This is a genomic window from Janthinobacterium sp. J1-1 (assembly GCF_030944405.1).
Lineage (GTDB): Bacteria > Pseudomonadota > Gammaproteobacteria > Burkholderiales > Burkholderiaceae_D > Janthinobacterium.
Genome location: NZ_CP132339.1, coordinates 1,083,024 through 1,197,080 on the forward strand (window position 1 = coordinate 1,083,024; position 114,057 = coordinate 1,197,080).

General features: G+C 62.8%; 97 protein-coding genes, 1 pseudogene and 1 riboswitch (1 of these 99 cut by a window edge). Of the genes and pseudogenes, 60 read left to right on the top strand and 38 right to left on the bottom strand.

Features of this window, described 5'->3' with window-relative positions:
- Positions 1-186: 186 nt before the first annotated feature.
- A complete protein-coding gene (locus Q8L25_RS04900; protein WP_308923811.1) occupies positions 187-2,685 on the top strand; it encodes an IPT/TIG domain-containing protein in 2,499 nt (832 codons plus the stop codon).
- Positions 2,686-2,771: 86 nt separating this feature from the next.
- Here the strand turns inward: Q8L25_RS04900 and Q8L25_RS04905 are convergent, their stop codons facing one another.
- From Q8L25_RS04905 to Q8L25_RS04930, 6 genes are read right to left on the bottom strand one after another with little or no spacing between them, the layout of a single operon-like run.
- On the bottom strand, positions 2,772-3,188 hold the full coding sequence (locus tag Q8L25_RS04905) for an SMI1/KNR4 family protein (protein ID WP_308923812.1): 417 nt from the start codon (positions 3,186-3,188) through the stop codon (positions 2,772-2,774).
- A complete protein-coding gene (locus Q8L25_RS04910) occupies positions 3,185-3,787 on the bottom strand; it encodes an HNH/ENDO VII family nuclease (protein ID WP_308923813.1) in 603 nt (200 codons plus the stop codon). Before Q8L25_RS04910 ends, Q8L25_RS04905 begins: the two co-directional genes overlap by 4 nt.
- Entirely contained in the window at positions 3,784-7,053 is a 3,270-nt protein-coding gene (locus Q8L25_RS04915) for an ATP-binding protein (RefSeq protein ID WP_308923814.1), read from the bottom strand. The genes Q8L25_RS04910 and Q8L25_RS04915 overlap by 4 nt, the downstream gene beginning before the upstream one ends.
- Before the next feature lie 2 nt (positions 7,054-7,055).
- Positions 7,056-7,955: a hypothetical protein gene (locus Q8L25_RS04920; RefSeq protein WP_308923815.1), complete on the bottom strand. Its 900-nt coding sequence runs from the start codon at positions 7,953-7,955 to the stop codon at positions 7,056-7,058.
- A gap of 7 nt (positions 7,956-7,962) precedes the next feature.
- Positions 7,963-10,215 (bottom strand): dynamin family protein, encoded by a 2,253-nt coding sequence (locus Q8L25_RS04925; protein ID WP_308923816.1) that lies wholly within the window; start codon positions 10,213-10,215, stop codon positions 7,963-7,965.
- 3 nt (positions 10,216-10,218) lie between these two features.
- Positions 10,219-11,238, bottom strand: a complete 1,020-nt coding sequence (locus Q8L25_RS04930; RefSeq protein WP_308923817.1) for a dynamin family protein — start codon at positions 11,236-11,238, stop codon at positions 10,219-10,221.
- 281 nt (positions 11,239-11,519) lie between these two features.
- Between Q8L25_RS04930 and Q8L25_RS04935 the strand changes: the two are divergent.
- Positions 11,520-11,688: pseudogene (locus tag Q8L25_RS04935) on the top strand (IS1595 family transposase); the annotation flags it as partial.
- A 139-nt stretch (positions 11,689-11,827) separates the two neighbouring features.
- Here Q8L25_RS04935 and fmt read toward each other — a convergent pair.
- Both fmt and def read right to left on the bottom strand, forming a co-directional pair.
- Positions 11,828-12,784 (bottom strand): methionyl-tRNA formyltransferase, encoded by a 957-nt coding sequence (gene fmt, locus Q8L25_RS04940; protein WP_308923818.1) that lies wholly within the window; start codon positions 12,782-12,784, stop codon positions 11,828-11,830.
- 75 nt (positions 12,785-12,859) lie between these two features.
- A complete protein-coding gene (gene def, locus Q8L25_RS04945; RefSeq protein WP_308923819.1) occupies positions 12,860-13,402 on the bottom strand; it encodes a peptide deformylase in 543 nt (180 codons plus the stop codon).
- 255 nt (positions 13,403-13,657) lie between these two features.
- Here def and dprA point away from each other — a divergent pair, with 255 nt between their 5' ends.
- The 6 genes from dprA to Q8L25_RS04975 all read left to right on the top strand — a co-directional run bounded on the left by dprA (position 13,658) and on the right by Q8L25_RS04975 (position 22,162).
- Positions 13,658-14,773 (top strand): DNA-processing protein DprA, encoded by a 1,116-nt coding sequence (dprA, locus tag Q8L25_RS04950; RefSeq protein ID WP_308923820.1) that lies wholly within the window; start codon positions 13,658-13,660, stop codon positions 14,771-14,773.
- A 94-nt stretch (positions 14,774-14,867) separates the two neighbouring features.
- On the top strand, positions 14,868-15,332 hold the full coding sequence (locus Q8L25_RS04955; protein ID WP_308923821.1) for a DUF494 domain-containing protein: 465 nt from the start codon (positions 14,868-14,870) through the stop codon (positions 15,330-15,332).
- Positions 15,333-15,591: 259 nt separating this feature from the next.
- Positions 15,592-18,249, top strand: a complete 2,658-nt coding sequence (locus Q8L25_RS04960) for a DNA topoisomerase III (protein ID WP_308923822.1) — start codon at positions 15,592-15,594, stop codon at positions 18,247-18,249.
- Between the two features lie 231 nt (positions 18,250-18,480).
- Positions 18,481-20,000 (top strand): ISNCY family transposase gene (locus Q8L25_RS04965; protein WP_308925651.1). Its coding sequence is split into 2 segments (ribosomal slippage): positions 18,481-19,387 and positions 19,387-20,000, totalling 1,521 coding nucleotides; the frame shifts between segments, so codons are not numbered across the junction.
- A 140-nt stretch (positions 20,001-20,140) separates the two neighbouring features.
- The gene (locus tag Q8L25_RS04970; RefSeq protein ID WP_308923823.1) at positions 20,141-21,613 is read left to right on the top strand and encodes a catalase; all 1,473 of its coding nucleotides are present in this window, start codon (positions 20,141-20,143) and stop codon (positions 21,611-21,613) included.
- 168 nt (positions 21,614-21,781) lie between these two features.
- Positions 21,782-22,162 (top strand): hypothetical protein, encoded by a 381-nt coding sequence (locus Q8L25_RS04975; protein ID WP_308923824.1) that lies wholly within the window; start codon positions 21,782-21,784, stop codon positions 22,160-22,162.
- A gap of 26 nt (positions 22,163-22,188) precedes the next feature.
- On the opposite strand, the gene Q8L25_RS04980 is transcribed toward Q8L25_RS04975, so the two are convergent.
- The 4 genes from Q8L25_RS04980 to Q8L25_RS04995 all read right to left on the bottom strand — a co-directional run bounded on the left by Q8L25_RS04980 (position 22,189) and on the right by Q8L25_RS04995 (position 28,849).
- On the bottom strand, positions 22,189-25,767 hold the full coding sequence (locus Q8L25_RS04980) for a M1 family aminopeptidase (protein WP_308923825.1): 3,579 nt from the start codon (positions 25,765-25,767) through the stop codon (positions 22,189-22,191).
- Positions 25,768-25,769: 2 nt separating this feature from the next.
- Positions 25,770-26,669 carry an ABC transporter ATP-binding protein gene (locus Q8L25_RS04985; RefSeq protein WP_308923826.1) on the bottom strand — a complete coding sequence of 300 codons (900 nt, stop codon included), beginning with the start codon at positions 26,667-26,669 and terminating at the stop codon, positions 25,770-25,772.
- Between the two features lie 199 nt (positions 26,670-26,868).
- A complete protein-coding gene (locus Q8L25_RS04990) occupies positions 26,869-28,065 on the bottom strand; it encodes an ABC transporter permease (protein ID WP_308923827.1) in 1,197 nt (398 codons plus the stop codon).
- Between the two features lie 4 nt (positions 28,066-28,069).
- Positions 28,070-28,849, bottom strand: a complete 780-nt coding sequence (locus Q8L25_RS04995) for an ATP-binding cassette domain-containing protein (RefSeq protein ID WP_308923828.1) — start codon at positions 28,847-28,849, stop codon at positions 28,070-28,072.
- A 147-nt stretch (positions 28,850-28,996) separates the two neighbouring features.
- Here Q8L25_RS04995 and Q8L25_RS05000 point away from each other — a divergent pair, with 147 nt between their 5' ends.
- Both Q8L25_RS05000 and coq7 read left to right on the top strand, forming a co-directional pair.
- A complete protein-coding gene (locus Q8L25_RS05000) occupies positions 28,997-29,437 on the top strand; it encodes a hypothetical protein (RefSeq protein WP_308923829.1) in 441 nt (146 codons plus the stop codon).
- An 87-nt stretch (positions 29,438-29,524) separates the two neighbouring features.
- The gene (coq7, locus tag Q8L25_RS05005; protein ID WP_308925652.1) at positions 29,525-30,169 is read left to right on the top strand and encodes a 2-polyprenyl-3-methyl-6-methoxy-1,4-benzoquinone monooxygenase; all 645 of its coding nucleotides are present in this window, start codon (positions 29,525-29,527) and stop codon (positions 30,167-30,169) included.
- 118 nt (positions 30,170-30,287) lie between these two features.
- Here the strand turns inward: coq7 and Q8L25_RS05010 are convergent, their stop codons facing one another.
- Positions 30,288-30,710 carry an OsmC family protein gene (locus Q8L25_RS05010; protein ID WP_131376562.1) on the bottom strand — a complete coding sequence of 141 codons (423 nt, stop codon included), beginning with the start codon at positions 30,708-30,710 and terminating at the stop codon, positions 30,288-30,290.
- A 237-nt stretch (positions 30,711-30,947) separates the two neighbouring features.
- Between Q8L25_RS05010 and rplM the strand changes: the two genes are divergently transcribed.
- The 4 genes from rplM to erpA all read left to right on the top strand — a co-directional run bounded on the left by rplM (position 30,948) and on the right by erpA (position 33,474).
- Entirely contained in the window at positions 30,948-31,376 is a 429-nt protein-coding gene (gene rplM, locus Q8L25_RS05015) for a 50S ribosomal protein L13 (RefSeq protein WP_010393282.1), read from the top strand.
- 9 nt (positions 31,377-31,385) lie between these two features.
- Positions 31,386-31,778, top strand: a complete 393-nt coding sequence (rpsI, locus tag Q8L25_RS05020; RefSeq protein WP_010393285.1) for a 30S ribosomal protein S9 — start codon at positions 31,386-31,388, stop codon at positions 31,776-31,778.
- Positions 31,779-31,949: 171 nt separating this feature from the next.
- Positions 31,950-32,987 (top strand): N-acetyl-gamma-glutamyl-phosphate reductase, encoded by a 1,038-nt coding sequence (gene argC / locus Q8L25_RS05025; RefSeq protein ID WP_308923830.1) that lies wholly within the window; start codon positions 31,950-31,952, stop codon positions 32,985-32,987.
- Positions 32,988-33,111: 124 nt separating this feature from the next.
- Positions 33,112-33,474 carry an iron-sulfur cluster insertion protein ErpA gene (gene erpA, locus Q8L25_RS05030; protein ID WP_029496047.1) on the top strand — a complete coding sequence of 121 codons (363 nt, stop codon included), beginning with the start codon at positions 33,112-33,114 and terminating at the stop codon, positions 33,472-33,474.
- Between the two features lie 64 nt (positions 33,475-33,538).
- Here the strand turns inward: erpA and Q8L25_RS05035 are convergent, their stop codons facing one another.
- Positions 33,539-34,630 carry an anhydro-N-acetylmuramic acid kinase gene (locus tag Q8L25_RS05035; RefSeq protein ID WP_308923831.1) on the bottom strand — a complete coding sequence of 364 codons (1,092 nt, stop codon included), beginning with the start codon at positions 34,628-34,630 and terminating at the stop codon, positions 33,539-33,541.
- A 97-nt stretch (positions 34,631-34,727) separates the two neighbouring features.
- On the bottom strand, positions 34,728-36,095 hold the full coding sequence (locus Q8L25_RS05040) for a M23 family metallopeptidase (protein ID WP_308923832.1): 1,368 nt from the start codon (positions 36,093-36,095) through the stop codon (positions 34,728-34,730).
- Between the two features lie 154 nt (positions 36,096-36,249).
- Here Q8L25_RS05040 and tyrS point away from each other — a divergent pair, with 154 nt between their 5' ends.
- The 11 genes from tyrS (at position 36,250) to Q8L25_RS05095 (ending at position 45,261) form a co-directional block, all read left to right on the top strand.
- A complete protein-coding gene (gene tyrS, locus Q8L25_RS05045; protein ID WP_308923833.1) occupies positions 36,250-37,515 on the top strand; it encodes a tyrosine--tRNA ligase in 1,266 nt (421 codons plus the stop codon).
- On the top strand, positions 37,512-37,964 hold the full coding sequence (dtd, locus tag Q8L25_RS05050) for a D-aminoacyl-tRNA deacylase (protein WP_308923834.1): 453 nt from the start codon (positions 37,512-37,514) through the stop codon (positions 37,962-37,964). The genes tyrS and dtd overlap by 4 nt, the downstream gene beginning before the upstream one ends.
- A 21-nt stretch (positions 37,965-37,985) precedes the next feature.
- Positions 37,986-38,627 (top strand): YbhB/YbcL family Raf kinase inhibitor-like protein, encoded by a 642-nt coding sequence (locus tag Q8L25_RS05055; RefSeq protein ID WP_308923835.1) that lies wholly within the window; start codon positions 37,986-37,988, stop codon positions 38,625-38,627.
- A 3-nt stretch (positions 38,628-38,630) separates the two neighbouring features.
- A complete protein-coding gene (locus tag Q8L25_RS05060) occupies positions 38,631-39,275 on the top strand; it encodes a histidine phosphatase family protein (protein ID WP_308923836.1) in 645 nt (214 codons plus the stop codon).
- 117 nt (positions 39,276-39,392) lie between these two features.
- Complete coding sequence (dusB, locus tag Q8L25_RS05065) at positions 39,393-40,433, top strand: tRNA dihydrouridine synthase DusB (protein ID WP_308923837.1); 1,041 nt, start codon at positions 39,393-39,395, stop codon at positions 40,431-40,433.
- 107 nt (positions 40,434-40,540) lie between these two features.
- Positions 40,541-40,774, top strand: coding sequence for a helix-turn-helix domain-containing protein (locus Q8L25_RS05070; protein ID WP_008445162.1), 234 nt, complete (start codon positions 40,541-40,543; stop codon positions 40,772-40,774).
- A gap of 100 nt (positions 40,775-40,874) precedes the next feature.
- Positions 40,875-42,461: a bifunctional phosphoribosylaminoimidazolecarboxamide formyltransferase/IMP cyclohydrolase gene (gene purH, locus Q8L25_RS05075; protein WP_308923838.1), complete on the top strand. Its 1,587-nt coding sequence runs from the start codon at positions 40,875-40,877 to the stop codon at positions 42,459-42,461.
- Positions 42,462-42,555: 94 nt separating this feature from the next.
- The gene (gene ruvC, locus Q8L25_RS05080; protein ID WP_308923839.1) at positions 42,556-43,095 is read left to right on the top strand and encodes a crossover junction endodeoxyribonuclease RuvC; all 540 of its coding nucleotides are present in this window, start codon (positions 42,556-42,558) and stop codon (positions 43,093-43,095) included.
- Between the two features lie 43 nt (positions 43,096-43,138).
- Positions 43,139-43,717 (top strand): Holliday junction branch migration protein RuvA, encoded by a 579-nt coding sequence (gene ruvA / locus Q8L25_RS05085; RefSeq protein ID WP_308923840.1) that lies wholly within the window; start codon positions 43,139-43,141, stop codon positions 43,715-43,717.
- 12 nt (positions 43,718-43,729) lie between these two features.
- Complete coding sequence (gene ruvB, locus Q8L25_RS05090; protein WP_308923841.1) at positions 43,730-44,785, top strand: Holliday junction branch migration DNA helicase RuvB; 1,056 nt, start codon at positions 43,730-43,732, stop codon at positions 44,783-44,785.
- Between the two features lie 14 nt (positions 44,786-44,799).
- Positions 44,800-45,261, top strand: a complete 462-nt coding sequence (locus Q8L25_RS05095) for a YaiI/YqxD family protein (RefSeq protein WP_308925653.1) — start codon at positions 44,800-44,802, stop codon at positions 45,259-45,261.
- A gap of 6 nt (positions 45,262-45,267) precedes the next feature.
- On the opposite strand, the gene Q8L25_RS05100 is transcribed toward Q8L25_RS05095, so the two are convergent.
- Both Q8L25_RS05100 and Q8L25_RS05105 read right to left on the bottom strand, forming a co-directional pair.
- A complete protein-coding gene (locus Q8L25_RS05100; RefSeq protein WP_308925654.1) occupies positions 45,268-45,714 on the bottom strand; it encodes a DUF2147 domain-containing protein in 447 nt (148 codons plus the stop codon).
- Positions 45,715-45,872: 158 nt separating this feature from the next.
- Positions 45,873-48,695, bottom strand: a complete 2,823-nt coding sequence (locus Q8L25_RS05105) for a valine--tRNA ligase (RefSeq protein ID WP_308923842.1) — start codon at positions 48,693-48,695, stop codon at positions 45,873-45,875.
- 466 nt (positions 48,696-49,161) lie between these two features.
- On the opposite strand from Q8L25_RS05105, the gene Q8L25_RS05110 reads away from it, so the two are divergent.
- Entirely contained in the window at positions 49,162-50,205 is a 1,044-nt protein-coding gene (locus Q8L25_RS05110) for a porin (protein ID WP_308923843.1), read from the top strand.
- A 12-nt stretch (positions 50,206-50,217) separates the two neighbouring features.
- Here the strand turns inward: Q8L25_RS05110 and Q8L25_RS05115 are convergent, their stop codons facing one another.
- Positions 50,218-52,323 (bottom strand): EAL domain-containing protein, encoded by a 2,106-nt coding sequence (locus tag Q8L25_RS05115; protein ID WP_308923844.1) that lies wholly within the window; start codon positions 52,321-52,323, stop codon positions 50,218-50,220.
- A 241-nt stretch (positions 52,324-52,564) separates the two neighbouring features.
- Between Q8L25_RS05115 and Q8L25_RS05120 the strand changes: the two genes are divergently transcribed.
- The 13 genes from Q8L25_RS05120 to Q8L25_RS05180 all read left to right on the top strand — a co-directional run bounded on the left by Q8L25_RS05120 (position 52,565) and on the right by Q8L25_RS05180 (position 66,174).
- Positions 52,565-53,302 (top strand): Crp/Fnr family transcriptional regulator, encoded by a 738-nt coding sequence (locus Q8L25_RS05120; RefSeq protein WP_308923845.1) that lies wholly within the window; start codon positions 52,565-52,567, stop codon positions 53,300-53,302.
- A gap of 51 nt (positions 53,303-53,353) precedes the next feature.
- Complete coding sequence (locus Q8L25_RS05125; protein ID WP_308923846.1) at positions 53,354-55,258, top strand: ATP-binding protein; 1,905 nt, start codon at positions 53,354-53,356, stop codon at positions 55,256-55,258.
- 25 nt (positions 55,259-55,283) lie between these two features.
- Positions 55,284-56,090, top strand: coding sequence for a response regulator (locus tag Q8L25_RS05130; protein WP_308923847.1), 807 nt, complete (start codon positions 55,284-55,286; stop codon positions 56,088-56,090).
- A 38-nt stretch (positions 56,091-56,128) separates the two neighbouring features.
- On the top strand, positions 56,129-56,380 hold the full coding sequence (locus Q8L25_RS05135) for a hypothetical protein (RefSeq protein WP_308923848.1): 252 nt from the start codon (positions 56,129-56,131) through the stop codon (positions 56,378-56,380).
- Between the two features lie 52 nt (positions 56,381-56,432).
- A riboswitch (TPP riboswitch) is annotated at positions 56,433-56,547 on the top strand.
- 82 nt (positions 56,548-56,629) lie between these two features.
- On the top strand, positions 56,630-58,543 hold the full coding sequence (gene thiC, locus Q8L25_RS05140) for a phosphomethylpyrimidine synthase ThiC (protein WP_308923849.1): 1,914 nt from the start codon (positions 56,630-56,632) through the stop codon (positions 58,541-58,543).
- An 11-nt stretch (positions 58,544-58,554) separates the two neighbouring features.
- Positions 58,555-58,758 carry a sulfur carrier protein ThiS gene (gene thiS, locus Q8L25_RS05145; RefSeq protein ID WP_308923850.1) on the top strand — a complete coding sequence of 68 codons (204 nt, stop codon included), beginning with the start codon at positions 58,555-58,557 and terminating at the stop codon, positions 58,756-58,758.
- Positions 58,759-58,776: 18 nt separating this feature from the next.
- Positions 58,777-59,580, top strand: coding sequence for a thiazole synthase (locus Q8L25_RS05150; protein WP_308923851.1), 804 nt, complete (start codon positions 58,777-58,779; stop codon positions 59,578-59,580).
- On the top strand, positions 59,577-60,386 hold the full coding sequence (locus tag Q8L25_RS05155; protein WP_374694231.1) for a hydroxymethylpyrimidine/phosphomethylpyrimidine kinase: 810 nt from the start codon (positions 59,577-59,579) through the stop codon (positions 60,384-60,386). The genes Q8L25_RS05150 and Q8L25_RS05155 overlap by 4 nt, the downstream gene beginning before the upstream one ends.
- Before the next feature lie 10 nt (positions 60,387-60,396).
- A complete protein-coding gene (thiE, locus tag Q8L25_RS05160; RefSeq protein ID WP_308923853.1) occupies positions 60,397-61,008 on the top strand; it encodes a thiamine phosphate synthase in 612 nt (203 codons plus the stop codon).
- A gap of 96 nt (positions 61,009-61,104) precedes the next feature.
- Positions 61,105-61,737 (top strand): response regulator, encoded by a 633-nt coding sequence (locus Q8L25_RS05165; RefSeq protein ID WP_308923854.1) that lies wholly within the window; start codon positions 61,105-61,107, stop codon positions 61,735-61,737.
- 29 nt (positions 61,738-61,766) lie between these two features.
- A complete protein-coding gene (locus Q8L25_RS05170; RefSeq protein ID WP_308923855.1) occupies positions 61,767-62,873 on the top strand; it encodes an S-(hydroxymethyl)glutathione dehydrogenase/class III alcohol dehydrogenase in 1,107 nt (368 codons plus the stop codon).
- Positions 62,874-63,000: 127 nt separating this feature from the next.
- Complete coding sequence (locus Q8L25_RS05175) at positions 63,001-63,792, top strand: hypothetical protein (RefSeq protein ID WP_308923856.1); 792 nt, start codon at positions 63,001-63,003, stop codon at positions 63,790-63,792.
- A gap of 69 nt (positions 63,793-63,861) precedes the next feature.
- Positions 63,862-66,174 (top strand): UvrD-helicase domain-containing protein, encoded by a 2,313-nt coding sequence (locus Q8L25_RS05180; protein ID WP_308923857.1) that lies wholly within the window; start codon positions 63,862-63,864, stop codon positions 66,172-66,174.
- A gap of 59 nt (positions 66,175-66,233) precedes the next feature.
- Here the strand turns inward: Q8L25_RS05180 and Q8L25_RS05185 are convergent, their stop codons facing one another.
- The 4 genes from Q8L25_RS05185 to Q8L25_RS05200 form a co-directional block, all read right to left on the bottom strand.
- A complete protein-coding gene (locus tag Q8L25_RS05185; RefSeq protein WP_308923858.1) occupies positions 66,234-68,135 on the bottom strand; it encodes a PKD domain-containing protein in 1,902 nt (633 codons plus the stop codon).
- 101 nt (positions 68,136-68,236) lie between these two features.
- Entirely contained in the window at positions 68,237-69,025 is a 789-nt protein-coding gene (locus tag Q8L25_RS05190; protein WP_308923859.1) for a BPSS1780 family membrane protein, read from the bottom strand.
- Between the two features lie 4 nt (positions 69,026-69,029).
- Positions 69,030-69,986, bottom strand: coding sequence for a homoserine kinase (locus tag Q8L25_RS05195; protein ID WP_308923860.1), 957 nt, complete (start codon positions 69,984-69,986; stop codon positions 69,030-69,032).
- 82 nt (positions 69,987-70,068) lie between these two features.
- Complete coding sequence (locus Q8L25_RS05200; protein WP_308923861.1) at positions 70,069-70,467, bottom strand: hypothetical protein; 399 nt, start codon at positions 70,465-70,467, stop codon at positions 70,069-70,071.
- Between the two features lie 280 nt (positions 70,468-70,747).
- On the opposite strand from Q8L25_RS05200, the gene polA reads away from it, so the two are divergent.
- The 4 genes from polA (at position 70,748) to Q8L25_RS05220 (ending at position 77,406) form a co-directional block, all read left to right on the top strand.
- On the top strand, positions 70,748-73,507 hold the full coding sequence (gene polA / locus Q8L25_RS05205) for a DNA polymerase I (RefSeq protein ID WP_308923862.1): 2,760 nt from the start codon (positions 70,748-70,750) through the stop codon (positions 73,505-73,507).
- Between the two features lie 33 nt (positions 73,508-73,540).
- Positions 73,541-74,425, top strand: a complete 885-nt coding sequence (locus Q8L25_RS05210; protein ID WP_308923863.1) for a dienelactone hydrolase family protein — start codon at positions 73,541-73,543, stop codon at positions 74,423-74,425.
- 234 nt (positions 74,426-74,659) lie between these two features.
- Positions 74,660-75,415 carry a ZIP family metal transporter gene (locus tag Q8L25_RS05215; protein ID WP_308923864.1) on the top strand — a complete coding sequence of 252 codons (756 nt, stop codon included), beginning with the start codon at positions 74,660-74,662 and terminating at the stop codon, positions 75,413-75,415.
- A gap of 257 nt (positions 75,416-75,672) precedes the next feature.
- Entirely contained in the window at positions 75,673-77,406 is a 1,734-nt protein-coding gene (locus Q8L25_RS05220) for an ABC-F family ATP-binding cassette domain-containing protein (protein WP_308923865.1), read from the top strand.
- Positions 77,407-77,423: 17 nt separating this feature from the next.
- Here Q8L25_RS05220 and Q8L25_RS05225 read toward each other — a convergent pair whose 3' ends face one another.
- The 3 genes from Q8L25_RS05225 to Q8L25_RS05235 are packed head-to-tail and all read right to left on the bottom strand — an operon-like array spanning position 77,424 to position 80,372.
- A complete protein-coding gene (locus Q8L25_RS05225; RefSeq protein ID WP_308923866.1) occupies positions 77,424-78,281 on the bottom strand; it encodes a sulfurtransferase in 858 nt (285 codons plus the stop codon).
- Between the two features lie 11 nt (positions 78,282-78,292).
- Positions 78,293-79,216: a DMT family transporter gene (locus Q8L25_RS05230; RefSeq protein ID WP_308923867.1), complete on the bottom strand. Its 924-nt coding sequence runs from the start codon at positions 79,214-79,216 to the stop codon at positions 78,293-78,295.
- 55 nt (positions 79,217-79,271) lie between these two features.
- Positions 79,272-80,372 (bottom strand): aromatic ring-hydroxylating dioxygenase subunit alpha, encoded by a 1,101-nt coding sequence (locus tag Q8L25_RS05235; protein ID WP_308923868.1) that lies wholly within the window; start codon positions 80,370-80,372, stop codon positions 79,272-79,274.
- Between the two features lie 417 nt (positions 80,373-80,789).
- Here Q8L25_RS05235 and Q8L25_RS05240 point away from each other — a divergent pair, with 417 nt between their 5' ends.
- The 3 genes from Q8L25_RS05240 to dxs are packed head-to-tail and all read left to right on the top strand — an operon-like array spanning position 80,790 to position 83,806.
- Positions 80,790-81,032 (top strand): exodeoxyribonuclease VII small subunit, encoded by a 243-nt coding sequence (locus Q8L25_RS05240; RefSeq protein ID WP_374694232.1) that lies wholly within the window; start codon positions 80,790-80,792, stop codon positions 81,030-81,032.
- On the top strand, positions 81,029-81,937 hold the full coding sequence (locus tag Q8L25_RS05245; protein WP_308923869.1) for a farnesyl diphosphate synthase: 909 nt from the start codon (positions 81,029-81,031) through the stop codon (positions 81,935-81,937). The genes Q8L25_RS05240 and Q8L25_RS05245 overlap by 4 nt, the downstream gene beginning before the upstream one ends.
- On the top strand, positions 81,938-83,806 hold the full coding sequence (gene dxs / locus Q8L25_RS05250) for a 1-deoxy-D-xylulose-5-phosphate synthase (protein WP_308923870.1): 1,869 nt from the start codon (positions 81,938-81,940) through the stop codon (positions 83,804-83,806). It begins immediately after the preceding gene.
- An 8-nt stretch (positions 83,807-83,814) separates the two neighbouring features.
- Here dxs and Q8L25_RS05255 read toward each other — a convergent pair whose 3' ends face one another.
- Positions 83,815-84,834 (bottom strand): LacI family DNA-binding transcriptional regulator, encoded by a 1,020-nt coding sequence (locus Q8L25_RS05255; protein ID WP_308923871.1) that lies wholly within the window; start codon positions 84,832-84,834, stop codon positions 83,815-83,817.
- A 256-nt stretch (positions 84,835-85,090) separates the two neighbouring features.
- On the opposite strand from Q8L25_RS05255, the gene Q8L25_RS05260 reads away from it, so the two are divergent.
- From Q8L25_RS05260 to Q8L25_RS05285, 6 genes are all read left to right on the top strand, one after another.
- Positions 85,091-86,248 carry a sn-glycerol-3-phosphate ABC transporter ATP-binding protein UgpC gene (locus Q8L25_RS05260; protein WP_308923872.1) on the top strand — a complete coding sequence of 386 codons (1,158 nt, stop codon included), beginning with the start codon at positions 85,091-85,093 and terminating at the stop codon, positions 86,246-86,248.
- On the top strand, positions 86,239-88,185 hold the full coding sequence (locus Q8L25_RS05265) for a beta-galactosidase (RefSeq protein ID WP_308923873.1): 1,947 nt from the start codon (positions 86,239-86,241) through the stop codon (positions 88,183-88,185). Before Q8L25_RS05260 ends, Q8L25_RS05265 begins: the two co-directional genes overlap by 10 nt.
- Before the next feature lie 69 nt (positions 88,186-88,254).
- Positions 88,255-89,487, top strand: coding sequence for an ABC transporter substrate-binding protein (locus Q8L25_RS05270; RefSeq protein ID WP_308923874.1), 1,233 nt, complete (start codon positions 88,255-88,257; stop codon positions 89,485-89,487).
- A 21-nt stretch (positions 89,488-89,508) separates the two neighbouring features.
- Complete coding sequence (locus Q8L25_RS05275) at positions 89,509-90,432, top strand: sugar ABC transporter permease (protein ID WP_308923875.1); 924 nt, start codon at positions 89,509-89,511, stop codon at positions 90,430-90,432.
- A 9-nt stretch (positions 90,433-90,441) separates the two neighbouring features.
- Positions 90,442-91,293: a carbohydrate ABC transporter permease gene (locus Q8L25_RS05280; RefSeq protein ID WP_308923876.1), complete on the top strand. Its 852-nt coding sequence runs from the start codon at positions 90,442-90,444 to the stop codon at positions 91,291-91,293.
- A 93-nt stretch (positions 91,294-91,386) separates the two neighbouring features.
- Entirely contained in the window at positions 91,387-93,510 is a 2,124-nt protein-coding gene (locus Q8L25_RS05285) for an FUSC family protein (protein WP_308923877.1), read from the top strand.
- Here Q8L25_RS05285 and Q8L25_RS05290 read toward each other — a convergent pair.
- Complete coding sequence (locus Q8L25_RS05290; RefSeq protein ID WP_308923878.1) at positions 93,476-94,591, bottom strand: cytochrome c peroxidase; 1,116 nt, start codon at positions 94,589-94,591, stop codon at positions 93,476-93,478. The two genes, Q8L25_RS05285 and Q8L25_RS05290, sit on opposite strands and share 35 nt — an antisense overlap.
- Before the next feature lie 8 nt (positions 94,592-94,599).
- Positions 94,600-97,167 carry a TonB-dependent receptor plug domain-containing protein gene (locus Q8L25_RS05295; RefSeq protein WP_308923879.1) on the bottom strand — a complete coding sequence of 856 codons (2,568 nt, stop codon included), beginning with the start codon at positions 97,165-97,167 and terminating at the stop codon, positions 94,600-94,602.
- Positions 97,168-97,422: 255 nt separating this feature from the next.
- Here Q8L25_RS05295 and Q8L25_RS05300 point away from each other — a divergent pair, with 255 nt between their 5' ends.
- The gene (locus Q8L25_RS05300; protein ID WP_308925656.1) at positions 97,423-98,277 is read left to right on the top strand and encodes a pirin family protein; all 855 of its coding nucleotides are present in this window, start codon (positions 97,423-97,425) and stop codon (positions 98,275-98,277) included.
- A gap of 2 nt (positions 98,278-98,279) precedes the next feature.
- Here the strand turns inward: Q8L25_RS05300 and Q8L25_RS05305 are convergent, their stop codons facing one another.
- The 3 genes from Q8L25_RS05305 to Q8L25_RS05310 form a co-directional block, all read right to left on the bottom strand.
- A complete protein-coding gene (locus tag Q8L25_RS05305; protein WP_308923880.1) occupies positions 98,280-98,711 on the bottom strand; it encodes a DUF2442 domain-containing protein in 432 nt (143 codons plus the stop codon).
- Complete coding sequence (locus tag Q8L25_RS31715) at positions 98,698-98,946, bottom strand: DUF4160 domain-containing protein (protein WP_374694233.1); 249 nt, start codon at positions 98,944-98,946, stop codon at positions 98,698-98,700. The genes Q8L25_RS05305 and Q8L25_RS31715 overlap by 14 nt, the downstream gene beginning before the upstream one ends.
- A 142-nt stretch (positions 98,947-99,088) precedes the next feature.
- Entirely contained in the window at positions 99,089-99,643 is a 555-nt protein-coding gene (locus tag Q8L25_RS05310) for a cob(I)yrinic acid a,c-diamide adenosyltransferase (protein WP_308923881.1), read from the bottom strand.
- Positions 99,644-99,796: 153 nt separating this feature from the next.
- Between Q8L25_RS05310 and Q8L25_RS05315 the strand changes: the two genes are divergently transcribed.
- Genes Q8L25_RS05315 through glcF form a run of 3 tightly spaced genes read left to right on the top strand, consistent with a single transcriptional unit; the run spans position 99,797 to position 103,632 of the window.
- Positions 99,797-101,287: an FAD-linked oxidase C-terminal domain-containing protein gene (locus Q8L25_RS05315; protein WP_308923882.1), complete on the top strand. Its 1,491-nt coding sequence runs from the start codon at positions 99,797-99,799 to the stop codon at positions 101,285-101,287.
- Positions 101,288-101,304: 17 nt separating this feature from the next.
- On the top strand, positions 101,305-102,375 hold the full coding sequence (gene glcE / locus Q8L25_RS05320; protein WP_308923883.1) for a glycolate oxidase subunit GlcE: 1,071 nt from the start codon (positions 101,305-101,307) through the stop codon (positions 102,373-102,375).
- A 27-nt stretch (positions 102,376-102,402) separates the two neighbouring features.
- Complete coding sequence (glcF, locus tag Q8L25_RS05325) at positions 102,403-103,632, top strand: glycolate oxidase subunit GlcF (protein WP_308923884.1); 1,230 nt, start codon at positions 102,403-102,405, stop codon at positions 103,630-103,632.
- Here the strand turns inward: glcF and Q8L25_RS05330 are convergent.
- The 3 genes from Q8L25_RS05330 to Q8L25_RS05340 all read right to left on the bottom strand — a co-directional run bounded on the left by Q8L25_RS05330 (position 103,629) and on the right by Q8L25_RS05340 (position 108,116).
- A complete protein-coding gene (locus Q8L25_RS05330; RefSeq protein ID WP_308923885.1) occupies positions 103,629-105,728 on the bottom strand; it encodes an EAL domain-containing protein in 2,100 nt (699 codons plus the stop codon). The two genes, glcF and Q8L25_RS05330, sit on opposite strands and share 4 nt — an antisense overlap.
- 195 nt (positions 105,729-105,923) lie before the next feature.
- Positions 105,924-107,069, bottom strand: a complete 1,146-nt coding sequence (locus tag Q8L25_RS05335; RefSeq protein WP_308923886.1) for a PilT/PilU family type 4a pilus ATPase — start codon at positions 107,067-107,069, stop codon at positions 105,924-105,926.
- 3 nt (positions 107,070-107,072) lie between these two features.
- Positions 107,073-108,116 carry a type IV pilus twitching motility protein PilT gene (locus Q8L25_RS05340; RefSeq protein ID WP_308923887.1) on the bottom strand — a complete coding sequence of 348 codons (1,044 nt, stop codon included), beginning with the start codon at positions 108,114-108,116 and terminating at the stop codon, positions 107,073-107,075.
- Between the two features lie 73 nt (positions 108,117-108,189).
- Here Q8L25_RS05340 and Q8L25_RS05345 point away from each other — a divergent pair, with 73 nt between their 5' ends.
- The 4 genes from Q8L25_RS05345 to Q8L25_RS05360 all read left to right on the top strand — a co-directional run bounded on the left by Q8L25_RS05345 (position 108,190) and on the right by Q8L25_RS05360 (position 112,005).
- Positions 108,190-108,891, top strand: a complete 702-nt coding sequence (locus Q8L25_RS05345; protein ID WP_308923888.1) for a YggS family pyridoxal phosphate-dependent enzyme — start codon at positions 108,190-108,192, stop codon at positions 108,889-108,891.
- Positions 108,892-108,911: 20 nt separating this feature from the next.
- A complete protein-coding gene (gene proC / locus Q8L25_RS05350) occupies positions 108,912-109,745 on the top strand; it encodes a pyrroline-5-carboxylate reductase (RefSeq protein WP_308923889.1) in 834 nt (277 codons plus the stop codon).
- Positions 109,746-109,943: 198 nt separating this feature from the next.
- Entirely contained in the window at positions 109,944-110,528 is a 585-nt protein-coding gene (locus Q8L25_RS05355; protein ID WP_308923890.1) for a LysE family translocator, read from the top strand.
- 10 nt (positions 110,529-110,538) lie between these two features.
- A complete protein-coding gene (locus Q8L25_RS05360) occupies positions 110,539-112,005 on the top strand; it encodes a PLP-dependent aminotransferase family protein (RefSeq protein ID WP_308923891.1) in 1,467 nt (488 codons plus the stop codon).
- A 4-nt stretch (positions 112,006-112,009) separates the two neighbouring features.
- On the opposite strand, the gene Q8L25_RS05365 is transcribed toward Q8L25_RS05360, so the two are convergent.
- The 4 genes from Q8L25_RS05365 to Q8L25_RS05380 form a co-directional block, all read right to left on the bottom strand.
- On the bottom strand, positions 112,010-112,735 hold the full coding sequence (locus Q8L25_RS05365) for an anti-sigma factor domain-containing protein (protein ID WP_308923892.1): 726 nt from the start codon (positions 112,733-112,735) through the stop codon (positions 112,010-112,012).
- Positions 112,732-113,289 (bottom strand): sigma-70 family RNA polymerase sigma factor, encoded by a 558-nt coding sequence (locus Q8L25_RS05370; protein ID WP_308923893.1) that lies wholly within the window; start codon positions 113,287-113,289, stop codon positions 112,732-112,734. The genes Q8L25_RS05365 and Q8L25_RS05370 overlap by 4 nt, the downstream gene beginning before the upstream one ends.
- An 82-nt stretch (positions 113,290-113,371) precedes the next feature.
- Entirely contained in the window at positions 113,372-113,905 is a 534-nt protein-coding gene (locus Q8L25_RS05375; RefSeq protein ID WP_308923894.1) for a DUF3455 domain-containing protein, read from the bottom strand.
- An 86-nt stretch (positions 113,906-113,991) separates the two neighbouring features.
- Positions 113,992-114,057: the 3' portion of a hypothetical protein gene (locus tag Q8L25_RS05380; RefSeq protein ID WP_308923895.1), read on the bottom strand. It continues 285 nt past the right edge of the window; 66 of the gene's 351 nt are visible here — the last part of the coding sequence; its start codon lies off the right edge, out of view; it ends in the stop codon at positions 113,992-113,994.

Consider the following 114,057-nt stretch of genomic DNA (forward strand, 5'->3'; position numbering starts at 1 on the left):
TGTCTGTGAGTTATGTTAATTACTGCCGAGAGTATTTAAACCAAAGTCATTAATAGTTGTCTTTCGGAATTTTATTCAATCATAATGTCGGTTCCTTAGATCAACATTCTCTCCAAAAGTCACCGATATGTCACATACCTCTTTCACTTCTCCTGCTGTCGCGCTGCGCGGAAACGGATGCCAGCCATGAAAAACCATTTGCTTATTGCATTGATTGCCATGCTGGGTCTGTCCGCTTGCGGCGGCGGTGGAGGTGGCGGCGGTACCGGCACCGTGGTGGCGACCACCACCACCAACCCCGCGCCGGCGGTGGTGTCGGCCGTGACGGCCGTCTCGGCCAACAGCGCGGCCATCGGCACCAGCGTGACGGTCACCGGTAGCAACCTCGACCGCGTCTCGGCCTTCCAGGTCGGCGGCGTGACCCTGGTTGCGAGCAATGTCAGCGCCGGCAGCGCCACCCTGGCGATGCCGGCCACGCCGGTCACCGGCGCCCTGACCCTGGTGACCGCCAGCGGCACGGTCGCCACCAGCCAGGCCATCACGGTCTACCTGCCGTTGACGGCCGGCGAACTGACACCGGCCAGCGGCATCGTCGGCGGCAGCGTGACCATCACCGGCAGCGGCATGGCCAATGTCACGGCAGTGGTGTTTGCCAACGGCACCGCCGCCACCGTGCAAAGCCATACCGACAGCAGCGTGACCTTCGTGGTGCCGGTCGGCGCCGTGACGGGCCAGTTGACCGTGCGCGGTACCTTCAACGAAGCGCTGACCAGCGCCGCCTTCACGGTCTTGCCGACCGTTGGCGTGACGTCGATCAGCACCGCCATCAGCGGCGCCAATGTGATTGTGACCGTGGCCGGCAGCAACCTGGACCAGGTCAATGGCGCCACCATCGGTGCGACCACCGCCACGATCGTCAGCGCCAGCGCCACCGAACTGCGCGTGTCGGCGCCAAGCTCGGCCACCGGCAACCTGATGCTGTCGGCGCCGTCGCGCGCCGCCGTCAATGCCGGCACCGTGGCGGCGTTCACCCTGGGCGCCATCGATTTTTCGCAAGTGCTGAACCTGAGCGCCAGCGATGCGGCGCTGCGTTTGACGCGTGGCAAGCCTGCCGCCGTGCGCGTGTCGGTGCTGGGTACCCTGGCCGGCCGCAGCAGCCCGGCGGTGACCCTGGCGGCCACCTCGTCCACCGGCGCCAACCTGGGCAGCCTGGTCCTGAATGGTCCGGCCACCTTGCCAACGGCCAAGAACACCTACAGCTTCGACGGCAACTTCAGCGCCGCCTTGCCGGCCAGCTGGATCCAGCCCGGCCTGCAGGTGCGCGTGACGGCCGTCGGCAACGATGGCACGCAAGTGAGCCAGCAAGCCACGCCGGCCGTGTCGTCGGCCGCCAAGATGCACCTGGTGCTGGTGCCCCTGACCACCAACGACGGCACTTCCGTCCTGCCTGATCCTGAAGTGATCCGTGCCGCCATCGTGCGCGTGTATCCCTACGCCGCCGAAGACATCACCATCACCAAGCGCGTGGCGCTCAATGTCGGCGGCAGCAGCGCGGTCGACACCTGGTGGAGCGAGACCCTGCCGAAGATTGAAGCGGCGCGCAGCCAAGAAGACAGCACCGCCTTCTACTACGGTTTCGCCACGCAGATGTCGGCCAGCCGCACCGCCGGCCTGGCGTATATCAGCGACCGCACCACGGGCGTTTCCAGCCCGTCGGCGATCGGCCTGGACGCCAGCGCCACCCGCACCGCCTCGGTCGATGCCTTCGGCAATGCATGGCCAGAGTGGCTGACGACGATGATCCATGAAATCGGCCACAACCATGCGCTGCAGCACGTCGCCTGCGGTTCGCCGACCAATACCGCCGCCGACTATCCGTATGCGAACGGCGACCTGGGCAGCCAGCCACTGTATAACAGCAACTACGGCGCCGCCATCGGCCAGTTGAGCCAGGCGACCTACACCAGCAACGGCAGCACCAAGCAGATGAAGGACGTGATGAGCTATTGCAGCGGCGCCTGGTTCTCGGACTACAGCTATGCCCGCATCCAGCAGTTCCTGGAAAGCTACGCCGCCCGCATCGCCCGCACCGGCCGCAGCACCTCGGTGGGCGCCAATGTGCTGGCCGCCGACAATGGTTATCTGACCATTTCGGGCCGCATCACCGCCAATGGCGTGCAATTGCACCCGGCCGTGGCCTCGGCCACCGCGCGTATCGCTACCGCCGACAGCAGCGCCAAATACAGCCTGCGGATTTTAACGGCGTCCGGACAAACTATTAACGTGCCATTTGATACGCAGCAGCTGGCCGACAGCAGAGTCGACGTGAGCCACTTCCGTGTCAGCTTTGCCAACCCCGGCGACATCAGCGATATCGACGTGCTGGCCAACGGCAAGGTCGTCAGCAAGCTGGACCGTTCGGCACGCCGTGCCGCCGTGGCCAGCGCCGCCTCGCTGGAGGTCAAGCAAACGGCCGCCGCCCTGGCCCTGACGTGGAATGCCGACGTCGAGCCATATGCCGCCGTGCTGTTCGTCGCTGCCGATGGCCGCAAGACCGTGGTCGCCAGCGCCCTGACGGGCGGTACCGCTTCGGTCGATATCAGCGCCTTGCCGGCCGGTGGCCGCTTCGAGGTGAGCCTGTCGTCGTCGGTACGTGGCCGCATGGTGAAGGTGGCGCGCCAGTAAGCGCCCTGGTTTGCCAAGCGCTCAGCCGCCCGGCGTCGGGCGGCTGAGCGTTGACGGATATTGCCGCAGGCGCGTGGCCGTTTCCCTTATTGCTGCACGCTGAAAATCTGCCCGATCAGAAATGCCTGCAGATCATTTTTCAGTACCTGCACGATACCGCCGTTGGGGGTGGCCCACATGACAACAGTCTGTGCGAGGTTGTCGTACAGGTAGTAATGCCCATCGCCTGCGTCGAGCAGGGGAACGGCATTGCGCGGGTAGGTCGGATCGCGACTCAGGTCGGCATGGCTGTTTCTGACATTCAGGTAATAGTCGTCCGGCACGCCAAGCCCGTAGATTTCGATGCCGCCGAATACAATCACGCCGAAGGTTGTTAAAAATAATATGTATTCGGGCGACAGCTTCCATCCCAGTGCGGCTTCGAGGGCCCGCACGCCATCCATGGTTGCCGGGCGGTTTTTTGCCCGGTGGCGCTCGACCAGTTCTTTCAGTTCATTCATCATGCCGTACCCTCTCCACGCTGGTTTTCAATTTGTTGTGCCCGCGCTTTCCAATGCTCGATGCGCTCCTTGCAGAAGTCTGCCCGGTTGATTTCAGTTTCCTTGAGCTTGTCGTGCAGGATATTGTCATTGCCATTGCTGCGGTGTTCGGCGCCGGTCAGTTCGGCTAGCGGAGAATCGGGCTTTTGCCCGATATGATGCAGTTCAATCGGTTTTCCCTGGCTATCGAGCGGCGCCAGGCCCTCCTTCATTCGTTCCAAATTCGTTTCCCCCCACACGTCAGTTTTGTCCAGGTCGATATCGGTACGGATCAGAGCGTCCTTGTCATTGACGACGGTGGCCTCGAGTTCAGCTTTTTCATAGATCCCGCCTTCCGCTTCGCTGCCGATGGCATCGAGTACGGTGTCCGGGTAGTCGCCCTGTTTCAGACGCTCGCGCGTTTCACTACTGAGCGGCGGCAGCTGTTCGCGGCTTTCCTGGGTCAGTCTGAGCGGCTTGTCCAGTTCCGCAAGGTTCATGGTCCTGCCTGGCATGTCCTGCGCTTGCAGTGCCAACTGGCAGGACGCCTCAGGCTGATACATGGAAAACATTTCAATTTTCATACCGTCTCCTTATTCTCCAGACTGGCACGCCAGGCCGAGTAAATATGCACATGGCTTTCGTGCTGCAGGCTATGCTCTTTCATCAGGCAATGTTGTGCTGCCAGCCGCAGTGGGTCGTTCAGGCCATCGACCTGGTCATTGAGCAGCGTGTCGAGCAACCGGGACAGTTCAGGATAGCTGGCGGCCTGCTGTATCATTTGCCGGACCTGCGTGCGACAGCCAAGGATGTCGGTGACCAGCCGCGACAGCTGCTCGAAGCCGGCCTGTCGGCACAGCAGTGGTAACTCGTGCTGCTGGCGAGCCCGGACCGCCCCGAGCAAGGCGATTTTGCTTGATGCCAGCAAGGGCAGCGTATGCAGGGCGGCTTCCACTATCGCCAGGTCCGGTTCGACGGTCCCTGCGACCCGTTCGGCAAGCAGCAATTGCAGAACATGCCGGAGGAGTGTTTTTCTATCAGCCTGATGCTGGCTTTCAGGCTGGTAGACATACGGCCGCTCGACGCCATCGAATTTGCGCACCTTGCACAATACCGGCTCAAGCCAGTCATTCTGGTAAACGATGGCCACGCCTTTCGGCAGGCGGGCAATTTCATCGAGCTGATCGTCATGCAGGGCCACCGACTTACCAATCAGGCGACGGTCCGATTCTTCCGGCAGGCGCATGATGATCTTTGTATTGGTATTGCGGATGGCCGCGATGTCGACCGCCTGCGGCGATTGGTCGACAATGAAGAAGCTTTCGCCGAACGTGCGCATTTCGGCGATCGCATTGGCTAGCATTTCCACCGATTTTCCGGCCAGGCTGGCGCCTTCGGCACCGCCGTCGTTCCCGGTGCGTTTCAGCAGATGGTGGGCCTCTTCCAGCACCGTCACATGGCGCAAGGGCCGGTTCATGCCGCCCTGGGCCATCCGGTATTCGCTCAGGCGCATCACCAGCACGCCCATGATCAGTGACTTGGTTTCCGCAGAGCCAATACGGCTCAGATCCACGATCACCGGACTGTCGAACAGGACATCGCTGGCGATCTCGTTGGCGCTGAAGATCTGGCCGTTCAGGCCATTGGTCAGCGACCGGATGCGGGTGGAGAGCGCACCAATATAGTTGCCCTTGAGTTCAGCCGAGTAGGCAGAACCGGCGATGACTTGTTCCAGGGTGACGAGCAGGTCGGCAAACGACGGGAACAATGCGGCGTCAAAGCGGTTGCTCGACCTGTCGAGATCCCAACCGCATTGCTCGTAGGCTTGCAGGATCGCTTCCTTGAGCACCGCCGGCATGGCGGCATACATCGGCCAGCATACATTGAAGATTTCGATCAGCCGGTCGACGTGTTCAAGTACATGGGTGGCTGCGGGAAACTGGAAGGGATTGATACGCAACAGCGCACCGTAGGCCGGATGGGTGCCGAACACCTGCACGCCGGGAACTTGGCCAAACACATGCTTGTATTCGCCCTTGGCCGGTTCGATGACCAGGAATGGAATGCCGGCCGCGCTGATCTGGCTCAGCATGCCATACACTGTGTTGCTCTTGCCTGCGCCAGTTGATCCACTGACAAAGACGTGGCTGCACAACTGATCGAGACCGAGATCGATGGTCTGAGGCATGTTTTCCCACAGGTGACGGATCTGGCCCAGGACGATGCTGCGGCGGCCCGTTTCCAGACCATTTCCGCCGTCCAGGCGCTGCACCTTGCGGCCGAATGCACGGGTTTCCACCACGGCCACCGTCGACGTCGATCGGCGGGGCAAACTGAGCTGGATGGCCAGTTCCTTGCCCGATACCAGCGTTGCCGGTGTCAGGCAGGCAATCGGTAACTGCTTTGCCAGGGCATGCTGGAGCGGGGGATGGCTGAGCGTTCCCAGCCAGTCGAGTACCGCCGACTTTTTTGCCGAATTCCAGGTCGTCAGCGCAAAATCTTCATGGCTGGAATTGTGGCCACGGATGAGTCCCAAAAAAATGCTGGCCAGCGCTTCGGACGATGCCGTGCTGTCGCCGAGGAAGTAAGCGGCGGCGTTCCAGCCGCCATAGGTCTTTGCTTCGTTGATGCGCGCCAGGTGGTGGTCTATCTTGGCGAGCAATTGTTCGATGCTCTTGTCCGTGGTCTCGATCGTCACCTGGCGGTTGGCGCCAGTGGTACGGTTCGAGGAGCGGCTGTCGGTGCTGCCGCTGGTCGTGGTGCTGGAGGTGGTTTTGCCTGTCGACGTGCCTTCGGACATGGTGTCGCTCTCGCTGTGGCCGGTCGACAGCGATTCGCTGGTGCCGGTGGTACGCTGCTTGTCGAATGCGGTGGCGATGGCGGAGCCAAGCTGGGCGCCGACCATGCTCCCTATAGGTCCGAATGCCGAGCCGCCCACGCCGCCCAGCAAGGGGCCGATAATGGCCGCCGCCTTGGCCGTTCCGGTCTTTGCACTGAACGACTCGGAGCTGCCCCTGGTCGTGGTGGACGAAGTGCCGGCGGTATGGGCCTGGCTGCGCGTTTCCGTCATGGCCAGGCTTTCCCCCAGCGAGGCGCTGATGCTCTGGCTGATGCTCAGGCCGACGCTGTCGCTTTCCTGCTCGCCGAATGACAGCGACAGCTTGTGCAGCGGAGACAGCTGTGTTGCCACCTGTTCATAGCCGATGCGGATCTGTTCCAGGTTCTGCGACGAGACCGGTTCGGCCAGGATCAGCGCCTGGTACACGCGCCGCTCTGCCGCATCGATGAAGCGCTCCAGGCCCTGCATGAAATGGTCGCTGTTATCCGTCGACAGGGCCGGTACGCCGGTGACGGCGGTGATGCTGGCCGCCGGATTGGCTTTTTCCGCCAGCAAGCCGTCGAGCAGATGGTCGGTTTCGCGCGCGGCCAGCGGCAGCAGGGAGCTGCCGGAAAAGTGTCCCTTGAAGGTTTCGAGCAGCAGTTCGCCGGAGTTCTGGCCCAGCGCCTTGCCAGGTTCGCCGCGGGTGCCGATATACAGATCGGTTTCGCTGCCGTTCGAGCGCAAGAACAGGAAGATCGAGTAGCCGGCCGCGCCCAGCGTGGTGTAGGCGGCGGTCGTGCTTTCAAGAACCGATTGCTTGTTGCCCTGGACAATGCGCTCAATGCGAAACAGCCGCAGGTCGCTGGCGCGCCGGAAGGGCAGGGCGTCACTGGCGAAAGCTTGTACCGGATAGTCTTGCAACTCTGCAAGGTAGCTGCGATTGATGAGGGTGCGCCCGGCCTGCAGATTCAGGGCGGCGTTTTCACGAATCTGTTCGGCGGCGCGGAGTGTCAGATTGTTCGACGTCATGTTCACTTTCTCAATGCGAGTATCAGGATGACCACGGCAGCGAGCGCGCCACCGATCAGCAGTGCGGTAAGCATCACGGGCGACAGACCATGCCGGTGACGGACTGGCTGCGGACGGGGTGGCTGCGGGCTCGGGCGTGGCTGCTCATCGTGCAGGCGCGGTCCCCTGGCAGGCGCAGGACTGCTGCTCTTGACCGGCCTGCTATCCGGCGCCATGCTGATGGGACTTTGTCGGCGCAGATATTCACGTACGTCGATCAGATGCAGAAAGCGTTCCTCGGAAAAATTGGTGTCGAGATAGACCGCTTGCAGGCCGTAATAGTCTGCGCTCCATTGTTCGCGGTTCTGCACGATGGCCCGGGCAAAAGCCTTTTCGCTGTACGGTTCGCACAAATCGGTGACACGCGTCCTGGTCCAGGCCAGCGCGGCGCGCAAGGTGTCGGCGTCGAGGCGCTTGTCCTCGAGTTCCACGATCAGCGCGGTGCGCAAGGTGGTCAAATCGCCTTCTTCCACGAATTTCCTGAGGTTGACGGAAGGGGTGTAGCCAGTATGGCTGTCGCTGCGGGCAGCGGCCGGCGCTGGCTGCGCATTTGCCACGAACCCCTTGCGGCCCTCTTGTCGAAAGTGTTCGCGTACCTGCAGCAGATGCTCCAGCCGCTCAAAGGAAAAATTTCTCTCTGCCACCTTCTTTTGCTGGCTGAAATATTGATCGTTCCAATGCAGGGGCTCCGGCCTGATCGCGTCACGATTTTCATCGGCGATATACGGCATGAACAGGTCCGGTTGCGCGGTCCTGAGCTCGCCGGCCATGTTGCGCAGCAGCGCGGTAGCGGTTTGCGGATTGTTGATGGCTTCCAGGAAGCTCTTGCGGGCAGTGGCGAGTTTGTTGGTATCGATGGTCATGGTCAGTTCACACGGCGAGGGCTTGATCGAGTTTGGCCTTGAATGCAGTGATCCACTCCTGCAATTGCCGGGCTTCTGCCAATGCTGCTTCACGTGCTTTCTTGTCGGTCAGTTTGTGGTCGATTGAATTGAGCAGGGCGTCGAATTTTGTATCGAACTCCAGGGTCATGAAAGTCAGGAACTGGTCGATCAGCTTGTCCTTGCCCACTTCGATGCGCATGCGCGCGCTCTTGACCAGTTTCGAGAATTCCCCGCGTACACGCGTCTGGCGCTCTTTCCACAGGTCTGCCAGGTCAATATATTCTTCATTGCCGTAAATATTGCTTGTCCCCGTATCGCCCCAGGTCCACGGCTTGTACCATTTGCTGGTGCTGACCTCGCGCGTGCCGACCACGACCCTGCGCGTCTTGATTTCATTGTCTTCCACGCCAAGATTGAGGGAAATGCCCGCAACCGACTTGCGTATTCCTTCCAGCACCGGCAGATCCAGCTTCCGGCATTCATCAAACAGGTCCGTCACATAACGCTGGTACTGGGCGGCCAGGTCCAGCTTGATCGCCTGCTGGCTGTCTTCAAATTCCGACTCGTACTGGTTGACCAGCGTATTGAAATGGAAGCGCAGATTTTCTTCCGTTTCGTTCATTTTTTGTTCGGCCAGTTCCGGCGTTGTCACACCGACCAACTGTTCGGTGACCTCCTTGATGAACTTGTCGTTGTCGGCCTGCAACCTGGCCAGGGCCAATTCGGTGCCTGGTGGCAGTACCGAGCCTTCCCGCGCAATCTGGTCCTTGTAGGCCGCGGCATTGAAGCCTTTGGCGCGGCGTGCCTGCAAGTCCTGCAACTCGTCTTCGATGAACGCCAGTTCCTTTTCGTCGTGCTCCAGCTGCGACATCAGCTGGCTTTCATTCAGGCCGACGTCAATCGCCTTGGACAGCGCGTCGTAGACGCGCTTCACGCGATGCGGCAGGTTGTATTTGTCGATATATTCGTCGATCATGGCTTCGACCGCTGGCAGGCCGCTGCTGAGCATCAGCGGCGAGTGCTGTCTCGCCTCCAGCGCGCGCGTCACGCGCGACGTGATCGGCATGTACTGCAGCAGGTTCATGCTCGGCACTTCGCTGAACAGGTCCGCCATGGTGTTGTAGTCGCCGCGTTCCTTGCGGGAGTGACGGTCGCCAGGCTTGCGGATCAGGCGGGTCAGGTTGGCCGAAACCGGGTACACGAGCGGATTCTGTATGCCATTGTCGCCCAGGTATTTGCGCACGCGTGTCAGCACCGACGGCAGGTCTTCGCCCTTCTCCGGATCGAAGACATCCATCTTGTTGATGACGAAGATGAAGCGGTCCCTGCTTTGCTTGCCGCCTCTGCGCATGGCGTCCGCCACCAGTCGGAGCAGATTCTTGTCATCGTTCGTGCCCAGCTGGGTGGCGTTCAGCACATACAAGATCAGCGGATTGCGGCGCGAGTCCTGCACAAAGCTCATCGTCACGCGCTCGTGATCCTGATCCTGGCTGTTGTTCGGGCCTGGCGTGTCGGTCAGTACCAGCCGCACGTTGTCACGTTGCTTGACGGCCTGGATATCGCCCTGGATGGCAATTCTCATGGTATCGTCGCGCCTGTTCCAGTCAGTGATGGTGTCAAGCGTCACGTTCTCATGGAAAACGTCTTCCCGGCCCTGCTTGTCATAGCGACTGCCGCGAAATGCGGCCAGTCCTTTGTCGTCAGCGATGGAAGTGATCGTTGCGGTCGTCGCTTCGTTGGCTGCCGGCAGCAAATCGTGGCCGAGCATGGCATTGATCAGCGTCGACTTGCCAGAAGACATGGTGGCCACGACATACACGTCGAAATCCGCGTTGAATGCTTCTTCGAAACATTTTTTCATTTCCTCATCCTCTTCGATGTAGGCATCGAATTTTGGATGGGCGCGCGCTTCGGTCATCAGGCTGCGCATCGACTCAAGACGGTTTTCGGTCGCCTCCGTCGCCTGCCATGTGACGTCGATCTGCATGCCACGCGCGCTTGCCACGCTGGCTGCCTCGACGACGTCCGCATAGTCCGATTCCACGCCATGGAATACGACATGGAAATTGCTGTCGCCATTGAACAGCATGCTCAATTCATCGAACAGCTTTTCGATCCAGAGCTGCAGGCGCGATTCCTTGTAGCTGCTCAGCTTGCAACCGTCGGCTGGCGGCTCGCCGTTGATGACGAAGCGGGTGTCGACGATAAAGGGATTGTGGATGATTTCAATATGATGCATGGCTCACGCGGCGATGTTAGGTTGATTTAAGAGAAACTCGACGGTTCTGATCCCGCTGCGCAGCACCACTTGCTGCAGTGCCACAAGATCCCCGGCGGGAGGCTGGCGGGCAGATCGGTTGCCGGCCTTGCCCGCTTTGGCCTGGCGTCTGCGCACGCCCGACTTGAGCGCATCGGGCAGGGCGGCGGCATGCAACAGGCACTCCTGCTCCACGGCCAGGTCGTCGAGAGCGTGTTTTAGCCTGCTGTGTTCGGTCCGCGTCAAGGTCTGGGCATTCAGGGCTTTTCTGGCATACAGCGCAAGGCTGGACATGGTAGGCACAATGATCGGCTGCTGAAAGCCGCATTGCTCCAGATAATGCCTGGCTTTTTCCACATGGCTGCTGACCAGCTCGCCACGCTCGCGATCCAGCAGGTCGATCTTGTTCAGGATAAATACCAGCCGATGGCCCGAATGCCGGTCCAACTGTTCACGCAACTGCGCCAGCAACTGTTGGTCATCCAGCGTACCCATCTGGCCGGCGTCGAGCACGTAGCACAGCAGCTTGAAAGGAATGGTGTGCAGCGCATCGAGCGTCACCTCGGCGTGGCGCCGATCCTGGCTGTTGTTCGGCCCCGGCGTATCGTGCAGTACCAGCCTGGCAGCGCGGCGGGAATAGCCTGTACCGATCTTGCCGGACAGACGGATATGCTTTACCTGTTCGTCCGCGTTCCAGCTCCTGACCTGCTCAAGCGACGCGTTCTTCTGCATGCCGATACGAATTCCGTCATGGGAGTAGCTCGTGCCACGAAAATATTTTGCCCGGCTGCAGTGTTCGATGCTGGTCACGCAGGCCGTCGTCGCCTCATTTCCAGACGGCAGTAGCTCATGTCCGACCAGGGCATTGATAAAGGACGATTTGCCGGCACTCATGGTCGCCATCACCAGGACATCGAAAGTCTCCTGTTGTTGTGCGGCAGGCGTCGTCTTCGCCCGGACGCTCTTTTTTTTGCGTGTCGAACGCTTGATTGTCTTTTTAGTCAATCGTATTGCCTCTTTAAGTTGCATATCGCCAGGCCGTCAGCATATAAAACAGAAAATGTTACTTGTTTGAGATGCTAATTATATATTTCCAAAAAGAAATTTTGCAGAAGTAAATTGAATATCTTGTTAAAGCGTATCGGGTACGGGCACGCATTCCGTAGCGCCAGCAATCTGGTGACAGCGCAGCTCATCATGAGAGGCATGCGCGACAAGTCATGTCGCAAGCGATGATGCGGAAATAAAAAAGGCTATGGCATCGAAAAAAGTGGGAATGATGCCGGCATCACCGCCGTCTGCGGGAATGGCTGAGTGCGTTTCATGGCGTGGCGACGCGCTATCTGTCCAACTACTTGGGGTGGCGCCGGATAGTGGAGGCGCGGAGAATCTTTCCCCCCTGAACGTTTGCTCAAGGCCCTAATGCGCGTATTCCCTCACAGGACGGTGAGATAGCCAATACTTATATGTGGAAACGCGTATGCAAGGACGTTGCCGGCATGATGCGGCGCATGCCCGGCGGGCGTGCCGGGGCCTGCGTCTATCCGGCTACCGTGATTTTCAGCGTGGCACGCGCCGCGCGGTGCGCGGGGTGTCAGCTGAAGCGCTTGCCGTCGAGCGCAAAGCCCTTGATGAATTCCACCGCCGGCAAGCGCTTGCCGCCCGGCTTTTGCAATTGCGTCAGGCGCAAGGCGCCCGTGCCGCAGGCCACCACGATGCCATGCTGGGCGTCGGCCGCCAGCACCTGGCCGGCCGGCTGGGCGCTGTCGGCCTCGAGCACGTCGGCGGCCCAGATCTTGATGGCCACGCCATCGACCTGGCCGCAGGCGCCGGGGAAGGGATTGAAGGCGCGGATTTTCAGGCCCAGTTCCAGCGCGCCCTGGGAAAAATCGAGGGCCGCTTCGTCCTTGGCGATTTTTGACGCGTAGGTGACGCCCGCTTCCGGCTGCGGCACGGCCACCAGTGGCGCTTCCTGCATCTTGCGCAAGGTGGCGACGATCATGCGTCCGCCCAGGGCGGCCAGCTTGTCGTGCAGGGTGGCGGTCGAGTCGCCCGCCTCGATCGCCACTCGTTCGATGGCCAGCATCGGGCCGGTGTCCAGGCCTTCTTCCATCTGCATGATGGTCACGCCGGTTTCATCGTCGCCCGCTTCGATGGCGCGGTGGATCGGCGCCGCGCCGCGCCAGCGCGGCAGCAGGGAACCGTGGATATTGATGCAGGGTTTAATGCCGAGCGTGCTGCGCGGCAAAATCAGGCCATAGGCGGCCACCACCATCACATCGTAGTGGGTCGCCAGCAGTCGTTCGTGGGCGGCGCGGGCTTCGGCCGCGCGCTGCGGGTCCTTGCTGTCCATGCGTAAAGAGAGCGGTTGCAGCACCTCGATATCATGCTGCTGCGCGTATTGCTTGACTGCCGAGGCGTGCAATTGCATGCCACGGCCGGCAGGCCGGTCGGGCTGGGTCAGCACCAGGGGAATTGTGAAACCTGCTTCGTGCAAGTCTTTCAGGGCGGTGGCGGCAAATTCAGGCGTGCCTGCGAAGATCACTTTCATCGGGTTCCTAGTCGTGAAGTGCGCAGGCTTGTGCCTGGCGGGTATGACAATGCCCGCCAGTTTACCAGCAGACGGTCAGAAACGGCGATTTTGCGCGCGCAGGCTTGCTTCGCGTTCCAGGCCGCGGATTTCCTTGACCATCTTGGTCTTGATGCGGTTGCGCTTCAGCGGCGACAGGTATTCCACGAAGACCTTGCCCAGCAAGTGATCCATTTCATGCTGGATGCACACGCCCAGCAAGCCATCGGCTTCCAGCTCGAACGGCTTGCCCTGACGGTCCAGTGCACGCACCTTGATGCGGGCCGGGCGCTCGACGCCGTCGTACACGCCCGGCACCGACAGGCAACCTTCATCGTAGACCTGCTTTTCTTCGCTGGCCCAGGTGATTTCCGGGTTGATGAACACTTGCAGCTGGTTCTTTTCTTCGGTGATGTCGATCACCATCATCTGGATGTGCTGGTCGACTTGCGACGCCGCCAGGCCCACGCCGGGCGCGTCGTACATGGTTTCGGCCATGTCGTCGATCAGGGTCTGCAACTGGTCGCCAAAGTCGGTGATCGGCTTGGCGACGGTGTGCAGGCGCGGATCGGGGTAACGCAGGATATTTAAGATGGACATACGAATTCGGTAGTTTGGCTGGTTGAATTAGCTGGGCACATGAAGGCTGTGCGCGGCGCTGGATCGCCGGTGGTTTTGCGCTGATTGAAGGAGAAATTTTATCACAGACGCCCGTCTCGCTGTGCAAGGCAGGCCGTTTGCCGCCAGGAACCGTGCACCGAAGTGTGCACCTTTGTTGCGCCCGTCGATATCGCCCGCCCCGGTGCGCCGCTACCATGGAAGACGGACGTCGCGGATCGAAGGGGCGAGGGTGTCATGGATGCAAATACGGTGAGCGAAGACCAGGGCGGCGAACTGGCGTTCTGGCTGCGCCTGCAATGGCTGCCAGGCGTGGGGCCGGTGGCGGCGCGCGCCTTGCTGGCGCGCTTCGGTTTGCCGCAGGGCATATTTTCCGCGTCCTTCGACGCGCTGCGCGAGGTGGTGCCGGCGGGCGTGGCGCGCGCCATCCTGCAGGCGCCGAGGCCGGTTGCCAACAGCCAACTGGAACTCACCCTGCAATGGCTGAGCCAGCCCGGCAATGCCGTGCTGACCCTGGCCGACTATGCTTATCCTTCGCTGCTGCTGGAAATTCCCGATCCGCCGCTGCTCTTATATGTACGCGGCCGCCCCGAACTGCTGTCGCGCCCCTGCGTGGCGGTGATCGGCAGCCGCAACGCCAGCACCCAGGGCATGCAGAACGCGGCCGCGTTTGCCGAGGCCTTGAGCCACGCCGGGCTGACGATCGTGTCCGGCCTGGCGCTGGGCATCGACACCCATGCGCACGAGGGCGGCTTGCGCGGCGAGGGCGCCACGGTGGCGGTGATCGGCACGGGCGCCGATCTGGTCTATCCCCGGCGCAACCTTGATCTGGCGCAAAGGATTGCCGCGCAAGGCTGCATCGTCAGCGAATATGCGCTGGGCTTGCCCGCCATTCCCAGCAATTTTCCACGCCGCAATCGCCTGATCAGCGGCCTGGCGCGCGGCGTGCTGGTGATCGAGGCGGCGGCGCAGTCCGGTTCATTGATCACGGCGCGCCTGGCCGGCGAGTACGGGCGAGATGTCTATGCCTTGCCGGGCTCGATCCATGCCACCCTGGCCAAGGGTTGCCACGCCCTGATCAAGCAGGGCGCCAAGCTGGTCGATTCGGTCGACGACGTGCTGCAGGAACTGCAGTGGCCCGCTGCCGCCGGCACGGTGGCGCCGGCCCACCCGCTCCTGACTGCGCCGGCCCATCCCTTGCTGGCCGCGCTGGGCCACGACCCCTGCGACGCCGACACCCTCGCCGCGCGCAGCAGCCTGGCGATGGCCGAGGTGATGGGCGAACTGCTGGCGCTGGAAATGGCGGGGCTGGTGGAGCGCTTGCCGGGAGGACTGTTTCAACGCTGCAAATGACAGCTTGTCACTTGTGTGGCGGCCTTGCCGCACGGCGCCGCTTTGTCCGCTGGCGCACTTGTGTCGCAGCGAGCTTAGCTGATAGAGTAGAGTCATGTTCGATATCCTGGTTTATCTCTACGAGACTTATTATCGCCCCGATGCCTGCCCCGAGCCGGCGGCGCTGGCGCGCAAGCTGTCGGCTGTCGGCTTTGATGACGTGGAGATCTCCGAAGCGCTGGTCTGGCTGACCGACCTGAACGCGATGGCGGGCGCCGAGCAAGTCCTGACCGCCAGTTCCACCGGTACGCGTTTTTACGTTCAGCAAGAAAGCGACGTGCTGGGCACGGCCGCCATCGGCTTTATCCAGTTCCTCGAAAGCGCCAAGGTATTGTCGCCGCTGCAGCGCGAAATCGTCATCGAACGGGCGCTGGCCCTCGATGAAGCGCCCGTCACTTTGGGCAAGCTGAAAGTCATCGTGCTGATGCTGCTGTGGAGCCAGGGCAAGGAGCCGGACGCGCTGATGTTCGACGACCTGTTCGGTTCCGACGAAGAATTATCGCCCCGCCTGCTACACTGAATACAGCAAGGCGGCCTGGCCCTTGCCTGCCGCCCGCCGCCTTTTGCCCACCTGACTGTCTGCCCCGTGCCTGCATTTGCTCCTGCGCATTGTTGTCTTTAGATAACTTGCGGTTTTCTTGCCAAGGCGCTTATCATTGGCCGCTTGACAAGACCACAAGTCACACGGCCCCGCGCAGACAAAAGCGTCGGCGCCCGGCAATGCACTGTATGATGCGCATGCTGACACTATCCTAGAGCATTTTTCGAGACTAATAACTATGACAAAAACCCTCATCATCGCCGAGAAGCCTTCTGTCGCGAACGATATCGCGAAGACGCTTGGCGGCTTTACCAAGCACGATGAGTACTTTGAATCGGATGAATACGTCCTGTCGTCGGCGGTTGGCCACTTGCTGGAAATCGCCGTGCCGGAAGAATTCGACGTCAAGCGCGGCAAATGGAGTTTCGCGCACCTGCCGATGATACCGCCGTATTTCGCGCTGAACCCGATCGCCAAGACGGAAGCGCGCCTCAAAGTATTGAACAAGCTGATCAAGCGCAAAGACGTGACCACCCTGATCAACGCCTGCGATGCCGGGCGCGAAGGCGAGCTGATTTTTCGCCTGATCGCGCAAAACGCCAAAGCCAAGCAGCCGGTCAAGCGGCTGTGGCTGCAGTCGATGACGCCGGGCGCCATCCGCGACGGTTTTTCGCACCTGCGCAGCGACGAAGAAATGCTGCCGCTGGCCGATGCGGCGCGTTGCCGTTCTGAAGCGGACTGGCTGATCGGCATCAACGGCACCCGCGCCATGACGGCGTTCAACTCGAAAGAGGGCGGCTTTTACCTGACCACCGTGGGCCGCGTGCAGACGCCGACCCTGTCGATCGTGGTCGAACGCGAAGACAAGATCAAGAAATTCGTGCCGCGCGACTTCTGGGAAGTGCGCGCCGAATTCGTTTGCGCGGCCGGCATCTACGAAGGCCGCTGGCTCGACACCAAGTTCAAGAAGGACGAGAACGATCCGGAAAAACGCGCCGAGCGTCTGTGGAGCAAGGCGGCGGCCGATTCGATCGCCACTGCCTGCCGTGGCCGCCAGGGCATCGTCACGGAAGAATCGAAACCGACCACCTCGATGGCGCCGGGCCTGTTCGACCTGACCAGCCTGCAGCGTGAAGCGAACTCGCGTTTCGGTTTTTCCGCCAAGAACACGCTGGGCCTGGCCCAGGCGCTGTATGAAAAGCACAAGGTGCTGACGTACCCGCGTACCGATTCGCGCCACCTGCCGGAAGACTATATGCCGACCGTGCTGCAGGCGCTGGAAACGGTCAAGGACAACAGCAACTACCACCAGTTCGCCAAGCAGATCATCGACAAGGGCTGGGTCAAGCCGAACAAGCGCATCTTCGACAACACGAAGATCTCGGATCACTTCGCGATCATCCCAACCACCATCGCGCCGAAGAACCTGTCCGAGCCGGAACAGAAACTGTACGACCTGGTCACGCGCCGCTTCATGGCCGTGTTCTTCCCGCCTGCCGAGTTCCAGGTCACCACCCGTTACACGGAAGTGTCCGGCCATCAGTTCAAGACCGAAGGCAAGGTCATGACCAATCCGGGCTGGCTGGCGATCTACGGCAAGGAAGCGTCGACCGACGCCGACAAGGAAAGCAATGGCAACGGCAACCTGGTGCCGGTCGCCAAGGGCGAAAAAGTGCAGACCGAAAGCGTCAGCGCCAATGGCCTGGTGACGAAACCGCCAGCGCGCTATACCGAGGCGACCTTGCTGTCGGCCATGGAAGGCGCGGGCAAGCTGATCGACGACGACGAGCTGCGCGATGCGATGGCCGGCAAGGGGCTCGGCACGCCGGCCACGCGCGCGGCCACCATCGAGGGCTTGCTGACGGAACGCTATCTGCTGCGCGAAGGCCGTGAGCTGATGCCGACCGCCAAGGCATCCCAATTGATGACCTTGCTCAAGGGCCTGGGCGTCAATGAACTGACGGCGCCGGAGCTGACGGGCGAGTGGGAATACAAGCTGTCGCAGATGGAAAAAGGCAAGATTTCGCGCGATGAATTCATGCGTGAAATCGCGCAGATGACGCAAATCATCGTCAAGCGCGCCAAGGAATACGACAACGACACGATTCCGGGCGAGTACGCCACCCTGGAAACGCCATGCCCGAACTGCCAGAGCGTGGTCAAGGAAAACTACCGCCGCTTTGCCTGCACCAAGTGCGAGTTCTCGATGAGCAAGACGCCGGGTTCGCGCCAGTTCGAGATCGCGGAAGTGGAACAATTGCTGAAGGACCGTACCATCGGCCCGTTGCAAGGTTTCCGCTCTAAAATGGGCCGTCCGTTTGCCGCGATTTTGCGCATCGTGCGCGATGAAGAGATCAAGAATTTCAAACTGGAATTCGATTTCGGCCAGAACGACGAGAGCGAAGACGGCGAAGGCGTCGACTTCACGGGCCAGACGGCGCTGGGACCTTGTCCCAAGTGCAATGGCGGCGTGTATGAAATGGGCCTGGCCTATGTGTGCGAACACAGCGTGGCCAAACCCAAGACGTGCGACTTCCGCAGCGGCCGCATCATCCTGCAGCAGGAAATCTTGCCGGAACAAATGGCAAAACTGCTTAACGATGGCAAGACCGACCTGCTGCCCGGCTTTGTTTCGCAGCGCACGCGCCGTCCGTTCAAGGCTTTCCTGGTGCGCGGCAAGGATGGCAAGGTAAGCTTCGAGTTCGAAGAACGCAAGGCCAAGCCGGGCGCCAAGGCGCCAGCCAAGGGCAAGGCGGCGACCGAAGTCGAGGGCGAAGAAGCTGCGGCGCCGGTGAAAAAAGCGGCCGTCAAGAAGGCGCCGGCCAAAAAAGCCACGGCGGTGAAAAAGCCGGCGGTGAAAAAAGCGCCCGCCAAGAAGGCCGCGGCGGCCGAGTAAGCAGCAGTTTGCAGCAAGCAAAAAGCCAGGGACATCCCTGGCTTTTTTTCTAGGGCGGCACATTCTGCTTACCTCTCCCGCGGGCACTATTGAAGCGCGTTGCTGTCCAAGGTCGCATGGGAATCTTCCTCAAGGAGAGCGATCATGTCAGGACGTCCTATCCGTGGCGAAGCCGAGTGTCAGTACACGCTGGCACTTCAATGCGCCGACTGCGCCGCATGCGCACAGCGCATGCCGACGACATATACCAAGACCCGCAAGCTGGTGACGATGCATGGGCTGATCCAGTTGCGCTTGCAAATCCGCCGCTGCGAGAATGCCCAATGCCCGCGCTTCCATCAAGTCTGCCATCCCGAGGAAGAAGGCCGCTGGGCGTTACCCAAGCAGGAATTCAGCTTCGATGTGGTGCTGCGCGTGGGGCAGTTGCGTTATCGCGAACATCGCTCTTGTCCCGAGATCTTCCAGCAGTTGCGCCAGGAAGGTGTCGACCTGGCCGAACGCAGCGTCTCGAACCTGCTGACGCAGTACGATATTCTGCTCAGCCTGGCACTCGATACCTTGCCCGAACGCGCCGCGCAACTGGCTGCCCAGGGACGCGCGATCCTTGCCATTGACGGCCTGCAGCCCGATGTGGGCCATGAGGTCTTGTGGGTGGTACGCGACACGCTGTCCGGGCAAGTGCTGTGCGCGCGCAGCCTGCTGTCATCGGCGCGTGCCGAGCTGCAATGCCTGCTGGCCGACGTGACGGCCGCCCTGCCGGTGCCCGTGGTGGCGGTCGTGTCCGACGGCCAGCACAGTATCCGCCAGGCGGTCGCTGCCGCCCTGCCCGGGGTGCCGCATCAACTGTGCCAATTTCACTACTTGAAGGAAGCGGCGCGTCCCTTGTGGGAGGCGGACCGGCATGCCAAGAAAGAGCTCAAGAAACTGGTGCGTGGTGTGCGCCCGCTGGAACGCGTTGCCGAACAACGGCCCGGGCCGACCGGCGAAGTCGCCCTGGGATACTGCGCGGCGGTGCGCAGCGCGCTGACCGATGACGCGCGCGCACCGCTGGTCTTTGGCGGCTTGCGCTTGCACGAACAGCTCTCCGGCATCCATGCCAGCGCGCGGCGCGCCGCGCAAAAAAGGGGGCGCCCACGGAAGTGAAGCGCCTGGCCGGCATGCTCGGGCGCGCCCTGAGCAGTACCGCACGATGGTGGCCGCAGGTGGCGCAAGGCGCGGCCTGGGTGCAGGGCGCGAGTGCGATCCTGCGCAATGACGAGGGGCTATCGGCGGATGCGCTCATGGTGCGTTATCGGGACTGGCTCGCGCAAATGGACAGCGCCACGGAGTGCCCCGACCTGCCCGACACCTTGCGCAAGGCCCTGTCGCACTTCGTCAAGGTGAGCGCCAGTTACGGCGGCGATGTGTTCCATTGTTACCGCATTGCCGGACTGCCCCGCACGAACAATGCGCTGGAGCAGGCCTTCGGCAGCCTGCGCTACCACGAACGGCGTGCCAGTGGCCGCAAGGTGGCCTCGCCTTCACTGGTGCTCAGTGGCAGTGTGCGCATGCCGGCAGCGCTGTTTACCCGGACCGGCACGGTGACGCGCGACATGCTCGCCGCCGTACCGCAAGACCGATGGCGCGCGACGCGCGCCGACCTGGAGCGGCGTCGCCAGGCGCGCTGCCAGCGCCATCGTTTCCGCAAGGATCCCGCCCACTATCTGGCGGGACTGGAGAAACTGTGCGATGAGCTAAATGTGCTGACCTAGTTTTTTTTGTCTGTCGAACGTCGGCCGGCAGCTTGCGGCATCATTGTAAATACCTATTGAATCGATAAAATCAATTATCTTTTCCTTTATTGCTGCGCTCGTTACACTGTATCCATCAGTCACCAACGAAGGAAAGCACCATGAGCACGCCGCCGCCAAATACTCCCCTGTCCACCGCTTCCGGCATTCCGCTGGCCGATAACCAGAATTCCGCCAGCGCCGGTGCGCGCGGGCCCTTGCTGTTGCAGGATTTTCATCTGCTGGAAAAACTCCAGCATTTCAACCGCGAGCGCATTCCCGAGCGCGTGGTGCATGCAAAAGGTTCCGGCGCCTACGGCACGTTTACCGTCACGCACGATATTTCCGCCTATACCAAGGCCAGGCTGTTCAGTGAAGTGGGCAAGCAGACGGCCACCTTCGCGCGCTTTTCCACCGTGGGTGGCGAACGCGGCAGCGCCGACACCGAACGCGATCCGCGCGGCTTCGCCCTGCGCTTCTATACCGAAGAGGGCAACTGGGACCTGGTCGGCAACAATACGCCGATGTTCTTCATCAAGGACCCGATCAAGTTCCCCGACTTTATCCATACGCAAAAGCGCGACCCGCACAGCAATCTGAAATCGGCCGAGATGATGTTCGACTTCTGGAGCCATGCGCCGGAAAGCCTGCACCAGGTCACCATGCTGTTTTCGGACCGCGGCACGCCCGACGGCTACCGCCACATGGATGGCTTCGGCAGCCACACGTACAGCCTGATCAATGCCGACGGCCAGCGCGTCTACGTGAAATGGCATTTCAAGACGCGCCAGGGCATCAAAAACTTGCCGGCTGCCGAAGCGGGCCGCCTGGCCGGTGCCGATCCGGACTACGCCCAGCGCGACCTGTTCGGCGCCATCGAACGGGGCGACTTCCCGCAGTGGGAGGTCAAGCTGCAGGTGGCGACCGAGGCGCAACTCGTCGAGTGGGAACAGCGCACGGGCTGGAATCCGTTCGACCTGACGAAAGTGTGGCCGCATGCGGATTTCCCATTGCTGCCGGTCGGCATCTTTGAACTGAACCGCAATCCGGACAATTACCACGCGGAAGTGGAGCAGGCGGCGTTTTCGCCGGCCAATGCCGTGCCGGGCATGGGCTATTCGCCCGACAAGATGCTGCAAGGCCGCTTGTTTGCCTACCACGACGCCCAGCTGTACCGGGTCGGCACCAATCACCAGCATTTGCCGGTGAACGCGGCGCGCTGCCCTTTTCATAACCAGCAGCGCGACGGCGCGATGGCGGTCAACAACGGTGGTTCGGCGCGCAATTACGCCAATGTGGCCGCGGCCGGCAGCGCGCCGCAGGGCCTGGGCCATGGCGAGCCGGCCCTGGCGCTCGATGGCGGCGCGGCGCGCTACGATGGCCGTGGCACGGAAGACGACTACACGCAGGCCGGCAATCTGTTCCGCCTGCTGACGCCAGAGGGCAAGCAGAACCTGTTCGATAACCTGGCCGGTCCCTTGAGTCTGGTGCGTGAGGAAACCTTGCAACGCCAGCTGGCCCATTTCGACCAGGCTGATCCGGCCTACGGTGCCGGTGTGCGGGCCGCCCTGCAGGCGATCGGCAAGCAGGCGTAAGCCGCTGGCCCGTCCGGCATCGTGCCGGGCGGGCTTGATATTGCGCAAGGTCAAGCTGTCATTAAATATTGCCGTGTGGACATAATTGCCGACCATGCGTAGACTAGGCCGTCTGATGATCGCGCCGCCGCTTTGGTAGCGTGCAGGCTAGAAAGTTTGACGATGAATATGGCAAAGTTGACCGTGCATGGGGACGACCTCACGCTCAAGTCCATCCTGGAAGTCCTGCCGACCGAGCCCGAGCGCCAGTGGCGCAAGGGCGAGCCGAAAGGCGCGGGCCGCGTGTATCTCGATTCCGGTTTCGAACTGCTGGTGGCGCAGGCCAGCCAGGCGCAGGTCTTGCCCTCGCGCATACGCAGCTATTTGTCCGAATGCCGCTCGCGCGGCGTCACCTTCAGCATGCCGCGCATCGTGGCCGAGCTGCAATTTGAATTGCGCGGTGGCGAATCGCCAGGTGCCTCGACGGCGGTGCCGCTGGACTTGCCGCTGGGCGACCTGGCCGTCTTCAGCGAAATGGGCATCAGCCTGAGCGTGGCCACCCGCGCCTGATACCCTGGCCTGGCCTGGCCTGGCGCCTAGCGCTCGCTGATATCGACTGCGATCATATTGTCGTCCGGCTTGCGGTCGATCAGCTTGTTGTCGGGATCGATGCCCGCCCTGGCCGGCCGGGTGGCCACCACCACCGTGTAGCTGGCCTGCTTGCTGCTCATCAGCTTGCGTTCGCGCAGCAGCGCATTGCCATCCTTGTCATCGACGCCGATCTCGATCAGGTCGCGCAGCGGCACTTCCTGCTCTTCTCCCTGTTCGCCCGCCTGCACCTTGCCGGCCTGCACCTTGATGGTGACTTCATAGCGTCCGTCCGTCAGCTTGCGCGCCGTGGCCGCCAGCGCGCGGTTATCGAACAGCACGATTTTCTCGAACAGATCATCGATCAGGTAAGCCTGCTCCGGCGGCGTGACCTGGCGCAAGCCATCGATCAGCGCCGTCACGCTGGCGTACGGCGGCGACTGGCGCCGATGCTGTTGCAGCAGTTCGCGCAGCACGCCGTTGATCTTGTCTTCGCCGACGATGTCCTGCAGCAGATACATGGCCAGCGCGCCCTTGTGATAGTGGATATAGTCCTGCCGTTCATTGTCGGCCAGCGGCAGCTCGCGGTTGCGCTCTTCCGCGCGGCCCATCAGGTAGCGGTTCAGGTCGTAGCGCAGGAAGCGCCGCATCCTGTTCGGGCCGCCGGTTTTTTTCATCACCATCAGCGCCGAATATTCGGCCAGTGTTTCGCTCAGCACGCTCGCGCCGCGCGTGTTGCCGCCCACCAGCTGATGGCCCCACCACTGGTGAGCCACTTCATGCGCGGTGACATAGAACGGATAGTCGAGATCCTTCGGGTTCTTGTCGTCGACCCTGGCGACAAAACCCAGGCCTTCGGAAAACGGTATGGTGCCCGGAAACGACTGCGCATAGGTTTGGTACCGTGGGAACTCGACGATGCGCACGATCTTCTGTTGGTAGGGGCCGAAGTTTTTCGTGTAGTACTCGAGCGCTTCCTTGCTGCCGCGCACGAAGCGGTCCAGATTATATTCGTGTCCCGGCTGGTAATACACATCGATGGCCACGTCCTGCCAGCGCTCGTGCCGGACGGCGTAGCGGGCCGACTGGACGGCATAGAAATTGAGGATGGGCTGGTCCATCTTGTAATGGAAGTAATGGCGGCCCTTGTCTATCCAGTCGTTGTCGAGCATGCCGGGCGCGATCGCCGTCTGGCCATCGACGGTGCTGACGGTCGCTTCAAAACCGATGCGGTCGGCGTCGTTGCCGACATGATTGTCGGCCAGGCCGCGCGCATCGTCGCGCGCCAGCGCCCGCGCGCGCGGCGGCAAACCGTGCCGCTTGCGGTCGCGCGGATCGTTCAGTTCCAGCTGCGGCTGGTAGCCGACATGCGGCAGCACGGCATTGGTAAAGAAGGTGCCGTTGGCCACCACCGGCGTGTCCTGGCCCAGGCCCAGCACGCCACGCGGCGCGTAGTCGACGTCGAAATCGAGGCCAAGGGTGGCGCCCGGCAGCAGCGGCGCGGCCAGGCGGTAGCTGTAAAAGCCCAGGCGCGTATCGTCCAGGCCCGGATGGACGCGCGTATCGAAGCGCAGCCGCATGCTGGCGGTCGGGTCTTGCTGGATGAAAATCTGGCTGATTGGCACGGCGGTGCGGTTTTCCAGCAGGTAGTGCCCCTTGACCTTCAGGGTGCGCTGGGCCGGGTAGATGGCCACGTCAAGCTTGACGTCGGCGATGCGCGGCTGCGGCGTGGCCGCCAGCTTGCGGTACTGGCGCTCGAAGCTGGCGCGCTCGGCGTCGCGCGCATAGCCGGACTTGTAGTCGTTGGCGATATGGAAGGTATAGAACAGGATGCTCCCGGCGACCAGGAAGACGGCCAGGCCGGCGCCGAAGCTGGCCAGCACCGGCTGGCTCAGGGCGTGGCGCGCCAGGCGCAGACGGATGCGCCAGCTGTCGTGTGCGCCGCGCGGCCAGAACAGCAGGGCCAGCACGGTCAGCATCACGGCCGCGCCGCTCCAGTACAGCAGGTACCAGCGTTCGCGCAGCAGGTAGTGGCCGGCGCCGTTCATGGCCGAGTAGAGGAAGCCCGGTGTATTGCCATACAACAGCAGCGGATTGCTCAGGTCCAGCGAGCCGAAGGTCAGGGTCGCGCCGTAATACAGGATCATGGCAAAGTAGGCCAGGTAGCGCTGGTTGATCAGCACTTGCAGGAAAATCGCCAGCACGGCCGTCAGGGCATAGCCGGGCAACTGGGTCAGAAACAGCGCTTCAAAGTACAGGCCGGGATCGAGCCGGTAATAGCCCTTGACGATCTGGATCGACATGCCGCACAACATGATCACCAGGCTCAGCAATGCCTGCAGGCCGATCAGCGCAAACAGTTTCGACAGCAGTGGCAGCCAGTTCGGCACGGGCAGGGCGTCGAGCATCAGCTGCAAGCCGCTTTCGCGCTCGCGCCACACCAGTTCGCCCGCATAGAAGGTGGTGATCACCAGCATGAACAGCGCGAACGCGCCGCTGACGATGTCCAGCACTTTTTCCGTCACCGGATACGTATTGGTGCCATATATCGAACCCATGTCCAGCGCGCTGGCGTACATCACCAGCACGCCGGCCAGCACGATGACGACAAAATAAATGTTCTTGATGGTTTCGCGCAGGTTCAGCCAGCTCATCTGCAGCAGCAGGGCGGCCAGGCTGCGCCGGGCAAAATCGGGCGGCTCATGCGTGTCGAGCGCGCTGTTCGACAGGCGCGCGGGCGGCGTGGCGTCGCCTTGGCGCCTGGCCGAGCCGCTGTCGGGCGCGGCGTGGAAGTGAAAGCGCCAGTAGCCCAGCAGCAAGGCCAGCAGGGCCAGGCCGCACCAGATGGCGCGGTTGACCAGATACACGCCCTCGAGCGTGACCAGGCGCGTGTTGCGTTCGGCATTGGGCCAGTATTCGGTCAGGTTGATCAGGGCCGTGGTGCCGAAGGGGTCGATCAGCGCGGCCACCGTCTTGAAGTCCAGGTCGCGCGCCAGCGACGGCGCCACCAGGTAGCCGATCAGCATCACCACCGAGCTGATATAGACGGGCAACATGCGCCGCGTCAGCGCGGCAATCACGAAAAAGATGGCGCCGAAGATGAACAGGTTGGGCAGCAGGGTAAAGACATACGGCATCAGATAGGCCAGCAGGCGCTGCGGCCCCAGCCGTTCCTGGTCGATGCCGGGCAACCAGCTGCCCAGCCAGGCACCGAGGATAATGCTGGCAAACACCACCGCCAGCACCAGGGTGGCGCCGAGAAAGCGACCGAACACATACTCGTATTTGCGGATCGGCGCGCTGAAGAAGAAATGCTGCATGCCGTATTCGATATCCTGCTGCACCGAGCGGCCCATCATGGCGGCCACCACCACCGCGCCGAAGCAGCCCAGCACGGCGCAGCTCAGGGCCAGCGAGCGCGGCGCATTGATCAAAAACCTGCCGCCCATGCTGATCGACACTTCCTTGAAGGCGCCGCCCGAGGCGGCCATCCACAGCATGGACAGCGCCAGGAACATGGCGAAATACACCCAGGTGGACAGCAGCTTGAAACGCTGTCGTGCTTCAAAGAAGGCAATCGCAAACATGCTTACTCCTCGCCGCAGCTGGGGTCGACGCGGTGGCGGCCGGCGATGGTGGCGAAATACAGGTCTTCCAGGTCGCCGATGGCTTCCTCGAAACCGTCGCCCGGATCGTCATCGCTGTAGACATGGATCAGGGTACGGCCCGACAGCAGCCGGGTCGATATCACGGCGTGGCGCTGCTGGAAGCTGGCCAGCTCCTTCTTGTCGACAAAGCGCGCCCAGATCTTGCAGCTGACATCATCGATCAATTCCTGCGTCTTGCCGCACAACAGCACATGGCCCTTGTTGATGATGGCCATGTTGGCGCACAGGTCGGCCACGTCGGACACGATATGGGTCGATAAAATGACGGTCTTGTCTTCGCCGATGTCCGACAACAGGTTGTGGAAGCGCACCCGTTCCTGCGGATCGAGGCCGGCCGTCGGTTCGTCGACGATGATCAGCTTCGGGTCGCCCAGCAGCGCCTGGGCGATGCCGAAGCGCTGGCGCATGCCGCCCGAAAACGTGCCCAGGCGCTGGTGGCGCACATCGAACAGATTGGTTTGCTGCAGCAGGCCGTCGACCACTTCGCGCCGGCGCGTGCGCTGCGACAGGCCCTTTAAATTGGCGAAGTGATCCAGCAGTTCGTAGGCCGTCACTTTCGGATACAGGCCGAAGTCCTGCGGCAGATAGCCGAGCATGCGGCGGATCTCGTCCTTGTCGTCGAGCACGTCGTAGTCGCCGAAGAAGACCGAGCCGGAATCGCACTCCTGCAAGGTGGCCAGGGTGCGCATCAAGGTCGACTTGCCGGCGCCGTTGGGGCCCAGCAAACCGAACATGCCGGGTGGGATCGCCAGCGAAATATCGTCCAGCGCCACGACACCGTTGGCGTAGGTCTTCGACAAGTGACGAATCTGCAATTCCATACAATTCCTTGCTCATGCTGTTAGACGTGCGGCACCCGGCGCCTGGCAGGCGGTCCGGGGCTTTTCCATGATGGCATTGTATTGAATAAAAGACGTGCTGGGCAGTTGCTTGCGATATACGGTATTTTCGCGTGCCCAGAGTGCAATTGGCGGGGTGGAACGGCGGCGCGGCCGTGCCGGCGCGCGCCGCCCGTGAGGATCAGTTGCGGAACAGCACCGCTTCGCGCTTGAACCACCAGCGGCACAGCAGCAGCAGGGCGCCGGCAATCACCGTGGTCGAGGCCAGGATCACGCCGAACATGCTGTAATCCATGGTGCCCTTGACCAGCTCCTTCATGGCCAGCGAGACATTGGTCAACGGCACCATCGCCCACAGCCAGTTCAGTTCCACGCCCGGCAGCATGGCCACCACGATAGGCAAAATGGTCAGCAGCATCAGCGGCGTGATCATGCCGGCCGCTTCCTTGTAGCTCTTGGCGTAGATCGAGATCGACAGCAGCAGCGAGGCGAAGATGGCAGCCGTCGGCACCAGCATCAGGGTCACCATCGCCAGGTCGGGCAAGGTAATGCTGCGCACCATGACGGCCAGGTTGCCTTCCAGCGAGTTGCCGAAGCCCAGCAGCAGGGCGGCCATGCTGCCCACCATCAGCACGGCCGAGGTCATGCCGACCGTAAACAAGACCAGGAACTTGGCCAGCACGATGGCGCCGCGCGGCACCGGTGCCAGCAGCAAGGTTTCCAAGGTGCCCCGTTCCTTTTCGCCGGCGCCCATGTCGATGGCCGGATACATGGCGGCCGTCAGGCACACCATCAGCAGCAGGTAAGGCAGCATGCCGCCGATGATCGCGCCCATCTGTTCGCGCTGGTCGGCGGTGGATTTTTTCTCCAGCAGCACCGGTGCCAGGGCAAACGCCAGTTGTTCGGCATTCAGGTTCAGGGCCGACAGCGACTCCTGGCGCAAGCTGGTGTTGTAGCCGTCGATCACCTCGCGCACGCGCTGCTGCGTCACGTCGACCGTGCTGGCGCTGTTGTAGTGCAAGGTGATGCTCGCTTGCCGCTGCTGCTGCAAGGCGGCATCAAACTGCGGCGGTATCACCACCGCGAACTTGATGCGTTCGTCCGCGATGGCCTGGCGGATCTCGCTTTCATCGGTCAACGGCACCAGGCGCAAATTGGTTTGCTGGCCAAAACGCGCGCTCAGTGCCGGTGCGTGCTGCTGGCCGAACAGGGCGTAGCGCAGCTCGGCCGACTTGGCGTTCTTGAACATATTGCTCGATACATAAGCGAAGCCGCCAAAGATCAGCGGCATGGCGAAGATCGGAATCAGGATGGTGAAGATCAGGGTCTTGCGGTCACGCGTGAGTTCCAGCAATTCCTTCAAATAAATGGTCCACATGCGTTCAAGCTCCCCGGTTGATGACGCCGACAAAGGCGTCGTACAGATCCGCACTGCCGCCCAGGTGGCGCAACTCGTCCACCGTGCCATTGAAGGCGGTCGTGCCATGGTTGATGATGCAGACGCGGTCGCACAGCTTTTCCACCTCGTGCAAATGGTGGGTGGAAAAGATCAGCGGCACGCGCAGCGCCTTGTAGCTGGCGATAAAGTCCAGCAGGATCTTGGCCGACATCACGTCCAGGCCGGTGGTCGGCTCGTCGAGGATCACCACCTGCGGCGCATGCACGACCGTGCGCGCGATCGCGCATTTCTGCTTCATGCCGGTCGACAGCTGGTCGGCGCGCTTGTTGCCGTAATGTTCCATCTGCAGCAGGGCGAACAGTTCATCGCAGCGCTGCTTGAGCTTGTCGGCCGGCATGCCGTGCAGGCGGCCGAAGTATTCGACGTTTTCGCGTGCCGTCAGGCGGCCATACAAGCCGGTCGAACCGGACAGGAAGCCGATGCTCTGGCGCGCCACCAGCGGTTGCTGCAAGACATCGATGCCATTGACGAGGGCGCTGCCCGCGTCCGCCTGCAGGGCGGTCGACAACAGGCGCAAGGTGGTGGTCTTGCCGGCGCCGTTCGGTCCCAGCAAACCCAGCACTTCACCGGGTGCGCAGCTGAAACTGACATCGCGCACGGCGTGAAACCAGCCGTCGTGGTCGCGCGGATCGGGAGCCGACGTGGTTTTGTCTTTCTGTGGCGGCATGCGAAAACGCTTGGCCAGGTGCTTTACCTCTATCATGGGCACATCCATTCTGGGTGGGGGCTTCAGGGTAGCATGCAAAAAAAGTAACTTGCAAGAAGGAAATAGAGAATCGCTATTGAAAAAGGCCGCATCTTCATGCAAGCTGCGCCGATGGGCGCTGCGTGACGGTGCAGGGGGAATGCAATGAGAAACATAGACGAGGCGATGCAGCAGAAAGTGCTGGCCGTGGCGCGCGCCGGCATGACCAGCGCGGAAGCCATCGGCTTCTTTCGCGTCAGCCTTGGACTGTATTACCTGGCCGGCCTGATGACGCAGGAAGAGCTCGATTTCAAGAAGATCGATGCCAAATACAATCGTTTCATTTACCACACGCTCGGTGGTGGCCACAGTATTGCCAGCGTATTGCAATTCATGAGCGGTGAAAAAGTGCTGCGCGTGCTCGAGTCGCCGCGTTTCCTGGCCGCCTTCGCCACCCATTGCCCCGATGTTCCCATCGACAGCATGTTTTTCCTGATTTCCCTGAACCTGGGCGTGGCGAAAAGCCTGTCGGGCCTGGACGCCGTCGGTCCCGTGGTGGACTGGATCGAAAAGGAAAAAGCGCGCACAGGTCAAGCAAGCCAATAAAGCCCGGTCCGCCTGTGGGCCGCACCGGGACGCCTGGCCGTGATCGTCCTATAATCATGTTTTCCCCTAGACATGAGTTCCGTGACGATGACCGCACACCGCTACTTCAATCCCCTGGATCGCCTGATTGTCGATGCCGACAAGGCCTTGCGCGTGATCGCCGGCGTGGCTTCCGCTACACGCCCGACGCCGGCCGCGCAATCGCCCGACGCCACCCTGAGCGCGGCCGAGCAGCGCCACAGCGCAGGCTTGATGCGGGTCAATCACGTGGGGGAAGTGTGCGCGCAAGCCTTGTACAATTCGCAGGCGCGCCACGCGCACAGCCCGGCGGTACGCGAACAGTTCGACGAAGCGGGCCGCGAAGAGGAAGACCACCTGGCCTGGACGGCGCAGCGCGTGCGTGAACTCGGTTCGCGCCTGAGCCTGCTGAACCCGCTGTGGTATGCGGGCTCGTTCGCGCTCGGCACGCTGGCCGCGCGCATGGGCGACGGCCAGAGCCTGGGGTTTGTGGTGGAAACGGAAAAGCAGGTGGAAGCCCACCTGGAAAGCCATCTGGGCGAGTTGCCGCCGCAGGACGCCAAGTCGCGCGCCATCGTGCGCCAGATGCAGCTCGACGAGATCGAGCACGGCGCCGCCGCCCAGCGCCTGGGCGCCACCGACACCCCGGCGCCGGTCAAGGCGCTGATGGGGGTGATGGGCAAAGTCATGACCAAGACCGCGTATTACGTCTGATGGGCACCTGAGAAAAAGTCCATGGCTGCGTTGCACTGCCTCGCCGTACTATTCGTACTGTCTTCGGCAATGCGCCTTGCCCTGAACATTTTTCAGGCGCCCGACACGCCTTGGCAGATCACTCTTCGATGATTTCGAACGAGTGGGTAATTTCGGCCGTCTTTGCCAGCATGATCGATGCCGAGCAATACTTGTCGTGCGACAGCGCCACGGCGCGTTCCACGGCGGTCGGTTTCAGCGACTTGCCGCGCACGGTGAAGTGGAAGTGGATCTTGGTAAACACTTTCGGATCGGTCTCGGCGCGGTCGGCCTTGAGCGTCACTTCGCAGCCACTGACGGCTTCGCGGCCCCGTTTCAGGATCAGCACCACGTCATAGGCGGTGCAGCCGCCCGTACCCAATAACACCATTTCCATCGGCCGCGGCGCCAGGTTGTGGCCGCCGCCGTCCGGTGCGCCATCCATCGTCACCAGGTGGCCGGAGCCGGTTTCGGCCCGAAAACTCATGCCCGACGGGCCATTCCAGCTAACTTTGCATTCCATCGTACTTCTCCGAAAATTGTAGGCGTTTTGTATTGTAATAGAGGAATGACTGTCCATGTTTGGCCGGCCGAGGCGCAACCGGCCGTGATTGCGGCGTTGATTGTCGCTTGACCGGGCAGGGCAAAGCCGCTTATACTTGTCGGCTTTCCGTTCGCTCAGGAAAAGTAAATAAGGCAGAGTCCGCGCATTTACCAGGCGGAACCACCATTTGAGCGTGTAATCTATTAGGAAGTCAACATGAAAACATTTTCCGCTAAAGGACATGAAGTCCAGCGCGATTGGTTCGTGGTTGACGCGACGGACAAAGTCCTCGGACGTGTTGCCAGCGAAGTGGCACTCCGACTGCGCGGCAAACACAAACCAGAATTTACTCCTCACGTCGATACCGGCGACTTTATCGTCGTCATCAACGCAGGCAAACTGCGTGTGACCGGTACCAAAGCTACTGAGAAAATTTACTACCGTCACTCTGGCTATCCAGGCGGCATCTACGAAACCAACTTCCAGAAAATGCAACAGCGTTTTCCAGGTCGCGCGCTTGAGAAAGCGGTCAAAGGCATGCTGCCTAAAGGCCCACTCGGCTACGCAATGATCAAGAAGCTGAAAGTGTACGCGGAAGGTTCCCATCCGCACGCAGCTCAGCAACCTAAAGCACTTGTTCTCTAAGGAACTGACATGATCGGTAATTACAATTATGGAACCGGCCGTCGCAAGAGTGCAGTGGCTCGCGTTTTTATCAAAGTTGGCACAGGCTTGATCGTTGTTAACGGCAAACCAGCAAACGAATACTTCTCGCGCGAAACCGGTCTGATGGTTATCCGTCAACCACTGGAGCTGACCGGCAATGTCGAGCGTTTCGACATCAAAGTCAACGTCCATGGCGGCGGTGAATCGGGCCAGGCTGGTGCAGTTCGTCACGGCATCACCCGCGCTCTGATCGACTACGATGCAGCGTTGAAACCGGAACTGGCAAAAGCCGGCTTCGTGACCCGCGATGCACGTGAAGTCGAGCGTAAAAAAGTTGGTCTGCGCAAAGCACGTCGCGCAAAACAATTCTCGAAGCGTTAATTTCTACGCTACAGCGTCTTCGGGCGCTGTCTCAAAAGCCGCCGGCCTTCAAGCTGGCGGCTTTTTGCATTTCTGCGTGCTGCGCCATTGCGCTGTAAAATACGCGCAAAACCGCGCAGGCTTGCGGTATCTCCCCTGATTTATCTTATTTTATTTACTCAAGGAAAAAACATGATCAAAGTTGGCATCGTCGGCGGCACTGGCTACACTGGCGTGGAATTGCTGCGCCTGCTGGCAACCCATCCGGACGTCGAGTTGACGGCGATTACCTCGCGCAAGGAAGATGGCTTGCCGGTCGCCGACATGTATCCTTCCCTGCGTGGCCACGTGAAACTGGCGTTTTCCTCGCCCGACAAGGCCAACCTCGAACAATGCGACGTGGTGTTCTTCGCCACCCCGCACGGCGTGGCGATGGCGCAAGCACCAGCGCTGCTGGCCGCCGGCGTGAAAGTGATCGACCTCGCCGCCGACTTCCGCCTGAAGGACCAGGCCAAGTTCGAGCAGTGGTACAAGATCCCGCATACGGCGCCCGAGCTGATAGCCCAGGCCGTGTATGGCTTGCCGGAACTGAACCGCGAAGACATCAAGCAGGCCACGCTGATCGCCAATCCCGGTTGCTACCCGACCACCATGCAGCTGGGCTTTTATCCACTGCTGAAAGCCGGCCTGGTCAATGCCGGCAGCCTGATCGCCGACTGCAAGTCGGGCGTGTCGGGCGCCGGCCGCAAAGCCGAGATCGGCATCCTGTTCTCGGAAAGCAGCGACAGCTTCAAGGCCTATGGCGTGGCCGGTCACCGCCACCTGCCGGAAACCACCGCCCAGCTGCAGCGCTTTACGGATGACAAAGTGGCGCTGACGTTTACGCCGCACCTGGTGCCGATGATACGCGGCATGCATTCGACCCTGTATGCGCAGCTGAACAAGGATGTCAGCAATGAAGAGCTGCAAGCCTTGTTTGAAGAGCAATACAAGGATGAGGCATTTGTCGACGTGATGCCGTTCGGCTCGCATCCGGAAACCCGTTCCACGCGCGGCTCGAACATGCTGCGCCTGGCGCTGCACCGTCCTGAAGGCGGCAATACCGTGATCGTGCTGGTGGTGCAGGATAACCTGGTCAAGGGTGCATCGGGCCAGGCCGTGCAATGCATGAATCTGATGTTTGGCCTGAAGGAAACGGCTGGCCTGCAGCATATCGCGCTGCTGCCGTAAGCCTTGCGGGGCACGCCCCCGGACTGTGAGCAATAACAACGCTGTGGCCGTTGAAAAAAGGGCGGCCACAGCGCGACTTGCGCCAACAGTCTATAATGAACGCATGTTTTCTGAGGAGTATGAAATGAATGCTGTCGCCGAAATGCAAGATGTGATCCCATCGCCTATCATCTTTACCGATAGCGCCGCTGAAAAAGTCGCGCAGCTGATCGAGGAAGAAGGCAATCCCGACCTGAAATTGCGCGTGTTCGTGCAGGGTGGCGGTTGCTCCGGCTTCCAGTACGGCTTCACCTTCGACGAAATCGTCAATGAAGATGACACCACCATGGTCAAGAACGGCGTCCAGCTGTTGATCGATTCCATGAGCTACCAGTACCTGGTGGGCGCGGAAATCGACTACAAGGATGACCTGGAAGGCGCGCAGTTCGTGATCAAGAATCCGACAGCCACCTCGACCTGCGGTTGCGGTTCCTCGTTCTCGGTATAAAGTAGTTTCGCCGGAATGAAAAAATAGCGGATCATCGATCCGCTATTTGTGTTTGTGCTGCCGTTCAATGCGGATACAAGGCACCCAGTACCCGTAAGCCCCTGGCTCCCGTCACCGCCGGCAGATTGCCCGGTTTCCTCTGTGTAAAACGCCAGGCCAGCCAGGCAAATGCCAGCGCCTCGACCTGGTTCGGCGCTACGCCCAGCGCCTGCGTCGATGTCACCGCCACGCCCGGCAATTCTTTTGCCAGCGCCGCCATCAGGCTGGCGTTATACGCGCCACCGCCACACACATAGACCGTATCGGCCTGTGCGCCGTCGCGCAAGATCGCCTGCGCCAGGCTGGCGGCCGTCAATTGCGTCAGGGTCGCCTGCACGTCTGCCGGCTTTTCGTTCGGGAAGGCAGCAAGCTTGCCGGCCAGCCAGTCGGCATGAAACAGGTCGCGGCCCGTGCTTTTCGGCGCCAGCAAAGCAAAATACGGCTCATTCAACAACTCCGACAGCAGGGCGGGGATGACCTTGCCGCTGGCGGCCCAGGCGCCGTCCGCGTCATAGGGCTGGCCCTGGTGGTGCAAGATCCAGCCATCCATCAGGGCGTTGCCCGGTCCGCTATCGTAGCCGGTCACCGTGCCGTCGGCCTGCAGCACGCTGATATTGCTGATGCCGCCGATATTGGCCACCACCCGCGTCTGGCCCGGCGCATTGAACAGCGCCTGGTGAAACGCGGGCACCAGGGGCGCGCCCTGGCCGCCGGCGGCCACGTCGCGGCTGCGCAGGTCGGCGATGACGTCGATGCCGGACAGCTCGGCCAGCAGGGCGGGATTGTTCAGCTGGCGCGTAAAACCCAGTTCGGGGCGGTGGCGGATGGTCTGGCCATGCGCGCCGATGGCGGCCACGGCATCCGGGCCGATGCCGGCCTGGGCCAGCAGGCTGCCGACGCAATCGGCGTAGTGGCGCACCAGCGCGTTGGCGGCCAGCGCCTCGCGTTCGATTTCATTGTGGCCGGGCGCTTGCAGGGACATCAGGTCGGCGCGCAGGCTGGCGGGAAACGCCACATAGGCGTCACCCAGGCTGCGCACGCCATCCTGCGAGAAGTCGACCAGGGCGCCGTCGACGCCATCGAGGCTGGTGCCGGACATCAGACCGATATACAACATGCTGTTTTCCTGTCTTGAGTGAGTGCCTGAATAAAACAAAGGCACCGGCCATCGGAATGGGCGGTGCCTTTGCCTGTTGCCCGAAGGCATGCGGTGCTTAACGCGAAGCGAGCGCCGTATCGGCAGGACGCAACAGGGTGAAGCGGTGCATCATGTCGGCCGACACCATGCGGAAGCGCGACAGTTCGGCGGCCGTCAGCGGCGCCTGTGCTTGCACGTTCAGCTTGCTTGGGTCTTGCGCCACGCCGCCCACGCGGAATTCGTAGTGCAGGTGGGCGCCGGTCGACCAGCCGGTGGTGCCGACGTAGCCGATGACATCGCCCTGGCTGACTTTCTGGCCTTTTTTCAGGCCCGAAGCGAAGCGGCTCATGTGCGCATAGGCGGTGCTGTAGTTGGCCCAGTGCTTCAAGACCACCACATTGCCGTAGCCGTTTTGCGAACCGACCGTATCGACCACGCCGTCGCCCGAAGCGCGGATCGGGGTGCCGGTGGCGGCCGCGAAATCGATGCCTTTATGGGCTTTCCAGTTGCCGGAAATCGGGTGCACGCGCATCGAGAAACCGGACGAGATACGGGAGAATTCGAGTGGGGATTTGAGGAAGGCTTTTTTGAGGGACTTGCCGTCGAAGCTGTAGTAACCGCCGCCTTGCTTGCTGGCCGGGTCTTCGAACCACACGGACTGGAACGTCTTGCCGCGGTTGGTGAATTCACCGGCCAGGATGCGTCCCGCTCGGACAAATTCGCCGTCTTGCCAGAAGGTTTCATAGACCACGTTGAACGAGTCGCCGCGTTTCACGTCGGAACGGAAGTCGATATTGGTCGAGAACATTTCAACGATCTGCTTGGAGATCGCGTCTGGCAGGCGGGTGCCGTCCAGGCTGGAATCGGTGGCGGCAAACAGGGTCGAGGTGATCTTGCGTGCGTGCATTTCCACGCGGCGTTCCAGCTGCGCGGCCACTTCCGTGGCAACGAACTTGTCGCCCTTGCGGGTGATCAGGATATTCCTGGCCGAGGTGCCGGTGTCATCAACGAGAGTGGCGCGCAGCCAGTTCAGTTCGCCGTTTTCGGACGTTTGCGCTTGCACGCGCTTGCCCGTTTTCAGCATCATCACGCGGCGCGCGACCTTGTCGGTCTTGATGAAGTTGCTGGCCACCGCATCATCGACGCCGAGGCGTATCAGCATGGCGGACAGCGTATCGCCCGGACGGACCTTTTCTTCGTGGGTGAAGTTCTGGTCTACCTGTTCCAGCGCGGTGATTTGCGAGGACAGATCAGGCATTTCCAGGTTTTCCGCGATCGAACGGACCGGCAGGTCCGACGCATCGGGCGCCATCGGAGAGACCGCCACAGCGCCAAAAGCGACCACGGTCAGCAGCACTGCGGACGCGCCGACGATGCGTGCTTTGCGAGTGGTCGCGAGCTGGGTGTACAAGCGTGAGCCTGTGATTTTATGTATAGGGTTCATGCAATCAGTTAAAATCTGCCCTTGAACGATTCGTGAACTGCTACTCTTTTTTATTGTTATTTTGGTTCGTTTTCATACGGCAAGATTGATGGGATCGGGCATTATACCAAACTCTGCAAACCTACTACCATTTTGAGATCTACAGCAAAAATTTATGGAAATCAACACCACCGCATCGCCTGCCAAGGCTAACGCAGCTCAGACGCCGCTCGTGCTGTCGGACAGAGTACAAGAAGCCCTCGCGATTACCAAGCGTGGCGTCGACGAACTCTTGATCGAAAGCGAATTTGCGCAAAAATTAGCGCGCTCCGAACAAACCGGTGTGCCGCTGCGCATCAAACTGGGCCTGGACCCGACCGCACCGGACTTGCACCTGGGCCATACCGTCGTGCTGAACAAGATGCGCCAGTTGCAAAACCTCGGTCATCAAGTCATTTTCCTGATCGGCGATTTCACTTCCATGATCGGCGACCCGTCGGGCCGCAACGTCACGCGCCCGCCGCTGACGAAAGAACAGATCGAGATTAACGCGATGACGTATTTCGCGCAAGCATCTTTAGTGCTCGACGCCAGCAAAACCGAAATTCGCTATAACTCCGAATGGTGCGATCCGCTGGGCGCGCGCGGCATCATCCAGCTCGCTTCGCACTACACGGTGGCGCGCATGATCGAGCGCGACGATTTCACGAAACGCTTCCAGGGCGGCGTGCCGATTTCCGTGCATGAATTCCTGTACCCGCTGATGCAGGGCTACGATTCGGTGGCCTTGAAATCGGATCTGGAACTGGGCGGCACCGACCAGAAGTTCAACCTGCTGGTGGGCCGCGAACTGCAAAAGCAGTACGGCCAGGAACAGCAGTGCATCTTGACCATGCCGCTGCTGGAAGGTCTGGACGGCGTGGAAAAAATGTCCAAGTCGAAAAACAATTACATCGGCATCACGGAACCGGCCAACACCATGTTCGCCAAGCTGATGAGCATTTCCGACGTCATGATGTGGCGCTACTACGAGCTGCTGTCGTGGCGTTCGATCGCCGAACTGGCGCAACTGAAGAGCGAAGTCGAGGGCGGCCGCAATCCGCGCGACGCCAAGGTGGCCCTGGCGCAGGAGATCGTCGCCCGCTTCCACTCGCAGCAGGCGGCCGAGGAAGCGCTGGCCGATTTCGTCAACCGTTCGAAGGGCGGCATCCCGGACGATATTGCGGAAGTGACGCTGGCCGGCGCGCCGCTGGCGATCGCCCAGTTGCTCAAGCAAACGGGTCTGTGCCCATCGGTATCGGAAGCAACCCGCATGATCGACCAGGGCGGTGTGCGCATCGATGGCACCGTCATCAGCGACAAGGCCTTGAAAGTCGAGGCCGGTGTGTTCGTGTTGCAAGTGGGCAAGCGCAAATTTGCGCGCGTCACCCTGAGCGCATGATCGCGCTGCTGCAACGGGTGACCCGCGCCAGGGTGGAAGTCGATGGCGCCACCATCGGCGCCATCGACGCCGGCCTGATGGTGCTGGTGTGTGCCGAGCGCGGCGACACCGAGAAGGAGGCGGACGCCTTGCTGGCCAAGCTGCTGGGCTACCGCGTGTTCGCCGACGAGGCCGGCAAGATGAACCGCAGCGTGACCGATGTGGCCGGCGGCTTGCTGCTGGTGCCGCAGTTCACCCTGGCGGCCGATACCAAGTCCGGCACGCGTCCGTCGTTCACCCCGGCCGCCAGCCCGCAGGACGGTTTGCGCCTGTTCAGCCATTTCGTGGAGCAGGCGCGCAGCCGCCATGCCAGCGTGCAGACGGGGCAGTTCGGCGCCGACATGCAGGTGTCGCTGACGAATGACGGACCGGTCACGTTCTGGCTGCAAGTCGATCCGAAACCGCAGTAAGCGAGTAGATAAGGAGCAGCGATGAGATTGTGGAGCGACACCTTTCGTGACGGCGGCCTGCTGCCGGCCGGGTACGCGTTTGCCGAGATCGACCCGGTCAGCCGCGTGCGCCTGGCGGCCAACCACAATCCCCATCTGGCCTGGGATGAGGTGCCCAATGGCACCGAGTCGCTGGCCCTGTTCTGCATCGACGGCGACGCACCGCAGGACGCCAGCCTGGCCAACCGCGCCGGTCAAACGCTGCCGCTGGCCAGTGCGCGCGGCGATTTTTTTCACTGGAGCTTGCTCGACATTCCGCTGGCCATGCGCAGCATTGCTGCCGGCCAGTTCTCCAGCGCCGTGACGGCGCGTGGCAAGCCTGCCGCCAGCGGGCCCGGCCATCTGCGCCAGGGTCTCAACGACTACACCGGCTGGTTTGCCGGCGACCCCGACATGGCGGGCGACTATTACGGCTATGATGGCCCGTGTCCGCCGTGGAACGACGAGCGGCTGCACCATTATCTGTTCCGCCTGTACGCGCTCGACGTGCCGCGCCTGGCGCTGGCCGAGCGCTTTACGGGGCGCCAGGCGCTGGACGCCGTTTACGGCCATATCCTCGATGAGGCCCGGCTCGTCGTTGCCTACTCGCTCAATCCCGCGCTGGCACTTACTTTGAAGAAATAACGCATGAGCACCACGATACTATTGATACGCCATGGCGAAACGCCGTGGAACGCCGAGCGCCGCCTGCAGGGGCATATCGACATTCCCCTGAACGACGTTGGCCTGCGGCAAGCCGCGGCCGTGGGCCAGGCGCTGGCCGGCGAGCCGCTGGCCGCCGTCCTGGCCAGCGACTTGCAGCGCGCGCGCCAGACGGCGCAGGCCGTGGCCGATTTGCATGCGCTGCCGGTGCAGGCCGACCCGCTGCTGCGCGAGCGTTGCTATGGCGCGTTCGAAGGCTTGCTGTATGCCGATATCGCGGCGCAGTACCCGCACGAATATGCGCAATGGCAAGCGCGCCAGATCGACGCCGTGATGCCGTCCGGCGAGCGCCAGGCCGAGAGTTTCCGCCAGTTTTATGCGCGCGCCAATGCGGCCATCGCGCGCTGGGCCCGGCAATATGACGGCCAGACCATCGCCATCGTCGCCCACGGCGGCGTGCTCGAGTGCGCTTACCGCGAGGCGGTCGGCATGACGCTCGACAGCCCGCGCGATTTCCAGGTCAGGAATGCCAGCGTGAATCGTTTTTCCTATGCCGACGGCAAGTTGCATTTAGTGCACTGGGGAAACATCGAACACCTGGCGGCGCCCGCCATGGACGAGCTGGGCTAATGGCCACTTTCGCCGCCACCGGCGCACTGGCGCACTGGGCGTTAAAAAATAGTGCTTATTAATTAGGCAGGGAATCGGTTAAAATAGCAGGTTCCTCCGTCCATTCCAGGTTCTTCAGTGCAAATCGGCCCTTACATTCTGCGCAACAACGTTTTCGTCGCCCCCATGGCTGGCGTGACGGACCGGCCATTTCGCCAGTTGTGCAAACAGCTGGGCGCCGGCTATGCCGTCTCGGAAATGGCGGCCTCGAATCCGCGACTATGGGCGACCGAGAAAAGTTCGCGCCGTACCGATCACGCGGGCGAAATGGAGCCGAAAGCGGTGCAGATCGCGGGTGCCGACCCGCAGGACCTGGCCGATTGCGCCAGGTTCAATGTCGACCGCGGTGCGCAGATCATCGACATCAACATGGGGTGCCCGGTGAAAAAGGTGTGCAACAGCTGGTGCGGTTCGGCCCTGCTGCAAAACGAAAACCTGGTCGAAAAGATCCTGCACGCGGTGGTGAGCGCCGTCGACGTGCCCGTGACCCTGAAATTTCGTACCGGCTGGAACCGCGCAAACAAGAACGCCTTGCGCATCGCCCGCATCGCCGAGCAGGCCGGCATCCAGATGCTGACCTTGCACGGCCGCACGCGCGCCGACGGCTACAAGGGCGAGGCCGAGTATGAAACCATTGCCGCCGTGAAAGCGTCGGTCGCCATCCCGGTGGTGGCCAATGGCGACATCACCAGCCCGCAAAAGGCCCGCTACGTGCTGGACCAGACGGGGGCGGACGCCGTCATGATCGGCCGTGCGGCGCAGGGCCGGCCGTGGATCTGCCGCGAGATCGACCATTTTTTGCGTACCGGTACTTTATTGCCGGCGCCGTATGTGGACGAAGTGCGCAGCCTGATGGACGAGCATTTGCGCGCCCATTATGCGTTTTACGGCGAATTTCTCGGCGTGCGCACGGCGCGCAAGCATATCGGCTGGTACGTGAAAGACCTGGAAGGTGGCGAGGAGTTTCGCCAGCAAATGAATTTGCTGGAATCGACGGACGCGCAATTGCTGGCCGTCGACCAATTTTTCGAGTCGCAATGGAAGTTTGGCGAACGGTTACAATACCGCCTCTCCGAAGATAGCGACAGCGGCCTGATAGAAGTGGCCGCAGCAACATAAAGAACAAGGGTGGACTCGGTGTGCGTCTGATTTACGCGTTTGCGCGACAGTCATCCGTACACCCCATAGCGCCTTGATAAATCAATTAGCCGGTTGAAGCATAAAAAATGAGCAAAGAAAGCATACAGGAAGTCGTTCAGAAAAGTCTGGAAGATTATTTCAATGACCTGGGCGAGCAGCAAGCGTCGAATATCTATGACATGGTCGTGCTGACCGTCGAAAAGCCCATCCTGGAAGTCGTGATGACACGCGCCGATGGCAACCAGTCGCATGCCGCGCAAATGCTGGGCATTAACCGCAATACCTTGCGCAAGAAGTTGCAGGAGCACGGTTTGCTGTAATGCCGGCTCGCAAGTGACGCCAAGCTTTGAATCCGCCGCGGTCCGGTACTGACACCGGGCTGCGCATTCGCCAAGAACACTTAACCACCTAGCCACAGCCATGATCAAACAAGCTCTCCTTTCCGTTTCCGACAAGACCGGCGTCCTCGATTTCGCGCGCGCCCTGGCTGCCCTCGGCGTCAACCTGCTGTCGACCGGCGGTACCGCCAAATTGCTGGCCGATAACGGTGTGCCCGTCACGGAAGTGGCCGACTACACGGGTTTTCCCGAGATGCTCGATGGCCGCGTGAAGACCTTGCACCCGAAAGTGCATGGCGGCATCCTGGCGCGCCGTGATTTCCCCGAGCACATGTCCAAGCTGGTGGAACACGATATGCCGACCATCGACATGGTGGTGGTCAACCTGTACCCATTCCAGGGCACCGTGGCCAAGGCCGACTGCACCCTGGAAGACGCGATCGAGAACATCGACATCGGCGGCCCGACCATGCTGCGTTCGGCGGCCAAGAACCACAAGGACGTGATCGTCATTTGCGATCCGAGCGACTACGAGGTGGTGCTGGCCGAAATGCGCGCGGCCGACGGCAAGGCGGGCGAAGTGAGCTACGACACCAAGTTCATGCTGGCCAAAAAAGTGTTTGCGCATACGGCGCAATACGATGGCGCCATCACCAATTACCTGACCAGCCTGGGCCCGACCAAGGTGCACGCCGAGCGCGGCGCCTATCCGCAAACCCTGAACGTGGCGTTTGAAAAAGTGCAGGACATGCGCTACGGCGAAAACCCGCACCAGAGCGCCGCCTTCTACCGCGACCTGGTGGTCACCGACGGCGCACTGGCGAACTATCGCCAGCTGCAAGGCAAGGAATTGTCGTACAACAATATCGCCGATGCCGACGCGGCCTGGGAATGCGTGAAGAGCCTGGGCGGCTTCGAGCAAAGCGCCGCCTGTGTCATCGTGAAACACGCCAATCCATGCGGCGTGGCGCTGGGCGCGAACGCGGCCGAAGCGTATGCGCGCGCGCTGCAGACCGATCCGACCTCGGCGTTTGGCGGCATCATCGCCTTCAATACCGAACTGGACGGCGCCACCGCCGGCGAAATCGCCAAATTGTTCGTCGAAGTGCTGATCGCGCCATCGTTCTCCGCCGAAGCGAAACAGATTCTGTCGAGCAAGCAAAACGTGCGCATGCTGGAAATCCCGCTGGGTTCCGGCGTCAACGCGATGGACTTCAAGCGCGTCGGTGGCGGTCTGCTGGTGCAGTCGCCCGATGCGAAAAACGTCGCCATGGGCGACCTGCGCGTGGTGTCCAAGCTGAAACCGACGCCACAGCAGCTGGCCGACCTGATGTTCGCCTGGAAAGTGGCAAAATTCGTCAAATCGAACGCCATCGTCTTCTGCGGCAACAACATGACCCTGGGCGTGGGCGCAGGCCAGATGAGCCGTATCGACTCGGCCCGCATCGCCTCGATCAAGGCGCAGAATGCCGGCCTGTCGCTGGCCGGTTCGGTGGTGGCGTCGGATGCCTTCTTCCCGTTCCGCGACGGCCTCGACGTGGTGGTCGACGCGGGCGCGACCTGCGTGATCCATCCGGGTGGCTCGATGCGCGACCAGGAAGTGATCGATGCGGCCGATGAGCGCGGCGTGGTGATGCTGTACACGGGCACGCGTCATTTCCGTCATTGATATTTAGCCCAGCGGCACATGCTGGGTTTCGGTTGTAAAACGGCAGGCTCCGGTTATTCACCGGTGCCTGCCGTATTCATTATAGAATCTGGCGATGATTATTCTTGGCATCGATCCTGGCTTGCGCACGACCGGCTTCGGGGTCATCGAAAAACACGGCAGCAAGCTGCGCTATATTGCTTCGGGCACAGTCAAGACGGCGTCCGAAGGGGCGTTGCCGCCGCGCCTGAAGATCATTCTGCAGGGCGTGTCGGAAATCGTCGCCACCTACCGGCCCGACTGCGCGGCCATCGAAAAAGTCTTTGTCAACGTCAATCCGCAATCGACCTTGCTGCTGGGCCAGGCCCGTGGCGCGGCCATTTGCGCGCTGGTCAATGCCGACCTCGAGGTGGCCGAATACACGGCGCTGCAGCTGAAACAGGCCGTCACCGGTCACGGCAAGGCGGCCAAGGAGCAGGTGCAGGAAATGGTGGCGCGCTTGCTGTCCTTGCCCGGCCTGCCCGGCAGCGATGCGGCCGATGCGCTGGGCGTGGCCATCTGTCACGCCAACAGCGTCGATGCGCTGGCCATGATCGGCGCGCTGGCGCCGCAGCTGCAGGGCTTGCGCATGAAACGCGGCCGCCTGGTCGGCTAGAGCATACTCGGGCATACTTTGAATTTAACATTAGGAACACGCGATGATAGGCCGTCTCTCCGGTATTTTGCTTGAAAAGAATCCGCCACAATTGCTGGTCGATTGCCAGGGCGTCGGCTATGAAGTCGATGTGCCGATGAGCACGTTTTACAATCTGCCGCACGTGGGTGAAAAAGTCGTGCTGTTCACGCATCAGGCGATCCGCGAAGACGCGCACCTGCTGTTCGGCTTTGGCAATGCGGCCGAGCGCGCCGTGTTCCGCCAGCTGATCAAGATCACCGGCGTCGGCGCGCGCATGGCCCTGGCCATCCTGTCCGGCATGACGATCGCCGACCTGGCGCAGGCGATTACCTTGCAGGATTCGGGTCGCCTGGTCAGGGTGCCGGGCATCGGCAAGAAGACGGCCGAACGCCTGTTGCTGGAACTGAAGGGCAAGATCGGTGCGGATCTCGGCCCGCTGGGCGCACACGCGGCGCCGGACGCGCAATCCGATATCCTCAACGCGCTGATGGCGCTCGGCTATTCGGACAAGGAAGCGATGGCGGCCGTGAAAAACGTGCCGGCCAGCAGCGGCGTGTCGGACGGCATCAAACTGGCGCTCAAAGCGCTGTCGAAAGGCTAACGGGAACACGGCATGAGCATCCAGACCGACATCTTCACGGAACAGCGCATCATCGATGCGGCGCCCATCTCGCACAATGAAGAGGCGATCGAACGGGCCTTGCGGCCCAAGCAGCTCGACGAGTACGTGGGCCAGGAAAAGATCCGCGACCAGCTGGAAATCTTTATTACGGCCGCGCGCCAGCGCAAGGAAGCGCTCGATCATACTTTGCTGTTCGGCCCGCCGGGCCTGGGCAAGACCACCCTGGCGCACATTATCGCGCGCGAGATGGGCGTCAACCTGCGCCAGACTTCCGGCCCGGTGCTGGAGCGTCCGGGCGACCTGGCGGCGATACTGACGAACCTCGAAGCGAACGACGTGCTGTTCATCGACGAGATCCACCGCCTGTCGCCGGTGGTCGAAGAGATACTGTATCCGGCGCTGGAAGACTACCAGATCGACATCATGATCGGCGAAGGCCCGGCCGCCCGCTCCGTGAAACTCGACCTGCAGCCGTTTACCCTGGTCGGCGCCACCACGCGTGCCGGGATGCTGACCAATCCGCTGCGCGACCGCTTCGGCATCGTCGCCCGCCTGGAGTTCTACAACACGAGCGAACTGACCAAGATCGTCACGCGCAGCGCGGCGCTCTTGAAAGCGCCGATCGACCCGGACGGCGCGCACGAGATCGCCCAGCGCGCGCGCGGCACGCCCCGTATCGCCAACCGGCTGTTGCGCCGCGTACGCGACTTTGCCGAAGTGAAAAGCAATGGCGAGATCACCAAGGTGGTGGCCGACCGCGCGCTGGCCATGCTCGATGTCGACGCGGTCGGCTTCGACGTGATGGACCGCAAGTTGCTCGAAGCCGTGCTGTTCAAGTTCGGCGGCGGTCCGGTCGGCATCGGCAATCTGGCGGCGGCCATCGGCGAAGCGGCCGATACCATCGAAGACGTGCTGGAGCCGTACCTGATCCAGCAGGGATTCCTGCAGCGCACGCCGCGCGGACGGGTTGCCACGCCGGCCGCCTATCTGCACTTCGGCGTCAGCGCGCCGCGCATCAGCCCCAACGGCGAAGCGTGGGCGCTGTGACGGACAAGGCAGGCATGCAGATCTGGGTCGACGCCGACGCCTGCCCGGTGGTGATCAAGGAGATTCTGTACCGCGTGGCCGACCGGCTGGAACTGCCCGTCACCCTGGTCGCCAACCAGGGCCTGCGCGTGCCGCCGTCGCGCTTTGTCCGCACGGTGCAAGTGCCGTCCGGCGCCGACGTGGCCGACCAGGAAATCGTACGCTTGCTCAATCCTGGCGACCTGGTGGTGACCGGCGACATTCCGCTGGCGTCGGATGTGCTGAAGAAGGGCGGCTACGCGCTCAATCCGCGCGGCGAGTTCTATACGAATGACAATATCGCCCAGCAACTGAGCATGCGCGCCTTTATGGAAGAGCTGCGCAGTGGCGGTGTCGACACGGGCGGCCCGGCCGCGTTCAACCAGGGTGACCGGCAAAGTTTTGCCAATAGCCTGGACCGGCATTTGCAGAAACATCATCGCAAGCCGGTCGGATAGAATGCCTTATTCTTCGCGCAGCCAAGTTTGCGTGCGGCCCAGCATCGGTACGCCCTTGTAGGCGCGCATGCTGATTTTTTTTCCGCCATCCGAGACGCTCAACTTGCTCTTATAGACCGTGCCACTTTTAGGATCGACGATTTCACCACCGGTAAATTCATTGCCATCTTTTTTCAAGCCAGTCAGGATGACCATGCCGATGATCGGCTGATCCTTGCGCGCGCCGTCGCATTTTTCGCATTTCGGAGCCGGGTCTTCGCTGGGCTCGCGAAACAGCTTTTCAATCTGGCCTTGCAACACACCATTGTTTTCCGTAATGCGTATCAGCGCTTTCGGCTTGCCTGTTTCATCATCGATGTTTTTCCACAGGCCGACCGGCGTTGCATCGTCGGCAAAGGCGAGGGCAGGGGCAACACACAACATGGCGCTGATGGCCAGTGCAGCAAATTTCATGATAAGTCTCCTGATTGGTTTTTGTCTGACGAGTGTAGCAAATAAATGACCGGTCGTACTATTTCCATTCAAATTAATCATCGCGCGTCACGCCGCCATCGTACCGGCAAAAAAAAACCGCTCGGATGAGCGGCTTTTCCAGGCAACCACTGTACTGCTTATGCGGTCGGCAATTTGGCAAATTGCTCGCGCATCTTGTCGAGTGTGGCGGAAAAATTCGCGACGCGGGCTTTTTCCTGTGCCACGACTTCAGCAGGCGCGCGTGCCACAAAACTTTCGTTCGACAGCTTGCCGTTGGCTTTGTTGATCTCGCCTTCGATGCGTGTCATTTCCTTGCCCAGGCGCTCGCGTTCGGCCGCCACGTCAATCTCCACTTTCAGCATCAGCTTGGTGGTGCCAACGATGGCGACGGCAGCTGGCGAATCCGGTAGCGCATCGACGATCTGCACTTCGGCCAGCTTGCCCAGCGACTGGATATACGGCGCGTAGGTGGCCAGCGTGGCCTTGTCGGTGGCGTTGCCCGCTTCGACGATCAGCGGCACGCGCACCGATGGCGAGATCTGCATTTCGCCGCGCAGGTTGCGCGTCGCGTCCGTCAGCGCTTTCAATTGCTGCATCCACGCTTCGGCCGCTTCGTCGATCTTGCCGGTGTCGGCGATCGGATACGGCTGCATCATGATCGAATCGCCTTCCGCCTTGAGCGTCTTGCCGGCCAGCGGCGCGACGGTCTGCCACAAGGCTTCCGTCACGAACGGAATGATCGGATGGGCCAGGCGCAGCACCACTTCCAGCACGCGCAGCAGGGTGTGGCGGGTGGCGCGCTGCTGGCCTTCCGTGCCTTGCTGTACTTGGACCTTGGCCACTTCCAGGTACCAGTCGCAATACTCGTCCCAGACGAACTTGTAGATGGTGGCGGCGATATTGTCGAAGCGGAAGTCTTCAAAACCCTTGGCCACGTCCAGCTCGGCTTTTTGCAGCAGCGAAATGATCCACTTGTCGGCCTGCGACAGGTCGGCGTCATTTGGACGGTCCGCCGGTGCGGTGCAATCCTTGCCTTCCGTATTCATCATCACGAAACGGGTGGCGTTCCACATCTTGTTGCAGAAGTTGCGGTAGCCTTCGCAGCGGCCCAGGTCGAAATTGATGTTGCGGCCCAGCGATGCATAGCTGGCCATGGTAAAGCGCACGGCGTCGGTGCCGTAGGCGGAAATGCCGTCCGGGAATTCCTTGCGCGTGGCCTTGGTGATTTTTTCCGCGTCGCGCGGGTTCATCAGGCCGGTGGTGCGCTTGACGATCAGGCCGTCCAGGTCGATGCCGTCGATCAGGTCGATCGGGTCCAGGGTGTTGCCTTTCGACTTGGACATTTTTTGCCCGGTCGAATCGCGCACCAGGCCGTGCACGTAGACGGTTTCAAACGGCACCTTGCCGGTGAAGTGCGCCGTCATCATGACCATGCGCGCCACCCAGAAGAAGATGATGTCGAAACCGGTGACCAGCACCGACGACGGCAAAAAGGCCTTCATGTCCGGCGTTTCTTCCGGCCAGCCCATGGTCGAGAACGGCACCAGGGCGGACGAGAACCACGTGTCGAGCACGTCGTCGTCGCGTTTCAACGGACCCGTGCTGCCGGCGGCCTGCGCCTTGGCCTGTGCTTCGGCTTCGGTTTTTGCGACAAAGATATTGCCGGCCTCGTCATACCAGGCCGGGATCTGGTGGCCCCACCACAGCTGGCGCGAGATGCACCAGTCCTGGATGTTGTTCAGCCACTGGTTGTAGGTGGTGCTCCAGTTTTCCGGCACGAACTTGATTTCGCCGTTGGCGACTTTTTCCAGCGCCGTCTCGGCGATCGATTTGCCAGGGAAGAAAGTGCCTTCCGGCGCCGGTTTGCTCATGGCGACAAACCACTGGTCGGTCAGCATCGGTTCGATCACGACGCCCGTGCGGTCGCCGCGCGGCACCATCAGCTTGTGCGGCTTGACCTGTTCCAGCAGGCCCAGCGTGTCCAGGTCGGCGACGATCTGCTTGCGCGCGGCAAAGCGGTCCAGGCCGCGATAGGCTTCCGGCGCATCGTCGGTGATTTTCGCGTCCAGCGTCAGGATGACGATCTGCGCCAGCTTGTGGCGCTGGCCGACGGCGTAATCGTTCATGTCGTGCGCGGGGGTGATCTTCACGCAGCCGGTGCCGAATTCCTTGTCGACATATTCGTCGGCGATGATCGGAATTTCGCGGTCGGTCAGCGGGAGCTTGAGCATCTTGCCGACCAGCGCCATGTAGCGCTCGTCGGTCGGGTCGACCGCCACCGCCACGTCGCCCAGCATGGTTTCAGGACGGGTGGTGGCCACTGTCAGGAAGCCGCTGCCATCAAGCAGTGGGTACTTGATGTACCACATCGAGCCGTCTTCTTCTTCCGACACCACTTCCAGGTCCGACACGGCCGTGCCCAGCACCGGGTCCCAGTTGACCAGGCGCTTGCCGCGGTAGATCAGGCCTTGTTCGAACAGGCGCACGAAGACGTCGGTGACGACTTTCGAGCGCGGCTCGTCCATCGTGAAGTATTCGCGCTGCCAGTCGGCCGAAGCGCCCAGGCGGCGCATCTGGCCGGTGATGATGGAACCCGATTTTTCTTTCCACTCCCACACTTTTTCCACGAATTTCTCGCGGCCCAGGTCATGGCGCGAAATCTTTTGCGCGTCCAGCTGGCGCTGCACCACGATCTGGGTGGCGATGCCGGCGTGGTCGGTGCCGGGAATCCAGGCCGTGTTGTGGCCCAGCATGCGGTGGTAGCGCGTCAGGCCATCCATGATGGTCTGGTTGAAGGCATGGCCCATGTGCAGGGTGCCGGTCACGTTCGGCGGCGGCAACTGGATGCTGAAGGAAGGTTTTCCGGCATCGAGGGTGGCGGTAAAGTAACCGCGCTGCTCCCACTCGGTGCGCCAGAATTGTTCAATGTCGGCGGGCTCGAAAGACTTGGCTAATTCCATGATTTGGCGTGTGTTTGGCAAAAGGAATCATTATAGATGACACGGCAACGGCTGCGCCGTGGCCAGCCCTGTTTTTCAGCATTCTGGCGGCTTTGCGGGCCGCCAGCCGGCAGGCGTGCGGGGGTAAAAGTTGCGCCAGTGCTATAATGTCGGCCTTGTCGCCTCTTGCAATCACTTGCGGACGGCGCCAGCGGCCGCAGTTTTATCCAACTCACGGCCATGCCAGCGCATCAGCGATGCCGGCAACTTTTCAGTGCGTCCCCTGCGGGCCGGGCGCCTGAGCCACGCGCACCGCCAGCGGTGCACCATTCACGGCGGAATTCCCGCGGCCGGCAGCATTGCAGGCCGTGTCCGCCACAGCTTTGCCAGGAGTGTCCGGCCCGCCGTCTGTCGATACGGCAGCGGCACGCATGCGCCTTGCCGCCTGCGCGGGATTCCTGGCCCGGCGTTTATCAAGGAAACCTGCATGAAAACCACCACTGTCTGCCTGGGACTCGCCTCGGCCATGATTTTGCCCACTGTCCCCGCTCACGCCCAGTCCTCCGTCGACATGTACGGCCTGATGGATGCCGCACTGGTACAGGAACGCTCGATCAGCAAAGTATCGAGTGGCGTCTCGGCTGGTTCGCGCCTCGGTTTTCGCGGCGCCGAAGCGCTGGGCAATGGCTGGCAAGCCGTGTTCACGCTGGAAGCCGGCTTGCTGACGGACACCGGCCGCTCGGACCAGGCCGGCCAGCTGTTCGGCCGCCAGGCTTTCGTCGGCCTCAGCAGCCCGCTGGGCATGCTGACCATCGGCCGCCAGTACAATCTGCAGAGCCAGGCGCTGACCGACGTCGCCGATCCGTTCGAGGGCGGCATGGCCGGCGCCTCGACCAACGTGGCCGGCTATTCGGCCACCCGCATCGACAATACCGTACGCTATACCTCGCCGACGCTGCGCGGCGTGACGGCCACCGTGATGTATGGCGCTGGCGAACACAGCGGCATTGCGGCCGACCAGCGCTCGCTGGGCCTGGCCCTCGGTTATGTCAACGGCCCGCTGACCTTGCGCCTGGCGCGCCAGAGCCGTGGCGGCGACGCCGGCAAGGCCGACGTCAACAACACGATTTTGGCCGGCAACTACAATTTCGGTCCGGCCACGGCCTTTGCCGGCTACGGCAGCAACACGGGCGATGGCAGTTCGATGTTCTTTGCCGACAATCCGTATGGCGCGGCCACGGCGCCGCGGCAATCGACCGACAGCCGCGACGCCATCGTCGGCGTCTCCGTGCCGCTGGGCGCGGCGACCTTGCTGGCGTCGGTGGTGCACAAGGACGACCGCGATGCGGCCAACCGCGATGCGCAGCAACTGGCTGTTGGGGCCACCTATGCCTTGTCGAAACGCAGCAAGATCTATCTGGCCTATGCGCAGATCCGCAACCGCCATGGCGCCGCCTACATGGTCGGCAATGCCACCGAGGTCGGCACCGGCGACCGGGCCTTCAACCTCGGCCTGCGCCACGCTTTTTAAGGTTTTAACGCATCAGGCCGCCAGCATGCGGCCCTGGCGCAGCAGCGCTTCGAAGGCCGGCACGGCCAGCGGACGGCTGTACAGATAGCCTTGCATCTGGTCGCAGCCGTGCTGGCGCAGGAAGTCCAGCTGCGGCGCCGTTTCCACGCCCTCGGCGATCACTTTCAGGCGCAGATTGTGCGCCAGTGAAATGATGGCGCAGACGATGGCCGCATCGTCGTTGCTGTGCGTGATGTCGTTGACGAACGATTTGTCGATTTTGAGCACGTCGATCGGGAAGTGGCGCAGATAGGCCAAGCTGGAGTAGCCGGTGCCGAAGTCGTCGATCGACAGTTGCACCCCCAGCGCCTTCAGGTTGCCCATGATGGCCGTCGCTTGTTCCACGTCGTGCATCACCATGCTTTCCGTCAGTTCCAGCTCCAGGCAGCTCGCATCGAGGCCGGTTTCCATCAACACGGCGGCCACCGCATGCAGCAGATTTCTTTGCTTGAACTGCCGCGCCGACAGGTTCACCGCCACGCGCAGCGGGCCATGGCCGGCCAGTTGCCAGGCGCGCGCCTGGGCGCAGGCGGTGCGCAGCACCCAGTCGCCGATCGGAATGATCAAGCCCATTTCCTCGGCCATGCCGATAAAGCTGGCCGGCGAAATCAGGCCCAGCTGCGGATGGCGCCAGCGCAGCAGCGCTTCCATGCCCACCATCCGGCCGCTGGCCAGGTCCAGCTGCGGCTGGTATTCGAGGTGGAACTGGCCGCGTTCGAGCGCATGGCGCAATTCGCTTTCCAGGCTCAGCCTTTCCAGGGTGTCCGCATTCATGTTCGAGGCATAGAACTGCCAGTGGCCACGGCCCTGTTCCTTGGCGCGGTACATGGCGATATCGGCGTGCTTGATCAGCATTTCGGCGCTGCAGCCATCGTCGGGGTAGACGGCCACGCCCAGGCTGCAGCTGAGAAAAAATTCGTATTCGCCCAGCTGCATCGGCTGCGCCACGGCATCGAGTATGCGCTGCAGGATGGCCATGCCGGGGTCGCCATTGCCATGCTGCGGCAACAGCAGCACGAATTCGTCGCCGCCCAGGCGCGCCACCGTATCGACTTCGCGGGTGGCCGCCAGCAGGCGTTCGGCCACGCCCTTGAGCAGGGTGTCGCCGGCATCGTGGCCCAGGGTGTCGTTGACGAACTTGAAGCGGTCCAGGTCGATGAACACCACCCACAGCGGCAAGCCTGTGCGTTGTGCAACAGCCATTTCATGTTCCAGGCGCTCGCGCAGCAGGCGGCGGTTGGCCAGCCCGGTCAGGATATCGTGGCGTGCCTGGAAGGCCAGTTCGGCCTCGAAGTGCATGACGGCGCTGATATCGTATTGCGCCACCAGGAAGTGGCTGATCGGCGCCGTGCCGTCATCGCTGGCCGCGGCGATGCCGCGCACGGGCGCGACAAAGCTTTCGTTCCAGTAGCTGTCGCCGTTCTTGCGCACGTGGCGCAGGATGGCCTTGCCTTCGCGCTGCTCGCGTATCGCCGCTTGCAGCTGCTCCATGGCGGGCTGTTCCTGGTCATTGCCGTGCAGGCTGGCCAGCGGCTGTCCCACCACTTCCTGCGCCGTGTAGCCGGTGATGCGTTCAAACGCCGGATTGACGTATTCGATCAGGTAGCCGGGCGCTTCGGCGCTGCAGATGGCGATCGCGTTGGCCGACACTTCGATGATGCGCTCGCGCAGCCGCAGCGCCTGGTCGCTTTGCAGGCGCGCCGCGATATCTTCCGACAGGCGCAGGTTGGCAAAGCGCAGCGCCGCCGTGCGTTCTTCCGTGATGCGTTCGATCACGCTGTTGCGCGTCACCAGCTGATACACATAGGCGGCCGCCAGCAAACTCGACAGTATTCCGCCCAGCAGCACATACAGCGAGCTGCGCCGGCCCGCGTCGAACAGCGACAGCCCATTTGCCGGCAGCATGGCGGCGCTCAGGTCTTGCGTGCCGCCATAGTGCTGCAGCAGTAGCCGCGCGCTTTCCGATTCGATCTGCCGCGTCGAGGCATAGCACAGCGCCGTCACGGCCAGGCCGATCGCCAGGGTGATCAGGGCGGAGACGGAAACAGAGATGGAAATGCGCTTGATGAGTGATTGCATGATGGCGTCCGGTGGATGCGTGTGCCAGCCCTGATCCGCGATCTGGCAGCCCATGCAATGACTAACTGTAGGTGGCCGGGCGGCGCAGCGTCCGTTCGGTACCGAACGGACGGTCATGCCACCAAGTAATATAGTCAGGCCGTGTTCAGGACCCTGTGTTACCCTGCACCGCGTGGCGCCTCTCGTTCAGACGCCTCCCCATTACCGCCTAGCTGACGACTGGAAACCAGGAATCCTGACCATGTCCAGTCCGCATGCCGTGTTGCACAACCCCAACCAGAACCATTTGCTGGCCGCCATGCTGGACGCCGATTTTGCGCGCCTGGCGCCGCACCTGGAGCAGGTCGCCATGCGCCTGGGCGACGTGATCTATGACTCGGGCGACAAGCTGCACCATGTGTATTTCCCCACCACCGCCATCGTTTCGCTGCACTATCTGCTGGAGAACGGCGGCTCGTCCGAAATCGCCGGCGTCGGCAATGAAGGCGTGGTGGGCGTGTCGCTGTTCATGGGCGGCGACTCCACCCCCAGCCGCGCGGTGGTGCAGACGGGCGGCGTCGGCTACCGCCTGAAGGCGCATGTGCTGATGGAGGAATTCAACCGCGCCGGCCCCGTGATGCGGCTGCTGCTGCGCTACACGCAGGCCTTGCTGACGCAGATGTCGCAGACGGCCGTGTGCAACCGCCATCATACGGTGGAACAGCAACTGTGCCGCTGGCTGCTGCTGACCCTGGACCGCTTGCCCGGGCGCGAACTGACCATGACCCAGGAACTGATCGCCAACATGCTGGGCGTGCGCCGCGAAGGCGTGACGGAAGCGGCCGGCAAGCTGCAGGCGCGTGGCCATATCAGTTACCGGCGCGGCCATATCACGGTGCTGGACCGCGGCGGGCTGGAAAGCACGACCTGCGAATGCTATGGCGTGGTGAAGAAGGAATTTGCCCGCTTGCTGTCGGATGTGCGCCAGCGCCAGGCTTGAGCGGCGCCGCCTCCTTGATGCTATTCATTGTTGTACTTACCGGCTGATCCCATGAACACAGTTGAAAAAATCTCCACCGGCCTGCCATCGCGCTGGCCCGTCGCGCTGGCGTTCGCCTTCAGCGCCATCGTGCTGGTCGCGATCGCCGCGCTGGCCTGGCGCGGCCCTTCGGACACGGCCATCCTGACCGGCGTGCTGGTCCTGCTGCTGCTGGTGCTGCTGGCCGCCCTGTACCGGCGCACGCTGGCCGCCGGACTGCCGCGCCAGCTGCTGAAAGCGGGCGCCCTGCAGGACGCGATTTTCAACAGCGCCAATTTTTCCAGCATCGCCACCGATGCCCAGGGCGTGATCCAGATCTTCAATGTGGGCGCCGAGCGCATGCTGGGCTATGCGGCGCATGAGGTGGTCGACAAGCTGACCCCCGCCAGCATTTCCGACGCGCAGGAAATCGTCGCCCGCGCGCAGGCCCTCTCCACCGAACTCGACACGCCCATCACGCCCGGCGTGGAAGCGCTGGTGTTCAAGGCCAAGCGCGGCATCGAAGACATTTATGAACTGACGTATATCCGCAAGGATGGCAGCTGCTTTCCCGCCATCGTCTCGGTGACGGCCTTGCGCGACGCGCAGAACAAGGTTATCGGCTACCTGCTGATCGGCACCGACAACACGGCGCGCAAGCGGGTCGAAGCCGAGCAGGCCATGCTCGACAAGCGCTTGCAGGAGCAGCAGGCCTATACGCGTTCGCTGATCGAAACCAATAATGCCGAGCTGGAAAAAGCGCGTCAGGTGGCCGACAAGGCCAACCGCGCCAAGTCCGAATTCCTGTCCAGCATGAGCCACGAATTGCGTACGCCCTTGAACGCCGTGCTGGGCTTTGCCCAGCTGATGGCGTCCGACGTGCCGCCGCCGACCCAGCCGCAGCAGCGCTCGCTCGACCAGATCCTCAAGGGCGGCTGGTATCTGCTGCGCCTGATTAACGAGATCCTCGACCTGGCCATGATCGAGTCGGGCAAGGTGACCATGTCGGAAGAGGCCATGTCGCTGCTCGACGTGCTGCAGGATTGCGAGGCGATGATCGCGCCGCAGGCGCAAAAACGCGGCATCGGCATGCATTTCCCGCGCTGCGGCGCGGCGTTCTATATCCATGCCGACCGCACGCGCGTGAAGCAGGTGATGATCAACCTGCTGTCGAACGCCATCAAGTACAACCAGAGCGGCGGCAGCGTGCAGGTCGTTTGCAGCCAGCGCGGCGACCGCGTGCGCGTCAGCGTCACCGACAGCGGCGCCGGTCTCGATGCAAAGCAGATGTCACAGCTGTTCCAGCCCTTCAACCGCCTGGGCCAGGAAAACAGCCAGGAAGAGGGCACCGGCATCGGCCTGGTGGTGACCAAGCAGCTGGTGGAATTGATGGGGGGCGCGATCGGCGTCGACAGCACGGTCGGTGTCGGCACCACCTTCTGGGTCGAGTTCAATGCCTCGCGTGCGCCGCAACTGGTGCTGGGCGAAGGCGAAGTGTTGCCGGTGATGCAGGAAGACTCGGACACCCAGCGCACCTTGCTGTACGTGGAAGACAATCCGGCCAACCTGGCGCTGGTCGAGCAACTGATTGCGCGCCGCAGCGACCTGAAACTGCTGACCGCCATCGACGCCCACCTGGGCATCGACCTGGCGCGCACCTGCCAGCCGGACGTGATCCTGATGGACATCAACCTGCCCGGCATCAGCGGCTTTGGCGCCTTGCACATCCTGCACGAGGATCCGCTGACCAGTCATATCCCGGTAATGGCGCTGTCGGCCAACGCCGTGCCGCGCGATATAGAAAAAGGGCTGGAGGCGGGCTTTTTCCGCTATCTGACCAAACCGATCAAGGTTGTCGAATTCATGGATGCGCTCGACGTGGCGCTGCACCATGCGGCCAAGCACGGCCTGGCCGACGACACCACCGCAGCACGCTAATCAAGCACTTACCAGGACTACCGCCATGCTACAAGCCACCGAGATACTGAACGCCAGCATCCTGATCGTCGACGACCAGGAAGCCAATGTGATGCTGCTGGAACAGGTGCTGCGCAATGCGGGCTACACCCGCATCACCTCCACCATGGACCCGCAGGCGGTGCGCGCGCTGCACCAGCAGCACCGCTACGACCTGATCCTGCTCGACTTGCAGATGCCGGAAATGGATGGCTTCGAAGTGATGGAAGGCTTGCGCGACATCGAGGCGGGCAGTTACCTGCCGGTACTGGTGATCACCGCCCAGCCCGGCCACAAGCTGCGCGCGCTGCAGGCCGGCGCCAAGGATTTCGTCGCCAAGCCCTTCGACCTGGTGGAAGTCAAAACCCGCATCCACAATATGCTGGAAGTGCGCCTGCTGTACCAGAAGCTGGCCGACTACAACAGGTCGCTGGAACAGGCGGTGCAGGAGCGTACGGCCGAGCTGCGCGAGAGCGAAGCGCGCTTCCAGCGCTTTACGGAACTGTCGTCGGACTGGTACTGGGAACAGGATGCGGCAGGCAACCTGACACGCTTTTCCGGCCCGGTGGCCGAGATGCTGGGCATCGGCAGCGAAGACGAACCGCAGCGCTGGAACGCCGCCGAGCGCGCCCTGCTCGACGAAAAAATCGCCGCGCGCGAACCATTTTTGGATTTTATCTACAGCCGCCAGAATGCGGACGGCGGCATGCAATACCTGCAGGTCAGCGGCGAACCGATGTTCGACCATGGCAGCCGCTTTGTCGGCTATCGCGGGATCGGACTCGATATTACGGCGCGCCAGCAAAAAAGCTGATTTATACTGGCTGCTGTTCATTACAGTCCAGTTAAATCATGACCGACAAATCTCCCTCCTACTGGTTCCCCGCCAAGACCTATGGCTTCGGCTGGGGCTTGCCCATCACCTGGCAGGGCTGGCTGGTGTTCATCAGCGCGCTGGCGCTGCTGGCCGGCGGCGCGGTGCTGTTTCCGCCAACCCAGGTGCCGGTCGCCTATGTCATCTACGAAGTGGTGATCGTTGCCTTGCTGGTCGGCATATGCTGGTGGAAGGGCGAGCCGCCGCAATGGCGCTGGGGCAAGAAATAATCATCTGGCCGCGCGACCTGAAACGCGTATAATTGGCCCGCTGCCGCAAGGCGGCAAACGCTAGGGGTCCTGCTCTTTGCTGTGGAAACACGGTGAAGCGCGGGTGAGAAATACCCTCCGAACCTGATCTGGATAATGCCAGCGAAGGGAAGCTTTAGGATGAACGCACCCGCTTTTATCGCGTGCGCGCAGCCGAACCTCCTTAGCTGGCTCCAGGCTTATACACAGCCAGCTAGCCAAGGAGCCAAAATGAACGCCAATCCGAAATTTCTTTCCGCCACCGCCACGGTCGACGAGGCCGCGATCGCGCCGCTGCCCAATTCACGCAAGATCTATGTACAGGGCAGCCGGCCCGACATCCGCGTGCCGATGCGCGCCATCAGCCAGTCCGATACGGAAGCGTCGTTCGGCGGCGAGAAAAATCCGCCCATCTACGTTTACGATACGTCGGGTCCGTACACCGACCCGGACGTCGCCATCGATATCCGCTCGGGCCTCGATACGCCGCGCCTGCCGTGGATACTCGAACGCGCCGACACGGAAGAGCTGCCGGGCCCGACCTCCGACTACGGCATCGCCCGCCTGGCCGACCCGAAACTGGCCGAGCTGCGCTTCAACCTGCACCGCAAGCCGCGCCGCGCCCTGGCCGGCAGGAACGTCACGCAGATGCATTACGCGCGGCAAGGCATCATCACGCCGGAAATGGAATTCGTCGCCATCCGCGAAAACATGCGCCGGCAGCAATACCTGGAAGAGCTGAAGTCTTCCGGACCGATGGGCGAGCGCATGGCCGAGATGATGGGCCGCCAACACCCGGGGCAGTCGTTCGGCGCCAGCATTCCGGCCGAGATCACGGCCGAATTCGTGCGCGAGGAAATCGCCCGTGGCCGCGCCATCATCCCCGCCAATATCAACCACCCGGAAGTCGAGCCGATGATTATCGGGCGCAATTTTCTGGTGAAAATCAACGCCAATATCGGCAACTCGGCCGTCACCTCGTCGATCGGCGAGGAAGTGGAAAAGATGACCTGGGCCATCCGCTGGGGCGGCGACAATGTGATGGATCTGTCGACCGGCAAGCATATCCATGAAACGCGCGAGTGGATCGTGCGCAACAGCCCGGTGCCGATCGGTACCGTGCCGATCTACCAGGCGCTGGAAAAGGTCAACGGCAAGGCCGAGGACCTGACCTGGGAGATTTTCCGCGACACCCTGATCGAGCAGGCCGAGCAGGGCGTCGACTACTTCACCATCCACGCCGGCGTGCTGCTGCGCTATGTGCCGCTGACAGCCAAGCGCCTGACCGGCATCGTTTCGCGCGGCGGCTCGATCATGGCCAAGTGGTGCCTGGCGCATCACCAGGAGTCGTTCCTGTACACGCATTTCGAAGAGATCTGCGAGATCATGAAGGCGTATGACGTGTCGTTTTCGCTTGGCGACGGCTTGCGCCCCGGTTCCATCTACGACGCCAATGACGAAGCGCAGCTGGGAGAACTGAAGACTCTGGGCGAGCTGACGCAGATCGCCTGGAAGCACGATGTACAGGTGATGATCGAAGGCCCCGGCCATGTGCCGATGCAGCTGATCAAGGAAAACATGGACCTGCAGCTGGAGCAGTGCGGCGAAGCGCCGTTCTATACCCTGGGACCGTTGACCACCGATATCGCGCCGGGCTACGACCATATCACCTCGGGCATCGGCGCGGCCATGATAGGCTGGTATGGCACGGCCATGCTGTGCTACGTGACGCCGAAGGAGCACCTGGGCCTGCCCAACAAGGCGGACGTGAAAGACGGCATCATCACCTATAAAATTGCCGCGCATGCGGCCGACCTGGCCAAGGGCCATCCGGGCGCGCAGATCCGCGACAACGCCTTGTCGAAGGCGCGCTTCGAATTTCGCTGGGACGACCAGTTCAATATCGGCCTGGACCCGGACAAGGCGCGTGAATTTCACGATGAAACCTTGCCCAAGGATTCGGCCAAGGTGGCCCACTTCTGTTCGATGTGCGGCCCGCATTTCTGCTCGATGAAGATCACCCAGGAAGTGCGCGAATACGCGGCCGGCATCGGCATCTCGGAAGAGCGCGCCGTCAAGCAGGGCATGGAAGTGAAAGCGATCGAGTTCATCAAGAACGGCGCCGAGCTGTACCGCAAAGTCTGAAGGAGGGCGCCATGATCCCCATCATGCTCAACGGCGCGCCGCACCAGGTGCCGCCCCATCACACGCTGGACCAGCTGATCGAAGCGCTGTCGCTGCAAGGCCAGGCGCTGGCGCTGGCCGTCAACCGCTCGGTGGTGCAGCGGAAAAACTGGCCGGCGCATGTGCTGCAGGCAGACGACAAAGTGGACATTGTGCGCGCCATCGGCGGCGGCTAACAAATTGAAAGACAGAACATGCATACAGAAACACACAACGCAAACAACGACTTGCTGACCATCGCCGGCAAGACCTATGCGTCGCGCCTGCTGGTGGGCAGCGGCAAATACAGGGACTTGCCGCAAACGCGATTGGCCACCGATGCGGCCGAAGCGCAGATCATCACGGTGGCGATCCGCCGCGTCAATATCGGCCAGGACCCGAACGCCCCCAGCCTGCTCGACGTGCTGCCGCCCGACCAGTACACCATCTTGCCGAACACGGCCGGCTGCTATACGGCAAAAGACGCCGTCTACACCTTGCAGCTGGCGCGCGAACTGCTCGGCGGCCGCAAGCTGGTGAAGCTGGAAGTGCTGGGCGACGAGAAAACCCTGTTCCCGCATATGCCGGAAACCCTGGTCGCGGCGGAAGCCCTGGTCAAGGATGGCTTTGACGTGATGGTGTATTGCAGCGACGATCCGATCCAGGCGCGCATCCTGGAAGAGATCGGCTGCGTGGCCATCATGCCGCTGGCCTCGCTGATCGGCTCGGGCATGGGCATCTTGAACCCGTGGAATTTGTCCTTGATTATCGAGCAGGCCAAGGTGCCGGTGCTGGTCGATGCCGGTGTCGGCACGGCGTCGGATGCGGCGATCGCGATGGAACTCGGTTGCGATGGCGTGCTGATGAACACGGCGATTGCCGGCGCGCGCGACCCGGTGCGCATGGCCCATGCGATGAAGCTGGCTGTGCGGGCCGGGCGCGAGGCGTTTTTGGCCGGCCGCATGCCGAAGAAATTTGCGGCGTCGCCATCGTCGCCGATGGCGGGCCGGCTGGCGTGAGCGTGGTTGCAACCGCGTCTTGCCGGCCCACTGTGCTGGTCTTTGCCGGGCTCGACCCGTCCGGTGGCGCCGGCATCGCGGCCGATATTGTGGCCATCGCCGCGCAGGGCGCGCATGCGCTGCCCATCATCACTGCGCTGACGGTGCAGGATAACGACCGCGTGTTCGAGGTGCAAGCGGTGGACGCGGCCCTGCTGCTGCGCCAGGCGCAGGCCTTGACTGGCAAAATGGCGATCGATGCCGTGAAGATCGGCATCCCGGGCAGCGCGGCCAATGCGGCGGCGATTGCCCGGGTGATCGTGCAATTGCGGCGCAGCCAGCCGCATCTTCCTGTCGTGCTCGATCCCGTGCTGGCCAGCGGCCATGGCGATCTGCTCGGCATCGATGACGCGGTGCGGGCGCTGGCGCCGCTGTTGCCGGTGACTACCGTGATAGTACCGAATGGACCGGAGGCCAGCCGCTTGACGAATGTTGCCGATGTTGCCGGCCAGGCGCGGACTTTGCAGGCACAAGGCTGCGGCCATGTGCTGCTCACCGGCGGCCATGGCGCGGGCAGTAGCGTCCTCAACCGCTGGTTTGGCGCGGCGGGCGAGGGGCGGGAGTGGCAATGGCCGCGCCTGCCCGGCGAATTTCACGGCAGCGGCTGTACGCTGGCGGCCGCCATCGCGGCGCGGCTGGCGCTGGGACAGGCCCTGCCCGGTGCGCTGGCGCAAGCGCAAGCGTATTGCCATGCGGCCCTGGCGCAGGCTTATGCCGTCGCACCGGGCCAGCTGATGCCGCAGCGGCTCATCACTTTCACTTTATAAGGAGGAACTCATGCGTGGACTGTATCTGGTTACCCCGAACTGGGATGATACCGGCCGCCTGCTCGATGTGACGGAGCAAGCCTTGCAGGAGGGCGTGGCGCTGCTGCAATACCGCCACAAGAATGCCGATGCGGCGCTGCGGCGCGAACAGGCGGGCGCCTTGCTGCTGCTCGCCCGCAAATACGGCGTGCCTTTTATCGTCAACGATTTTATCGACCTGTGCGAGGAGCTGGACGCCGATGGCGTGCATGTCGGCGGCACGGACATCTCCGTGGCGCAGGCCCGTGCGCGGCTGGGCAAGCAAAAACTGGTGGGCGCATCGTGCTATGGCGATCTGCAGCTGGCGCGCCAGGCGCAGCTTGGCGGCGCCAGCTATATGGCGTTTGGCGGTTTTTATCCCTCGCTGGTCAAGCAATACCCGGTCACCACCGATCCCGACATCGTGCTGCAGGCCAAACGTGAGATCGCCCTGCCGTGCGTGGTGATTGGCGGCATGACGCCGGAAAACGCCGCGCCGCTGGCCACGCGCGGCGCCGACCTGGTGGCGGCGATCAGCAGCGTGTACCTGGCGGATGATGTAGCCATTTCCGTACGGGAATTTAATAAGCTGTTTGGCAACTAGGGCAGGCGGCGCAAGCGGGTCTGGTTTCACGGAATAATCGGCATATAATAAGACCATCCGTTTATCCCTTTTACTATGACCGAGGTTCCCTTGCCCATGAATCAGCCAGCCGCCAAACGCCTTATCCTGATCGTTGACGATGACCAGCTGCTGCTGGAGTTTCTCGGCGAAGTATTGCGCCATGCAGGCTATGAAACGGCGTTGGCCAGTTCGGCCGAAGCGGCCTTGCAGCTGATCGCCCAGCGCGAGCCGGACCTGGCCCTGCTCGACATCCATATGCCCGGCATGTCCGGCCTGGAACTGGCCAAGCGCCTGCACGCCGAAACCGCCGTGCCGTTCATGTTCCTGTCCGGCAGCGGCGACAGCGAATCGGGCAAGCAGGCGGCCGCCTATGGCGCCGTCGGCTATGTCGTCAAGCCGGTCGACGAAGGCCGCCTGATGCCCGCCTTTGAAGCGGGCCTGGCGCGTGCCGACGATATCCGCCAGCTGCGCCGCACCGAACTGAACCTGAATGCGGCGCTGGCCGCCGGCCGCGAAACCAGCCTGGCCGTGGGCCTGTTGATGGGCAAGTTCCAGACCGACCGCAACACCGCTTTCGAAGTGCTGCGCGACCATGCCCGTTCCAGCCGCCGCAAGATCAATGAAATCGCCAGCCAGCTGCTGCTGGCCGAGGAAACCCTGAACGGCCTGCATGGCGCGTTTTTGAACCGCGCGAAAACGACCAAGTAAGCATCCAGATACCTCTTTACAGGACAACCATGAAAACCAAAGCAGCCGTGGCCTGGAAGGCCGGCGCCCCCCTGACCATTGAAACAGTCGACCTGGCCGGCCCGCGCGAAGGCGAAGTGCTGATCGAGCTGAAAGCGACCGGCATCTGCCATACCGATTACTACACCTTGTCCGGCGCCGATCCGGAAGGCATCTTCCCGGCCATCCTGGGCCATGAAGGCGCCGGCATCGTGGTCGAGGTGGGCCCGGGCGTGAAAACGCTGAAAAAAGACGACCACGTGATTCCGCTGTACACGCCGGAATGCCGCGAGTGCAAATTCTGCCTGTCGCAGAAGACCAATCTGTGCCAGAAAATCCGCAGCACCCAGGGCCGTGGCCTGATGCCGGACGCCACCAGCCGTTTCTCGCTGGACGGCAAACCGCTGTTCCACTACATGGGCACCTCGACCTTTTCCAACTACATCGTGGTGCCGGAAATTGCCCTGGCGAAGATCCGCGAAGACGCGCCGTTCGACAAGGTCTGCTATATCGGTTGCGGCGTGACCACCGGCGTGGGCGCGGTGCTGTTCTCGGCCAAGGTCGAGGCGGGCGCCAACGTGGCCGTGTTCGGCCTGGGCGGTATCGGCCTCAATGTGATCCAGGCCGCGAAAATGGTGGGCGCCGACAAAATCATCGGCATCGACATCAACCCGGCGCGCCAGGCGATCGCCCGCAAGTTCGGCATGACGCACTTTATCAATCCGAACGAGGTGGAAAACGTGGTCGACGCCATCGTGCAGCTGACCGATGGCGGCGCCGATTACAGTTTTGAATGCGTCGGCAACACCACCCTGATGCGCCAGGCGCTCGAGTGCACGCACAAGGGCTGGGGCAAATCGTTCATTATCGGCGTGGCGGCCGCCGGCCAGGAAATCTCGACCCGTCCGTTCCAGCTGGTGACAGGCCGCGAATGGCGCGGTTCGGCCTTCGGCGGCGCGCGCGGCCGCACCGATGTGCCGAAGATCGTCGACTGGTATATGGAAGGCAAGATCAATATCGACGATCTGATCACGCACCGGCTGCCGCTCGAACGCATCAACGAAGGTTTCGATCTGATGAAGAGCGGCGAGTCGATCCGTTCGGTCGTGCTGTATTAATCATCCGGACGGCGCAGCCGATGCGCCGTCTGTTCCCCGCTTTCTGCCGTTTATCGCATGGCGCGCGCCGTGCGACCGCAATCTCGCTACAGTCAGGCTCCCAACGTCGACCGTAGCGAGGAATACCATGCTGATCCCATCCCGTCTGTGCTTGGCCTTTGCCGGCGCCATCCTCTCTTTCGGCGCCATGGCCGCTTCCGGTGAACCTTTTACGCTGGTACAAGGCAAGAATGGCGCCATCTCCACCTATGGCAGTGGCTCCGATAACGACGAGCTGGACCGCCTCAAGCGCACCAGCAATGGCCCCTTCCTGTGGTTCCGCGACCATGGCAAATCGTATGTGATCGAGGACCGTGATTTGCTGGCGCGCGCCGATACGGCCTGGAAACCGGTGCAGGCGCTGGGCCAGGAAATGTCGGCGCTGGGCCAGCAGATGGGCGAGCACGGCAGGCAGATGGGCAAGCTGGGTCGTGAAATGGGCGAGCAGGGCCGCCAGGCGGGCCAGGTGTCCCGGGCGGATGCGGCGGACCTGAAAAAGCTGTCGGCCCAGCTGGGCGAGGCGCAGCGCAAGCTGGCGGCGGCGCATCAGCAGCAGCGGCAGGCAAAATCCGAGGCCCAGCGCGATGTGGCAGAAAACCATGTCGAACAGGCCCAGGATGCGGTGGAAGTACTCCAGGACGAGATCGAAGCCGTGCATGAACGCATGGCCCACCGCCAGGATCGCGCCCATGACGCCGCGCTGGAAGCGAAAGGGCGCCAGATGGACCAGGCCGGCAAGCCGATGGACAGCCTGGGCAAGCGAATGGGCGAACTGGGCGAGCGCCAGGGACGCGCCAGCAAGGAGGCCGAACGCACCACGCGGGGCGTGATCGAGGAAGCCTTGCGTACCGGAAAAGCGAAGCCGGTACGGGCCGGTTGACAAATCACCGCATCACACAGTAACTGGACAAATCCACAGTGAAATGCGGCATGCCGGTATAATCGGGGGATGCAAAATCTTCTTCACAACCTCAATCCCGAACAACTGGCCGCCGTCACTTTGCCAGCCCAGCATGCCCTGATCCTGGCGGGCGCCGGCTCGGGCAAGACCCGCGTGCTGACCACCCGCATCGCCTGGCTGATCCAGACCCAGCAGGTGTCGCCGCCCGGCATCCTGGCCGTCACGTTTACCAACAAGGCTGCCAAGGAAATGCTGACGCGGCTGTCGGCGATGCTGCCGATCAATACGCGCGGCATGTGGATCGGCACCTTCCACGGCCTGTGCAACCGCCTGCTGCGCACGCATTACCGCGATGCCGCCTTGCCGCAGACCTTCCAGATCCTCGACTCGCAGGATCAGCTGTCGGTGATCAAGCGTTTGCTCAAGGCAAACAATATCGATGATGAAAAATTCCCGCCGAAGACGGTGATGTATTTCATCAACAATGCCAAGGACCAGGGCCTGCGCGCCACCGACGTGGAAGCGTACGACGCGCACGAGCGCAAGATGGTCGAGCTGTACCAGCTGTACGACGACCAGTGCCAGCGCGAAGGGGTGGTCGATTTTGCCGAACTGCTGCTGCGCACGTATGAACTCTTGAGCCGCAACCAGCCGCTGCGCGAGCATTACCAGGCGCGCTTCCGCCATATCCTGGTCGACGAGTTCCAGGATACGAATAATCTGCAATACAACTGGCTCAAATTGCTGGCCGGCCATGGCAGCCGCGATGGCGGCGCCCTGTTTGCCGTCGGCGACGATGACCAGAGCATCTATGCTTTCCGCGGCGCCAACGTCGGAAACATGAGCGCCTTCGAGCATGAGTTCCAGGTGAAAAACCTGATCAAGCTGGAACAGAATTACCGCTCGCACGGCCATATCCTCGACAGCGCCAACGTGCTGATCGCCAACAACAGCAAGCGCCTGGGCAAGAATCTGCGCACCGACGCCGGCCATGGCGAGCAGGTCCGCGTGTACGAAGCCAGTTCCGACCTGCAGGAAGCGCAGTGGATCATCGAGGAAGCGAAAAGCCTGATCGCCGAAGGCGCCTCGCGCAGCGAAATCGCGATCCTGTACCGCTCGAACGCGCAGTCGCGCGTGATCGAACACGCGCTGTTTTCGGCCGCGATTCCCTACCACGTGTACGGCGGCCAGCGCTACTTCCAGCGCGCCGAGGTCAAGCATGCGATCGCCTACTTGCAGCTGATGGACAATCCGCACAACGATTCGGCCTTCTTGCGCGTGGTGAACTTCCCCACGCGCGGCATCGGCATGCGCTCGATCGAGCAGCTGCAGGCCGCCTCCGAGCAGTACGGCATTTCGCTGTATGCGTCCGTGCCGTATGTGGCGGGCAAGGCGGGCAGTACCCTGGCCGGCTTCGTCAAGCTGATCGAGGGCGTGCGCTTCGAAACCCAGCAATTGTCACTGCCGGAAATGGTGCGCGTGGTGCTGGAAGCGAGTACCTTGCTGCAACACTATCAGAATGAAAAGGAAGGCGCCGACCGCATCGAGAACTTGGAGCAGATGGTCAGCGCGGCCACCCAGTTCGTTTCCGAAGAAGGGTTTGGCCAGGCCGCGCCGGCGCACCTGGGGCCGTCTGCCCAGGCGCAATCGGGCGCGCCGGTCGTCAACCAGGATGGCATCGAGATTCTCGATGCCGACGCGCCATTGCCGGCCGTGATGTCGCCGCTGTCGGCCTTTTTGTCGCACGCCTCGCTGGAAGCCGGGGATAACCAGGCGCAGGCGGGTCAGGATGCGCTGCAGATGATGACGGTGCACTCGGCCAAGGGCCTGGAATTCGACAACGTCTTTATTACCGGCCTGGAAGAGGGCCTGTTCCCGCACGAAAGCAGTTCCAAGGAAGACAACGGCGTGGAGGAAGAGCGGCGTTTGATGTACGTGGCGATCACGCGCGCGCGCAAGCGTTTATACATGAGCTTTTCGCAGACGCGCATGTTGCACGGCCAGACCCGCTACAACATGAAGTCGCGCTTCTTCGACGAATTGCCGGAGGAAGCCCTGAAATGGCTGTCGCCGAAAGTGCAGGCCAACTGGTTCGGCAACCGCAAGTCGGCCTGGGACGAAGCGCCGCGCACGGTGGGCAGCCTGGGCTCCGACAACGCGATTGCGCAGAAGATCGCGCAGAAATCCCCGGGTGGCGGCTGGCGCATCGGTGAATCGGTGGCCCACGCCAAGTTCGGCGAAGGCGTGATCGTCAATATCGAAGGCGGCGGCGGCAACGCGCGCGCGCAGATCAACTTCGGCCAGCATGGCATGAAGGTGCTGGACTTGGGGATTGCCAAGCTGGAGCGGCTGGGACGCTAAGAAAAAATGCCCCCATGGATCACTGATCAATGGGGGCCATGACACTAACGTTCAGCTTATCAGTTCGATTTGAAATCCACGCTGTAGCTGAAAACTTGTCCAGTTTCAGCAACGACAAACCGATAAGTCAGTTTTGCTGTCGCGTTGCTGGTTTTTGGCGAGAGCAAGGTGAACACCGCACTGCTGCCGGCACTGATCACTTGCGACTGGCTTAAGCCTCCAAATGTAGGAGCCACCGTATTGGTGCTATCGGTAGCACTCAAGCTGGTGACCGTGAAATTGGCGCCAACGGCGGTCAGTTTGAATGTACCTATGGTGTAGTTGACTGAGCAGGAACCCACGCAAGAATTCTGCATCGCGCCGACACTGGTGTAGGGAAGCGTAAGCTTGGTTTCGGTCGTGCCATTGATGATGCTAGTTTCTTGCTGGAACAGCATCAGGGTGTTAGTGATGGCAGTGACCGCTACATTGATTGCCGGACTATTCACCTTCCCATCGTTCACAATCAGGCTGGCGACATATGTGCCTTCCATATCGGCGGTAAAGCTTGGCTGTGCCGTATTGGCGGACAACAGCGCTGCCGCGCTGCTGGTGGGTTTCGAGACCCACGTCCATGCATAGGTCAGCGTATCGCCATTGGCATCCGAACTGGCGCTACCATTGAGCGTTACCGCCGCACCGGTCACCACGTTTTGCGCGCTACCGGCATTGGCCACTGGCGCCACATTGGCTGCCGCTGCCGTGACAGCCACTGTCGCTGGCGTACTATTGAGCTTGCCATCATTGACTGTCAAGGTGAACACATAAGTGCCTGGCACGTCTGCCGTAAAGACAGGCTTGGCAGCAGTCGAACTGAAGGTCAGGCTGCTGCCTGCCGGCTTCGATGTCAGACTCCATGCATAAGTGAGCGGATCGCCATTGGCATCCGAGCTGGCGCTGCCATTGAGGCTGATCGATGTTCCCGTCACGGCGTTTTGTGCAATACCTGCGTTGGCGACGGGTGCCGCATTGATTGCGGCTGCGGTGATTTGCACTGTCGAGGCGGCGCTGCTGACCTTGCCATCATTGACCACCAGGCTGGCAACATACAAGCCGGCGACATCGGCGGTGAAGGTGGGCTTGGCTGATGAAACATTGCTGAGCGCAGCATTGCTGCCAGCCGGTTTCGACGTCAATACCCATGCATAGATCAGGGTGTCGCCATTGGCATCCGAACTGGTGCTGCCGTCCAGCGTGACCACGTTGCCTGCAAGCAGACTCTGGGCACTGCCTGCATTGGCGACCGGTGCTGCGTTGGCAACCGTTGCGGTGATGGTGACGGACAGCGGTGCGCTGTTGATCTTGCCGTCATTGACGATCAAGGTGGCGATATAGTCGCCCGCCACATCGGCCGTGAATGTCGGCTTCGCGGTTGTCGACGATGCCAGGGTGGCAACGCTTAATGTAGGCCTTGTCAGTACCCATGCATATGTCAGCGGGTCGTTGTTGGCATCCGTGCTGGCGCTGCCGTCAAGGGTGACGGGGCTTCCCGCAACGACGTTCTGGCCAATGCCGGGATTGGCTACCGGTGCGGCATTGACGACAGAGGCTGTGATCGTGACCGTCGCGGCGATGCTGCTGGTCTTGCCGTCATTGACGGTCAGCGTGGCAATATAGGCGCCGGCAACGTCTGCGGTGAACGTGGGCTTGACCGCAGTGGCGGAAGACAAGGTGGCGATACTGCCAGCCGGCCTGGAAGTCAGCACCCACGCATAAGTGAGCGTGTCACCATCCTTGTCGGAACTGGTACTGCCATCGAGTGTGACGACGGTGCCAGCAACAATATTCTGTGACGCGCCAGCTTGCGCGACAGGAGCAGTGTTGGTTGCCGGTGTTGGTACAGTGCTGTCATTGCTGCCACCGCCGCCACAGGCGGACAAGGTGGCCAAGGTCAATGCACAAATTGCAAAGGTTGTTTTCACAGGATATCTTATCAAGTTTAAAATGCCTGAAGGATATCATTGTTAATTATCAGCAATAATTTCACATTGTCACGAATGTTAAATTATTTTAAAAAGTTGATTCAGTTATCAATTTTGTCGAGTGATACCTTCCCATCGGCTGCCGGCACGCCAAAAATCTGCCGGTATGCCGCATAAAACGAGCAATGCATGATCACCGTCAGGATCATCGACAGCGGCATCATCAGCTGGATGGCCATCTGCGTGCGGCCGACGATCATGAACAGCAACTGGCTGGTGACGATGCTGATGGCGAACCAGGTCGAGGCCAGCACGATAAAGGCCGACAGCGAGCGCCAGACGGCAAAAAAGCTGAAGAACAGCGCCTTGCCCAGGCTGACGTGCTGCCAGTAGATCAGCGGCGCGGCAAAGAAGAAGGCCATCAGGGCGGGAATCGACATGGCCATGGTCAACAGGATGGCCGAGCCGATATTCGATTCGCGGATCACCTCGGGCGAGGTTTGCGGATTGAGCTGGCCTGTCACCAGTTGCCACAGGGTACCGCCGTCGACCAGCGACGAGGCGCCGATGGCCACGATGGCCATGATGAGGTACAGCACGCCCAGGCCGAACAGCACCGGCAGGGCTGGCTTGCGAAAGCCCGACAGCAGCAAGCTGGGCAAGACGCGCTTGCCCTGGTCGATATTCAGACAGCCCTGGGCAAAGGCGACGGAGAAGATCGGCACCAGGATCACGGGCAGAAATTGGCCCAGCAGGGGGATGACGCTGACGAGCAGCATGCACACCATATAGCCGAGAAACAGCATCGACATGCCGCCAGGTTGCTTGCGAAACAGGCCGAAGCCTTGTTTCACCCAGTGCCAGCCTGTGCTTGCAGGTAATTTTTCCATGTTCTTAAAACAGTTCCGGTGCAGGTGTAGCGATACGTTCGCGCAAGATGCGTTCAAAATGCGCGGGATCATGGGGCGTCAGCATTTCGGCTGCGCGCGGCTGGTAGTAATCGTACAGGCGCGACAGCCAGAAGCGCAGCGCGGCGGCGCGCAGCAGCGGTTGCCAGGCCGTATGTTCTTCGGTGGTAAACGGGCGCACGGCCTGGTAGGCGTCGAGCAGGGCGCGCACGCGCTCGACGTCGAGCTTGCCGGTGGACAAATCAATGCACCAGTCGTTGACGGTGACGGCCACGTCGAACAGCCAGGTATCGCAGCCGGCGAAGTAAAAATCGAAAAAGCCCGTCAGCCGTTCGCCGTCGAACATCACGTTGTTGCGGAACAGGTCGGCATGCACGGGGCCGCGCGGCAAGGCTTTGTAAGTGGCGCAGGCGGCAAACGCGTCCTGGAAATGAATTTCGGCGCGCAGCAGATGCGCGTTGCCTTCGTCCAGGTGGGGCAAGACCAGCGGCGTGGTGGCGTTCCACCAGTCCAGGCCGCGCAAGTTCGGTTGTTGCAGCGGAAAATCCTGCGCCGCCAGATGCATTTTCGCCAGCATGGCGCCGACAGCCGCGCAATGCACGGGCTGGGGATCCATCTGTGAGCTGCCGTCGAGCTTGCTGACGATGGCGGCCGGCTTGCCTTGCAGGCTGCAGACCAGTTCGCCGTCGGCGTTCGGGATCGGTGCCGGCACCAGCACGCCGCGTTCGGCGAGGTGGCGCATCAGTTGCAGATAGAACGGCAATTGCTCGAAGCTCAGGTTTTCAAAGATCGTCAGCACATGCTCGCCGCGCTCGGTGCTGAGGAAAAAATTGCTGTTTTCAATGCCGGAAGCGATGCCCTTGAGCGCCAGAGGCTTGCCGAGTGGGAATTGCGTGATCCATTGGCCGATATCGTCCAGGTGTAGCGCGGTAAAAACTGCCATGGGAAAGAAGAGAGATCAAAAAGGTCAAAAAAAGCCTGCTGCCCCGCAGACGGCCGGGGCAGGGCAGGGCAAGAGTGGATGCTTACTTGGCTGGCGGCGGTGGCGCAGGCACGTCGTCGGCCGCTTCCTCGTCACGCTGTTTCTGTTTTTTCTTGCCCAGGTCAAATTCCATCACCTTCCATTGCGGGCCGCGCAGGGCGCTGCCATGGGCCTGGTCGCCGCCGGCCGACGGCTTCATGTAATAGGTGCTGCCGCCCGACGTCACTTTCACTTCCGACGTCACGCCATTCTCGCGCTTTTCCGTGATCTGCTGAGCAGGTGCCGCTGGCGTGACGGTAATGGGCGCTTCGCCCATTTCTTCGATTTTTTCCAGCTGCGGTGGCGCATCGCTGGGTTTCGGTGGCGTCTGGGCGCCGGCGATCGCCGACACGGCCAGCAGGGGCAGTGCCAGGAGTCGCCAGAAGGTGGAGGTACGCATCATGATGGGGTCGCTTCCAAGTGTGACCGCGGCGTGACGCCGCAGTGTACAGACTGTCAATAAGCCGTTGTTATCTATGGGGCATTGTAACAAACTGCCAAGCAAGCTGTTTTAAATGCAGAGAAATAGTGGGGTGCGCCGGCACGCCCGGCCACGCAGCAGAAAACAGCGCTGCACGCGCCAGGTGGCGCGCCCACAAACTCTGCGATAATTGAACGATATTCCACCCGCCCACCCCATGTTTCCCTCTGGCAGGCGCGGCTCACCTTTATTTATTGGCATTATGCAAAACACCCTGCTGTTAGTCGATGGTTCCAGTTACCTTTATCGCGCCTTCCACGCGCTGCCCGACCTGCGCAGCCCGGACGGCTACCCTACCGGCGCCATGCACGGCATGGTCAACATGCTGCGCCGTTTGCGCGCCGACTACCCGGCCGCGTATATCGCCTGCGTGTTCGATGCCAAGGGCAAGACTTTCCGCGACGATATGTATCCGGAATACAAGGCCACGCGCGCCTCCATGCCGGACGATTTGCGCCTGCAGATCGAGCCTATCCATGAAGCCGTGAAAGCCATGGGCTGGCCCATCCTGATGGTCGACGGCGTGGAAGCCGATGACGTGATCGGCACCCTGGCCGTGCAGGCCGCTGGCGCCGGCATGAACGTGGTGGTGTCCACCGGCGACAAGGACCTGGCCCAGCTGGTCAACAGCCAGGTGACCCTGATCAATACCATGAGCAATGAAAAGCTCGACGAAGCGGCCGTGCTGGCCAAGTTCGGCGTGCCGCCGAACCGCATCATCGACTACCTGTCGCTGATCGGCGATACGGTCGACAATGTGCCGGGCGTGTCGAAATGCGGTCCGAAGACGGCCGTCAAATGGCTGACCCTGTACGACAGCCTGGAAGGCGTGATGGAAAACGCGGCCAATGTCGGCGGCGCCGTCGGCGAAAACCTGCGTACGGCGCTGCCGTGGCTGCCGCAGGCGCGCGCCCTGATCACGGTCAAGACCGACTGCGATCTGTCGGCACACATGACGACGATCGCCGACTCCCTGGCGGCGAAACAAGAAGACCGCGACGCGCTGCTGGCCTTCTTCAACCGCTACGGCTTCAAGGCCCTGCTGCGCGAACTCGGTGGCGCGCCGCCGCCGATGTCGCCGGTGGGCGCGCCGCCTGCCGCCAATGCTGCTGCGAACACCACCGGCGATATGTTTGCCGACGCCGCTCCGGCGCCCGAGGCCGTCTATGAAACCGTGCTGACCGATGAACAGCTCGACAAATGGATCGCCCTGATCGATGCGGCGCCTTTGACGGCCGTCGACACGGAAACCACCTCGCTGGAACCGATGACGGCGCAGATGGTCGGCATTTCATTGTCCGTGGCCGAACACGCGGCCTGCTATATTCCTTTGGCGCACGATTACGCGGGCGCGCCGGACCAGCTGTCGCGTGAGCATGTCCTGAGCAAGCTGCGGCCTTGGCTGGAGGACGCGAACAAGCCCAAGCTGGGCCAGAACCTGAAATACGACAGCCATATCTTCGCCAACCACGGCGTGACATTGCGCGGCATCGTGCACGACACCCTGCTCGAATCGTATGTGTTTGAATCGCACAAGAAACACGACATGGACGGCCTGGCCTTGCGCCACCTGAACTACACCACCATCCCGTTCGAGGACGTGTGCGGCAAGGGCGCCAAGCAGATCACCTTCAACCAGGTGGAAGTGGGACAGGCGGCCCGCTATGCGGCCGAGGATGCCGATGTCACCTTGCGCCTGCATAACGCCATGTGGGGCAATGTCGCCAATGACGAAAAGCTGACCTTTATCTACGAAAAGATCGAGCTGCCGACGGCGCAGGTGCTGCAGAAGATCGAGCGCAACGGCGTGCTGATCGACGACGCGCTATTGAATTTGCAGTCGGCCGAGCTGGCCGTGAAAATCCTGGAACTGGAAAAGAAAGCGTATGAACTGGCCGAGCAGCCGTTCAACCTCGGGTCGCCGAAGCAGATCGGCGAGATTTTTTTTGAAAAACTGAAACTGCCTGTGGTCAAGAAGACCCCGACCGGCGCGCCGTCCACCGATGAGGAAGTGCTGCAAAAGCTGGCCGAGGATTATCCGTTGCCGAAAGTGCTGCTCGAATACCGCGGCATGGCCAAGCTGAAGTCGACCTATACCGACAAATTGCCGAAGATGATCAACGCCAGCACCGGCCGCGTGCATACCAATTATGCGCAGGCCGTCGCCGTCACCGGGCGCCTGGCGTCGAACGACCCGAACTTGCAGAATATTCCGATCCGCAGCGCTGAAGGGCGCCGCATCCGCGAAGCCTTTATTGCGCCGCCGGGCAGCAGCATCGTCTCGGCCGACTATTCCCAGATCGAGCTGCGCATCATGGCGCATATTTCGGGCGACGAGGCGATGCTGCGCGCGTTTGCCGACGGCATCGACATTCACCGCGCCACCGCGGCCGAAATCTTCGGCGTGACGGCCGCCGAGGTGCAAAGCGAGCAACGCCGCTACGCGAAGGTCATCAACTTTGGCTTGATCTACGGCATGAGCGCGTTTGGCCTGGCCGGTAATCTGGGCGTCGACCGCACGGCCGCGCAAAGCTATATCGACCGCTATTTCGCGCGTTTTTCAGGCGTGAAACAGTATATGGAAGACACGCGCCAGCAAGCCAAGGCGCGTGGCTATGTGGAAACCGTGTTTGGCCGCCGCCTGTGGCTGCCGGAAATCAATTCGCCGAACGGCCCGCGCCGCCAGGGCGCCGAACGGGCCGCGATCAATGCGCCGATGCAGGGCACGGCGGCCGACCTGATCAAGCTGGCCATGATCGCCGTGCAAAACTGGCTGGAGCAGGACGGCCTGCAAACGAAAATGATCATGCAGGTGCACGATGAGCTGGTGCTGGAAGTGCCGGACGCCGAGCTGGAACTGGTCAAGCGCAAGCTGCCCGAGCTGATGGCCGGCGTGGCCGAACTCAAGGTGCCGTTGACGGCGGAAGTTGGCGTCGGCAAGAATTGGGACCAGGCGCATTAATGTTTTTAAACGCAACACTTTCAGGAGAAACGCATGAAAGACATGATTAGCGATGTGGAAAGTCTGTTGGGCCAGAGCAGCCTGTCCGGGGCCGATGGCCGCCGTGGTTTCCTGAAAGTGGCGCTGGGCACGGGTTTTGCCGTGGCCGCGCTGCCGGTGGTGGCGCAAAACGTGATCAAGACCGATGGCGCGGGCCTGATCTCGGGCACCATCATGGTCAAGATCGACGGCCAGGACGTGCCCGTCTATGCATCCCAGCCCGAAGGCAAGACGGGCTTGCCGGTGATCCTGGTGATTTCCGAGATCTTTGGCGTGCACGAGCATATCGCCGACATGGCGCGCCGCTTTGCCAAGCAGGGTTACCTGGCGCTGGCGCCCGACCTGTTCGTGCGCCAGGGCGACGCCACCAAGGCGCCCAGCATGCCCGAACTGATGAAGAACATCGTCGGCAAGACCCCTGATGCGCAGGTAATGAGCGACCTGGACGCCATCGTCGCCTGGGCCAGGCAGAATGGCGGCGACACCGCGCGCCTGGGCATTACCGGTTTTTGCTGGGGCGGCCGCATCACCTGGCTGTATGCGGCGCACAATCCGGCCGTGAAAGCGGGCGTGGCCTGGTATGGCCGCCTGGTGGGCGAGTCGACCGCGATCACGCCGCAGCACCCGGTCGATATCGCACCGGCGCTCAAGGCACCGGTCCTGGGCCTGTATGGCGCCAAGGATACCGGCATCAGCCAGGAATCGATCGCCACCATGAAAGCGGCGCTGGCCAAAGGGAGCAGCAAATCCGAATTCGTCGTCTATCCGGACTCGGGCCACGCCTTCAACGCCGACTACCGCCCCAGCTATGTGGCGGCCGACGCCAAGGACGGCTATGCCCGCTGCCTGGCCTGGTTCAAGGCCAATGGCGTGGTGTAAGCAGCATCTCAGCGGCATCTTTCCTCATTGACTGGATAAGCCGAACCGGGCCGTAAATGCCCGGTTCTTCCGCCAATGCAGTACAATTGCATCTTACTCGCGCCACGCCGCCGCCAAGGTCGCAGCAATCAACAATACGCAATACCGTACTGAGCAGGCTCCAGCACAGCGGACGCCAGTATTCTGGCGCCCCTTTTGAGGTAAGAAATCATCGATCCCGTCCTTATATCCATTTTGCTCGCGACCACGATCGCGGGCCTGTTCAGCATTACCGCAGCGGCGATCTTCTCGTTTGCGTTCCTGTCCAAGGTGGTCGAGCGCATGGTCAGCCTGTCGGTCGGCATCATGCTGTCGACCTCGCTGCTGCACGCCTTGCCCGAAGCGTTCGAGTCGCAGGCCGATCCGCGCAGCCTGTTCGCGACCTTGCTGGCCGGCTTGCTGGCATTTTTCATGCTGGAAAAATTCGCCATCCTGCGCCATTCGCACCATCACGAAGGCGACGGCCACCACCATGCGCACGGCCATGACAAGCACGAGGCGGGCAAGGCCGGCTGGATGATTTTGGTCGGCGACGGCATGCACAATTTCACCGACGGCATCCTGATCGCCGCCGCCTTCCTGGCCGACCCGAAGCTGGGCCTGGTCACCGGCCTGGCGATCATCGCGCATGAAATCCCGCAGGAAATCGGCGACTTCATCGTGCTGCTCAATGCCGGTTTCTCGCGCCTGCGCGCCTACATTTTCAACCTGCTGTGCAGCCTGATGGCGGTGGCCGGCGGCCTGCTGGGCTACTTCACGCTGGACCGCGCCAGCAACCTGATTCCCTACGTGCTGGTGTTTGCCTCGTCCGGCTTCATCTATATTGCGCTGTCGGACCTGATGCCGCAGATGCAGCGCCGCTCCACCTTGCGCGAAACCATCCCGCAAGTGCTGCTGATCGCGCTCGGTGTCTGCATCGTGCTGTTTTTGACGCGCCACCGGCACGGTTGAAACCCGGCACATAACGGTGTAGCATGGCCTTTCTTGTTCACTTGAAAAGAAAGGAGGAAAATATAATGGAAGAAAACTTGTTGCTCGCCTTGTGGCGCGCGCGCTCTTTAAGCGCATTTGCCAGCTCTTGCCCTCGTTCTATCGCGTCGCGATAACCGGGTCAGAGTCCCCCTCTCCATAGAGTCTTGCTCGACTCAAGGTTGTCGTTGGCGCTCCTGTTAACGCGGATGCTTGCATCCCGAACAAAGACAAGAGCCATGACTACCCTTATTTCTGCACAAGCATTACAGCTCGATACCCATGACGGTTTCCTGTTCCACGAACTCGCCTTTACTTTGCGCCAGGGCGACCGCATCGGCCTGATCGGCCATAACGGCTGCGGCAAATCGACCCTGCTGGGACTGCTCGCCGGCACGCGTGAAGCGACGGCCGGCACCATCACCCAGGCGCGCGCCTGCCGGCTGCAGCATGTCGAGCAGCATCTGCCACCTGCATTGGCCGAACTGAGCCTGCATGAGGCCCTGCTGGCACCGGTGCTGGACCAGCCCGAACTGCATTGGCGCGTCGACAGCCTGCTGGCCGAACTGGGTTTTGACGCCGGCACGGCGCAGGTGCCGGTGCGCTCGCTGTCCGGTGGCCAGCACACGCGCCTGCTGCTGGGCAGGGCGCTGCTGCAGGAGCCGAACGTGTTGCTGCTCGATGAGCCGAGCAACCACCTGGACCTGCCGTCGCTGCTGTGGCTGGAGCAATTCCTGCTAGCCTGGCGCGGCGCCTTCATCCTCGTCTCGCACGACCAGCGCCTGCTCGATAACGTGGCCACGCGCAGCTGGATCATGCGCGATGGCCGCATCCACGATGTCGACTTGCCCTGCGGTCCGGCGTTGCTGGCGCTGGCCGAGGCCGATGCGGTGGCGGCCACCCGCCATGCTTCCGAGCAAAAGGAAATCGACCGCCTGGCCGTCAGCAGCACCCGCCTGGCCCTGTGGGGCCGCATGTACGACAATGAAGGCATGGCCCGCAAGGCCAAGAGCATGCAGCGGCGCATCGACAAACTGAAGGAGGAACAGGCCTTCGTCAGCGACGGCGCGCCGTGGCGTTTGAGCCTGCACGGCAAGGCGCTGGCGGCCGACCAGTTGCTGGCGTTTGATCAACTCGACGTGCGCGCCGCCCCTGATGCAGCGCGCCTGTTCCGCATCGACCAGCTATGGCTCAAGCCGGGCGACCGCATTGCCTTGCTGGGCGCCAATGGCAGCGGCAAATCGTCCTTGCTGCGCCTGTGCTGGCATGCAATGCAGGGCCAGCACGAGCGGCCCGGCCTGCGCTGGCACCGCGCCGCCCATATCGGCTATTACGACCAGTCGCTCAAGCAACTAGCGGACGATGCCGACCTGTCCGATGCGCTGTATCCGTTCACCTTGACGAACGAGGCCGCGCGCAGCCAGGTGGCGCGCCGGCAGGCGCTGATCGGCGCCGGCTTTGCCTATGCGCGCCATGGGCAGGCGGTGGCCACCCTGAGCGGTGGCGAACGGGCGCGCCTGCTGTTCCTGGCACTGTCGCTGGCCCATTATCATCTGCTGCTGCTCGACGAACCGAGCAATCACCTGGACCTGCAGGGCAAGCGCGAACTGGCGCAGGCCTTGCAAGGTTACGAGGGCGGCTGCCTGCTGGTGTCGCACGACCGCGACCTGATCGAAGCGGCCTGCAACCGCTACTGGGTGGTGGCCGACGGGCGCCTGGAGGAATGGCCTGACGCGGCCAGCGCGTATGCGCGCCTGAACGCAGGTCAGGGACAGGCGGCATCGATACCGCCGCCGGCGATAACGCTGGCGGTACCGGCCGACAGCGAACGGCAACTGGAACGCCTGTGCGAACTGGAGCAGTTGCTGGCGGGCGACCTGGCGCGCAAGCCGCGGCACCAGAAACTGGTCAGCCAGCAGGCATGGCGGCTGGAACTGGACGCCTTGAGCCGCGCGCTGGGCATCAGCCTGTGATTGGCTGATGCCGGAGGTTATGGATTGCCGGTCGCCACCGGCCGTGCCGGGTCCGCGCACCATTCGCTCCACGAACCTGGATACAGCGCGGCACCCGGTAAACCCGCTACTTCCAGTGCCAGCAGATTGTGGCAGGCTGTCACGCCGGAGCCGCATTGCATGATGGCGGATTCGGGTTTGCCGATCAGGCCGGCGAATTCCTGTTCCAGTTCCCGGGCCGGCTTGAAGCGGCCGTCGGGCTGCAGGTTGTCCTTGAAGAAGCGGCTTTTCGCGCCCGGGATATGGCCGCCGACGGGATCGATGGTTTCGTTCTCGCCGCGGTAGCGGTCGGGTGCGCGCGCGTCGAGCACCTGCAGCTCCTGCGTGGCCAGATTCGCCACGACATCCTGCACGCTGACGGTGCGCGCCAGGCTGGCTTGTTCCGTGATATTGCCGGCCGGGCGAGGCGCCACGGGCGTGACCACCGGCAAGCCCTGCGCCTGCCAGGCGGCCAGGCCGCCGTCGAGCACGGCCACGTTGGCGTGGCCGATCCAGCGCAGCAGCCACCACAGCCGAGCGGCGAACATGCCGCCCTGTCCATCGTAGGCCACCACTTGCGTGTCGTCATCGATGCCCCAGCCGCGCAGGGTGGCGAGCAGGGTGGCGCGGTCGGGCAGCGGATGGCGGCCCGTGAAGGCCGTGCCGGCCGGGGCTTTCGCGCCGGACAGGTCGGTGTCGATATTGGCGAACTGCGCATTTTGAATATGCCCGGCGGCAAACGCATCGCTGCCGGCCGTGGGGTTCAACAAGTCGTGGCGGCAGTCAAAAATGGCCCAGTTGCTGTCGTTCAGGTGGCTGGCCAGTTCGCTGGCACTGATCAAGGTGGTGTAGTTCAAGCATCGCTCCTTCACACTTCGCTGGCAATCGGATCCGTGCGCGCAATCGCGGCGCCACGGGCGGTGTTGCGGGTATTGTAATAGGTGGCGGCAATGCCGGAAGCGAGAATGATGCCGATGCCGGCCCAGCCGTGCCAGTCGAACAGATCGCCGAAGATCACCACGCCCCAGAAGCTGGAAAACACGATGCCCGTATATTGCAAGTTGGCCACCACCAGGGTCTTGCCCAGGCGGTATGCGCGCGTCATCGCCATCTGCGCCATGGTCGCGCACAGGCCGATGGCGGCCAGCAGGCCCACGCCATAGGCACTGGTATGCGCATGCCAGACCACCGGGCCGCCGCCGGCGCTGGCCACATGGCCGATCACGCCGGCGACGAAATTGACGATGGAAAAGTAAAACACCACGCGGTATTCGGGTTCGCCCAGCAGGCCAAGTTTCCTTACCTGCAAATACGCCAGCGCCGACAGCATGCCGGAGATCAATGCCGTCACGGCGCCGGCCGCCTGGTCGGTTTCAAACACCGGTTGCAGCAGCAGGGTGACGCCGACAAAGCTCATGGCGATCGCCGCCACCAGCGGCCACTCGACCTGCTTGGAGGCTTTCCACCAGCCGCCGGCCAGCAGGATCACGGCGATCCAGATCGGCGCCATGTAGTTCAGCGTCATGGCGGTGGCCAGCGGCAAAATGGCGATGGCGTAAAACCACAGCCACAGGGCGATCACGCCGACCACGCCGCGCCACAGATGCTGGCCCCACATGCCGGTCTTGAAGCTGCCGCCTTGATACAGGATGGTGCAGGTCATCACGGTGATGCCGATGATGCCGCGGTACATGACGATCTCGGAGGTCGAGTACATGTCCGAGGCGATCTTCACGCACACGCCCATGATGGCGAACATAAAGCTGGCAAACAGCATCCAAAGTGATTGCATCTGATTCCTGGAAAACGTGAGGATAAAAAAAGGCCGCACGCGGCGGCCCTGGGAATTACAGTTCGATATTGTCGCGGTACCATTCGTGGAAGTGCTGCATGCCGTCTTCCATCGGCGACTGGTAGGGGCCGACTTCGCTGACGCCGCGCGCCATCAGCACCTTGCGCCCGGCATCCATGCGCTGGGCGATTTCATCGTCCTCGACGCAGGTTTCCATGTAGGCGGCGCGCTCGGCCTCGATGAATTCGCGCTCGAACAGCACGATTTCTTCGGGGTAGTAGAACTCCACCACGTTGCGCGTCTTCTGCGGGCCATCGGGCCACAGGGTCGACACGATCAGCACGTGCGGATACCACTCGACCATGATGTTCGGATACAGGGTCAGCCAGATGGCGCCGTAAGGCGGCGGTTCGCCGCCACGGAACTGCAGCACCTGCTCCTGCCATTTCTTGTAGGCGGCCGAGCCCGAATGCTGCAGGCCGCGGTGCACGCCCACCGTCTGCACGCTGTAATCCTTGCCGAATTCCCAGCGCAGGTCGTCGCAGCTGACAAAGCTGCCCAGGCCCGGATGGAACGGTTCGACGTGATAATCCTCGAGGTAGACTTCGATGAAGGTCTTCCAGTTGTAGTCGCATTCGTGGATTTCCACGTGGTCGAACATGTAGCCGGAAAAATCGAGATCTTTCGAGACGGACAAGTCTTTCAACTTTTCCATCACGTTGTAGCCGTTCTGCTCGAACAGCAGGCCGTTCCAGCTTTGCAGCGGTGTTTTCGACAGGTTCAGGCACGGCGTCTCGGGGAAGTGCGGCGCACCGATCAATTCACCCTTGAGGTCGTAGGTCCAGCGGTGCAGCGGGCAGACAATATTGTTCGCATTGCCACGGCCATTGAACATCAGCGCCTGCCGGTGACGGCACACGTTGGACAGCACTTCGATGCCATTGGCATTGCGCACCAGCATGCGTCCTTCGTTTTCGGACGCCAGGGTGGCAAAGTCGCCCGTTTCGGGCACCATCAGCTCGTGCCCGATATAGCGCGGGCCGGCATGGAACAATTGCTGCATTTCACGCTGCAACAGCGTTTCGTCAAAATAGACGTGGACCGGAAGTTGCGCGTTTGAACGCGCCAGCTTGGCGTGAGTAGCCAGATCGGACATCCCAACCCCCCATAATATGTACAACGGTCAGCAGCTTCCCGGGTCATCCCCTGGGCCAGCGCTACAGAGAGAAAGAATCCGCAAAGACCTGAATTCAAATTGGTTGAAACGGTATTTCGGACAGAACCGGCGATTATAGCGTGAATCGGCCCCATCCATGCCAAAAGCCCTGACAAAAACGGGAGTATTCGGCCCGCTCGTCAAGAAAACGCTGCTTTGCCACAGGTTTTCGCGCAGATGGGGGCGGTTTCGTCAAAATCCACCGCCAAACGGGCCATCTGTCTTGCTTTGAGCACGCCGCGCGCGCTTTAGTTTTCACTTAAGACAGTGGTTTGTTCTAAAATAACGCTACTATGCTGGCCGGGTATTCCCGGCATCCCCCGGCAAGCCCCCCGTGCCACGAAAAGATCTGAGTTTATGTCCAAGAAAATAACTGCAGCTGTGCCGGCCTCGTTTGAAGAGGCCATGGCCGAGCTTGCTCAGCTGGTCACCCAAATGGAAGCGGGCCAGTTGCCGCTGGAAGCGTCGGTCGCGGCATATCAGCGCGGCTCCGAACTGGTCAAGTACTGCGCCGGCCAGCTTGACGGCGTCGAGGCGCAAGTCAAGGTGCTCGAAGGCGACATGCTGAAACCGTTCGCCGATGGCGAGGCCTTGCAATGAGCGCGGTAATAACGGTCGGCATGACCTTCGGCGACTGGATGCAGACCACCCAGGCCGGCGTGGAAAGCGCGCTCGACCGGTTCCTGCCCGCGCCTGACGCCGTGCCGCACAAGCTGCACGCGGCCATGCGCTATGCGCTGCTGGGCGGCGGCAAGCGCGTGCGCCCGCTGCTGGTGATGGCGGCCGGCGAGCTGTTCGATGCCGATGCCGCGACGCTGGCGCGCGCCGCTTGCGCGCTGGAAATGATACATGTGTATTCGCTGGTGCATGACGACATGCCCTGCATGGATGACGATGAATTGCGCCGTGGCAAGCCTACCGTACATATCGCCTACGATGAAGCGACCGCCTTGCTGGTCGGCGACGCGCTGCAGTCGCAGGCGTTCACCATCTTGGCCGAAGGCGCGGCGATTGCGCCGGGGCGGCAGATGGCAATGATACGGCTGCTGGCGCAGGCGTCCGGTTCGGCAGGCATGTGCGGCGGCCAGGCGATCGACCTCGACAGCGTGGGCCTGGCCTTGTCGCTGGAGCAGCTGGAACAGATGCACCAGTTGAAGACGGGGGCGCTGCTGCGCGCCGCGGTGGTGCTCGGCGCGCTGGCCGGCAAGGATCTGGAACCGGGCGACATGACGGCGCTGGACGCCTATGCGAAGGCGGTGGGGCTGGCCTTCCAGGTGGTCGACGATGTGCTCGACGCCACGGCCGATTCGGCCACCCTGGGCAAGACGGCAGGCAAGGATGCGGCGGCCAACAAGCCGACCTATGTATCGATACTGGGCCTGGAGCCGTCAAAGGCCCTGGCAGAACAATTGCGGTGCGACGCCCATGCGGCGCTGGCGCCATTCGGGGACAAGGCACGCCGCCTGCGCGAGCTGGCGGACCTGGTCGTGCAGCGGAAGGCTTAAATGAAACTGTTAGAAACCATCAATGAACCGGCGCAAGTGCGCCAGCTGGCGCGTTCGCAACTGGTGCCGCTGGCACAGGAACTGCGCAGCTTCCTGCTCGACTCCGTGTCGAAAACGGGCGGCCATCTGTCGTCCAACCTGGGCACGGTCGAGCTGACCGTGGCCCTGCATTACGTATTCAACACGCCGCACGACCGCATCGTGTGGGACGTGGGTCACCAGACCTATACCCACAAGATCCTCACCGGCCGGCGCGGACGCATGCATACTCTGCGCCAGAAGGATGGCATCTCGGGTTTCCCGAAACGCGACGAAAGCGAATACGACACCTTCGGCACGGCCCATTCGTCGACCTCGATCTCGGCCGCGCTGGGCATGGCGCAGGCGGCCAAGATCAAGGGCGATCCGCTGCATGCGATCGCCGTGATCGGCGACGGCTCGATGACGGCCGGCATGGCCTTCGAGGCGATGAACAATGCGGGCGTGCAGGAAGACGTCAACCTGCTGGTGATCCTGAACGACAACGACATGTCGATCTCGCCGCCGGTGGGCGCGCTGAACCGCCACCTGGCGCGCCTGATGTCGGGCCAGTTCTATGCGGCCGCGAAAAACGTCGGCAAATCCGTCTTGCCGGGCCCGGTGCTGGAACTGGCGAAACGTTTTGAAGAGCACGCGAAAGGCATGGTGGTGCCCGCCACCATGTTCGAGGAATTCGGTTTCAATTACATCGGCCCCATCGATGGCCACGACCTCGATTCGCTGATCCCGACCCTGCAGAACATCAAGCAGCTGAAAGGCCCGCAGTTCCTGCACGTGGTCACGAAAAAAGGCCAGGGCTACAAGCTGGCCGAGGCCGAGCCCATCCTGTACCACGGCACCGGCAAGTTCAATCCTCTGGAAGGCATCAAGCCGGCCAGCGCGCCGGGCAAGATGACGTACACGGAAGTGTTCGGCAACTGGCTGTGCGACATGGCCGCGCACGACAAGCGCCTGGTGGGCATCACGCCGGCCATGCGCGAAGGCTCGGGCATGGTCAAGTTCGAACAACAGTATCCGAACCGCTATTTCGATGTTGGCATCGCCGAGCAGCACGCGGTGACGTTTGGCGCCGGCCTGGCCTGCGAAGGCTTGAAACCGGTGGTGGCGATCTATTCCACCTTCCTGCAGCGCGCCTACGACCAGCTGATCCACGACGTGGCGCTGCAAAACCTGGACGTGACGTTCGCGCTGGACCGCGCCGGCCTGGTCGGCGCCGATGGCGCCACGCACGCCGGCAACTATGACATGGCGTTTTTGCGCTGCATCCCGAACATGGTCATCATGGCCGCCTCGGATGAAAACGAATGCCGGCAAATGCTGACCACCGGCTATTACTATCCGGGACCGGCGGCGATCCGCTATCCGCGTGGCGCCGGTGCCGGCGTGGCCATCGTGCCGGAACTGGCCAGCCTCGAGATCGGCAAGGGCGAAATCAAACGCCAGGGCAAGAAGATCGCCATCCTGGCGTTTGGCTCGATGGTGGCGCCGAGCGTCGCGGCCGGTACCCAGCTCGACGCGACGGTGGCCAACATGCGCTTCGTCAAGCCGCTCGACGTGGCCCTGGTCAAGCAGTTGGCCGCTGACCACGACTACCTGGTGACGGTGGAAGAAGGCGCCATCATGGGTGGCGCCGGCTCGGCCGTGGCCGAAGCGCTGGCCGCCGAGGGTATCGTCAAGCCTATCCTGATGCTGGGCCTGCCCGACCAGTTCATCGACCATGGCGACCCGGTGCAGTTGCTCAAAGGCGTGGGGCTGGACGGTGCCGGCATCGCCGCGTCGATCGAACAGCGCTTCGGCGGCGCGCAGCCGCGCCTGGCCGTGGTCAACTGATCAGCTGATCAGCCAGGAGCCGCTTCCGGCGGGGCGGTCGAGGCGCGCACCACCAGCTCGGGCGGCGGTGCGATGCGCATCGGCGCATCGGCTTGCGGACTGGCGATCAAGTCCAGCAGCAGCGCGATGGCCAGGCTGGCCGCTTCGGCGGTCGGTACCGCCACCGTCGTCAACGCGGGGCGTGCCTGGTGCGCACCGTGGATATCCGTCAGGCCGATTACCGACAACTGCTGCGGCACCTTGATGCCCAGGTCGGCCGCCGCATGCATCAGGCCCAGCGCCGGCAAGTCATTGGTGGCAAACACCGCCGTGATCGATGGTGTGGCCGCCAGCATGGCCGCACCGGCCTGCAAGCCTCCCTCCACCGAATCGTGCACGCGGATGGTCCGCACCACCGCGTCCGCATGGCCCAGTTCAGCCAGCGCATCGTTGAAACCGCGTTCGCGCTCGGCATGCACGCCATTCGCACCGCCGACCAGCACGCCGATGCTGCGGTGGCCCAGCGCGATCAGATGGCGCGCGGCCAGCGTGCCGGCCAGGTGAAAATCGACCGCCACGCACGGCAGGCCCGGCGGCTGGTGCGGCTTTTCCCACATGCCCAGCACCACGGTGGCGCCGCGCCGCTCGGTTGCCTTCAGATCGTCCAGCGACGGGTCGGCATTCATCACCAGCACGCCGTCGGCCAGGGTGCCGGCGATCTGGTCCAGGTAGGCGCGGCCGATGGCGCGGTCGTCATTGGTGTTGCAGACGATCAGGAAGCGGCCATGCTGGCGCGCCGCCTGTTCGGCCGCCAGCGCGTATTCGGGGTAAAACGGATTGGCGATGCTCGACACCATCAGCGCCAGGGTGGGGGCGCGGCCTTCGGCCAGCGCACGCGCCGTCAGGTGCGGCCGGTAGCCCAGCGCTTCGACGGCGGCCAGCACGCGCGCGCGCGTGTCGGCGCCGACCTTGCCGCGCTGGCGCAGGACGTTCGAGACGGTGGCGGAGGTCACGCCGGCGCGCTGGGCGACTTGGGACAGGGTGGTCATGGTGGGGGCATCGGTAGCATGCCTGCATTCAACAGGGTTAGGCGGCCGCTGTCAATGTCCGCCTGGACTGGCGGCGCGATTGCTGCAATGCGTCACAGGATTAGATTGCCTGAAAAAAAATCCTTTGGTATATTCGATTCAAACGAGCGTATCCGAAACCATAATCATAAAAAAAATACTTAAAAGAGCGTGCCTGGCCAGCCTGGCACTTTTTTTAGATGGCTTGGTTAAGCGCTTAACCTACTGGAGACCAGGAATGGCAAGCATTACCCTCAAGGCGGTGCAGAAGTCGTATGGCAATGGCGCGGCGGTGATCCGCAACGTCGACCTCGACATCGGCGAACATGAATTCTGCGTTTTTCTGGGCCCCTCGGGCTGCGGCAAGTCGACCTTGCTGCGCATGATCGCCGGCCTGGAAGACTTGTCCGGCGGCGAACTGCGCATCGCCGGCGAATTGATGAACGATGTGCCACCGGCCGAGCGCGGCGTGGCGATGGTGTTCCAGAGCTATGCGCTGTTTCCCCACATGTCGGTGTACGACAATATCGGCTTCGGCCTGAAGCTGGCCAAGACGCCGAAAGACGAACTGGACCGGCGCGTGCGCGAAGCGGCGCGCGTGCTGCAGCTCGACGAACTGCTGGAACGCAAACCCAAGCAACTGTCCGGCGGCCAGCGCCAGCGCGTGGCGATCGGCCGCGCCATCGTACGCCGCCCCGGCGTGTTCCTGTTCGACGAACCGCTGTCCAACCTCGACGCCACCTTGCGCGGCCAGACCCGCATCGAGATCGCCCGCCTGCACAAGCAGTTCGTCGACGCCAGCGTGGTATACGTGACGCACGACCAGGTCGAGGCGATGACCCTGGCCGACAAGATCGTGCTGTTGCGCGCCGGCCCCGACGTGCAGCGCCTGGGCAGCATCGCCCAGGTCGGCTCGCCGCTGGAGCTGTACCACCGTCCGAACAGCCGCTTCGTGGCCGGCTTTATCGGTTCGCCGCAAATGAACTTCCTGCCGGCCAGAGTGGTCGCGGGCGACGCCGCCGCCGTGCGCGTCACGCTCGAGCACACGGGTGAAACCATCACCATTGCCGCCGATGGCCGCGCCTTGAGCGCCGGGCAGGGCGTCTGCGTCGGCGTGCGCCCGGAACATCTGCTGCTGGCGCCGCAAGAGAGTAATCGCCTGGTGCGCAGGGTGATGCTGGTCGAGCGCCTGGGCGAACAGACCTATCTGCATTTCGAGCAGGCCGGCGGCGAGCCGCTGCTGGCCAAGGCGCCCGGCAATGTCGCCACCGAGGCCGGCGCCGAGCTGACCCTGGGCATGCTGGCGCAGCACTGCCATTTGTTTACCGACGATGGCAACGCCGTCGCCGCACCGTTCCATCCCCCACATCTTGCACAGGAGATCGCATGCGCTTAGGAGTCTGTTACTACCCCGAACATTGGCCTGAATCGATGTGGGAGGACGATGCGCGGCGCATGAAGGCGCTCGGCATCGCCCAGGTGCGCATCGGCGAATTCGCCTGGAGCCGCATCGAACCGGCAGCGGGCCAGCTGCAATGGGCCTGGCTGGACCGCGCCATCGACGTGCTGGGCGCGGCCGGCCTGGAAGTGGTGATGTCGACGCCGACGGCCACGCCGCCGAAGTGGCTGATCGACCTGCATCCCGATATCCTGCCGGTCGGCGCCGACGGCCGCGCGCGCGCCTTCGGTTCGCGCCGCCACTACGATTTTTCGTCGAACGCCTATTTCGAGGCCTCGCAGCGCATCGTCACCCTGCTCGCCGAGCGCTACGGCAACCATCCGGCCGTTACCGCCTGGCAGACCGACAATGAATATGGTTGCCACCAGACGGTGGTCAGCTATTCGGCCGATGCCGTGGCGCGTTTCCGCGACTGGCTGCGCGCGCGCTACACCAGCATCGAAGCACTCAATACCGCCTGGGGCACGGTGTTCTGGAGCATGGAATATACGAGTTTCGACCAGATCGATGCGCCGGTCGGCACCGTCACCGAAGCGCACCCCTCGCACCGCATGGACTACCGCCGTTTTGCGTCGAGCGAAGTGGCGCGCTACAACCGCATGCAGGTCGAGATCTTGCGCCGCCATGCGCCGGGCCGCGTGATGGTGCATAACTTCATGCAGAACTTTTTTGAATTCGACCATTATCCGGTCGCGGCCGACCTTGACGCGGCCACCTGGGACAGCTATCCATTGGGCGCGCTGGAAGAATTCTGGTTCTCGCCTGAACTGAAGGCGCGCTGGCTGCGTACCGGCCACCCCGACTTCGCCTCGTTCAACCATGATTTATATCGCGGTATGTCGAAACAGCCGTTCTGGGTGATGGAACAGCAGCCTGGCCCGGTCAACTGGGCCAAGTGGAATCCGGCGCCGCTGCCCGGCATGGTGCGCCTGTGGAGCTGGGAAGCGTTCGCCCACGGCGCCGGCTGCGTCTCGTATTTCCGCTGGCGCCAGTGCCCGTTCGGCCAGGAGCAGCTGCATGCGGGCCTGAACACGCCGGATAATCTGCTCGATATCGGCGGCGCCGAAGCGGCGCAGGTGTCGCAGGAGCTGCAATTGATTGCGAATCAAAATGCCACGGTCTCGACCAAAGTCGCGCTGGTATTCGACTACGAAGCCAAGTGGCTGTTCGAAGTACATCCGCAGGCCCAGGATTTCCAATATGGCCCGCTGGTATTCGAATATTATTCCGCCCTGCGCTCGCTCGGTTTCGACGTCGACGTGATTCCGACCTCGAGCAACTTCGAGGGCTACCGCCTGATCGTCGTGCCGCCGCTGCCGGTGCTGCCGGACGACTTGCCGCAGCGCTTGCAGGACAGCGGCGCCCATGTCGTGTTCGCGCCGCGCAGCGGTTCGAAAACGGTGGACCTGTGCATACCCGCCAACCTGGGACCGGGCCCGCTGGCGCAGCACTTGCCGATGCGCGTATGGCGCGTCGACGCCATGCGCCCGACCACCCTGGTGCCGGTGCAGTGGGGTGAGCGGCAGGGCCAGGCGCGCATCTGGCGTGACCTGATCGAGGTGGCCGGCGATACCACGGTGGTGGCGACGTTTGACGACGGCCATCCGGCCATCGTGCGCCACCAGAACCTGCATTATCTGGCGGCGATTGTTGACGAGCCGCTGCTGCGCGACTACCTGGCGTCGGTGGCCAGGGAAGCGGACTTGCCGGTGACGCGCCTGGCCGATGGCGTGCGCATCAGCCGCCGCGGCGACCTGACGTATGTCTTCAATTATGGCGATGCGCCGCTTGATGCGCCGCACCCGCCGCAAGCGAGGTTCGTGATCGGCGCGGCGCAAGTGCCGCCGCAAGGGGTATCGGTATTCCAGTCATAAGCGGACGCCAGATCCGCAAGCTGTCGTAGTTCTTGATAAAAACTAGCTTGATAAAACTGAGGAGACACAATGAAACGCATGCTGCAAGCAGGACTGATATCGGCGACCCTGTTCGCCACCATGGCGCAAGCCGGCACCCTGGCCATGAATATCGCTTTCAAGGGCGCCAGCCAGCGCACCGTCTGGCAGTCGACGCTCGACGAATTCAAGAAAGCCAACCCGGACGTGGAGCTGAAGGTGGCGTTCGTCGACGAGGAAGCCTACAAGATCCAGCTGCCGAACTGGCTGTCGAGCCAGGCGCCCGACATCGTCACCTGGCACAACGGCGAGCGCATGGCCTATTACGCCAGCCGCGGCCTGTTCGAGGACTTGAGCGGCGACTGGGCGAAAAACAAATGGGACGAGACCTACGCATCGAGCAAGGAAGCGTCGTCGTACAAGGGCAAGCAGTACGCCATGCCGACCGTCTACTACTCGTGGGGCATGTTCTACCGCAAGGACCTGTTCCAGAAGGCGGGCATCGCCGGCGAGCCGAAGACCTGGGCCGAATTCATGGAGGCGAACAAGAAGCTCAAGGCGGCCGGCATCAGCCCGATCGCCGTCGGCGGCCGCGACGCCTGGACCCTGGCTGGCTGGTTCGACTACCTCGACCTGCGCATCAACGGCTATGCCTTCCACCAGCAGCTGATGAACGGCGAGATCGCCTACACCGATCCACGCGTGAAAAAGGTCTACACCACCTGGAAGACTCTGCTCGACAATAAATACTTCATCGACAATCCGCTGTCCTACGACCTCGATGCGGCGCAACCGTTCGTGTTCCAGGGCAAGGCGGCGATGATGTTGATGGGGACCTTTATCGCCAAGGGCTTCCCGCCGAAACAGAAGGAAGTGATGGGCTACTTCCAGTTCCCGGCCATCGACCCGGCCATCACCGGCGCCGAGGAGGGCCCGATCGAGTCGCTGCATATTCCGAGCCGCGCCAAGAACAAGGTCGATGCGCGCCGCTTCCTGGCGTTTGTCGGCACGCCGGCCATCAGCGCCAAGCTGGCCGACGGCCTGGGTTCCTTGCCGGCCAACAGCAAGTCGGCGCCGCCGGAAGAACCGATTTCGCGTATCGGCTTCGACATCCTGTCCAATACCAAGGGCGGCATCGCGCAGTTCTATGACCGCGACATGACCAAGGAAATGGCCGATGAAGGCATGAAGGGCATGCAGAAATTCATCAACGATCCGAACGCGCTCGATGACATCCTGGCGCAGCTGGAACGTACGCGCAAGCGCATCTACAAAAAATCGTGATGACCACGCCAGGCTGACGACATGCATACTTCTACCCTGGGCGCCGGCGGCGCCAAGCTGCAGGCGCCACGCCGGCCCGTGCGCTGGTGGGCCGCGCCCGCCTTCAAGCGGCACCGCGCCGCCGCGCTGTTCCTGGCGCCGGCCTGTCTGCTGGTCGGGCTGTACGTGGTCTACCCGATCCTGTACACCATCTACCTGAGCTTTTTCGAGTGGGATGGACTGGCGCAGAAGACCTTCGTCGGCCTGGCCAATTACCAGGAACTGTTTCATACGGATACCTTCTTCACGGCACTGAAAAACAACTTTTTGTGGCTGGTATTGTTCCTGCTGGCGCCGCCCGCCGGCCTGGCGGTGGCCCTGTACCTGAACCAGCAGGTGCGCGGCATCCGCCTGGTCAAGTCGCTGTTCTTCGCGCCGTTCGTGCTGTCGGGCGTGGTGGTGGGCCTGATCTTCAGCTGGTTCTATGACCCCACCTTCGGCCTGCTGGCCCTGATCCTCGGCCACGGCGTGCCGGTGCTGGGCGATCCGCGCTATGTGACCTACGGCATTATCTTCGCCGCCTTGTGGCCGCAGACGGCGTATTGCATGATCCTGTTCCTGACGGGTCTCACCTCGATCAATTCGGAGCAGGTGGAGGCGGCGCGCATGGAAGGCGCCAAGGGCTGGAAGATGCTGGTCCACGTGATCCTGCCGCAACTGCGCCCCAGCACCTTCATGGCCGTGGTGGTGACCATTATCGGCGCGCTGCGCAGCTTCGACCTGATCTCCGTGATGAGCGGCGGCGGGCCGTTTGAAAGCTCGACCGTGCTGGCCTATTACTCGTACGACCAGGCCATCAAGTATTACCGCCAGGGCTATTCGGCCGCCGTCGCCGTGGTGCTGTTCGCGATGATGCTGGTGTATATCGTGTATCACCTCAAGCGCATGCTGCGCACTGAACAATAAGGGGCTGCCATGTATCCCATGCCTGTCGAGAAATGGAAGCCGTGGAACCGGCGCCTGTACAAATTGTCGCTGCCGCTGGCGCTGGTGATCTGGCTGCTGCCGATGATTGCCGTGCTGGTGACGTCCCTGCGCTCCACCGAAGAACTGATGGAAGGCAATTACTGGGGCTGGCCGCGCGACCTGTCGCTGTGGGCCAATTACCACGAAGCGCTGACGGCTTCGCCGATGCTGCATTATTTCTGGAACAGCGTGCTGATCACGGTGCCATCGGTGATCGGCTCGATCGCGCTGGCGGCGATGGCCGGTTTTGCGCTGTCGACCTACAAGTTCAAGGGCAACACCTTTTTGTTCGCCACCTTTGTCGCCTGTAACTTCGTGCCCGTGCAGATACTGATGATCCCGGTGCGCAATATGTCGCTCGAGTTTGGCGTGTTCAACACCGTGCAGGGCCTGGTGCTGTTCCATGTGGCGTTCCAGACCGGGTTTTGTACCTTGTTCCTGCGTAACTTCATCAAGCAGCTGCCGTTCGAGCTGATCGAGGCGGCGCGCATCGAGGGCGCCGGCGAATGGACCATTTTTACCAAGGTGATCCTGCCGCTGATCCGGCCGGCCCTGGCCGCGCTCGGCATCCTGGTATTTACCTTTGTGTGGAACGATTACTTCTGGGCCCTGTGCCTGACGCAAGGCGACAGCGCGGCGCCGATCACGGTCGGCGTGGCGGGCCTGAAAGGGCAGTGGACCACGGCCTGGAACCTGGTCTCGGCCGGCTCCATCCTGGCGGCCCTGCCGTCGGTGCTGATGTTCTTCCTGATGCAGAAGCATTTTGTGGCCGGGCTGACGTTCGGCGCCACGAAGGGATAGCTCTACGTAGTTTCACGCTGCCGCCGCCGGCGCGCGCCCCTTACAATACCTGTCAGACAAGAACTTTGGCAGGGTCAGGGGCGCGCAGTGAAATTGAAGCAACTTCATCGCCGGTGGACCGGCCGGGCGGGGCGCTGGGCGGCGGCCCTGCATGGTCTTGGTGACCGGCTGGCGCAGCGCCGTCCGCTGTGGATGGTGACCCTGGCCATCGACGAAACCAATCTGTCCGAAGGCTTGCGCGCCGCCTGCGCGGCCAGCGCCATGCTGGCCCTGGGCCTGCTGTTCGATCATCCCGATTTTTCCTGGGCCGCCATCGGCGCCTTCTGGACCTGCCTGGCCGACGCGGCCGGCACGCGCCGCATGCGTTTCGTCTCGATGCTGGGCTTTGGCCTGCTGTCGACGTTTGCCGGTGGCGTGGCGGCGCTGGCGGCCGGCCATGGCGTGGCCGCCGCCGCCCTGGCCGTGCTGGTGTTTTCCTGGGCCGGCGCGCTGGCGCGCATCTGGGGCGCCGCCAGCGCGCAGGTGGCGATCCTGGCCGCCACCGCCTGCGTGGTGATGGTCACCCATCCGCTGCAGTCGGCGGCGCAGGCACTGCCTTTCCTGGCGATTTATTTGTCCGGTTGCCTGTTTGCCACCTTGCTGAGCTTTACCGTCTGGCGCATCCACCCTTACGGCCCCAGCCGGCAGGCGATCCGCAGCGCGTATCTGCGCCTGGCCGGCATCGCACGCGACAATGCGCGCTACCTGGCGCAGGCCGACGCGATGGCCGGCGCCGGCGCGCATGGCGCCAGCTACCGCTCGCAGGCGCGCGCCGCGCTGGAAGCGGCGCGGGTGGCGCTGGCCGCCGTGCCGCCTGCGCGCGCCGGCAACAGCGCGCTGTTCGACAACCTGCTGCTGGCGCTCAGCGACGCCGAGCGCATCTTTGCCTACCTGATCGCCGTCACCCATTCCTGCGAACGCGAACGGCAGCGCCTGCGCCACGATCCGCGCGCGCGGCGCAGCCTCGAGGCGATGGCGCTGCTGCTGCGCCGCCTGGGCCTGGCCTTGCGGCGCCAGCCGGAAACCCCGCCCTTGCTGCTGCAGCGCCGCCTGGCCGCCTGCGGCCGGCGCCTGGAAGCGGCGCTGGGTGCCTTGCTGCCGCTGCGCCTGAACGTGGAATTCATGCAGCTCGACTTGCCGCGCGCGGAGCGCCTGCCATGGCGGCAGGCGGCGGCGCAGGCCTTGTCGCAGGGCTGGTATACCCTGCGCGGCAACGCCACCCTGCAGTCGCTGGGCTGGCGCCATGCGGCGCGCGTGTCGCTGGCCACCACCAGCGGCTTCCTGCTGGTCGAGCTGCTGCAGATTCCCTTCGGCTACTGGGCCACCATGGCCACCTTGCTGATACTGCAGCCGTCCGTGTCGACCACCTGGCCGCGCGGCATGGAGCGGGTGGCCGGCAGCATCCTGGGGGCGCTGCTGGCGGTGCTGATCGGCCTGGTGATCCACACGCCGCTGGCGATCTCCCTGGTGGTGTTTCCGCTGATCGTCGCCACCATGGCGCTGCGCCGCGTCAGCTACAGCCTGCATGTGATGTTCATGACGCCGGCCTTTGTGCTGGTGGCCGATTACGCCATGCCGGCCAGCGAAATGGCGTATGCCCTGAGCCGCCTGGGCAACAATGTGCTGGGCTGCGTGCTGGCCTTGCTGGCGACGTTTTTCTTGTGGCCCGACCGCGAAGCGGACGACCTGGAACCGCGCCTGGCCGGCGCCGTCTCGGCCAACCTGAAATACTTGCTGGCGGTGCTGGCGGCGGGTGGCAAATGGGACCCGACGATCGCGCGCCAGCGCCGCGAAGCGGGCCTGGCCAGCAATAACGCCGAGCAGGTGCTGCAGCGCCTGCGTATCGAGCGCCGCCTGGACCGCAGCGCCGGCGTCGGCCTGGCCGCCTTGCGCACCTTGCCGTTGCTGCGCCGGGTGGCCGGCAGCACGGCGCGCATCAGCCTCAGTCCCGATGCCGCGCCAGCCACGCCGGTGCTGCAGCAGTGGATTGCCGCCGTGGGCGGCGAAATCGACGCCTTGCTGCGCGGCGACAGGGAGGTGCCTGCCCCCGGCGACTGCCAGGCCACGGACTTGAGTCCGCTGCAGGCCGATGCGGTGGCGCAGGTACTGATGCTGCGCATTTTGCTGCGCCAGCAACTGGGCGCTACAGCACTTCCAGGAAACTCTTCAGGGCCGTGATTTCGTCGCGTGTCAGTTGCAAGCGCTGCAGCAGGGGCGAGGTGACGGGAAACTTCGGGTCTGCCGCCTGCTCCGCATTGCGCGGCAGGGGCCGCGACATGCCCGCGTTATACAGGTTCAGCACCCCCGCCAGTTGGGGAAACAGGCCGTTGTGCATCCATGGCCCCGATCGCGCCACGCCGCGCAGCGACGGCGTGCGGAATTTGCCCACATCCTGCGCCTCGCCCGTGACCAGGTAGCGGCCCAGGTCCTCATGTTTCTTGCGGCCATAAAAGGACAGCCCCAGGTTGTGGAATTGCTGGTCCGTCAGCAAGGCGCCGCTGTGGCAGGTCATGCAGCGCGCCTTGGTGCGGAACAGGTGCAGGCCCAGCAGTTCGCGGTCGTTCAATACCGTGCGTTCGCCTTCCATGAAGGCGTCAAAACGCGTGGCCGGCGGCAGCAAGGTACGCTGGTAGCCGGCCAGCGCATTTAAAATGCGCGCCAGGGTCACGCCGCCCGCCTGGCCGAAAGCGGCGTCGAACTGCTTGTTGTAGTCGTCCAGCGCGGCCAGCTTGGCCGCCAGCGCCGGCACATCCATCGCCATTTCGTCGGTATGGCCCAAGGGGCCCAGCGCTTGCACTTCCAGGCTGGCCGCGCGGCCATCCCAGAACAGCGATTTGAGTTGGCCCACGCCCAGCAGGCCCGGCGTATTGCGCTGGCCCGGACGTCCTTCATGGCCGATGGAATTGCGCTTGTTGTCGGCGAAGCTGTGGGCCGGATGGTGGCAGCTGATGCAGGCGACCGCATTCGAGCGCGACAAACGCGGATCGGCGAACAGGCGCTGGCCCAGCGCCACTATTTTCGGTGACACTGGCGGCACGGCGATGGCCGAGACAGGCGCCAGTTCCGCCGGCGTGATGCCCGTGGGTACCTGCGGCAGCGGCCAGCTGGCGATGGGCCCGGCATACGCCTGGCGCAGGCAGACGCCGTCCCAGCCCTTTTCTGTCGTGCAGGGCGCGGCAGCGTTTTCCTGCGCCTGGCTGGCCAGCCCCGGCAACAGGGCGCCGCCCGCCAGCAGGGCGGCGGCGGCCGCTTTCTTCATATGTCTCATCAGAAGCGGTAGCCCAGTTCCAAGGTGAACTGGCGCCCCTTTTCATAGACGATCTCGGCCGAGGCATACAGCGGATTGGTACGATTCGTCACGTTTTCCACTGCCAGGTTGAGATAGCCTTCTCCCGGTCCCGTTTTCGGCAGCGCATATTGCACCCGCATGTCCCAGCTGATGGACTTGCCGACTGTGGCGTCTTCGAACACGGTGGCCACGCCGCCATCGAACAGCTTGCTTTCGCCAGTGCTGACCAGGCCGCTTTCCGGCCCGCGCACGCGCAGGAAATTGTCGAGCTTCAGGCGATAGGCGGGCACGTCGGTCGACAGCAGCAGGCGCGCCGTCCAGGGCCGGTTGTAGTTGGTGGTCGGCAGGTCGGTCGCCGCCAGGTACTTGCCCTTGTAATACACGTAGCCGTCCAGGCCGTTGTCGATATTGCGCACGGTGGTGTCGTAATCGGCGTGCGAGCTGTTGGTGTGCGTCTTGTCGACGCCGAACTGCACCCGGGTCGAAGTGCCGGCCCACTGCAGCGGCCGCAAGGTTTCCGCCGATACGGTCCACAGCTTGCTGTTGGTGTGGCCGACGTTATCCCAGTAAAAATTGGCGGCCGACACCACGTGATACACCATCTCGTCGCGCCCGGCGCGCAGCACGCGCTTGGCGCTCCACTTCATGTTGCCCCATTGCTGGCTGACACCGAGCATTTTTTCATCGGTGTACGGCGACTTCATGTCGCCCAGTTTCAGCCAGGTCCAGTTGGTGGCCATCTCTGGCGGGCCCCAGGTGGTCAGCACGCCATTCGACAGCCGGCGCGTCTGCGGCGAGGCCTGCAGGGCGAGGCGCTTGGCGCGCGCATAGAAGTCGAAGAAATTGCGGCCGTAGTAGCGGTTGGCGCCGAACTCGAGCTGCGTCGTGCCGTGGCCACCCACGTCCCAGGTGGCCGACAGGCGCGGCGCGAAGGTGGCTTTCGGTGACAGGTCGTCGTCATCGTAGCGCGCACCCAGGCGCAGGCGCACGTCGCCGGCCTTGATGTCGTCCTGCAGGTGGACGGCGCGCGTCTTGTTGCTCAGTTCGTAAGAACCCGCATAATAGATAATCTGTTGCGCCAGGTACTGGCCCCGCACGGTGGCGGCCGCATTCCAGGGCGTGGCCATGGAACAATACTCCGTGTCGACGCCGCCGCCCACCAGGGCGCAGCTATTGATATTGATCGATCCCTGGTACTGCTCGTATTGCGTGTGGCGCACATAGCTGCTGTGCTGCTGGCCCAGTTCCAGTCCCGCCTGGAAGGCGTGCGTGGCGCCCAGGAAGGTCACCGGGTCCCACTTCAGCTTGCCTTTGTAATCGATGTTTTCCTGTTCCTGGTCCACATTGCCGAAGCCGCCTTCATTGCTGGCCCAGCCGGTGGCATTGGTACCGGTCTTGACGCCCCAGTTTTTCTCGGAGGAGTAGCGCCAGGCTTTCCAGATGCTCGAGTCGGCGCTGCGCGAGCTGTCCATGCTCTTCCAGCTCAGTCTATGGTCCATGGTCGCGCCGCCGAGCCAGTCCATGGGATGGACCAGGCCCAGGTTGACGCCGCTGCCGCCGCTTTTCAGGTGAAAGCTGCTGTCCTTCGTATTGGCGATGAAGTGGTCGCCGCTCGATGGTGCATGCATCAGCGACAGGTCGGCCTTCACGCCGGGGCTGATGGTCCAGAAGGCCCGCACGAAGGCATTGTCGTTGCCGCGTTTTTGCACTTTGCGGTTGGCGTCGCTGCTGCTTTGCAAGCCGTTGCCATAGCCGTTCAAGGGGATCTCGGAGGTCTTGCGCACGAAGCTGCCGATCAGGCTGAAGTTGTCGCTCAGCTTGCCTTGCAGCGCGGCGCGGTAAGTCCATTTTTCAAATTCGGGCTGCAGGTCGGCGGTGGTCGAATTGGCCGCGCTGGCGCGCTGGCTGTCGTTGAGCTTGTATTGCAGCCAGCTCGAGCGCGTGCTTTCCACCGACACCTGGCCACCCAGCTTGCGGGTCGGCGCGCAGGTATTGGCGTTCACCACGCCGCCCTTGAAGCGGCCATATTCGGCGCCGACGTTCGAATCGAGCACCGTCACTTCGCACAGCAGGCTGGTATCGATGGCAAAGCCCTGGCTGGCCGACGGCGGCGTGGTGGCGTTGTTGGTATTGGCGACACTCACGGTCGGGTTGTTGCCGGGGCCGATATCGTTGTTGAGCGACATGCCGTCCATCTGGTACAGATTGTCGTAGAACTTGGCGCCGTTGATGCTGATGTCGGCCGGCGCCAGCTCGCCTTGGGTGGCGGACGCCTGCTGTTTGTTGGCGAACTGCACGCTGGGATGGATGCGCAGCAGCGTGGTGACATTGCCGTCGATGCCATTCATGGCCTCGATCTGGCGCCGGTCCAGCTTTTGTTCGCCCAGCGAATCCTGTTCGGCTTGCAGGCGTATTTCGCGCATTACCTGGTGTACCGGTTCGTCGGGGGCGGGCTCGGCGGCAAAGGACAGGGGAGTGGTGCTGCTGGCGCCAAATGCCAGGCTGATGGCCAGCACGGACTGGCGCAGGGTAAAGGTGGAAGACATGACAACCTTGAAACGGAGGAGAAGAAGAGACAGTCCCATGAAACTGTCCTCACCTGCGTAGCTGGGGTCGATTGCTCATGCTGTCAATTGTAAATGATAACCATTTCTATTTGGATTGGCAATATTGATTTTGCCGTATGTAAAAAACAGGCGCAGGGTGATCTGGCGGCCACAGGCTTTCCCCGGCAAGACAGGGTTTGCCCAATTCGGCGATAATCGCCGCACCTCCCACCGTTACAGGAATGCCTCGTGACCATGAAAACCATCAAGGGCCTGCACCAGGCTTACCGCGACGATATCGCCGACCTCACCACGCGCCGCCCGGTGCCAGGGCCGCAGCTGGAGCAGGTCGATCCTTTCCTGTTTTTGAATCACCACGGCCCGCAGACCTATGCGCCGGGCAACCGCGGCTTGCCGTTCGGCCCGCATCCGCACCGCGGCTTTGAAACCGTGACCTTCATTCTTGAAGGCGAGCTGATGCATAGCGACAGCGCCGGTCACGACAGCATCATCCGCGCCGGCGGCGTGCAGTGGATGACGGCCGGCAGCGGCCTGGTGCATGCCGAACTGTCGCCGCCCGCCTTCAAGCGCGACGGCGGGCCGCTGGAAATCCTGCAGCTGTGGCTGAACCTGCCGTCGCGCCTGAAAATGACGGCGCCGCGCTATCAGGGCGTGCAGGACGAGGCCATCGTCAAGCTCGCCACGCCGGACGGCTTGGGCACCCTGCACTTGGTGTCGGGCCAGTACGGCGGGCAGAAGGGGCCGGTCGAGTCGCTGACGGGGGTCTTCATGTCGTGGCTGGTACTGCGCCCCGGCGCGCGCTTTGCACTCGATGGCTTGCGTGGCCGCAATGTGTTTTTGTATGTGGTGACAGGGGCGCTGGCGCTGGACGACAAGCCGGTGCCGGCATTTACCCTGGTCGAACTCGATGTGGACGGTGATGGCGTGGCGTTTGCGGCGCCCGAAGGCGCGGTGGTGCTGTTCGGCCATGCCGAACCGATCGGTGAACCGGTGGTGGCGCACGGCCCCTTCGTGATGAACACGCGCGAGGAAATCAACCAGGCGATCCGCGATTATCAGGCCGGCAAGTTCGAACCGAGCCGAAGCTAGTTTCAGCTGACCGGCTCTTCGGCCGATGTCACCTTGCGCGGACGGCCGCCCAGCTTGCCGTTTTCGCGCGCCGCTGCCGACTTGGCGCTGCTGCGCGCCTGGCCGCCTTTCTTGCCGTTGTTGCTTGCCACCCAGCGTTGTGATCCGAGAAAACCTTCGAGCAGGGCCGGCAGGTACAGGTCGGCGTCGAGCAGGGGAAAATGGATGCCCAGGCCCGAAGGGCTGATACGGGCGTCGGCCAGGCTGGCCGGCGTGGCGTGTGCCAGGGCCGGCACGTCGCCGGGCGCAAAGGCGATTTCCAGTTTCGAGGCCAGGGTAATGACGACGCGTTCGATGCGCTGGTCGTAGTGCACGGCCACGGCGGCGGGAAACGCGGCTTTTGTTGCCGCGCCGCGCGCGTTGGCCTGTGCAAAATCGTTGTCAGTGAATTCCATGGATTTCCTCCCATCGCCAGCATAGCTGGCCCAGTTCCGTCTTCAACGCCCCGGCAAGCCGGCCCAGGTGCTTTTGCGTATAACCATAATTTTCGCGCAAGCAGGGCGGCCCCCAGGGGCAGGCTAGCTCGAACACGGCCTCGCAGCCACTACCGAGCACATGCACATGCGCCGGCCGATGGTCATTCGAGTAAATCACGACCCGATGGCCAGCATAACTGAATATGGTAGGCATGGTAGCATAAACCTAAGTTGATTGGGTTATTGGTAGCGACTTTTTTGCCATATTTTTTGGCAGTGGTGCCCATGCTACGCCTGTCGCGCCCGAGCTTGCATGCCGGGCGCAGGTTTGTTGAGGCTGCGCAGGTGCGAAATGCTCAGCTGCGCGCGCGGTCATGCCGCCACAACACATCGCCGCCGCCGGCAAAGCGGTTCAGCACGCGCGACAGCACGAACAGCAGGTCGGACAGCCGGTTCACATACTGGCGCGGGTGTTCATGGATGGTCTCGCTACTGGCCAGCGCCACGATGCTGCGCTCGGCGCGCCGGCATACGGTGCGGCACACATGGGCCAGCGAGGCGCCGCGCGAGCCGGCCGGCAAAATGAACTCGGCCAGCGCCGGCAGCTCCGCATTGTATTTGGCCAGCAAGTCGTCGAGGCGCAGCACGTGTTCTTCCTTGATCAGCTGGTAGCCGGGAATGCACAGTTCGCCCCCGAGGTCGAACAGGTCGTGCTGGATGGCGACCAGTTCCTCGCGCAAGGCGTCGGGCATGGCTTCGCACAGCAACAGGCCCAGATGGGAATTGAGTTCATCGACGTCGCCCATGGCGTGCACGCGCGCGCTGTCCTTGCTGGTGCGGCTGCCGTCGCCCAGGCCCGTGCTGCCATTGTCGCCCGTACGCGTGGCGATTTTCGAAAGTCGCTTGCCCATGTTGCCATCCTGTCGTGTCAATAAAGAAGGGGCAGCATACGACACTGTGTGCCGCCTTGGCTGAAACAGGGGCTTGAATCGGACGAAAAACGCGCGGCCCGCGGTTTTTTGTGCTTACAATCGTGGCAACGCCATGCCTGCCCGGATCATCATATGCACCTTGCCGCAGCCACACCCGGATTTACCCTGACGCGCCAGCAGACGGTAGCCGCCGCCCTGCGCGCCGTGCTGCCCGCGCGCAGCGTGCTGTCCGACAGCGAAGACACGCGCCCCTACGAATGCGACGGCCTGGCCGCCTACCGCCAGTTGCCGATGATCGTCACCCTGCCCGACACGGAAGAACAAGTGCTGGCCATCCTGCGCGTGTGCCGCGAACTGCAGGTGCCGATCGTGCCGCGCGGCGCCGGCACCGGCTTGTCGGGCGGCGCCTTGCCGATCGCCGATGGCGTGGTGCTGTCGACGGCGCGATTGAACCGCATCGTGCGCGTCGATGCCTATGCGCGCATTGCCGTGGTGCAGCCGGGCGTGCGCAACCTGGCCATTTCCGAAGCGGCGGCGCCCTACGCGCTGTACTACGCGCCCGATCCGTCCTCGCAGATCGCCTGCAGCATCGGCGGCAACGTGGCGGAAAACTCGGGCGGCGTGCATTGCCTGAAATACGGCCTGACGGTGCACAACGTGCTGCGCGTGCGCGTGGCCACCATCGACGGCGACATCATCGAACTGGGCGGCGAAGCGCTCGATTCCCCGGGCCTGGACCTGCTGGCCGTATTCATCGGCTCCGAAGGCATGCTGGGCATCGTCACCGAAGTGACCGTCAAGCTGGTGCCGAAACCGGCCACCGCGCGTGTCATCATGGCCTCGTTTGGCGACGTGGTTACGGGCGGCAATGCGGTGGCCAATGTGATCGCCGCCGGCATCATTCCGGCCGGCCTGGAAATGATGGACCAGACCTCGTCGCGCATGGTCGAACCGTTCGTGAAAGCCGGCTACGACATCGACGCGGCCGCCATCCTGCTGTGCGAGGCCGATGGCACGCACGAAGAAGTGGAAGAGGAAATCGCGCGCATGACGGCGGTGCTGGAAGGGGCGGGCGCCAGCGCGATTGCCGTGTCAACGACGGAAGCCGAGCGCATGAAATTCTGGTCGGGGCGCAAGAACGCGTTCCCGGCCGCCGGGCGCATCTCGCCCGATTACTACTGCATGGATGGCACCATCCCGCGCAAGAAACTGGCCGAGGTGCTGACCGGCATCGCCGCCATGGAAACGACCCACGGCCTGCGCTGCGCCAATGTGTTCCATGCCGGCGACGGCAACCTGCATCCGCTGATCCTGTTCGACGCGAATCAACCCGGCGAATTCGAACGCGCCGAAGCGTTCGGCGCCGATATCCTGGCGTTGTGCGTGGCCGTCGGCGGCACCATCACGGGCGAACATGGCGTGGGCATGGAAAAGATCAACTCCATGTGCGTGCAATTTACACGTGCCGAGCTCGACGCCTTTTTTGCCGTCAAGCGGGCCTTCGACCAGCATGGTCTGCTCAACCCCGACAAGGCGATTCCCACCCTGAACCGCTGCGCCGAATTTGGCAAGATGCATGTGACGGCCGGCCGGCTGCCATTTGCCAACCTGCCGCGTTTTTAGTCAAACCGGAGACCGCTTTGCAAGCAATAGCCGAACAATTCAGGCAACGCATCATCGACGCTGGCGCGGCGGGCACACCGGTGCGCCTGCGTGGCGGCGGCAGCAAGGACTGGTATGGCCAGCAGCTGGCCGGCGAGGTGCTCGATACGCGGCAATACGCCGGCATCATCGACTACGAGCCGACGGAACTGGTGATCACCGCGCGCTGCGGCACGCCCCTGCTTGAGATCGAAGCGGCGCTGGCCGCGCGCAACCAGATGCTGGCGTTCGAGCCGCCGCACTTCGGCCCAGGCGCCACGGTCGGCGGCACGCTGGCCTGCGCGCTGTCGGGGCCGCGCCGCGCCAGTGCGGGCGCCGTGCGCGACTTCGTGCTGGGCGCCGTGCTGATGGATGGCAAGGGGGAGCGCCTGGCTTTCGGCGGCCAGGTCATGAAGAACGTGGCGGGCTACGACGTGTCGCGCCTGCTGGCCGGCTCGCTCGGCACCCTTGGGCTGATCCTGGAGGTGTCGCTGAAAGTATTGCCCTTGCCGCTGCGCGAAGCGAGTGTGCGTTTTGAGTGCGCGGAAATCGCCGCGCTGCGCATGATGAACGAATGGGGCGGCCAGCCCTTGCCGATTTCCGCCAGCTGCTGGCATGACGGCGTGCTGACGGTGCGTTTGTCGGGCGCCGAGGCGGCCGTGACGGCGGCGCGGCGCCGCTTGCAAGGCGACGCCGTCGCGCCGCAAGACGCGGCGGCTTTCTGGAGCGCGCTGCGCGAGCAGAGCCACGACTTTTTCGCCGGGCCCGGCAGCCTGTGGCGCTTGTCCCTGCCGGCGCACGCCAGCGCCGTGATCCTGAAAGGCCGGCAATTGATCGAATGGGGCGGCGCCCAGCGCTGGCTGAAACAGGATGGCGATGCGGATGCCGCCGGCGCGCAGCGCATCCGGCAAAGCGTGGCGGCGGCCGGTGGCCATGCGACCCTGTTTCGCGGCGGCGACAAGGCGGTCGGCGTGTTCCATCCGCTGGCGCCGGCCGTGGCGGCCATCCACCAGCGGCTTGCCCGGAGTTTTGATCCGGCCGGCATCTTCAATCCGCACCGCATGTATTGACACTATTGAAGAACAGACTGAGACGCCATGCAAACCAATCTTGCCGACTTTATCAAGAATACACCGGCCGGCGACGAAGCCGAAGCCATCCTGCGTGCCTGCGTGCATTGCGGCTTTTGCACCGCCACCTGTCCCACTTATCAACTGCTGGGCGACGAGCTCGATGGCCCGCGCGGCCGCATCTACCTGATCAAGCAGGTACTCGAAGGCGCAGCCGTCACGCAGAAAACCCAGACCCATCTGGACCGCTGCCTGACCTGCCGCAATTGCGAATCGACCTGTCCCTCGGGCGTGCAGTACGGCCGCCTGGTCGATATCGGCCGCAACGTGGTTGAGCAGCGCGTGCGGCGCCCCTTGCGCGAGCGCGCGCTGCGCTTTGCCCTGAAGGAAGCCTTGCCGCGCCGCTGGTTGTTTACGCCCGTCTACAAGGCGGGCCAGGCGCTGCGTCCGCTGCTGTCAAAAGGCCTGCAGGACAAATTGCGGCCCGGCGCGGCACCGGGCCGCTGGCCGGCGCGCAGCCACGCGCGCACCATGCTGGTGCTGGACGGCTGCGTGCAGCCGGCCATGTCACCGAATATCAATGCGGCCACGGCGCGCGTGCTCGATGCCTTGGGCGTGCAGTTGATCAATGTGGCGAAAGCCGGCTGCTGCGGCGCGCTGCGCCATCACTTGAATGAGCAGGAGGCGGCGCTGGACGACATGCGCCGCAATATCGACGCCTGGTGGCCGCATGTGGAAACGGCCGAGGCGATCGTCATGACGGCCTCGGGCTGCGGCGCCACCGTCAAGGAATATGGCCACCTGCTGGCGCACGATGCGCGCTACGCCGCCAAGGCGCAGCGCATTGCGCAGCTGGCGCGTGACCTGTGCGAAATCCTGCCGGCTTTCGAGGCGGAACTGGCGGCGCTGGTAAAAGGCCGCATCACCGGGCGCGTGGTGTACCACCCGCCCTGCACCTTGCAGCATGGCCAGCAGATCCGCGGCAGGGTCGAGCAGGTGCTGCGCGCGGTCGGCGTCGATGTGCGCCTGTGCGCCGACAGCCATTTGTGCTGTGGCTCGGCCGGCACCTATTCCATCTTGCAGCCGGCGCTGTCGCAGCAGCTGCGCGACAACAAGGTGGCCGCACTGGAAGCGTGCGCGCCGGACGTGATCGTGTCGGCCAATATCGGCTGCCTCAGCCATTTGCAGTCGGGTACCGAGGTGCCGGTGCGGCACTGGATCGAACTGATCGATGCTGCGGTGAACAAATCCTCCTAGATCTGGTCTTCCGTGTATTTTGCGGCGCGCCATTGCGGCGGCGCGACATAGTTGTTGGCCCAGTCCGGCACGGCGTCGGCCGGCATCGGGCGGGCGATGCCGTAGCCTTGCGCCAGGTCGCAGCCCAGCTCGATCAGGCGCTCGCCGTGGGCGATGCTTTCCACCCCTTCGGCGATCACCGTCAGCTGGAACGAGCGGGCCAGGCCGATCACGGCGCGCACCAGGTGCAGGTCGTCGCGGTCGTTGAGCATATTGTGCACGAAGCTCTGGTCGATCTTGATGATGTTGGCCGGCAGGCGCTTCAGGTAGGACATCGAGGAATAGCCGGTGCCGAAATCATCGAGCGCAAACGTGATGCCCAGCGCCTGGCAGGCGCGGATGATGCGGCGCACGTGTTCGACATCGTGCAGGGCCGATGATTCGAGGATTTCGATTTCCAGCATGCTGGCGCGCACGCCGGGAAATTCGCCGAGGATGGTTTTCAGGCGCAGCACGAAATCGGGCTGCTGGAAGTGGCGCGCCGCGATATTCACGCTGACCACCCACTGCCGGCCGACGGCGCCCCAGCGCTGCATCTGCCACAGCGCCTGGCGCAGCACCCATTCGCCGATATCGATGATCAGGTCGGTTTGCTCGACCAGCGGCAGGAACTGCGCCGGCGCCAGCAGGCCGCGCTGCGCATGCTGCCAGCGCAGCAGCGCCTCCATGCCCACCACGGCGCCGGTGCGCATGTTGACCTTGGGCTGGTAGTGCAGGCGCAGTTCGCCGTTGATCAGCGCGTGGCGCACCTCGGTGCGCTGGTTATGGTGGGTGCGCACTTCCTCGTCGAGGTGGCTGTCGAAGAAGTGATACTGGTTGCGCCCCGTCAGCTTGGCCTGGTAGACGGCATGGTCGGCGTGGCGCAGCAGGCTTTCCGCATTCATGTCCTTGCCCGCGTAGACGGCGATGCCGGCGCTGGCCGTCAGCTGCACGGCTTGCTGGTCGCACTGGTAGGGCAGGCTCAGTTCGCGCATCAGCACTTGCAGCTGCTGCTCGATGCTGTCCACGCTGGCCTGGCCGCACAGCAGCAGCACGAATTCGTCGCCGCCCAGGCGCGCCGCATAATGCGACTTGCCGGTGAACTCGTGCAGGCGGCCGGCCACCTGCTTGAGCAGGTCGTCGCCCGCTTCGGCGCCGTAGCGGTCATTGATGGCCTGGAAGTGGTCGAGATCGAACAGGCACACGGCCATCAGGCGCTGGCGTTCGCGCGCCAGGAACAGTTCCTGTTCAAAGCGGGCCGCCAGCGCGGCGCGGTTGGGCAGGCCGGTCAGCACGTCATGGTAGTTTTGCCAGGACATTTTTTGCAGCACCTGCTGCATGTGCACGGTTTCCGTCAGCTGCGCGCCCAGCTGCTGCCGGCTGGCCTGCAGCGAGGTGAGCATCTCGCCCACGTCGCCCACCATGCCATTGAAGGCGCGCGACAGGTGTTGCGCTTCCGGCGTGGCGCCGGCCGCCATGCGCACCGTGAAGTCGCCGCCGCGCAGGCGCTCGATGGCTTGCGCCAGCCGCGCCAGCAGCTTGCGGTGGGATGCCAGCAGCAAGCCCAGCAGTACGAGGATCAGGGCGATATTGAAGGCGCTCAGCATCGCTTGCTGGCGCACGGCCTGCCACACCTGCAGCAGCGGCAGGTCGGGCGTGTACTGCAATTCCAGCACGCCATCGCTGCCGCCGGGCAGCGATACTTGCAGGCGGTTGTGAATCGGCCGCATGCCGGCCAGCCGGGCAAACCACGCCGGCACCTGCTCGCCTGGCGCTGGGCCAGGCTGGCTGTCGGCCAGCACTTCGATGCGCGCGCCGCCGCCATGCCAGGCGATGGCCGCCAGGTTGCGGTTCAGGGGCAGGGCGGTGCGCAGCACCTGCTGCACGCTGGCGCCATCGGTGCGCACCGACAGCGGCAGCACGGTGTTGGCCAGGTACAGATTGAGCTGGCGCGCCTCGCCGCGGTAGCGCGCGTCCGCTTGCGCCGTTTCCGTCGTCAGCAGGGTATGGTAACGCACGGCGGAGACGGCCAGTATCAGCAAGAAAATGGGCAGGAACCAGCGGGAATACGTCCCCATCCGCGACCATGACGATAAAATGTTCCCGAAGACTGGCATCGTTCCGTATCGATATCCGTGAATAATTTAGCAAACATTATCACCGAATAGTGCCGTCAGGAACAGATATCGGACGCCAAGCTAAAAAAAAATTAACTGTAAGAAATTTGCATGTTTGTTGTTTAAAGTCAATGTAAATTTCTTGGCTTATTTCTTCTAGAGCAGTCCCAGGGAACTGCCGCCCGTGCTGGTGTCGCCCGCTCCGCGCGCATGCGCCGCCTTGCCGTTGAGCTTGATGGACAGCCGCAAGTCATTGACGGAATCGGCATTGCGCAAGGCGTCTTCATAGCTGATCTGGTCTGCTTCGTGCAGGTCGAACAGGGCCTGGTCGAAGGTCTGCATGCCCAGCTCGCGCGATTTTTTCATCAGCTCCTTGATCTCGTGCACCTGGCCCTTGAAGATCAGGTCGCTCATCAACGGCGAGTTGAGCAGGATCTCCATCGCCACCTTGCGCCCGCCGCCATCCTTGTTCGGCACCAGCCGCTGCGAGATCAGGCCCTTCAGGTTCAGCGACAAATCCATCAGCAGTTGCTGGCGCCGCTCTTCGGGAAAGAAATTGATGATGCGGTCCAGCGCCTGGTTGGCGTTGTTGGCGTGCAGGGTGGCCAGGCACAGATGGCCTGTTTCGGCAAACGCGATCGCGTGATCCATGGTTTCGCGGTCGCGGATTTCGCCGATCTGGATCACGTCGGGCGCCTGGCGCAAGGTGTTTTTCAGGGCCGTGCCCCAGTCCTCCGTATCGACCCCCACTTCGCGCTGGGTGACGATGCAGTTGCCGTGCGGATGGATGAATTCCACCGGATCTTCGATGGTGATGATATGGCCGTGGCTGTTGGCGTTGCGGTGTCCCACCATGGCCGCCAGGGTGGTCGACTTGCCGCAGCCGGTGGCGCCCACCATGATCACCAGGCCGCGCTTGCTCATCACCACGTCCTGCAAAATGGCGGGCAGGCCCAGCTTGCCCAGCTCGGGTATCGCGGTATTGATCGTGCGCAGCACCATGCCCGCCTGGCCCAGCTGTACGAAGGCCGAGACGCGAAAGCGCCCCAGGCCCTCGGGGCTGATGGCGAAGTTCGCTTCGTTGCTCGCTTCAAAGCTTTGCACCTGCTTGTCGTTCATCAGCGCGCGCACATGGCCGGCCGCTTGCGCCGCGTCGAGCGGCGTCGATGACAGCGGCGTCAGCTTGCCGTCGAGCTTGATGGCCGGCGGAAAACCGGCCGTAATGAACAGGTCCGAGCCGCCGCGTGCGCGCATCTGCGCCAGCAGCGCGTGGATGGTGCCGGTATTGTCGCTGAGTGTCATGGCTTATCCCGGGAAGTTTTCAGGCGACTTGGCGGCCGAACGCGCCGTCTCGGCCGAAATCGCGCCACGCCGCACCAGGTCCGTCAGGCACTGGTCCAGCGTCTGCATGCCGACGTTGCTGCCGGTCTGGATCGCCGAATACATCTGCGCCACTTTCGCTTCGCGGATCAGGTTGCGGATCGCCGGCGTGGTCAGCATGATTTCATGGGCCGCCACGCGGCTCGTGCCATCCTTGGTTTTCAGCAGGTTTTGCGCGATCACGGCCTGCAGCGATTCGGACAGCATGGTGCGTACCATTTCCTTTTCCTCGGCCGGGAACACGTCGATGATGCGGTCGATGGTCTTGGCCGCCGACGAGGTGTGCAGGGTGCCGAACACCAGGTGGCCCGTCTCGGCGGCCGTCAGTGCCAGGCGGATGGTTTCCAGGTCGCGCAATTCACCGACCAGTATCACGTCCGGATCTTCGCGCAGCGCCGAGCGCAGCGCATTGCTGAACGAATGCGTGTGCTGGCCCACTTCGCGCTGGTTGATCAGGCATTTCTTTGGTTCATGCACGAATTCGATCGGATCTTCGATGGTGAGGATGTGATGGTTCAGCCGTTCATTGACGTGATTGACCATCGCTGCCAGGGTGGTCGACTTGCCCGAACCGGTCGGTCCCGTCACCAGCACCAGACCGCGCGGGCGCATCGCCAGCTCGCCGAAGATGCGCGGCGCGTTCAGCTCTTCCAGGCTCAGCACTTTCGACGGAATCGTGCGCAGCACGGCCGAGGCGCCCCGTTCCTGGTTGTAGGCGTTGACCCGGAAACGCGCCAGGCCAGGAATCTCGAACGAAAAATCGCATTCGAGCGCTTCTTCATAGGCCTTGCGCTGGCCGTCGTTCATGATGTCATAGATCATGCCGTGCACTTCCTTGTGCTCGAGCGCCGCCACGTTCAGGCGGCGCACGTCGCCATTGACCCGTATCATCGGCGGCAGGCCGGCGGACAGGTGCAAGTCGGAAGCCTTGTTCTTGACGGAGAATGCGAGTAGTTCGGAAATGTCCATTTATAATCCCTGTGCCTGCAATAAAGGGCGCCGCGCGCATGCCGCGTCAACGCCCGCCCACTAGAAAATGATTATGTCCACAATCGAACAGAACTTGCAAGCCGTGCGGCGCAGTATTGCGCAAGCGGCCGCAGAAGCGCAGCGCCCGGCCGATGCGGTCACCCTGCTGGCCGTCTCCAAGACCTTTGGCGTTGACGCCGTGCTGGCGGCGGCGGCCGCCGGCCAGACGGCGTTTGGCGAAAACTATCTGCAGGAAGCGCTCGACAAGATCGCCGCCGCCAGGCTGGCCCTGCCGCAAGCGGCCATCGAATGGCACTTTATCGGCCCGATCCAGAGCAACAAGACGCGGCCCATCGCCGAGCATTTCGACTGGGTGCATACGGTCGAGCGCGAAAAGATCGCCGCCCGCCTGTCGGAACAGCGCTTGGCAGGCATGGCCGACTTGAATATCTGCCTGCAGGTCAATATCAGCGGCGAAGCGAGCAAGAGCGGCGTGTCGCCGGAAGAGCTGCCAGCGCTGGCGCGCGCCGTGGCGCAACTGCCGAAGCTGCGCCTGCGTGGCCTGATGGCGATTCCCGAACCGCAGACCGATCCGGTCTTGCAGCGCGCCGCGTTTGCGCAGCTGCGTTCCCTGTATGCGCAGCTGCGCGCCGACGGCCTGGCGCTCGATACCCTGTCGATGGGCATGTCGTCCGACTTGCAGGCGGCCGTGCTGGAAGGCGCCACCATCGTGCGCGTCGGCAGCGCCATCTTCGGTTCACGTAATTATTCCTGACCTTCATTGAAAGTATGACCATGACGCAAGCGTTGAAGATAGCATTTGTAGGCGGCGGCAATATGGCGGCGGCCCTGATCGCCGGCCTGGCGGGGAAACTCACGGCGGGCAGCAACATCCACGTGATCGATCCGCATGCGCCGGCGCTGGAAAAGTTAAACACGCAGTTTGGCGTCACCACCGCGGCTGCGGCCGATGATGCGCTGCGCGCGGCCGACGTGATCGTGCTGGCCGTGAAACCGCAAAGCATGCGCGAAGTGGCGGCGCAGCTGCTGTCGTTCCTGGATGTGGCCAAGGCGCCGCTGGTGCTGACGATCGCCGCCGGCATCCGCAGTGTCGACCTGGCGCGCTGGCTCGGTGATTACCCTGCCATCGTGCGCTGCATGCCGAACACGCCGGCGCTGATCGGCATGGGCATTACCGGCATGGTGGCCAGCGGCGGCGTCAGTGCCGCGCAGAGAGCGCAGGCCGACGCCATCCTGGCGGCGGTCGGCACCACTGTCTGGCTCGACAATGAAGAAAAGATCGATCCGGTGACGGCGATTTCGGGCAGCGGCCCGGCCTATGTGTTCTACTTTATCGAAGCGATGCAGGAGGCGGCGCGCGAACTGGGTTTGAGCGACGAGCAGGGTACGCAGCTGGCGATCGCCACCTTTACGGGCGCGGCGCAACTGGCCGCCAACTCCAGCGAGCCGGCCTCGGTGCTGCGCGAGCGCGTCACCTCGAAAGGCGGCACCACCTACGCGGCCTTGACCAGCATGGAAGAGAGCGGCGTCAAGGCGGCCATCGTCAAGGGCATCAAGGCGGCCGCCGCGCGCGGACGTGAACTGGGTGAAGAGCTGGGGAACACCTGACAAAACCATAGCCAGTGCCGTGATGCGGGAAAAATCTGGAGAGCGATAGTATCGGCTTGCCCGGGCAGGGCGGCCTGTATCGTCGCTGTAGCAGTCGTTCGAGTGATACAGCATGTGCTTGTACGCGGCGCCTTGTGCCTTGTCCCTGCCGTGCCGCGCTTCTAGACTGGGGCCTTCTCCACGCTGCGACGGCATGCCATGATCGAACTCCTGCCCCTGATGAGCTATTGCTTTGTGATGTCCGCCACGCCCGGGCCGAATAACGTCATGCTGGCCACCACCGGCGCCAATTTTGGCTATCGCGGTGCGCTGCCGGTTATCCTCGGTATCCAGGTGGGCATCTTTGTGCAGACCATGCTCATGTGCGTGGGGCTGGGCAGCGTGTTCGTCGCCTATCCGATGGCGCAGCAGGTACTGCGGATCGCGGGCGCGCTGTACCTGATGTTTTTGGCCTGGAAGCTTGCCGGCGCCTCGGTGGCGGGAACCCGCGCACCGAAGGCCGTGTCGTTTGCGCAGGCGGCGCTGTTTCAGGCGCTGAACCCCAAGAGCTGGCTCAAGGCGATCACCATGGCGTCGGTCTTCATGCCTTCGCAGAGCAACATGCTCGCCAGCGCGCTGCTGGTGTCCGTGATCGGCACCGTGGTGGGCATGCCGTGCAACGCCATGTGGGCGCTGTTCGGCGTGTCGATCCGCAGCGTGCTGAAAGCGCCCCGCAACCAGCGCATATTCAATCTGGCGATGGGGGCCATCCTGCTGGTCCTCGCCGTGATGTTTTTACGCTAGACTTCCACCCATGTTCGCCATCGACCGTTCCTCACCCGTCGCCCTGTTCAAGCAGATCGAGGCCGCATTGCGCCAGCAGATCGCGCAACGCGTCCTGCCTGGCGGGACCCGGCTGCCGTCGATCCGCCAGCTTGCCACGCAGCTCGCGGTGAGCACCAATACCGTGGTGGTGGCGTATGACCGGCTGGTGGCCGCAGGCGTCATTGATACGCACGGCACGGCGGGCTTCTTCGTCTGCGCACCACTTGACACAGGTCGCGCCATTCCCGACGAGGTGGCGCTGGAAGCGGGGCAGGAGCAGGAGCCGGTTTGGCTGAGCCAGCAAGTGAACGATCAGCGGCCGGGCGTGCTGCTGGCCAGCAGCGGCGCCTTGCCGCCCACCTGGCTGCAGGACGCGCTGCCGGCGGCCGCCGTGCAACGTGGCCTGGCGCGCAGCGCGGCCGGCATGGCCTCGCGCTGTCCGCCGCAAGGGCTGGCCGAACTGCGCGAACAGATCGCGCTGCTGTTGCGCGGCATCGGCATCGCTGCGGACGCCAGCCACATCCTCACCACGTTCGGCGGCACCCATGCCATCGATCTGATCTGCCGCACGTTTCTGCAGCCCGGAGATACGGTGCTGGTGGAAGACCCCGGATACTTCCTGATGTTCGGCAGGCTGCGCCAGGACGGCGTGCGCCTGGTGCCCATCAAGCGCCGCCCCGATGGCCTCGACCTGGACGAACTGGAAGCCGCCTGCCGCGCGCACCGTCCGCGCCTGCTGTTCGTGCAGACGGCCTTGCACAATCCCACCGGTTGGAGCAGCAGCGCCGCCAACCTGCACAAGGTGCTGATCATGGCGCAGCAGCATGGCTTCCTGATCGCCGAAGACGACGTGCACGGCCATTTCCAGCAGGGCCACTGCACGCGGCTGGCATCGCTGTCCGGACTGGATGGCGTGATCTACTACTCCAGCCTGTGCAAGGCGCTCAGCCCGGCCCTGCGCATGGGCTACCTGGCCGCGGCACCCGCCCTGCTCAAGCTGCTGATGCGCACCAAGATCCACGCCATCATGACTTTGCCTGCGCTGAACGAATACGTTTTGCTGGAAGTGCTCAAGGCCGGCAACCTGCGCAAGCACCTGGAGCGGCTGCAACGCAAGATCATGGTGGCGCGCAACGCCAGCACGCGGCAACTGAGCGCGGCCGGCGTGTTGTTCGAGCAGCCCGGCGACGCAGGAATTTTCCTGTGGGGCACCATGCCCGAAGGGCTGGACGTGGACTTGCTGGTGCAGGACGCCTACCGCAACAAGATCCTGCTGATGCGCGGCGCCGCGTTCTCGGCCAACGACACGCCCGACCAGCACATCCGCTTCAATGTCGCCTTCAGCCAGCATCCCCGCGTGAGCGCCTACCTTGAAGAACGCCTGCGCGCGGTGGCTGGCGCGCGCTCAAGCCTGGCTCGCGCCAGCGGCGCCGCCAGCATCGAGGGCAAGTCCTGAGGTTCTACATTACCTTCACGGCGCGGCCGATATACAGGATCGGGCCGGTCGGCCGGCCCGTCGGCGAGCCTGTTTCCGGCTCCAGGGTGATTTCAAACAGCTGTTCGGCCTGCATCGGCGGCAGCTTGTCGAGATTCAGCTTGAGTGTCTGGCCCGGCTGCACCAGGCCCAGCGAGACGGGTGCGCCCCAGTCCTTGCCCTTGGTCCAGAACTGCAGGGATTTTTGCTGCGGCACGGCGGTCGGCCCCAGCGGAATCAGGCTCAGGTCGCGGCCGTTTTTATTACCCGCCTGCACGATCCATCCGGGGGCCTTGTCCTGCGGCGCGACCAGCACCACCAGGTAGCCGGGGCCGCTGGGTGCCTGCAACTGCATGGTCACCATCACGGCCAGCGCGGCGGCGGTAGCCAGGCCGCCGCCGGCCAGTATTCTCCAGAACGCCAGGCTGTTCCACCAGGCTTGCCAGCCCCCGGCCTGCCGCACGGCGTTCGGCGTGAACAGGGTCGAAGCGATGCGTGGCCACAGCTGGGGCGACGGTTCCGCCGGCGGCGCCAGCGCGGTCAGGGGCAGCAGCCGCCGTTCCCAGCTGTCGACGGCGTCGCGCAGCAGGGCGTCGCGCGGCAAGCGCTGTTCGACCTTGCTGCGTTCATGCGTTTCAAGGGTGCCCAGCACATATTCGCTGGCCAGGCGTTGCAGTTCTTCGTCGCTCATCGGCAAATCCGGCGTATTCATCCCATGCACTCCCGCAAGCTTGCCAGGCCGCGCTTGACCCAGGCTTTCACGGTACCCAAGGGCGACGCCACCCGCTGGGCGATTTCGCTGTGCGAGCAGCCGTCGACATAGGCGTACAGGATGCAGTTGCGCTTGGACTCGTCAAGGTGGCCCAGGCAATCGTGCAGCTTGCCCATGTTCGCTTGCAGGGCGTAGGCATCGGCTGGTTCATCGTCCTGGCGTGCATGCAGCAGGTTTTCCACGGTATCCTCGTCAGCCGATATTTCATGGGCGCGCGCACGCGCCACGTTCAGCGCCTGATGCCGCACCACCACATAGATCCAGCCCTTGCCGCTGCCGCGCGTGGCGTCGAAACTGCCGGCGCGGCGCCAGATGCTGAGAAAGGCGTCGTGCAGCACGTCTTCGGCCAGCGCCCGCTGGCGCACGATGCGCAGCGCCACGCCCAGCAGGTAACGGCTTTCCTGCTGGTACAAGGCCTGCAGGGCCTGCTGTTCGCCGCGCGCGCAGGCGCGCAGGGCGGCGTCGTAGTCGTAGGTGGCGGCTGGTGTAGGCAAGGTGGCGGCGATCGGTGGGTTGGCAAGTTTTCAATGGATTATAGGCCAGAAAATAGCTTGCCAACCGTCATGTTTCAACCGTTCAGGCAGCTTTCCAGAAAATATAATCGGCCTGGTAGGGCACCCATTGCTTGGCGCCCAGATTGCTGGCGCTGCAAGCGGACATCGGCGCCACGCCGCCCTGGGTGGCCACCCGCTGGATATAGCTGACGCCCTGCATGGCGCCGCTGCCGGTGGCCGGATTGGCTTTGACCAGCTGATACGGAATATTGCCGGCGCCGGCGGGCGCCACCGCCACCTGGGTGGCCGTCACGGCCGAACCATCGCGGCTGGCCCAGGTGGCCGGTGGGCCGACATAGGTGCCGACCTGCATGCCGCCGCGGTCATTGAGCACCGCGTCCGGGCCGCCGAATACCCATTCGTGGCCGCTCATGTCTTTCTTGGCCTTGCATTCATAGGCGATCTTGCCGACGCCGACGGTCTGCATGGCCACCTGGTGGCCGGCCGGTACTTGCACGGTGGCGGGCAGGGCGTCTTGCGAGTAGCGCGCGGCCATCGGCGCGCAGGCCGTCAGCAGCAGGGCGGACAAGGGAATGGCGATGGTAGTGATGTGCATGGCAGGCTCCTGAAAGTATGGTTCAACCGGTTGGCTGATACCAGTACTACCCACGGGCGCGCCGTTTGGATGCAGGCGGGGAAAATTTATTTTGCAAGGTGTTGGGCGCGTTGCCTGTCCATCCGCTGCAGCACGCTGCGGATCACGGGCAG

What these genes read in the sequence shown, in the direction of transcription:
- Q8L25_RS04900 (WP_308923811.1), top strand. Translation starts at nt 187, where the DNA reads ATGAAAAACCATTTGCTTATTGCATTGATTGCCATGCTGGGTCTGTCC.
- Q8L25_RS04905 (WP_308923812.1), bottom strand. Translation starts at nt 3,188, where the DNA reads ATGATGAATGAACTGAAAGAACTGGTCGAGCGCCACCGGGCAAAAAAC.
- Q8L25_RS04910 (WP_308923813.1), bottom strand. Translation starts at nt 3,787, where the DNA reads ATGAAAATTGAAATGTTTTCCATGTATCAGCCTGAGGCGTCCTGCCAG.
- Q8L25_RS04915 (WP_308923814.1), bottom strand. Translation starts at nt 7,053, where the DNA reads ATGACGTCGAACAATCTGACACTCCGCGCCGCCGAACAGATTCGTGAA.
- Q8L25_RS04920 (WP_308923815.1), bottom strand. Translation starts at nt 7,955, where the DNA reads ATGACCATCGATACCAACAAACTCGCCACTGCCCGCAAGAGCTTCCTG.
- Q8L25_RS04925 (WP_308923816.1), bottom strand. Translation starts at nt 10,215, where the DNA reads ATGCATCATATTGAAATCATCCACAATCCCTTTATCGTCGACACCCGC.
- fmt (WP_308923818.1), bottom strand. Translation starts at nt 12,784, where the DNA reads ATGAAAGTGATCTTCGCAGGCACGCCTGAATTTGCCGCCACCGCCCTG.
- def (WP_308923819.1), bottom strand. Translation starts at nt 13,402, where the DNA reads ATGTCCATCTTAAATATCCTGCGTTACCCCGATCCGCGCCTGCACACC.
- dprA (WP_308923820.1), top strand. Translation starts at nt 13,658, where the DNA reads ATGGATGCAAATACGGTGAGCGAAGACCAGGGCGGCGAACTGGCGTTC.
- Q8L25_RS04955 (WP_308923821.1), top strand. Translation starts at nt 14,868, where the DNA reads ATGTTCGATATCCTGGTTTATCTCTACGAGACTTATTATCGCCCCGAT.
- Q8L25_RS04960 (WP_308923822.1), top strand. Translation starts at nt 15,592, where the DNA reads ATGACAAAAACCCTCATCATCGCCGAGAAGCCTTCTGTCGCGAACGAT.
- Q8L25_RS04970 (WP_308923823.1), top strand. Translation starts at nt 20,141, where the DNA reads ATGAGCACGCCGCCGCCAAATACTCCCCTGTCCACCGCTTCCGGCATT.
- Q8L25_RS04975 (WP_308923824.1), top strand. Translation starts at nt 21,782, where the DNA reads ATGGCAAAGTTGACCGTGCATGGGGACGACCTCACGCTCAAGTCCATC.
- Q8L25_RS04980 (WP_308923825.1), bottom strand. Translation starts at nt 25,767, where the DNA reads ATGTTTGCGATTGCCTTCTTTGAAGCACGACAGCGTTTCAAGCTGCTG.
- Q8L25_RS04985 (WP_308923826.1), bottom strand. Translation starts at nt 26,669, where the DNA reads ATGGAATTGCAGATTCGTCACTTGTCGAAGACCTACGCCAACGGTGTC.
- Q8L25_RS04990 (WP_308923827.1), bottom strand. Translation starts at nt 28,065, where the DNA reads ATGTGGACCATTTATTTGAAGGAATTGCTGGAACTCACGCGTGACCGC.
- Q8L25_RS04995 (WP_308923828.1), bottom strand. Translation starts at nt 28,849, where the DNA reads ATGATAGAGGTAAAGCACCTGGCCAAGCGTTTTCGCATGCCGCCACAG.
- Q8L25_RS05000 (WP_308923829.1), top strand. Translation starts at nt 28,997, where the DNA reads ATGAGAAACATAGACGAGGCGATGCAGCAGAAAGTGCTGGCCGTGGCG.
- coq7 (WP_308925652.1), top strand. Translation starts at nt 29,525, where the DNA reads ATGACCGCACACCGCTACTTCAATCCCCTGGATCGCCTGATTGTCGAT.
- Q8L25_RS05010 (WP_131376562.1), bottom strand. Translation starts at nt 30,710, where the DNA reads ATGGAATGCAAAGTTAGCTGGAATGGCCCGTCGGGCATGAGTTTTCGG.
- rplM (WP_010393282.1), top strand. Translation starts at nt 30,948, where the DNA reads ATGAAAACATTTTCCGCTAAAGGACATGAAGTCCAGCGCGATTGGTTC.
- rpsI (WP_010393285.1), top strand. Translation starts at nt 31,386, where the DNA reads ATGATCGGTAATTACAATTATGGAACCGGCCGTCGCAAGAGTGCAGTG.
- argC (WP_308923830.1), top strand. Translation starts at nt 31,950, where the DNA reads ATGATCAAAGTTGGCATCGTCGGCGGCACTGGCTACACTGGCGTGGAA.
- erpA (WP_029496047.1), top strand. Translation starts at nt 33,112, where the DNA reads ATGAATGCTGTCGCCGAAATGCAAGATGTGATCCCATCGCCTATCATC.
- Q8L25_RS05035 (WP_308923831.1), bottom strand. Translation starts at nt 34,630, where the DNA reads ATGTTGTATATCGGTCTGATGTCCGGCACCAGCCTCGATGGCGTCGAC.
- Q8L25_RS05040 (WP_308923832.1), bottom strand. Translation starts at nt 36,095, where the DNA reads ATGAACCCTATACATAAAATCACAGGCTCACGCTTGTACACCCAGCTC.
- tyrS (WP_308923833.1), top strand. Translation starts at nt 36,250, where the DNA reads ATGGAAATCAACACCACCGCATCGCCTGCCAAGGCTAACGCAGCTCAG.
- dtd (WP_308923834.1), top strand. Translation starts at nt 37,512, where the DNA reads ATGATCGCGCTGCTGCAACGGGTGACCCGCGCCAGGGTGGAAGTCGAT.
- Q8L25_RS05055 (WP_308923835.1), top strand. Translation starts at nt 37,986, where the DNA reads ATGAGATTGTGGAGCGACACCTTTCGTGACGGCGGCCTGCTGCCGGCC.
- Q8L25_RS05060 (WP_308923836.1), top strand. Translation starts at nt 38,631, where the DNA reads ATGAGCACCACGATACTATTGATACGCCATGGCGAAACGCCGTGGAAC.
- Q8L25_RS05070 (WP_008445162.1), top strand. Translation starts at nt 40,541, where the DNA reads ATGAGCAAAGAAAGCATACAGGAAGTCGTTCAGAAAAGTCTGGAAGAT.
- purH (WP_308923838.1), top strand. Translation starts at nt 40,875, where the DNA reads ATGATCAAACAAGCTCTCCTTTCCGTTTCCGACAAGACCGGCGTCCTC.
- ruvC (WP_308923839.1), top strand. Translation starts at nt 42,556, where the DNA reads ATGATTATTCTTGGCATCGATCCTGGCTTGCGCACGACCGGCTTCGGG.
- ruvA (WP_308923840.1), top strand. Translation starts at nt 43,139, where the DNA reads ATGATAGGCCGTCTCTCCGGTATTTTGCTTGAAAAGAATCCGCCACAA.
- ruvB (WP_308923841.1), top strand. Translation starts at nt 43,730, where the DNA reads ATGAGCATCCAGACCGACATCTTCACGGAACAGCGCATCATCGATGCG.
- Q8L25_RS05095 (WP_308925653.1), top strand. Translation starts at nt 44,800, where the DNA reads ATGCAGATCTGGGTCGACGCCGACGCCTGCCCGGTGGTGATCAAGGAG.
- Q8L25_RS05100 (WP_308925654.1), bottom strand. Translation starts at nt 45,714, where the DNA reads ATGAAATTTGCTGCACTGGCCATCAGCGCCATGTTGTGTGTTGCCCCT.
- Q8L25_RS05105 (WP_308923842.1), bottom strand. Translation starts at nt 48,695, where the DNA reads ATGGAATTAGCCAAGTCTTTCGAGCCCGCCGACATTGAACAATTCTGG.
- Q8L25_RS05110 (WP_308923843.1), top strand. Translation starts at nt 49,162, where the DNA reads ATGAAAACCACCACTGTCTGCCTGGGACTCGCCTCGGCCATGATTTTG.
- Q8L25_RS05115 (WP_308923844.1), bottom strand. Translation starts at nt 52,323, where the DNA reads ATGCAATCACTCATCAAGCGCATTTCCATCTCTGTTTCCGTCTCCGCC.
- Q8L25_RS05120 (WP_308923845.1), top strand. Translation starts at nt 52,565, where the DNA reads ATGTCCAGTCCGCATGCCGTGTTGCACAACCCCAACCAGAACCATTTG.
- Q8L25_RS05125 (WP_308923846.1), top strand. Translation starts at nt 53,354, where the DNA reads ATGAACACAGTTGAAAAAATCTCCACCGGCCTGCCATCGCGCTGGCCC.
- Q8L25_RS05130 (WP_308923847.1), top strand. Translation starts at nt 55,284, where the DNA reads ATGCTACAAGCCACCGAGATACTGAACGCCAGCATCCTGATCGTCGAC.
- Q8L25_RS05135 (WP_308923848.1), top strand. Translation starts at nt 56,129, where the DNA reads ATGACCGACAAATCTCCCTCCTACTGGTTCCCCGCCAAGACCTATGGC.
- thiC (WP_308923849.1), top strand. Translation starts at nt 56,630, where the DNA reads ATGAACGCCAATCCGAAATTTCTTTCCGCCACCGCCACGGTCGACGAG.
- thiS (WP_308923850.1), top strand. Translation starts at nt 58,555, where the DNA reads ATGATCCCCATCATGCTCAACGGCGCGCCGCACCAGGTGCCGCCCCAT.
- Q8L25_RS05150 (WP_308923851.1), top strand. Translation starts at nt 58,777, where the DNA reads ATGCATACAGAAACACACAACGCAAACAACGACTTGCTGACCATCGCC.
- thiE (WP_308923853.1), top strand. Translation starts at nt 60,397, where the DNA reads ATGCGTGGACTGTATCTGGTTACCCCGAACTGGGATGATACCGGCCGC.
- Q8L25_RS05165 (WP_308923854.1), top strand. Translation starts at nt 61,105, where the DNA reads ATGAATCAGCCAGCCGCCAAACGCCTTATCCTGATCGTTGACGATGAC.
- Q8L25_RS05170 (WP_308923855.1), top strand. Translation starts at nt 61,767, where the DNA reads ATGAAAACCAAAGCAGCCGTGGCCTGGAAGGCCGGCGCCCCCCTGACC.
- Q8L25_RS05175 (WP_308923856.1), top strand. Translation starts at nt 63,001, where the DNA reads ATGCTGATCCCATCCCGTCTGTGCTTGGCCTTTGCCGGCGCCATCCTC.
- Q8L25_RS05180 (WP_308923857.1), top strand. Translation starts at nt 63,862, where the DNA reads ATGCAAAATCTTCTTCACAACCTCAATCCCGAACAACTGGCCGCCGTC.
- Q8L25_RS05190 (WP_308923859.1), bottom strand. Translation starts at nt 69,025, where the DNA reads ATGGAAAAATTACCTGCAAGCACAGGCTGGCACTGGGTGAAACAAGGC.
- Q8L25_RS05195 (WP_308923860.1), bottom strand. Translation starts at nt 69,986, where the DNA reads ATGGCAGTTTTTACCGCGCTACACCTGGACGATATCGGCCAATGGATC.
- Q8L25_RS05200 (WP_308923861.1), bottom strand. Translation starts at nt 70,467, where the DNA reads ATGATGCGTACCTCCACCTTCTGGCGACTCCTGGCACTGCCCCTGCTG.
- polA (WP_308923862.1), top strand. Translation starts at nt 70,748, where the DNA reads ATGCAAAACACCCTGCTGTTAGTCGATGGTTCCAGTTACCTTTATCGC.
- Q8L25_RS05210 (WP_308923863.1), top strand. Translation starts at nt 73,541, where the DNA reads ATGAAAGACATGATTAGCGATGTGGAAAGTCTGTTGGGCCAGAGCAGC.
- Q8L25_RS05220 (WP_308923865.1), top strand. Translation starts at nt 75,673, where the DNA reads ATGACTACCCTTATTTCTGCACAAGCATTACAGCTCGATACCCATGAC.
- Q8L25_RS05230 (WP_308923867.1), bottom strand. Translation starts at nt 79,216, where the DNA reads ATGCAATCACTTTGGATGCTGTTTGCCAGCTTTATGTTCGCCATCATG.
- Q8L25_RS05235 (WP_308923868.1), bottom strand. Translation starts at nt 80,372, where the DNA reads ATGTCCGATCTGGCTACTCACGCCAAGCTGGCGCGTTCAAACGCGCAA.
- Q8L25_RS05240 (WP_374694232.1), top strand. Translation starts at nt 80,790, where the DNA reads ATGTCCAAGAAAATAACTGCAGCTGTGCCGGCCTCGTTTGAAGAGGCC.
- Q8L25_RS05245 (WP_308923869.1), top strand. Translation starts at nt 81,029, where the DNA reads ATGAGCGCGGTAATAACGGTCGGCATGACCTTCGGCGACTGGATGCAG.
- dxs (WP_308923870.1), top strand. Translation starts at nt 81,938, where the DNA reads ATGAAACTGTTAGAAACCATCAATGAACCGGCGCAAGTGCGCCAGCTG.
- Q8L25_RS05255 (WP_308923871.1), bottom strand. Translation starts at nt 84,834, where the DNA reads ATGACCACCCTGTCCCAAGTCGCCCAGCGCGCCGGCGTGACCTCCGCC.
- Q8L25_RS05260 (WP_308923872.1), top strand. Translation starts at nt 85,091, where the DNA reads ATGGCAAGCATTACCCTCAAGGCGGTGCAGAAGTCGTATGGCAATGGC.
- Q8L25_RS05265 (WP_308923873.1), top strand. Translation starts at nt 86,239, where the DNA reads ATGCGCTTAGGAGTCTGTTACTACCCCGAACATTGGCCTGAATCGATG.
- Q8L25_RS05270 (WP_308923874.1), top strand. Translation starts at nt 88,255, where the DNA reads ATGAAACGCATGCTGCAAGCAGGACTGATATCGGCGACCCTGTTCGCC.
- Q8L25_RS05275 (WP_308923875.1), top strand. Translation starts at nt 89,509, where the DNA reads ATGCATACTTCTACCCTGGGCGCCGGCGGCGCCAAGCTGCAGGCGCCA.
- Q8L25_RS05280 (WP_308923876.1), top strand. Translation starts at nt 90,442, where the DNA reads ATGTATCCCATGCCTGTCGAGAAATGGAAGCCGTGGAACCGGCGCCTG.
- Q8L25_RS05290 (WP_308923878.1), bottom strand. Translation starts at nt 94,591, where the DNA reads ATGAAGAAAGCGGCCGCCGCCGCCCTGCTGGCGGGCGGCGCCCTGTTG.
- Q8L25_RS05295 (WP_308923879.1), bottom strand. Translation starts at nt 97,167, where the DNA reads ATGTCTTCCACCTTTACCCTGCGCCAGTCCGTGCTGGCCATCAGCCTG.
- Q8L25_RS05300 (WP_308925656.1), top strand. Translation starts at nt 97,423, where the DNA reads ATGAAAACCATCAAGGGCCTGCACCAGGCTTACCGCGACGATATCGCC.
- Q8L25_RS05305 (WP_308923880.1), bottom strand. Translation starts at nt 98,711, where the DNA reads ATGGAATTCACTGACAACGATTTTGCACAGGCCAACGCGCGCGGCGCG.
- Q8L25_RS31715 (WP_374694233.1), bottom strand. Translation starts at nt 98,946, where the DNA reads ATGCCTACCATATTCAGTTATGCTGGCCATCGGGTCGTGATTTACTCG.
- Q8L25_RS05310 (WP_308923881.1), bottom strand. Translation starts at nt 99,643, where the DNA reads ATGGGCAAGCGACTTTCGAAAATCGCCACGCGTACGGGCGACAATGGC.
- Q8L25_RS05315 (WP_308923882.1), top strand. Translation starts at nt 99,797, where the DNA reads ATGCACCTTGCCGCAGCCACACCCGGATTTACCCTGACGCGCCAGCAG.
- glcF (WP_308923884.1), top strand. Translation starts at nt 102,403, where the DNA reads ATGCAAACCAATCTTGCCGACTTTATCAAGAATACACCGGCCGGCGAC.
- Q8L25_RS05330 (WP_308923885.1), bottom strand. Translation starts at nt 105,728, where the DNA reads ATGGGGACGTATTCCCGCTGGTTCCTGCCCATTTTCTTGCTGATACTG.
- Q8L25_RS05335 (WP_308923886.1), bottom strand. Translation starts at nt 107,069, where the DNA reads ATGACACTCAGCGACAATACCGGCACCATCCACGCGCTGCTGGCGCAG.
- Q8L25_RS05340 (WP_308923887.1), bottom strand. Translation starts at nt 108,116, where the DNA reads ATGGACATTTCCGAACTACTCGCATTCTCCGTCAAGAACAAGGCTTCC.
- Q8L25_RS05345 (WP_308923888.1), top strand. Translation starts at nt 108,190, where the DNA reads ATGTCCACAATCGAACAGAACTTGCAAGCCGTGCGGCGCAGTATTGCG.
- proC (WP_308923889.1), top strand. Translation starts at nt 108,912, where the DNA reads ATGACGCAAGCGTTGAAGATAGCATTTGTAGGCGGCGGCAATATGGCG.
- Q8L25_RS05355 (WP_308923890.1), top strand. Translation starts at nt 109,944, where the DNA reads ATGATCGAACTCCTGCCCCTGATGAGCTATTGCTTTGTGATGTCCGCC.
- Q8L25_RS05360 (WP_308923891.1), top strand. Translation starts at nt 110,539, where the DNA reads ATGTTCGCCATCGACCGTTCCTCACCCGTCGCCCTGTTCAAGCAGATC.
- Q8L25_RS05365 (WP_308923892.1), bottom strand. Translation starts at nt 112,735, where the DNA reads ATGAATACGCCGGATTTGCCGATGAGCGACGAAGAACTGCAACGCCTG.
- Q8L25_RS05375 (WP_308923894.1), bottom strand. Translation starts at nt 113,905, where the DNA reads ATGCACATCACTACCATCGCCATTCCCTTGTCCGCCCTGCTGCTGACG.